This window comes from Rhizobium sp. CBN3 (assembly GCF_030518245.1).
GTDB classification, from domain to species: Bacteria; Pseudomonadota; Alphaproteobacteria; order Rhizobiales; family Rhizobiaceae; genus Rhizobium; species Rhizobium aethiopicum_A.
In genome coordinates, this window is record NZ_JAULSE010000009.1 from 1 (window position 1) to 111,747 (window position 111,747).

General features: G+C 61.0%; 111 protein-coding genes and 1 tRNA gene (1 of these 112 only partly in view). 74 read left to right on the plus strand and 38 right to left on the minus strand.

Features of this window, described 5'->3' with window-relative positions; translation table 11 throughout:
- The 3 genes from QWJ46_RS15005 to QWJ46_RS15015 all read left to right on the plus strand — a co-directional run.
- On the plus strand, window positions 1-3,919 hold a 3,919-nt coding region (locus tag QWJ46_RS15005; protein WP_302751877.1), incomplete at its 5' end, for a calcium-binding protein.
- Window positions 3,920-4,131: 212 nt separating this feature from the next.
- Entirely contained in the window at window positions 4,132-4,569 is a 438-nt protein-coding gene (locus tag QWJ46_RS15010; protein WP_302751878.1) for a DUF4174 domain-containing protein, read from the plus strand.
- A gap of 37 nt (window positions 4,570-4,606) precedes the next feature.
- Window positions 4,607-4,774, plus strand: coding sequence for a hypothetical protein (locus tag QWJ46_RS15015; RefSeq protein WP_302751879.1), 168 nt, complete (start codon window positions 4,607-4,609; stop codon window positions 4,772-4,774).
- Here the strand turns inward: QWJ46_RS15015 and QWJ46_RS15020 are convergent.
- Both QWJ46_RS15020 and QWJ46_RS15025 read right to left on the minus strand, forming a co-directional pair.
- A complete protein-coding gene (locus QWJ46_RS15020; protein WP_302751880.1) occupies window positions 4,771-5,652 on the minus strand; it encodes a LysR family transcriptional regulator in 882 nt (293 codons plus the stop codon). The two genes, QWJ46_RS15015 and QWJ46_RS15020, sit on opposite strands and share 4 nt — an antisense overlap.
- The gene (locus tag QWJ46_RS15025; protein WP_302751881.1) at window positions 5,652-5,963 is read right to left on the minus strand and encodes a putative quinol monooxygenase; all 312 of its coding nucleotides are present in this window, start codon (window positions 5,961-5,963) and stop codon (window positions 5,652-5,654) included. Before QWJ46_RS15025 ends, QWJ46_RS15020 begins: the two co-directional genes overlap by 1 nt.
- Before the next feature lie 165 nt (window positions 5,964-6,128).
- On the opposite strand from QWJ46_RS15025, the gene QWJ46_RS15030 reads away from it, so the two are divergent.
- The 8 genes from QWJ46_RS15030 (at window position 6,129) to QWJ46_RS15065 (ending at window position 14,781) form a co-directional block, all read left to right on the plus strand.
- Complete coding sequence (locus tag QWJ46_RS15030) at window positions 6,129-7,625, plus strand: CoA-acylating methylmalonate-semialdehyde dehydrogenase (RefSeq protein ID WP_302751883.1); 1,497 nt, start codon at window positions 6,129-6,131, stop codon at window positions 7,623-7,625.
- 218 nt (window positions 7,626-7,843) lie between these two features.
- On the plus strand, window positions 7,844-8,326 hold the full coding sequence (gene rirA / locus QWJ46_RS15035) for an iron-responsive transcriptional regulator RirA (RefSeq protein ID WP_302751885.1): 483 nt from the start codon (window positions 7,844-7,846) through the stop codon (window positions 8,324-8,326).
- Between the two features lie 334 nt (window positions 8,327-8,660).
- Complete coding sequence (locus QWJ46_RS15040; protein ID WP_302751886.1) at window positions 8,661-10,256, plus strand: ABC transporter substrate-binding protein; 1,596 nt, start codon at window positions 8,661-8,663, stop codon at window positions 10,254-10,256.
- A gap of 87 nt (window positions 10,257-10,343) precedes the next feature.
- Window positions 10,344-11,348, plus strand: a complete 1,005-nt coding sequence (locus QWJ46_RS15045; protein ID WP_302751887.1) for an ABC transporter permease subunit — start codon at window positions 10,344-10,346, stop codon at window positions 11,346-11,348.
- 9 nt (window positions 11,349-11,357) lie between these two features.
- Window positions 11,358-12,248: an ABC transporter permease subunit gene (locus QWJ46_RS15050; RefSeq protein ID WP_302751888.1), complete on the plus strand. Its 891-nt coding sequence runs from the start codon at window positions 11,358-11,360 to the stop codon at window positions 12,246-12,248.
- Window positions 12,248-13,264, plus strand: coding sequence for an ABC transporter ATP-binding protein (locus QWJ46_RS15055; RefSeq protein WP_302751889.1), 1,017 nt, complete (start codon window positions 12,248-12,250; stop codon window positions 13,262-13,264). The genes QWJ46_RS15050 and QWJ46_RS15055 overlap by 1 nt, the downstream gene beginning before the upstream one ends.
- Window positions 13,261-14,214, plus strand: coding sequence for a peptide ABC transporter ATP-binding protein (locus tag QWJ46_RS15060; RefSeq protein WP_302751890.1), 954 nt, complete (start codon window positions 13,261-13,263; stop codon window positions 14,212-14,214). Before QWJ46_RS15055 ends, QWJ46_RS15060 begins: the two co-directional genes overlap by 4 nt.
- Before the next feature lie 27 nt (window positions 14,215-14,241).
- A complete protein-coding gene (locus QWJ46_RS15065; RefSeq protein WP_302751891.1) occupies window positions 14,242-14,781 on the plus strand; it encodes a gluconokinase in 540 nt (179 codons plus the stop codon).
- Here QWJ46_RS15065 and QWJ46_RS15070 read toward each other — a convergent pair.
- From QWJ46_RS15070 to QWJ46_RS15080, 3 genes are all read right to left on the minus strand, one after another.
- Window positions 14,771-16,018: an FAD-binding oxidoreductase gene (locus QWJ46_RS15070; RefSeq protein WP_302751892.1), complete on the minus strand. Its 1,248-nt coding sequence runs from the start codon at window positions 16,016-16,018 to the stop codon at window positions 14,771-14,773. The genes QWJ46_RS15065 and QWJ46_RS15070 overlap by 11 nt on opposite strands.
- A gap of 72 nt (window positions 16,019-16,090) precedes the next feature.
- The gene (locus QWJ46_RS15075) at window positions 16,091-16,594 is read right to left on the minus strand and encodes an isoprenylcysteine carboxyl methyltransferase family protein (RefSeq protein WP_302751893.1); all 504 of its coding nucleotides are present in this window, start codon (window positions 16,592-16,594) and stop codon (window positions 16,091-16,093) included.
- On the minus strand, window positions 16,591-17,643 hold the full coding sequence (locus QWJ46_RS15080; RefSeq protein WP_302751895.1) for a type III polyketide synthase: 1,053 nt from the start codon (window positions 17,641-17,643) through the stop codon (window positions 16,591-16,593). Before QWJ46_RS15080 ends, QWJ46_RS15075 begins: the two co-directional genes overlap by 4 nt.
- Window positions 17,644-17,811: 168 nt before the next feature.
- On the opposite strand from QWJ46_RS15080, the gene QWJ46_RS15085 reads away from it, so the two are divergent.
- Genes QWJ46_RS15085 through QWJ46_RS15095 form a run of 3 tightly spaced genes read left to right on the plus strand, consistent with a single transcriptional unit; the run spans window position 17,812 to window position 19,793 of the window.
- Window positions 17,812-18,348 (plus strand): tetratricopeptide repeat protein, encoded by a 537-nt coding sequence (locus tag QWJ46_RS15085; RefSeq protein WP_302751897.1) that lies wholly within the window; start codon window positions 17,812-17,814, stop codon window positions 18,346-18,348.
- A gap of 42 nt (window positions 18,349-18,390) precedes the next feature.
- A complete protein-coding gene (locus tag QWJ46_RS15090) occupies window positions 18,391-18,996 on the plus strand; it encodes an RNA polymerase sigma factor (RefSeq protein ID WP_302751898.1) in 606 nt (201 codons plus the stop codon).
- Entirely contained in the window at window positions 18,993-19,793 is an 801-nt protein-coding gene (locus QWJ46_RS15095; protein WP_302751899.1) for an anti-sigma factor, read from the plus strand. Before QWJ46_RS15090 ends, QWJ46_RS15095 begins: the two co-directional genes overlap by 4 nt.
- Before the next feature lie 28 nt (window positions 19,794-19,821).
- Here QWJ46_RS15095 and QWJ46_RS15100 read toward each other — a convergent pair whose 3' ends face one another.
- A complete protein-coding gene (locus QWJ46_RS15100; RefSeq protein WP_302751900.1) occupies window positions 19,822-20,619 on the minus strand; it encodes a glycosyltransferase family 2 protein in 798 nt (265 codons plus the stop codon).
- A 255-nt stretch (window positions 20,620-20,874) separates the two neighbouring features.
- Here QWJ46_RS15100 and rfbA point away from each other — a divergent pair, with 255 nt between their 5' ends.
- The 20 genes from rfbA to QWJ46_RS15200 all read left to right on the plus strand — a co-directional run bounded on the left by rfbA (window position 20,875) and on the right by QWJ46_RS15200 (window position 39,305).
- The gene (gene rfbA / locus QWJ46_RS15105; protein WP_368046089.1) at window positions 20,875-21,786 is read left to right on the plus strand and encodes a glucose-1-phosphate thymidylyltransferase RfbA; all 912 of its coding nucleotides are present in this window, start codon (window positions 20,875-20,877) and stop codon (window positions 21,784-21,786) included.
- Between the two features lie 22 nt (window positions 21,787-21,808).
- Window positions 21,809-22,183: an FdtA/QdtA family cupin domain-containing protein gene (locus QWJ46_RS15110; RefSeq protein ID WP_302751902.1), complete on the plus strand. Its 375-nt coding sequence runs from the start codon at window positions 21,809-21,811 to the stop codon at window positions 22,181-22,183.
- Between the two features lies 1 nt (window position 22,184).
- The gene (locus tag QWJ46_RS15115; RefSeq protein WP_302752092.1) at window positions 22,185-23,291 is read left to right on the plus strand and encodes a DegT/DnrJ/EryC1/StrS aminotransferase family protein; all 1,107 of its coding nucleotides are present in this window, start codon (window positions 22,185-22,187) and stop codon (window positions 23,289-23,291) included.
- Entirely contained in the window at window positions 23,288-24,163 is an 876-nt protein-coding gene (locus QWJ46_RS15120; RefSeq protein WP_302751903.1) for an ABC transporter permease, read from the plus strand. The genes QWJ46_RS15115 and QWJ46_RS15120 overlap by 4 nt, the downstream gene beginning before the upstream one ends.
- The gene (locus QWJ46_RS15125) at window positions 24,163-25,482 is read left to right on the plus strand and encodes an ABC transporter ATP-binding protein (protein ID WP_302751904.1); all 1,320 of its coding nucleotides are present in this window, start codon (window positions 24,163-24,165) and stop codon (window positions 25,480-25,482) included. Before QWJ46_RS15120 ends, QWJ46_RS15125 begins: the two co-directional genes overlap by 1 nt.
- Window positions 25,479-26,459, plus strand: a complete 981-nt coding sequence (locus tag QWJ46_RS15130; RefSeq protein WP_302751906.1) for an NAD-dependent 4,6-dehydratase LegB — start codon at window positions 25,479-25,481, stop codon at window positions 26,457-26,459. The genes QWJ46_RS15125 and QWJ46_RS15130 overlap by 4 nt, the downstream gene beginning before the upstream one ends.
- On the plus strand, window positions 26,452-27,165 hold the full coding sequence (locus QWJ46_RS15135; protein ID WP_302751907.1) for a nucleotidyltransferase family protein: 714 nt from the start codon (window positions 26,452-26,454) through the stop codon (window positions 27,163-27,165). Before QWJ46_RS15130 ends, QWJ46_RS15135 begins: the two co-directional genes overlap by 8 nt.
- On the plus strand, window positions 27,158-28,003 hold the full coding sequence (locus QWJ46_RS15140) for an NAD(P)-dependent oxidoreductase (RefSeq protein ID WP_302751908.1): 846 nt from the start codon (window positions 27,158-27,160) through the stop codon (window positions 28,001-28,003). Before QWJ46_RS15135 ends, QWJ46_RS15140 begins: the two co-directional genes overlap by 8 nt.
- Before the next feature lies 1 nt (window position 28,004).
- Window positions 28,005-29,075, plus strand: coding sequence for a radical SAM/SPASM domain-containing protein (locus QWJ46_RS15145; RefSeq protein WP_302751910.1), 1,071 nt, complete (start codon window positions 28,005-28,007; stop codon window positions 29,073-29,075).
- A 113-nt stretch (window positions 29,076-29,188) separates the two neighbouring features.
- Entirely contained in the window at window positions 29,189-30,205 is a 1,017-nt protein-coding gene (locus QWJ46_RS15150) for an N-acetylneuraminate synthase family protein (RefSeq protein WP_302751912.1), read from the plus strand.
- Window positions 30,202-30,879 (plus strand): glycosyltransferase family protein, encoded by a 678-nt coding sequence (locus tag QWJ46_RS15155; RefSeq protein WP_302751913.1) that lies wholly within the window; start codon window positions 30,202-30,204, stop codon window positions 30,877-30,879. Before QWJ46_RS15150 ends, QWJ46_RS15155 begins: the two co-directional genes overlap by 4 nt.
- A complete protein-coding gene (locus QWJ46_RS15160) occupies window positions 30,861-31,826 on the plus strand; it encodes a PseG/SpsG family protein (protein ID WP_302751914.1) in 966 nt (321 codons plus the stop codon). The genes QWJ46_RS15155 and QWJ46_RS15160 overlap by 19 nt, the downstream gene beginning before the upstream one ends.
- Complete coding sequence (locus QWJ46_RS15165; RefSeq protein WP_302751915.1) at window positions 31,823-32,524, plus strand: WbqC family protein; 702 nt, start codon at window positions 31,823-31,825, stop codon at window positions 32,522-32,524. The genes QWJ46_RS15160 and QWJ46_RS15165 overlap by 4 nt, the downstream gene beginning before the upstream one ends.
- Window positions 32,521-33,153, plus strand: a complete 633-nt coding sequence (locus QWJ46_RS15170; RefSeq protein WP_004677164.1) for a PIG-L deacetylase family protein — start codon at window positions 32,521-32,523, stop codon at window positions 33,151-33,153. Before QWJ46_RS15165 ends, QWJ46_RS15170 begins: the two co-directional genes overlap by 4 nt.
- Complete coding sequence (locus QWJ46_RS15175; RefSeq protein WP_302751916.1) at window positions 33,138-34,004, plus strand: hypothetical protein; 867 nt, start codon at window positions 33,138-33,140, stop codon at window positions 34,002-34,004. The genes QWJ46_RS15170 and QWJ46_RS15175 overlap by 16 nt, the downstream gene beginning before the upstream one ends.
- On the plus strand, window positions 34,001-34,915 hold the full coding sequence (locus QWJ46_RS15180) for a TIGR04325 family methyltransferase (protein WP_302751917.1): 915 nt from the start codon (window positions 34,001-34,003) through the stop codon (window positions 34,913-34,915). The genes QWJ46_RS15175 and QWJ46_RS15180 overlap by 4 nt, the downstream gene beginning before the upstream one ends.
- Window positions 34,916-34,917: 2 nt before the next feature.
- A complete protein-coding gene (locus tag QWJ46_RS15185; protein ID WP_302751919.1) occupies window positions 34,918-36,411 on the plus strand; it encodes a glycosyltransferase in 1,494 nt (497 codons plus the stop codon).
- Window positions 36,311-37,525 carry a glycosyltransferase gene (locus QWJ46_RS15190; protein ID WP_302751920.1) on the plus strand — a complete coding sequence of 405 codons (1,215 nt, stop codon included), beginning with the start codon at window positions 36,311-36,313 and terminating at the stop codon, window positions 37,523-37,525. Before QWJ46_RS15185 ends, QWJ46_RS15190 begins: the two co-directional genes overlap by 101 nt.
- Complete coding sequence (locus tag QWJ46_RS15195; RefSeq protein ID WP_302751922.1) at window positions 37,525-38,331, plus strand: class I SAM-dependent methyltransferase; 807 nt, start codon at window positions 37,525-37,527, stop codon at window positions 38,329-38,331. Before QWJ46_RS15190 ends, QWJ46_RS15195 begins: the two co-directional genes overlap by 1 nt.
- Window positions 38,332-38,333: 2 nt before the next feature.
- Entirely contained in the window at window positions 38,334-39,305 is a 972-nt protein-coding gene (locus QWJ46_RS15200) for a hypothetical protein (RefSeq protein WP_302751923.1), read from the plus strand.
- 39 nt (window positions 39,306-39,344) lie between these two features.
- Here QWJ46_RS15200 and rfbB read toward each other — a convergent pair whose 3' ends face one another.
- On the minus strand, window positions 39,345-40,400 hold the full coding sequence (rfbB, locus tag QWJ46_RS15205; RefSeq protein WP_302752093.1) for a dTDP-glucose 4,6-dehydratase: 1,056 nt from the start codon (window positions 40,398-40,400) through the stop codon (window positions 39,345-39,347).
- A gap of 185 nt (window positions 40,401-40,585) precedes the next feature.
- Here rfbB and gmd point away from each other — a divergent pair, with 185 nt between their 5' ends.
- The 3 genes from gmd to QWJ46_RS15220 all read left to right on the plus strand — a co-directional run bounded on the left by gmd (window position 40,586) and on the right by QWJ46_RS15220 (window position 43,873).
- Window positions 40,586-41,647, plus strand: coding sequence for a GDP-mannose 4,6-dehydratase (gmd, locus tag QWJ46_RS15210; protein ID WP_302751924.1), 1,062 nt, complete (start codon window positions 40,586-40,588; stop codon window positions 41,645-41,647).
- Window positions 41,648-42,598: a GDP-L-fucose synthase gene (locus QWJ46_RS15215; protein ID WP_302751926.1), complete on the plus strand. Its 951-nt coding sequence runs from the start codon at window positions 41,648-41,650 to the stop codon at window positions 42,596-42,598.
- A 252-nt stretch (window positions 42,599-42,850) separates the two neighbouring features.
- Window positions 42,851-43,873: a bifunctional 2-polyprenyl-6-hydroxyphenol methylase/3-demethylubiquinol 3-O-methyltransferase UbiG gene (locus QWJ46_RS15220; protein ID WP_302751927.1), complete on the plus strand. Its 1,023-nt coding sequence runs from the start codon at window positions 42,851-42,853 to the stop codon at window positions 43,871-43,873.
- A gap of 66 nt (window positions 43,874-43,939) precedes the next feature.
- On the opposite strand, the gene QWJ46_RS15225 is transcribed toward QWJ46_RS15220, so the two are convergent.
- A tRNA-Gln gene (locus tag QWJ46_RS15225) sits at window positions 43,940-44,013 on the minus strand.
- Window positions 44,014-44,258: 245 nt separating this feature from the next.
- On the opposite strand from QWJ46_RS15225, the gene QWJ46_RS15230 reads away from it, so the two are divergent.
- From QWJ46_RS15230 to QWJ46_RS15240, 3 genes are read left to right on the plus strand one after another with little or no spacing between them, the layout of a single operon-like run.
- The gene (locus tag QWJ46_RS15230) at window positions 44,259-45,806 is read left to right on the plus strand and encodes a Ppx/GppA phosphatase family protein (protein ID WP_302751928.1); all 1,548 of its coding nucleotides are present in this window, start codon (window positions 44,259-44,261) and stop codon (window positions 45,804-45,806) included.
- A gap of 10 nt (window positions 45,807-45,816) precedes the next feature.
- Window positions 45,817-46,536 carry an RlmE family RNA methyltransferase gene (locus QWJ46_RS15235; RefSeq protein ID WP_020920486.1) on the plus strand — a complete coding sequence of 240 codons (720 nt, stop codon included), beginning with the start codon at window positions 45,817-45,819 and terminating at the stop codon, window positions 46,534-46,536.
- A 31-nt stretch (window positions 46,537-46,567) separates the two neighbouring features.
- Window positions 46,568-46,951: a VOC family protein gene (locus tag QWJ46_RS15240; protein ID WP_302751929.1), complete on the plus strand. Its 384-nt coding sequence runs from the start codon at window positions 46,568-46,570 to the stop codon at window positions 46,949-46,951.
- A 4-nt stretch (window positions 46,952-46,955) separates the two neighbouring features.
- Here QWJ46_RS15240 and QWJ46_RS15245 read toward each other — a convergent pair whose 3' ends face one another.
- Window positions 46,956-48,380 (minus strand): MFS transporter, encoded by a 1,425-nt coding sequence (locus QWJ46_RS15245; RefSeq protein ID WP_302751931.1) that lies wholly within the window; start codon window positions 48,378-48,380, stop codon window positions 46,956-46,958.
- A gap of 241 nt (window positions 48,381-48,621) precedes the next feature.
- Between QWJ46_RS15245 and QWJ46_RS15250 the strand changes: the two genes are divergently transcribed.
- From QWJ46_RS15250 to QWJ46_RS15270, 5 genes are all read left to right on the plus strand, one after another.
- Window positions 48,622-49,614: an MBL fold metallo-hydrolase gene (locus QWJ46_RS15250; protein ID WP_302751933.1), complete on the plus strand. Its 993-nt coding sequence runs from the start codon at window positions 48,622-48,624 to the stop codon at window positions 49,612-49,614.
- 266 nt (window positions 49,615-49,880) lie between these two features.
- Complete coding sequence (guaB, locus tag QWJ46_RS15255; RefSeq protein WP_184455262.1) at window positions 49,881-51,365, plus strand: IMP dehydrogenase; 1,485 nt, start codon at window positions 49,881-49,883, stop codon at window positions 51,363-51,365.
- A gap of 2 nt (window positions 51,366-51,367) precedes the next feature.
- Window positions 51,368-51,922 carry a hypothetical protein gene (locus QWJ46_RS15260; RefSeq protein WP_302751934.1) on the plus strand — a complete coding sequence of 185 codons (555 nt, stop codon included), beginning with the start codon at window positions 51,368-51,370 and terminating at the stop codon, window positions 51,920-51,922.
- Between the two features lie 106 nt (window positions 51,923-52,028).
- On the plus strand, window positions 52,029-52,445 hold the full coding sequence (locus QWJ46_RS15265) for an MAPEG family protein (RefSeq protein WP_302751935.1): 417 nt from the start codon (window positions 52,029-52,031) through the stop codon (window positions 52,443-52,445).
- 227 nt (window positions 52,446-52,672) lie between these two features.
- Window positions 52,673-53,314 (plus strand): TetR family transcriptional regulator, encoded by a 642-nt coding sequence (locus QWJ46_RS15270; RefSeq protein ID WP_184455256.1) that lies wholly within the window; start codon window positions 52,673-52,675, stop codon window positions 53,312-53,314.
- 7 nt (window positions 53,315-53,321) lie between these two features.
- Here the strand turns inward: QWJ46_RS15270 and QWJ46_RS15275 are convergent, their stop codons facing one another.
- Complete coding sequence (locus tag QWJ46_RS15275; protein ID WP_184455254.1) at window positions 53,322-54,278, minus strand: LysR substrate-binding domain-containing protein; 957 nt, start codon at window positions 54,276-54,278, stop codon at window positions 53,322-53,324.
- Between the two features lie 256 nt (window positions 54,279-54,534).
- On the opposite strand from QWJ46_RS15275, the gene QWJ46_RS15280 reads away from it, so the two are divergent.
- Window positions 54,535-54,834, plus strand: coding sequence for a DUF1127 domain-containing protein (locus tag QWJ46_RS15280; RefSeq protein ID WP_184455252.1), 300 nt, complete (start codon window positions 54,535-54,537; stop codon window positions 54,832-54,834).
- 88 nt (window positions 54,835-54,922) lie between these two features.
- On the opposite strand, the gene QWJ46_RS15285 is transcribed toward QWJ46_RS15280, so the two are convergent.
- The 6 genes from QWJ46_RS15285 to QWJ46_RS15310 form a co-directional block, all read right to left on the minus strand.
- A complete protein-coding gene (locus QWJ46_RS15285; protein ID WP_302751939.1) occupies window positions 54,923-55,789 on the minus strand; it encodes a DUF937 domain-containing protein in 867 nt (288 codons plus the stop codon).
- 100 nt (window positions 55,790-55,889) lie between these two features.
- A complete protein-coding gene (locus tag QWJ46_RS15290; RefSeq protein ID WP_302751941.1) occupies window positions 55,890-57,263 on the minus strand; it encodes a glutamate--cysteine ligase in 1,374 nt (457 codons plus the stop codon).
- A 145-nt stretch (window positions 57,264-57,408) separates the two neighbouring features.
- Window positions 57,409-58,146: a 16S rRNA (uracil(1498)-N(3))-methyltransferase gene (locus tag QWJ46_RS15295; RefSeq protein WP_302751943.1), complete on the minus strand. Its 738-nt coding sequence runs from the start codon at window positions 58,144-58,146 to the stop codon at window positions 57,409-57,411.
- 17 nt (window positions 58,147-58,163) lie between these two features.
- Window positions 58,164-59,663, minus strand: a complete 1,500-nt coding sequence (locus QWJ46_RS15300) for an inorganic phosphate transporter (protein WP_302751945.1) — start codon at window positions 59,661-59,663, stop codon at window positions 58,164-58,166.
- 63 nt (window positions 59,664-59,726) lie between these two features.
- Window positions 59,727-60,239, minus strand: coding sequence for an NUDIX hydrolase (locus tag QWJ46_RS15305; RefSeq protein ID WP_302751947.1), 513 nt, complete (start codon window positions 60,237-60,239; stop codon window positions 59,727-59,729).
- A gap of 315 nt (window positions 60,240-60,554) precedes the next feature.
- Window positions 60,555-61,451 (minus strand): LysR family transcriptional regulator, encoded by an 897-nt coding sequence (locus QWJ46_RS15310; protein WP_302751949.1) that lies wholly within the window; start codon window positions 61,449-61,451, stop codon window positions 60,555-60,557.
- A gap of 158 nt (window positions 61,452-61,609) precedes the next feature.
- On the opposite strand from QWJ46_RS15310, the gene QWJ46_RS15315 reads away from it, so the two are divergent.
- The 4 genes from QWJ46_RS15315 (at window position 61,610) to QWJ46_RS15330 (ending at window position 66,275) form a co-directional block, all read left to right on the plus strand.
- The gene (locus QWJ46_RS15315) at window positions 61,610-63,049 is read left to right on the plus strand and encodes an FAD-linked oxidase C-terminal domain-containing protein (RefSeq protein WP_302751950.1); all 1,440 of its coding nucleotides are present in this window, start codon (window positions 61,610-61,612) and stop codon (window positions 63,047-63,049) included.
- Window positions 63,046-64,245 carry a glycolate oxidase subunit GlcE gene (gene glcE / locus QWJ46_RS15320; protein ID WP_302751951.1) on the plus strand — a complete coding sequence of 400 codons (1,200 nt, stop codon included), beginning with the start codon at window positions 63,046-63,048 and terminating at the stop codon, window positions 64,243-64,245. Before QWJ46_RS15315 ends, glcE begins: the two co-directional genes overlap by 4 nt.
- 238 nt (window positions 64,246-64,483) lie before the next feature.
- Window positions 64,484-65,794 carry a glycolate oxidase subunit GlcF gene (glcF, locus tag QWJ46_RS15325; RefSeq protein ID WP_302751953.1) on the plus strand — a complete coding sequence of 437 codons (1,311 nt, stop codon included), beginning with the start codon at window positions 64,484-64,486 and terminating at the stop codon, window positions 65,792-65,794.
- Window positions 65,795-65,837: 43 nt separating this feature from the next.
- Window positions 65,838-66,275: a hypothetical protein gene (locus tag QWJ46_RS15330; protein ID WP_302751954.1), complete on the plus strand. Its 438-nt coding sequence runs from the start codon at window positions 65,838-65,840 to the stop codon at window positions 66,273-66,275.
- A 23-nt stretch (window positions 66,276-66,298) separates the two neighbouring features.
- On the opposite strand, the gene QWJ46_RS15335 is transcribed toward QWJ46_RS15330, so the two are convergent.
- The 3 genes from QWJ46_RS15335 to QWJ46_RS15345 form a co-directional block, all read right to left on the minus strand.
- A complete protein-coding gene (locus tag QWJ46_RS15335; protein WP_302751956.1) occupies window positions 66,299-66,973 on the minus strand; it encodes an outer membrane protein in 675 nt (224 codons plus the stop codon).
- Between the two features lie 122 nt (window positions 66,974-67,095).
- Window positions 67,096-67,788, minus strand: a complete 693-nt coding sequence (locus QWJ46_RS15340; protein WP_064800799.1) for a L,D-transpeptidase — start codon at window positions 67,786-67,788, stop codon at window positions 67,096-67,098.
- Window positions 67,789-67,923: 135 nt separating this feature from the next.
- A complete protein-coding gene (locus QWJ46_RS15345; protein ID WP_302751959.1) occupies window positions 67,924-68,670 on the minus strand; it encodes a L,D-transpeptidase in 747 nt (248 codons plus the stop codon).
- 240 nt (window positions 68,671-68,910) lie between these two features.
- Here QWJ46_RS15345 and QWJ46_RS15350 point away from each other — a divergent pair, with 240 nt between their 5' ends.
- Both QWJ46_RS15350 and QWJ46_RS15355 read left to right on the plus strand, forming a co-directional pair.
- Complete coding sequence (locus QWJ46_RS15350; protein WP_302751960.1) at window positions 68,911-69,540, plus strand: DNA-3-methyladenine glycosylase I; 630 nt, start codon at window positions 68,911-68,913, stop codon at window positions 69,538-69,540.
- Window positions 69,537-70,037 (plus strand): hypothetical protein, encoded by a 501-nt coding sequence (locus tag QWJ46_RS15355; RefSeq protein ID WP_302751961.1) that lies wholly within the window; start codon window positions 69,537-69,539, stop codon window positions 70,035-70,037. Before QWJ46_RS15350 ends, QWJ46_RS15355 begins: the two co-directional genes overlap by 4 nt.
- A 30-nt stretch (window positions 70,038-70,067) precedes the next feature.
- On the opposite strand, the gene QWJ46_RS15360 is transcribed toward QWJ46_RS15355, so the two are convergent.
- The gene (locus QWJ46_RS15360) at window positions 70,068-70,772 is read right to left on the minus strand and encodes an HAD family hydrolase (RefSeq protein ID WP_184455222.1); all 705 of its coding nucleotides are present in this window, start codon (window positions 70,770-70,772) and stop codon (window positions 70,068-70,070) included.
- A gap of 253 nt (window positions 70,773-71,025) precedes the next feature.
- Here QWJ46_RS15360 and QWJ46_RS15365 point away from each other — a divergent pair, with 253 nt between their 5' ends.
- The gene (locus QWJ46_RS15365) at window positions 71,026-72,075 is read left to right on the plus strand and encodes an aldo/keto reductase (RefSeq protein ID WP_302751962.1); all 1,050 of its coding nucleotides are present in this window, start codon (window positions 71,026-71,028) and stop codon (window positions 72,073-72,075) included.
- A 260-nt stretch (window positions 72,076-72,335) separates the two neighbouring features.
- On the opposite strand, the gene QWJ46_RS15370 is transcribed toward QWJ46_RS15365, so the two are convergent.
- The 3 genes from QWJ46_RS15370 to QWJ46_RS15380 form a co-directional block, all read right to left on the minus strand.
- Entirely contained in the window at window positions 72,336-72,695 is a 360-nt protein-coding gene (locus tag QWJ46_RS15370; protein WP_302751963.1) for a DUF305 domain-containing protein, read from the minus strand.
- 75 nt (window positions 72,696-72,770) lie between these two features.
- Window positions 72,771-73,142 carry a hypothetical protein gene (locus QWJ46_RS15375; RefSeq protein WP_184455216.1) on the minus strand — a complete coding sequence of 124 codons (372 nt, stop codon included), beginning with the start codon at window positions 73,140-73,142 and terminating at the stop codon, window positions 72,771-72,773.
- A gap of 60 nt (window positions 73,143-73,202) precedes the next feature.
- On the minus strand, window positions 73,203-73,967 hold the full coding sequence (locus tag QWJ46_RS15380) for a hypothetical protein (protein ID WP_302751966.1): 765 nt from the start codon (window positions 73,965-73,967) through the stop codon (window positions 73,203-73,205).
- 130 nt (window positions 73,968-74,097) lie between these two features.
- Here QWJ46_RS15380 and hisS point away from each other — a divergent pair, with 130 nt between their 5' ends.
- The 3 genes from hisS to hisG all read left to right on the plus strand — a co-directional run bounded on the left by hisS (window position 74,098) and on the right by hisG (window position 77,609).
- Window positions 74,098-75,621, plus strand: coding sequence for a histidine--tRNA ligase (hisS, locus tag QWJ46_RS15385; RefSeq protein ID WP_302751967.1), 1,524 nt, complete (start codon window positions 74,098-74,100; stop codon window positions 75,619-75,621).
- Between the two features lie 174 nt (window positions 75,622-75,795).
- Window positions 75,796-76,917 carry an ATP phosphoribosyltransferase regulatory subunit gene (locus tag QWJ46_RS15390; RefSeq protein WP_302751968.1) on the plus strand — a complete coding sequence of 374 codons (1,122 nt, stop codon included), beginning with the start codon at window positions 75,796-75,798 and terminating at the stop codon, window positions 76,915-76,917.
- On the plus strand, window positions 76,914-77,609 hold the full coding sequence (gene hisG / locus QWJ46_RS15395; protein ID WP_302751969.1) for an ATP phosphoribosyltransferase: 696 nt from the start codon (window positions 76,914-76,916) through the stop codon (window positions 77,607-77,609). Before QWJ46_RS15390 ends, hisG begins: the two co-directional genes overlap by 4 nt.
- Window positions 77,610-77,686: 77 nt before the next feature.
- Here the strand turns inward: hisG and QWJ46_RS15400 are convergent, their stop codons facing one another.
- The gene (locus QWJ46_RS15400) at window positions 77,687-78,106 is read right to left on the minus strand and encodes a DoxX family protein (protein ID WP_085777104.1); all 420 of its coding nucleotides are present in this window, start codon (window positions 78,104-78,106) and stop codon (window positions 77,687-77,689) included.
- 202 nt (window positions 78,107-78,308) lie between these two features.
- Between QWJ46_RS15400 and QWJ46_RS15405 the strand changes: the two genes are divergently transcribed.
- The 3 genes from QWJ46_RS15405 to QWJ46_RS15415 all read left to right on the plus strand — a co-directional run bounded on the left by QWJ46_RS15405 (window position 78,309) and on the right by QWJ46_RS15415 (window position 81,113).
- A complete protein-coding gene (locus tag QWJ46_RS15405; RefSeq protein ID WP_302751970.1) occupies window positions 78,309-79,019 on the plus strand; it encodes a glutathione binding-like protein in 711 nt (236 codons plus the stop codon).
- Between the two features lie 445 nt (window positions 79,020-79,464).
- Window positions 79,465-80,208, plus strand: a complete 744-nt coding sequence (locus tag QWJ46_RS15410) for an SDR family NAD(P)-dependent oxidoreductase (protein WP_302751971.1) — start codon at window positions 79,465-79,467, stop codon at window positions 80,206-80,208.
- Window positions 80,205-81,113 carry a sigma-70 family RNA polymerase sigma factor gene (locus tag QWJ46_RS15415; RefSeq protein WP_302751972.1) on the plus strand — a complete coding sequence of 303 codons (909 nt, stop codon included), beginning with the start codon at window positions 80,205-80,207 and terminating at the stop codon, window positions 81,111-81,113. Before QWJ46_RS15410 ends, QWJ46_RS15415 begins: the two co-directional genes overlap by 4 nt.
- A 61-nt stretch (window positions 81,114-81,174) precedes the next feature.
- On the opposite strand, the gene QWJ46_RS15420 is transcribed toward QWJ46_RS15415, so the two are convergent.
- The 4 genes from QWJ46_RS15420 to groES all read right to left on the minus strand — a co-directional run bounded on the left by QWJ46_RS15420 (window position 81,175) and on the right by groES (window position 84,235).
- Complete coding sequence (locus QWJ46_RS15420) at window positions 81,175-81,621, minus strand: hypothetical protein (protein WP_302751976.1); 447 nt, start codon at window positions 81,619-81,621, stop codon at window positions 81,175-81,177.
- 216 nt (window positions 81,622-81,837) lie between these two features.
- Window positions 81,838-82,200: a hypothetical protein gene (locus QWJ46_RS15425; RefSeq protein ID WP_302751977.1), complete on the minus strand. Its 363-nt coding sequence runs from the start codon at window positions 82,198-82,200 to the stop codon at window positions 81,838-81,840.
- 28 nt (window positions 82,201-82,228) lie between these two features.
- Window positions 82,229-83,866, minus strand: a complete 1,638-nt coding sequence (gene groL, locus QWJ46_RS15430) for a chaperonin GroEL (RefSeq protein ID WP_302751979.1) — start codon at window positions 83,864-83,866, stop codon at window positions 82,229-82,231.
- 72 nt (window positions 83,867-83,938) lie between these two features.
- Window positions 83,939-84,235 carry a co-chaperone GroES gene (gene groES, locus QWJ46_RS15435; RefSeq protein ID WP_004675403.1) on the minus strand — a complete coding sequence of 99 codons (297 nt, stop codon included), beginning with the start codon at window positions 84,233-84,235 and terminating at the stop codon, window positions 83,939-83,941.
- A gap of 354 nt (window positions 84,236-84,589) precedes the next feature.
- On the opposite strand from groES, the gene QWJ46_RS15440 reads away from it, so the two are divergent.
- The 4 genes from QWJ46_RS15440 (at window position 84,590) to QWJ46_RS15455 (ending at window position 90,388) form a co-directional block, all read left to right on the plus strand.
- Window positions 84,590-85,438 (plus strand): TIGR01459 family HAD-type hydrolase, encoded by an 849-nt coding sequence (locus QWJ46_RS15440; RefSeq protein WP_302751990.1) that lies wholly within the window; start codon window positions 84,590-84,592, stop codon window positions 85,436-85,438.
- 14 nt (window positions 85,439-85,452) lie between these two features.
- On the plus strand, window positions 85,453-86,436 hold the full coding sequence (locus QWJ46_RS15445; protein ID WP_184455195.1) for a bifunctional riboflavin kinase/FAD synthetase: 984 nt from the start codon (window positions 85,453-85,455) through the stop codon (window positions 86,434-86,436).
- A gap of 284 nt (window positions 86,437-86,720) precedes the next feature.
- On the plus strand, window positions 86,721-89,627 hold the full coding sequence (gene ileS, locus QWJ46_RS15450; RefSeq protein WP_302751991.1) for an isoleucine--tRNA ligase: 2,907 nt from the start codon (window positions 86,721-86,723) through the stop codon (window positions 89,625-89,627).
- A 131-nt stretch (window positions 89,628-89,758) separates the two neighbouring features.
- Entirely contained in the window at window positions 89,759-90,388 is a 630-nt protein-coding gene (locus QWJ46_RS15455) for a hypothetical protein (RefSeq protein WP_064800815.1), read from the plus strand.
- A gap of 247 nt (window positions 90,389-90,635) precedes the next feature.
- On the opposite strand, the gene QWJ46_RS15460 is transcribed toward QWJ46_RS15455, so the two are convergent.
- Window positions 90,636-91,073: a nucleoside deaminase gene (locus QWJ46_RS15460; RefSeq protein WP_302752094.1), complete on the minus strand. Its 438-nt coding sequence runs from the start codon at window positions 91,071-91,073 to the stop codon at window positions 90,636-90,638.
- A gap of 90 nt (window positions 91,074-91,163) precedes the next feature.
- Between QWJ46_RS15460 and QWJ46_RS15465 the strand changes: the two genes are divergently transcribed.
- From QWJ46_RS15465 to QWJ46_RS15475, 3 genes are read left to right on the plus strand one after another with little or no spacing between them, the layout of a single operon-like run.
- On the plus strand, window positions 91,164-93,098 hold the full coding sequence (locus tag QWJ46_RS15465; RefSeq protein WP_302751994.1) for a pseudouridine synthase: 1,935 nt from the start codon (window positions 91,164-91,166) through the stop codon (window positions 93,096-93,098).
- Complete coding sequence (rsmD, locus tag QWJ46_RS15470) at window positions 93,079-93,639, plus strand: 16S rRNA (guanine(966)-N(2))-methyltransferase RsmD (RefSeq protein WP_302751996.1); 561 nt, start codon at window positions 93,079-93,081, stop codon at window positions 93,637-93,639. The genes QWJ46_RS15465 and rsmD overlap by 20 nt, the downstream gene beginning before the upstream one ends.
- Before the next feature lie 15 nt (window positions 93,640-93,654).
- Window positions 93,655-94,536, plus strand: coding sequence for a patatin-like phospholipase family protein (locus QWJ46_RS15475; protein ID WP_302751997.1), 882 nt, complete (start codon window positions 93,655-93,657; stop codon window positions 94,534-94,536).
- On the opposite strand, the gene QWJ46_RS15480 is transcribed toward QWJ46_RS15475, so the two are convergent.
- The 3 genes from QWJ46_RS15480 to QWJ46_RS15490 form a co-directional block, all read right to left on the minus strand.
- Window positions 94,525-95,004 carry an EVE domain-containing protein gene (locus QWJ46_RS15480; protein WP_302751999.1) on the minus strand — a complete coding sequence of 160 codons (480 nt, stop codon included), beginning with the start codon at window positions 95,002-95,004 and terminating at the stop codon, window positions 94,525-94,527. The two genes, QWJ46_RS15475 and QWJ46_RS15480, sit on opposite strands and share 12 nt — an antisense overlap.
- Before the next feature lie 3 nt (window positions 95,005-95,007).
- Window positions 95,008-95,379 carry a VOC family protein gene (locus tag QWJ46_RS15485; protein ID WP_302752000.1) on the minus strand — a complete coding sequence of 124 codons (372 nt, stop codon included), beginning with the start codon at window positions 95,377-95,379 and terminating at the stop codon, window positions 95,008-95,010.
- Window positions 95,380-95,499: 120 nt separating this feature from the next.
- Window positions 95,500-97,314 (minus strand): monovalent cation:proton antiporter-2 (CPA2) family protein, encoded by a 1,815-nt coding sequence (locus tag QWJ46_RS15490; RefSeq protein ID WP_302752001.1) that lies wholly within the window; start codon window positions 97,312-97,314, stop codon window positions 95,500-95,502.
- Window positions 97,315-97,433: 119 nt separating this feature from the next.
- Here QWJ46_RS15490 and QWJ46_RS15495 point away from each other — a divergent pair, with 119 nt between their 5' ends.
- The 6 genes from QWJ46_RS15495 to lpxK all read left to right on the plus strand — a co-directional run bounded on the left by QWJ46_RS15495 (window position 97,434) and on the right by lpxK (window position 103,288).
- Window positions 97,434-98,780, plus strand: a complete 1,347-nt coding sequence (locus QWJ46_RS15495) for a TldD/PmbA family protein (protein WP_302752002.1) — start codon at window positions 97,434-97,436, stop codon at window positions 98,778-98,780.
- Between the two features lie 42 nt (window positions 98,781-98,822).
- On the plus strand, window positions 98,823-99,632 hold the full coding sequence (locus QWJ46_RS15500) for a 3'(2'),5'-bisphosphate nucleotidase CysQ (RefSeq protein ID WP_302752003.1): 810 nt from the start codon (window positions 98,823-98,825) through the stop codon (window positions 99,630-99,632).
- 62 nt (window positions 99,633-99,694) lie between these two features.
- A complete protein-coding gene (locus QWJ46_RS15505; RefSeq protein WP_184455179.1) occupies window positions 99,695-99,943 on the plus strand; it encodes a DUF4170 domain-containing protein in 249 nt (82 codons plus the stop codon).
- A gap of 159 nt (window positions 99,944-100,102) precedes the next feature.
- Entirely contained in the window at window positions 100,103-101,422 is a 1,320-nt protein-coding gene (gene waaA, locus QWJ46_RS15510) for a lipid IV(A) 3-deoxy-D-manno-octulosonic acid transferase (RefSeq protein WP_302752004.1), read from the plus strand.
- A gap of 9 nt (window positions 101,423-101,431) precedes the next feature.
- The gene (locus tag QWJ46_RS15515) at window positions 101,432-102,154 is read left to right on the plus strand and encodes an HAD family hydrolase (protein ID WP_302752005.1); all 723 of its coding nucleotides are present in this window, start codon (window positions 101,432-101,434) and stop codon (window positions 102,152-102,154) included.
- Between the two features lie 90 nt (window positions 102,155-102,244).
- Entirely contained in the window at window positions 102,245-103,288 is a 1,044-nt protein-coding gene (gene lpxK, locus QWJ46_RS15520) for a tetraacyldisaccharide 4'-kinase (protein ID WP_302752006.1), read from the plus strand.
- Here lpxK and QWJ46_RS15525 read toward each other — a convergent pair.
- Together QWJ46_RS15525 and mutL are read right to left on the minus strand one after the other, a co-directional pair.
- Window positions 103,285-103,515, minus strand: a complete 231-nt coding sequence (locus QWJ46_RS15525) for a DUF2093 domain-containing protein (RefSeq protein WP_010010632.1) — start codon at window positions 103,513-103,515, stop codon at window positions 103,285-103,287. The genes lpxK and QWJ46_RS15525 overlap by 4 nt on opposite strands.
- A gap of 67 nt (window positions 103,516-103,582) precedes the next feature.
- Complete coding sequence (gene mutL, locus QWJ46_RS15530) at window positions 103,583-105,415, minus strand: DNA mismatch repair endonuclease MutL (RefSeq protein ID WP_302752008.1); 1,833 nt, start codon at window positions 105,413-105,415, stop codon at window positions 103,583-103,585.
- Between the two features lie 183 nt (window positions 105,416-105,598).
- Between mutL and QWJ46_RS15535 the strand changes: the two genes are divergently transcribed.
- Both QWJ46_RS15535 and QWJ46_RS15540 read left to right on the plus strand, forming a co-directional pair.
- Entirely contained in the window at window positions 105,599-107,326 is a 1,728-nt protein-coding gene (locus QWJ46_RS15535) for a response regulator (RefSeq protein ID WP_302752009.1), read from the plus strand.
- A 145-nt stretch (window positions 107,327-107,471) separates the two neighbouring features.
- Entirely contained in the window at window positions 107,472-108,836 is a 1,365-nt protein-coding gene (locus QWJ46_RS15540; RefSeq protein ID WP_302752010.1) for a bifunctional diguanylate cyclase/phosphodiesterase, read from the plus strand.
- Between the two features lie 234 nt (window positions 108,837-109,070).
- Here the strand turns inward: QWJ46_RS15540 and QWJ46_RS15545 are convergent, their stop codons facing one another.
- The 4 genes from QWJ46_RS15545 to QWJ46_RS15560 all read right to left on the minus strand — a co-directional run.
- Window positions 109,071-109,676: a PRC-barrel domain-containing protein gene (locus QWJ46_RS15545; protein WP_184455167.1), complete on the minus strand. Its 606-nt coding sequence runs from the start codon at window positions 109,674-109,676 to the stop codon at window positions 109,071-109,073.
- Between the two features lie 220 nt (window positions 109,677-109,896).
- Window positions 109,897-110,784 (minus strand): SMP-30/gluconolactonase/LRE family protein, encoded by an 888-nt coding sequence (locus QWJ46_RS15550; RefSeq protein WP_302752011.1) that lies wholly within the window; start codon window positions 110,782-110,784, stop codon window positions 109,897-109,899.
- A 4-nt stretch (window positions 110,785-110,788) separates the two neighbouring features.
- Window positions 110,789-111,421, minus strand: a complete 633-nt coding sequence (locus QWJ46_RS15555) for a 2-dehydro-3-deoxy-6-phosphogalactonate aldolase (RefSeq protein ID WP_302752095.1) — start codon at window positions 111,419-111,421, stop codon at window positions 110,789-110,791.
- Between the two features lie 13 nt (window positions 111,422-111,434).
- Window positions 111,435-111,747: the 3' portion of a 2-dehydro-3-deoxygalactonokinase gene (locus QWJ46_RS15560; RefSeq protein ID WP_302752012.1), read on the minus strand. 605 nt of this gene lie beyond the right edge of the window; only the last 313 of its 918 coding nucleotides appear in the window; the start codon falls outside the window, past its right edge; it ends in the stop codon at window positions 111,435-111,437.

The following is a 111,747-nucleotide window of genomic DNA, read 5'->3' on the forward strand; positions in this document are numbered from 1 at the left end:
CGGAGGCGGGGCCGACAGCTTGATCGGCGGTGAGGGTGACGACACCTATGTCGTCGACCATGGCGGTGACATCGTCACGGAAGCGGCCGATGCGGGAACCGATACGGTCCGGACGACATTGGCAAGCTATACGCTCGGCAGCGATCTCGAGAACCTCACCTATATCGGCACGGTGGCCTTTGCCGGGACAGGCAATAGCCTCGTCAATACGATCACCGGCGGCGCTGGCAATGACACGCTTGATGGCGCGGCCGGTGCGGACAGCTTGATCGGCGGTGCGGGCAACGACACCTATCTTGTCGATGACGTTGGTGACGTGGTCACCGAAGGGCTGAATGCAGGCACCGATCTGATCAAGACGGCGCTTTCAAGCTATACGCTCGGCAACAATGTCGAGAACCTGCAATATACGGGATCCGGCAGCTTCACCGGCACCGGCAATGCGCTCGTCAACACGATCACCGGCGGCGCCGGCAACGACACGCTTGACGGCGGCATCGGCAACGACACGCTGAACGGCGGCGCCGGCAACGACACATTGATTGGCGGTGCCGGTTCCGACACGATGTCCGGCGGGACGGGCGACGACATCTATGTGGTCGACAGTGCGACGGACGTGGTGGTCGAAAATGCGAACGAGGGGAACGACACGGTTCAGACGGTCCTTGCCAGCTATACGCTCGGCAACAATGTCGAGAACCTGACCTATACGGGATCGGCCAGCTTCACCGGCACCGGCAACGCGTTCGCCAACACGATCACCGGCGGCGCCTTCAATGACACGCTGAATGGCGGGCTAGGTGCGGACAGCTTGATCGGCGGTGAGGGCAACGACACCTACATCGTCGACAATGCCGGCGACATCGTCACCGAAGCGGCCGATGCGGGGACTGATACGGTCCGCACGACATTGGCAAGTTATACGCTCGGCAGCGATCTCGAGAACCTCACCTATATCGGCACGGTGGCGTTTGCCGGGACAGGCAATGATCTCGACAACACCATCTTGGGTGGCGTGGCCAACGATACGCTTTCCGGCGGTGTCGGCAACGATGTGCTGAATGGTGGAGGCGGGGCCGACAGCTTGATCGGCGGTGCGGGTGATGACACCTATGTCGTCGACCATGCCGGCGACAGCGTCACCGAGGCAGCCAATGAGGGGGTCGACTTGGTTCGGACGAACCTGAGTGCCTATACATTGGGTGCCAATGTCGAGAACCTCACCTACATCGGAACGGCTGCTTTTGCCGGGACAGGGAATTTGCTCGACAACATCATCATCGGTGGTGTTGGCGCTGACAAGCTCATGGGGGCTGGCGGCAACGACACACTGATCGGCGGGTCCGGTGCCGACACCATGCTGGGCGGGATTGGCCACGACATCTATGTGGTCGACAGTGCGGCGGACGTGGTGATCGAGAATGTGAACGAAGGGACGGATACGGTCCAGACGGCGCTTGTCGGCTATACGCTCGGCAACAATGTCGAGAACCTGACCTATACCGGATCCGTCAACTTCAGCGGCGCCGGCAATGCGCTTGATAATACGATCACCGGCGGCGCCGGCAACGACACGCTGGATGGCGCGGCAGGTGCGGATACCTTGATCGGTGGTGTGGGCAACGACACCTACATCGTCGATAATGCCGGCGACATCGTCACCGAAGCCGCCGACGCAGGGATCGATACGGTTCGCACCAACCTGGCGATCTATACGCTTGCCGGCAATGTCGAGAACCTGAGCTTTGCCGGCACGGCAGCCTTTGCCGGAACAGGCAATGATCTCGACAACACGCTCACGGGCGGCGCTGCTGCCGATACGCTTTCCGGCGACGCCGGCAATGACACGCTGAATGGTGGGGCCGGTACGGATATCCTGATCGGCGGTGAAGGTGACGACACTTACATCGTCGACAATGCCGGCGACATCGTCACCGAGGTGGCCGACGAGGGAACCGATACGGTTCGCACGACATTGGCGAACTATACGCTTGGCAGCGATGTCGAGAACCTGAGCTTCGTCGGCACGGCCGCCTTTGCCGGGACAGGCAATAGCCTCGCCAATACGATCACCGGCGGCGCCGGCAATGACACGCTTGATGGCGCGGCCGGTGCAGATACCTTGATCGGTGGTGCGGGCAACGACACCTATATCATCGACAATGCCGGCGACATCGTCACCGAAGCGGCCGTCGTCGGTATCGACACGGTTCGCACGACGCTGGCCGCCTACATACTGGAGGCGAATGTCGAGAACCTGCTCTTTACGGGATCCGGCAGCTTCACCGGCACCGGCAACGCGCTCGCCAATACGATCACCGGCGGCGCCGACAACGACACGCTGGACGGCGGCGCCGGCAACGACACGCTGAACGGTGGTGCCGGCAACGACATCTATGTGGTCGACAGTGCGAGCGACGTCATCAACGAGGCGGTCGGCGCCGGCACCGACGAAATCCGTACGGCGCTTGCAGCCTATTCGATCGCCGCATTGGTCAATGTCGAAAACCTGACCTATACGGGATCCGCCAACTTCACCGGCACCGGCAACGCGCTTACCAACATGATCACCGGCGGCGCGGGCAATGACATGCTGAATGGCGGGGGCGGTGCGGATACCCTGATCGGCGGTGACGGCAACGACACTTATATCGTCGACCATGTCGGCGACCTCGTCACCGAAGTGGCCGACGCGGGGATCGACACGGTTCGCACGACATTGGCAAGCTATACGCTTGGCAGCGATCTCGAGAACCTCACCTATATCGGCACGGTGGCGTTTGCCGGAACAGGCAATGATCTCGACAACGTGATCACGGGTGGCGCTGCCATCGATACGCTTTCCGGCGGCGCCGGCAACGATACGCTGAATGGTGGGGCTGGCGCCGACACGCTGATCGGCGGGACCGGCAACGACACCTACATCGTCGACAATGCTTTCGACGTCGTCACCGAAGCGGCCAATGCAGGGATCGATACGGTTCGCACGACATTGGCCGCCCATACATTGGCGGCCAATATCGAGAACCTCACCTATATCGGAACGGCAGCCTTTACCGGGGCAGGGAATCTGCTCGACAACATCATCACAGGTGGTGTCGCTGCCGACAAGCTCATGGGGGCTGCGGGCAACGACACACTGATCGGAGGTGGCGGTTCCGACACGATGTTGGGTGGGATTGGCGACGACGTTTACGTCGTCGATAGTGCGAGCGACCTCGTGATCGAGAATGTGAACGAAGGGACGGACACGGTCCAGACGGCGCTTGCCGGCTATACGCTCGGCAACAATGTCGAGAACCTGACCTATACGGGATCCGCCAACTTCAGCGGCGCCGGCAATGCACTCGCCAATACGATCACCGGCGGCGCCGGCAACGACACGCTGAATGGCGGGACCGGTGCGGATACCTTGATCGGCGGCGCCGGCCACGACACCTATATCGTCGACAATGCCGGCGACATCGTCACCGAAGCTGCCGACGCAGGGACCGATACGGTTCGCACGATACTGGCGGCCTACACATTGGAGACCAATGTCGAGAACCTCACCTTTATCGGCACGGGGCCGTTTGCCGGAACAGGGAATGCGCTGAACAATGTTATCGTCGGCGGCAGTGGTTCGAATACGCTGACCGGTGGCGCCGGCAACGATACCCTCACTGGTGGCGCGGCAGCCGACGTCTTCTTTTATTCGTCGAACTGGGGTCACGATACGATCACAAACTTCGTGGCAACCGGCTCCGCACATGACGCGATCTCGATCGATCACAACATTTTCGTCGATTGGGAATCGCTTTTTGCGGCAAGCGAGCAGTCCGGGAATGATACAGTTATCATGGCCGATTCCGACAACACCATAACGTTGAGGAATGTTGCTCTTTCAAGCCTGCAGTCGTGGGACTTCTTGTTTGCTTGAGCGTTGCTTGGAGCTCGCTGCACATTTTTGCCGGACGTCGTTGCGGGCGTAGCCCTTTCGATCAACGGCAGGCACTGCTGCAAGATTAGAGCATGTCGCGTAGAAGTGCGCGGCGTGCAATCTGCAAGTGCAGGCACGAAAACCAGGATCCTGTCGATAAGATGGAACCCCGGCCATCTCGGACCGTTGTCCAAGCTGACGGGAGAATACGCATGTCGAAAACCCTGCTCTACGGCGCGACTAAGATCGACGAGACGAACAGCGCCTATTCGCCGATCGAAAGCCTGGCCGCATTCCAGTGGAAGAATCGCGCCTTCATTCTTTTCGCCGACAGGGACAATGCCCGCGCGGCGCGACAGGAAAACCAGCTGCTGGCCGACCGCAGTGCGCTCGATGAACGCGATATGGTGGTGCTGAAGGTCTCGGGCGGCAAGGTCCGGGCGCTTTTCGGCGCTGCCGATGGCCTCGACGGCGAAGCGATCCGCCGCGATCTCGATGCGCCGGAGATGGGTGAATTCGCCGCCTTCCTTGTCGGCAAGGACGGCACCGTCAAGCTCAAGGTCAGCGAGCCGATCACCAATGGCGAGCTCTTCGCCATTATCGACAGCATGCCGATGCGCGCTGCCGAGACGCTGAAGTCGGACAAATAGCCCCGACGAACATCGCAAACATAAAAGGGAGGCGGTCATGTCCGTGCCCAACGAACCCATTCCCGATCAGCCGCCGATGCCGGCACCCGGCTGGAAGCCGGTGCCGCCGATCACCGAACCGGAGCCGGACCGGCTTCCCGACGAGGCGCCTGTTCCAAATCCGGATGAAAACGACGAGCCGGCCAAGCACGTTTCTGAGGCCTAGAGGAAGATGTGCCGCTCGGCGCCGACGAGTTCCTGTAGGAAGTCGACGACGCTGCGGACGCGCACGAGGTCGCGCGCCGTTTCGTGATAGGTCGTCCAATAGGCGCGTCGGATCGAAATGTCAGGCAGGATGCGCTGCAGTTCCGGATACTGCCGGGCGATATAATCATGCAGGATACCAATGCCGGCGCCTGATCGCACCGCCTCCGTCTGGCCGATAGCCGTCGAGATTTCGAAGCCGGCGTCCCAGCTGCGCATTACCTCGCCGGAGAAATTCAGCGAGGCGGTGAAGATCAGATCCTCGACATAGCCGATGCGCGGATGCGCCTTCAGCGCCTCGACATCGCCGGGTCTGCCGTTTGAGGCGAGGTAGTCGCGCGAAGCATAAAGGCCGAGCGTATAGTCCGTCAGCTTGGAGGAGACGAGCCGGCCCTGTTCGGGGCGTTCCAGAGTAATGGCGATATCCGCCTCGCGCTGCGACAGCGAGAAGGAGCGCGGCACCGGTACGAGCTGGATCTTCAGCTCCGGATGGCGCTCGATCAGCCTGCCCATGCGCGGTGCCAGAAAGGAAACGCCGAAACCATCGGGCGCGCCGACGCGCACCGTCCCGGCGATCACCGTGTCGGTGTGGCCGAGATTGGCCTGCGCCGCGAGCATTTCGGTTTCCATCCGCTCGGCGGCATTAAGGAAGATGCCACCTTCGGCCGTCAGCTCGCAGCCGTTCGTGCGGCGGATGAAGAGCCGCGTCTTCAGTGCCGCTTCGAGCGACGTCAGCCGGCGCGAAAGCGTGGCGTGGTTGAGCCCGAGGCGCTTCGAAGCGGCAAGGATCTGTCCGGTTCGGGCGACGGCCAGGAAAATGCGAACGTCATCCCAGTTCATCACTTGGCCCGCATTGCAATCGGATCGACATCGATGAGCGTCAGCGACGTCACCATGCCGGCCGTCTCCTTCTTGTATTTGAGGAAATGCGGTGTCCGCAGATGCGCCTCATAGGCCTTTTGGTCGGCGTAGACTTCGAGAATGCGAACGCGGTTTGGGACTTCGCGGATGGAAACAGCGCTCAGCGAAAGGACGCCGTCTTCCAGCGCGACCGAAGCCTCGATTTCCTCCGCAAGCAATGCCCGATAGGCGTCGAGCCTCTCGGCGGCGATCTCCAACTCCGCCATTCGCACGACCGGATTTTGGCTCATCGATTGACCTTCCCTGAGTTTGACTTGTCCGCAGCCCGCGCCAAGTTTGGGAGCAGCAGCACCTGCATCGGAACTATAAAATTTGCACAACGGTTACTTATATCAACGCATTGATTTGTGCAAATTGAAGTGCGATTGTAGGCCATCCAAACAGGAGGAACATCCATGCGTGAGATCGGACATTTCATCGGCGGCAAGCAGGTCGCCGGCACCAGCGGCCGCGTCAGCAACGTCTACAATCCGGCGACCGGCGAAGTGCAGGCGACCGTCGCCCTCGCCAGCGTCGAGGAGCTTCGCGCCGCCGTCGAGAATGCTAAGGCAGCGCAGCCGAAATGGGCTGCCACCAACCCGCAGCGCCGCGCTCGCGTCTTCTTCAAGTTCGTCGAGCTCCTGAACAAGCATATGGACGAACTTGCCGAACTGATTTCGAAGGAACACGGCAAGACGATCGAGGACGCCAAGGGCGATGTCGTTCGCGGCCTCGAAGTCTGCGAATTTGTCTGCGGCATCCCGCATCTCGCCAAGGGCGAGTTCACCGAGGGCGCGGGTCCGGCAATCGACATGTATTCGATCCGCCAGCCGGTCGGCATCGGCGCCGGCATCACCCCCTTCAACTTCCCCGGCATGATCCCGATGTGGATGTTTGCGCCGGCGATCGCCTGCGGCAATGCCTTCATCCTGAAGCCCTCCGAGCGTGATCCCTCCCTGCCGATCCGTCTTGCCGAACTGATGATCGAAGCCGGTCTGCCGGCCGGCATCCTCAACGTCGTCAACGGCGACAAGGGTGCTGTCGACGCCATCCTCACCGATCCCGATATCGGCGCCGTCTCCTTCGTCGGCTCGACGCCGATCGCCCGCTACGTCTACGGCACGGCAGCGATGAACGGTAAGCGCGCCCAGTGCTTCGGCGGCGCCAAGAACCATATGATCATCATGCCGGACGCCGACATGGATCAGGCCGTTAACGCGCTGATGGGCGCGGGCTACGGTTCGGCCGGCGAGCGCTGCATGGCGATCTCGGTTGCCGTTCCGGTCGGCGAAGAGACCGCCAACCGCCTCGTCGAGAAACTGACGCCGAAGATCGAATCGCTGCGCATCGGCCCCTATACCGACGACAAGGCCGACATGGGCCCGCTCGTCACCAAGGAAGCCTATAACCGCGTTCGCGGCCTGATCGACCGCGGCATCGAGGAAGGCGCCAAGCTCGTCGTCGATGGCCGCGACTTCAAGCTCCAGGGTTATGAAGACGGCTATTTCGTCGGCGGCTGCCTGTTCGATCACGTCAAGCCTGACATGGACATCTACAAGACCGAGATCTTCGGACCCGTCCTCTCTGTCGTTCGCGCCCAGAACTATGAGGAAGCCCTGTCTCTGCCGATGAAGCACGAATATGGTAACGGCGTTGCGATCTACACCCGCGACGGCGATGCCGCCCGCGATTTTGCCTCGCGCATCAATATCGGCATGATCGGCATCAACGTTCCGATCCCGGTTCCGCTCGCCTACCACTCCTTCGGCGGCTGGAAGGCATCGAGCTTCGGCGACCTCAACCAGCACGGCACGGACTCGATCAAGTTCTGGACGAAGACCAAGACCGTCACGGCCCGCTGGCCTTCCGGCATCAAGAGTGGCGCCGAATTCGTCATGCCGACGATGAAGTAATCTGTGCGACAGATCGATCTGCAATTCGGGGGCCTTTCGGCCCCCCTTTCATTTAAGTGTCGGCAGGCCAATTTGGACTGTAACCAGAAGATCGTGGAGCAGGATTGACCTCCCGGCAAATGGCCTCATAAGCTGAATGCAAATTTCATATTTTGGAATTGTTCAAAACTACCAAACCGCCTATATACGTCTGAACAGGCACGAGTCAGGAGATCGGCATGCGGTTGACGAAGCAGACCAACTATGCGGTTCGCATGTTGATGTATTGTGCTGCCAACGAAGGGCAGCTGAGCCGGATTCCGGAAATTGCCAAGGCCTACGGGGTTTCCGAACTCTTTCTTTTCAAGATCCTCCAGCCGCTGAACAAGGCCGGCCTGGTGGAGACGGTGCGCGGCCGCAACGGCGGTGTGCGCCTGGGCAAGCCGGCGGCCGAAATCACGCTCTTCGACGTTGTCCGGGTCACGGAAGACAGTTTCGCCATGGCCGAATGCTTTGAAGATGACGGCATGGTCGAATGCCCGCTGGTCGACAGCTGTGGCTTGAACTCGGCACTGCGCAAGGCGCTGAACGCCTTCTTCGGCGTGCTCTCGGAATATTCGATCGACGACCTCGTCAAGGCGCGTCCCCAGATCAATTTCCTGCTCGGAATTACCGGCGAGCACCAATACCGCAAGCCGGCGGCAGTTGCCCCCGCCGCCTGATTTCAAGAAACAGGACAGACTTATGAAACCGCGGTTGCCTCGGCAATCGCGGTTTTTGTTTGCGGTGTCTGGTTGCACTTAGGGATGCTGAAATATCCAACATGCGCTGCTGAGAGGGCGCAATTATCCAAAATGCGACGAAATGCCGGGCATTTTTGTCCGAAAATTTCCGAATGAGGCTGATTTTTGACCAAAAATTTCTAAAATTGTCCAGCTGGAAAAATTTTCTCCGTAGGCCGTTGCTTTCAGTAGATAAATGTCGTTCCATCGACCGTCGATCGGGATGCCTATGTGGTCTCCAGACATCAAAAAAGAACAACCGGGAAACAATATTATGAAAAAGATCTCTGTCATGCTGGCAGCGACGGCCCTGATTTCGGTCATGGCGACGTCGGCCTGGTCCAAGACCCTTGTTTATTGCTCCGAGGGTTCGCCGGAAGGCTTCGACCCGAGCCTCTATACGGCAGGCACGACCTTCGACGCGTCCTCGCGTACCGTCTACAGCCGCCTCGTCGAATTCAAGCATGGTGGCACCGAGATCGAACCCGGTTTGGCCGACAGCTGGAGCGTTTCGGACGACGGCAAGGAATACACCTTCAAGCTTCATCCCGGTGTCAAGTTCCAGACCGCCGACTTCTTCACCCCGACGCGCGATTTCAACGCCGACGACGTCGTGTTCTCCTTCGAGCGCCAGCTGAAGTCCGACAATCCATGGAACAAGTATGTCGAGGGCGGCTCCTATGAATACGCGGCCGGCATGGGCTTCCCGGAACTGATCAAGTCGGTCGAGAAGGTCGATGACCTCACGGTGAAGTTCACGCTCAACCATCCCGAAGCACCGTTCCTGGCCGACCTTGCCATGGACTTTGCTTCCATCATGTCCAAGGAATATGCCGACAAGCTCGCCGCCGACGGCAAGATGGCGCAGCTGAACCAGCAGCCGCTCGGTACCGGCCCCTTCACCTTCGTCGCCTATCAGCCGGATGCCGTCATCCGCTACAAGGCGAACGAAAGCTATTTCAAGGGCAAGGAAAAGATCGACGATCTGGTTTTCGCCATCACCTCTGACGCCGCCGTCCGCGCTCAGAAGCTGAAGGCCGGCGAATGCCACCTCATTCCTTATCCGAATGCCGCCGATGTTCCCGAACTGAAGAAGGACGGAAACCTGACCGTTCTGGAGCAGCCAGGCCTCAACGTCAGCTACCTCGCCTACAACACGCAGATGGCTCCTTTCGACAAGCCGGAAGTTCGCAGCGCGCTCAACATGGCGATCAACAAGCAGGCGATCGTCGACGCGGTCTTCCAGGGTGCGGCCACCGTTGCCAAGAACCCCATCCCGCCGACGATGTGGTCTTATAACGACGCCGTTCAGGACGAGAAGTACGATCCGGACGCTGCCAAGAAGGCTCTGGCAGATGCCGGCGTCAAGGATCTCAGCATGAAGGTTTGGGCGATGCCGGTATCGCGTCCCTACATGCTGAACGCGCGCCGCGCCGCCGAACTGATCCAGGCCGACTTCGCCAAGGTCGGCGTCAAGGTCGAGATCGTCACGCATGAATGGGCTGAGTACCTGAAGCTCTCCTCCGACGTGAAGCGCGACGGCGCCGTCATTCTCGGCTGGACCGGCGACAACGGCGATCCCGACAACTTCATGGATACGCTGCTCGGCTGCGATGCCGTCGGCGGCAACAACCGCGCCCAGTGGTGCAACAAGGAATACGACGACCTTATGACCAAGGCCAAGCTGACGGCTGATGTCGGCGAGCGCACCAAGGCCTATGAGCAGGCGCAGCTGATCTTCAAGAAGGAAGCCCCCTGGGCGACCCTCGACCATTCGCTCGTCTTCGTTCCGATGAGCAAGAAGGTCTCGGGCTTCAAGATGGACCCGCTCGGCATTCACCGTTTCGACGGCGTCGACGTATCCGAATAACAAGAATAATGTAAAAATGCCCGGCAGAGCTGGGCACAGCCGGCGGTCAGGAACCTCCTGACCGCCGGAAACTATTGGACATCTGCCATGTTGCGTTTTTTCATCGGCCGCCTTGCGGTGCTGATCCCGACATTCCTCGGCGTTTCCCTCATTGCCTTCTCATTCATCCGCCTGCTGCCCGGAGATCCGGTTATGCTGCTCTCGGGTGAACGCGTCATGGCGCCGGAGCGGCACGCCCAGATCATGCACGATCTCGGTTTCGACCGGCCCATGTATATGCAGTATTTCGATTATCTCGGAAAAGTGCTGCAGGGCGATCTCGGCACCTCGATCGTCACCAAGCGGCCCGTTCTCGGTGAATTTCTGACATTGTTTCCGGCAACGCTGGAACTGTCTTTCTGCGCCATCATCCTTGCCGTCTGTCTTGGCGTGCCCGCCGGCGTCTTTGCCGCCGTCAAGCGAGGCACGTGGTTCGATCAGAGCGTGATGGGTGTCGCCCTCGTCGGTTATTCCATGCCGATTTTCTGGTGGGGTCTGCTGCTCATCATCTTCTTCTCCGGCTATCTCGGCTGGACGCCGGTTTCCGGCCGCATCTCGCTGATGTATTTCTTCAAGCCGGTCACCGGCTTCATGTTGATCGACAGCCTGCTGTCAGGTCAGAAAGGGGCCTTTGCCTCGGCCGTCAGCTATCTCATTCTTCCGACCATCGTGCTGGCGACCATCCCGCTCGCCGTCATCGCCCGCCAGACGCGCTCGGCCATGCTCGAGGTTCTCGGCGAGGACTATGTCCGCACCGCACGCTCGAAAGGTTTGAAGCCGCTGCGCGTCGTCGGCGTGCATGCGCTGCGCAATGCATTGATCCCCGTCATCACCACGATCGGCCTGCAGATCGGTGTACTTCTTGCCGGCGCCATCCTCACCGAGACGATCTTCTCCTGGCCGGGCATCGGCAAATGGATGGTCGATTCGGTGTTCAAGCGCGATTACGCGGTGGTGCAGGGCGGCCTTCTCCTGATCGCCGGCGTCATCATGCTGGTCAATCTGATTGTTGATGTCCTCTACGGCTTCATCAATCCGCGCATTCGTCACTAGGAGCGGTCCATGAGCACGGTCACCGTCAAAACCGGCCAGCCATCCGCTCTTGCGGAATTCTGGCATTATTTCTCCCGCAACAAGGGCGCCGTCATCGGCCTCGTTGTTTTCGTCGTTATTCTGGTCGTTGCGATCTTCGCACCGGTCTTTGCGCCACATACGCCGAACGAGCAGAACCGAGAGGTGCTGCTCGCCGTGCCTTCCTGGATGGAGGGAGGCCACGCCTCCTTTCCGCTCGGAACGGATGCCGTCGGCCGCGATATCCTCTCGCGACTGATCTATGGCGCGCGGTTCTCACTCTTCATCGGCGTCGTGGTCGTCACGCTGTCGGTCATATGTGGTGTGCTGATCGGCCTCGTCGCCGGCTATTTCCGCGGCCGGATCGATACCGCCATCATGCGCCTGATGGACATCATCCTGGCCTTCCCGTCGCTGCTGCTCGCGCTCGTGCTGGTGGCGGTCCTGGGCCCCGGCCTTACCAATGCGATGATCGCGATTTCGCTGGTCAACCAGCCGCATTTCGTGCGGCTGACCCGCGCCTCGGTCATTTCGGAACGTGAGAAGGAATATGTGATCGCCTCGCGTGTCGCCGGCGCGGGAACGCTCCGCTTGATGTTCAAGACCATCCTACCGAACTGTCTGGGGCCGCTGATCGTTCAGGCGACGCTTGCCTTCTCGGCGGCGATCCTTGATGCCGCCGCCCTCGGCTTTCTCGGTATGGGCGCCCAGCCGCCGACACCCGAATGGGGCACCATGCTTGCCGAGTCCCGCGAATTCATCTCGCGCGCCTGGTGGGTCGTGACATTTCCGGGTCTTGCCATCCTCATTACCGTTCTTGCCATCAATCTGATGGGCGACGGCCTGCGCGACGCGCTTGACCCCAAACTGAAGAGGTCGTGATGCCGCTCCTCGAAATCGAAAATCTGACTGTCGAGTTCCAGACGTCATCCGGTCTTTTCCGCGCCGTCGACGGCGTGTCGCTGACTTGCGACAAGGGTGAGATCCTGTCGGTCGTCGGCGAATCTGGTTCGGGCAAATCCGTTGCCATGCTGGCCCTGATGGGTCTTCTGCCCTGGACGGCGAAGATCACCGCCGACCGCATGCAGTTCGACGGCCAGGATCTGCGCGGCATTTCCGCCCGCCGGCGCCGCCGGATCGTCGGCAAGGAGATGGCGATGATTTTCCAGGAGCCGATGTCGAGCCTGAACCCGTGCTTCACGGTCGGCTTCCAGCTCGGCGAGACCCTGCGCGTCCATATGGGCCTCAACCGGAAAGAGCGCCGCGAACGTTCGATCGAACTCTTGAGCCTCGTCGGCATTCCGGCGCCGGAAGACCGCCTGTCGAACTTCCCGCACCAGATGTCGGGCGGCATGAGCCAGCGCGTCATGATCGCCATGGCGCTCGCCTGCAATCCGAAGCTCCTGATCGCAGACGAGCCGACGACCGCGCTCGACGTGACGATCCAGGCGCAGATCCTCGATCTGCTCGTGCGCTTGCAGAAGGAGCAGGGCATGGCGCTGGTGCTGATCACCCACGACATGGGTGTCGTCGCCGAAACCGCGGAACGCGTGCAGGTGCAATATGCCGGCCAGAAGGTCGAGGAACAGCCGGTGCGGGCGCTGTTCCGCGATCCGCATCATCCCTATACGGCAGCCCTGCTCGCCGCCTTGCCGGAGCGCGCCGAAGTGGGGCAGCGACTTCCCTCCATTGCCGGCGTCGTTCCCGGCCAGTTCGGCCGCCCGACCGGCTGTCTGTTCGCGCCGCGCTGCGGCTATGCAACGGTCGAATGCGAGCGTGGTGTGGTGCGCCAGGGGCCCGAACTCGGCCGGGCGCTGTGCAATTATCCATTGAAGGACGGCAAGCCGCTGGGTCATCCCGGTGTCATGCGCGTTGAAACTGCAGGAGACCTGGTATGACGGGCGCCGTTCTCGAGGGCAGGGATCTCGCCCGTTTCTACACCGTCAACCGCGGTCTCTTCAAAGCCGACGCCACGGTCAAGGCGCTGAACGGCGTCAGCTTCAGCCTCCATTCCGGCAAGACGCTCGCCGTCGTCGGCGAATCCGGCTGCGGCAAGTCGACGCTCGCCCGTCTGGTCACGATGATCGAGGATCCGACGGCCGGCGAATTGCTGATCGACGGCAAGCCGGCGCGGGTCGGCGACCGCAGCCTGCGCAGCCAGGTGCAGATCGTTTTCCAGAATCCCTATGGCTCGCTCAACCCGCGCCAGAAGGTCGGTGCAATTCTGGACGAGCCGCTGAAGATCAATACCGATCTCGATGCCAGCGCCCGCCGCCGCAAGGTGGAGGAGATGATGGCCCGCGTCGGGCTGCGCCCGGAACATCACGGCCGCTACCCCCATATGTTCTCCGGCGGCCAGCGCCAGCGCATCGCCATTGCCCGCGCGCTGATGCTGCGGCCGAAGGTGCTGGTGCTCGACGAACCGGTTTCGGCCCTTGACCTCTCGATCCAGGCGCAGGTGCTGAACCTGCTGATGGACCTGCAGAAGGAGATGGGTCTTGCCTATCTCTTCATCTCGCATGGCCTCTCGGTCGTCCATCACATCGCCGACGAGGTAATGGTGATGTATCTCGGTCGCCCGATCGAAACCGGTCCTGCCGCCGAAGTCTTCGCCCGGCCGCGCCATCCCTATACGGCCGCCTTGCTGTCGGCGACCCCGATCGCCGATCCCGAGCGCGAGAAGAACCGCATCCGCCTACAGGGTGAACTGCCGTCGCCGCTGAAGCCGCCGTCCGGCTGCCACTTCAATCCGCGCTGCTGGAAGGCGCAGGACTATTGTCGCCAGGTTTCTCCCGAATTAAGTGGAGAAGGCGCACAAAAATATGCCTGTCATTTCCCGCTCGACTGAGCGGGAAGCCGCCGTTTGAGAGGAAACATGCAGGACGATCGGATCAACAAACCCCATGCGATCATCGTCATGGGGGTCAGCGGTTGCGGCAAATCCTCGGTCGGAGAAAAACTCGCCGAGGCCTTGCACCTGCCCTTCGTCGAAGGTGATGCGCTTCATCCGGCTTCCAATGTCGAGAAGATGTCGAAGGGCATTCCGTTGACCGATGAGGATCGGATGCCCTGGCTCCACCTGATCGGCAAACGCATGCAGGCCTCGCTGGAAAAAGGCGAGGGCATCATCGTCTCCTGCTCGGCGCTGAAACGCATCTATCGCGACAGGCTGAGAGCTGCTGCCGGCAGCAATCTGTTCTTCGTCTATCTCGAAGGATCCAAGGCGCTGCTGACCAAGCGCATGGGCGAGCGCAAGGGGCATTTCATGCCGGTCTCGCTGCTCGAAAGTCAGTTGGCGACACTCGAGGTGCCGACAGGCGAACCCGGTGTCGTCACTGTCGATATCGACGATACGATCGACGGCATCGCGGCAACGGCCCTCAGGGGTCTCTCCACCCTCGGCGTTATGATTTGAAGCGCTGCGGCGAATAGGCCGAGATATCGATGAATGGCGTCTCGCCGGTAATGAGTTCCGCCAGCACGCGGCCGGTCACCGGCCCGAGCGTCAGCCCGTGATGGGCGTGACCGAAGGCGAACCACAGGCCCTGATGGCGCGGCGCCTTACCGATGACAGGCATCATGTCCGGCGTGCAGGGGCGCGCGCCCATCCATGGTTCGGGATCGAGCCTGCCTCCGAGAGGGAAGATCGTACGCGCCATGGCTTCGGCCCGGTCGAGCTGCACCGGCGTCTTCGGCGCGTCGAGCGTTGCGAACTCGGCTCCCGTCGTCAGGCGGATGCCGCGGTTCATCGGCGCCAGCAGATAACCGCGCTCGGCATCGAGGATCCAGTTCTTGAGCATGGCATCGCCTTTGACGGCATAATGCATGTGATAACCGCGCTTGACGCCGAGGGGAAAGGAATAGCCGAGCCGGCGCGTCGCGACGGCTGCCCAGGGACCGAGCGCAAGGACCGCATCGTCGGCTTCGAGCGAGCCTTCGCTGGTCATGATCTTCCAGCCGGCGCCGAACTGGCCGAGCGAGGCGGCGTCGCCTGTGACGAAGCGGCCACCGAGGCTTTCGAAATAGCGGCGATAGGCCGATGTCAGCGCATGCGGATCGAGCACCGACCAGGGATCGCGCCAGCGGATGCCGCCGGCGAAACGAACGGTCATATCAGGTTCCATGCGGGCGATATCGGCCGACGTCAGGCTATCATAGTCCACTCCGAATTCGCTCTGCCAAAGCGCGGCCTCCGCGAGCGCCTCGTCGCGTTTGGCCTCCGTCCGAAAGATCTTCATCCAGCCGTCCTTGCGGATCAGCGCCTGCGCCTGCGAAGCCTCGATCAGGTCCTTGTGTTCGGCAATCGAGTTTTCGATCAGTGGCGCATAGGCCCGGGTAATGGCTGCGTGGCGCTGGGCATTCGAATTCCACCAGTAACGGGCGAGAAAGGCGAGCTGGCTCGGCAGGGCGCGCAGGTGATAATGCGCATCGATGCGGTTGTTGAGCGCATAACGCAGCAGCAGACCGAGCTGCTGGGGGAAGCCGTAAGGCGCCACCCCTTCGCGCTGGATCAGGCCGGCATTGCCGAAGGAGGTTTCGTTGCCCGGATCCTTGCGGTCAATCAGCGTCACCTGCCGGCCGCGCCGCTGAAGATGAATGGCGGTGGACACCCCGACGATGCCGGCGCCGAGCACGATTACGTTTTTCGTCATTCCCCTGCATTCCGCTTTGTTATCTGGCGAAAATGCCCGTGCCGATGCCGCGGCGCAAACGAAAAATCACTTTCATTTCAAAATCATTGCGCTTTCCAGTGCGGCATTTTCGGCCTTTACACGCACATGCAGGATTGCGGCATTGAAAAGCGAAAAGACGATCGCATAGACCGACAGGCCGAAGGCAAGAGGAAGGGCGGCGATCTCACAGACGACGATCGTATAGTTCGGATGCCGGGAGAAGCGATAGGGTCCCGATTTCACGAGCGGCGCGCCGGGCAGGATGATGATGCGCGTCGTCCAGCGATCTTTCAACGTCGTAAGCACCCAGAGCCGCAGCACCTGTAGCCCCATGAACACCAAAAACCAGAAGAGTTGAACCGGCCTGCCCGGCGCCAGCAGCCAAAGCCCCATGATCCAGGCGGCATGCAGCGCCACGATGACGGGATAATGCTCCGGGGCGACCTCCCGGCCGCCTCTGGCAAGCAGGGCGGCAGTGTTGCGCCGGGCAAGCACGAGCTCGCCCAGCCGCTGCAGCGTCACGAATGTCAGGAGCGCGATCGACGGCCACATCATGCCGCCCTCCTGAGCGTCACGCAGCTCGCCGAAAAGCCTGGTCCCATGGCGATCATCGCCGCCCGCTCCGGCAGCCCGGCGCGGATTACCCGCTCCAGCACGAACAGCACGGTCGGCGAAGACATGTTGCCATATTCGGCAAGCACGGCGCGTTCGTGATCGAGCGTGCCGGGCGTCAGTGAAAGCGCGCTCTCCATTGCGGCCAGCACCTTCATGCCGCCGGGATGGCAGATGAAACGGTCGATGTCTGCCAGTTCCAGCCCGTTTCGCGCCAGAATGGCCGTCACCGCCGGGGCGAGCTCCCGTTCGGCGAAGGGCGGCAACGATTGCGCCAGCACGATGCCGAAACCGCCATCGTCGATCTTCCAGCCCATGATGTCGAGCGTGTCCGGAAACAGGTGCTCGCCAGTCGATTCCACTTCCGCCAGGCCGCCGCCGCTCGTGCAGAGCACGCAGGCGGCGGCGCCATCGCCGAAAAGCGCCGTCGCGATGATATTCGGCCGCGTCAGCTCGTCCAGCCGGAACGCCAGTGTGCAAAGCTCGATTGAGACGAAAAGCACGACGGCGCCCGGCCGGTTGCGCGCGAGCCGCGATGCGATCGCAAGGCCGGAGACGCCGGCGGCGCAGCCGAGCCCGAAGACAGGCACACGCTCGATATCGGTCCTGAAGCCCATCCTGCGCGCAAGCTGCGCATCGAGGCTAGGGGTCGTAAAGCCGGTGGAGGAAACGGTGACGACACAGTCGACATCCCCGGCCTCAAGCCCGGCCCGACGAAGCGCCAAGCTGGCTGCCTCGACGAAAAGTCCGCCCGCCACCTCGGCATAAGCCTGCATGCGGTCCTGCCAGCCGTGCGCCTCGTCGAACCAGGCAAGCGGCCGCGCCGCATGGCGCTTATTGATACCGGCGCTGTCGAAGACGCGGGCAAGATGATGGAAATCCTCGAAGCGGCCGGCAAATAGCCGGGCCGAGGCTTCGGCCGCCTGGTCTTGAAAAATGACATGTTCGGGCGTGGCAGTGGCGAGGCTGGCGAGTTTCACGGTATCGGTCACAGAATTCTCCTTGTCTTCCCGACGTAACGCTGAGAACACCCGGTCCCGGTGGTTTATTCGGCCTCGGGGACTTCACGAAGCAGTGATGGAGAAAATGGAGAGGCCGGCGAATAAAGCCCGGGGCATCGGTGTTCTCTCCTCGCAACGTCACTTTCCAGGAGTTTTCCCATGACGATCACGACAGTCCGCATCGCTTCCATCTTTCTTGGCGGCTGCCTTGCCGCTTCCCTCTTCTCCGGCCCGGTCTTTGCGATCGGCAATGACAACAGCACGATGCCGACCTGCAAGAAGGGCGAGATATACGACCAGAAGACCAAGAAATGCGTCAAGCAGCAGAGCGCCGATGTTTCGGACGAGAACCGTACCGACTATGCCTATTCGCTGGCCAAGGAGGGCCGCTATGAAGAGGCGCTTGCTATGCTCGATACGGTCAAGGACCAGAACAGCGCCGAGGTGCTGAACTATCGCGGTTATGCCACCCGCAAGCTCGGCCGGACCGACGAAGGCATCTCCTATTACCTGCAATCGGTGAAGATGGATCCGCAATACGCCCAGGTCCGTGAATATCTCGGCGAAGCCTACGTCATCAAGGGTCGGCTCGATCTCGCAAAGGAGCAATTGAATACGATCAAGGCGATCTGCGGCACCGCTTGCGAGGAATATCAGGATCTGAACGCGGCGATCCTCGACCCCTCGAAGATCTGACGGAGCCACTGGCGGGAAATGGAAGCAGGAAAGGACATCCGAATGTCGGTCGCGCGCGCCACTTTTCCCGCCTATAGTCGCATGAGAACGGAATCGCCGGTGTATCGGGCGGTTCCCAGGCATGCAGGATCGTCGGAGGCGGCCATCGCGAGCGAAGCGGATATCAGGAGCGGTCTCACGGAAAACCTAGGCAGGCTCTGGCGTTACGGTCTCGTTCTCTCGCATCAGCGCGATGTCGCCGACGATCTCGTGCAGGCGACCTGCCTTCGCGCTCTCGAGCGCGCCGACCAGTTCGTCCCCGGCACCCGGCTCGACCGCTGGCTGTTTTCGATCCTGCATTCGATCTGGCTGAACGAGATCCGCTCGCGCCGGGTGCGCCAGGGTCAGGGTTTCGTCGATGCCGGCGAGGCGCTGACGTTCGACGGCGCGCACGATACTGAAACGCATGTGATGGCGGGGCAGGTGCTAAAGCTGGTAAATGCATTGCCGGAGGCGCAGCGGACGGCGGTTTTCCTCGCCTATGTGGAAGGACTTTCCTATCGCGAGGTTGCAGGCATATTGGATATTCCGATCGGGACAGTGATGAGCCGGCTGGCGGCCGCCCGCGCCAGGCTCTCCGGCGCCGGACCGGCAGGGGGACGACCATGAACACGAAACACACCATTCCCTCCGACGAGGACTTGACCGCTTTCATCGACGGCGAACTGACAGCGGAAGAGAGAGTCCGTATCGAGGCCATCATCGAGGAAGATGAGAGCGTCGCCGAACGGCTGGATTTCCTGGCCCGCGCCAGCCTGCCGTTCGAGCAGGCTTTCGCCCCGCTCCTCTCGCAAGCCCCACGGGAAAAACTGGAGGCGATGCTCGCCGCCATTCCTGCGCGCGAGGGCGAAAGATCCGCCTCTGCGCCCGCGCCCACGCGCCGCCGCTTCCTCGGCGCGCTCGCCGCCTCGCTTGTGGCCGGCATCGCCATCGACCGCGCCGTCATCGGCATCGGCAGGAGTTTTTCGGCAAAGGACGAAAACAGCGAATGGCGCGCCGTGGTCGCCGATTATATCTCGCTCTATACCGCGGAAACGCTCGCCGGCCCCGTACCCGGCAGGCAGGAGCAGGCCGCCCAGCTCGCCAGTCTTGACGAGAAGCTCGGCCTGTCACTCTCCCCCGAAGCCGTCTCGCTCCCGGGGGTCGATTTCAAACGCGCCCTGTTGCTGCAATATGAAGGCAAGGCTCTCGCCCAGGTCGCCTATCTCGACCCCGAGACCGGCCCGATGGCGCTCTGCATCGTGAAATCCGATGCGGGGCCGAAGGCGCCGGAACTGGAAAACCGCAACGGTATGAATGTCGTCTTCTGGTCGAATGCGACTCATGCCTTCATGCTGATCGGCTATGCGGCGGCGGACAGGATGACGGCGATTGCGGATGGGGTGCGGGGGAGGGTGGCGGTGTGACCCGCCATTGGCAGCGGCTTTAAGCTGATCAGTCCTGCGATCGATTGCGCATCAGGAACTGGCCTAGCCGGTTCACGATCTTAAAGGCCCAGAACATCGATGTTGAGACCTTGAGGCCGTGGTCGGCAAGAGCGCGCAGCACCTCTTTGTTCTGACGCGATATATTTTGAACGTTCTTGTTCGTGGCGCCCCCTAGGCGCATTCTGACCAAGACTTCCGGGATATAGATTGTTCTGATCCGCGCGACTTCCAAGAATCGCATCATCAGCTCGACGTCGGCTGCAAGCCGATAACGCAGATCAAACCGCCCGAACCGTTCATAGATGTAGCGCCGAACATAGAATGTTGGGTGCGGCGGGCACCACCCGCGCGCGAAGAAACCGGGTTTGAACGCACGGGATTTCCAGTAACGGATCTTGCGATCGATGAGCCGGTTGGAAACATAGACGAGATCACCATAGCAGCCGTCATAGGCTTCATCGTCCAGCGCGGCCGCCACGGTTTCCAGGGAGTCATTGCTCTCGAAAGTGTCGTCCGCGTTCAGGAAGCCGATGATGTCGCCGCTCGCAAGGCCAATCCCCTTGTTCATCGCCTCATAGATACCTCCGTCCCGTTCCGAGACTACGCGGCGGTTATCCGCCGGCGCCGAAGCGATGATGGCGAGCGTCGAATCTTGTGAGCCGCCATCAATGATGATGTGCTCGAAATCGCGGTAGGTTTGCGTGTCGATGGAACGCAGCGTATCGGCAATGGTCCGCTCGGCGTTCCAGCAAACAGTGATGAGGCTTATCCGGGGAGGACGTGGATCGGCAGTGTCTACAGCCATTTTGACGGGTATCTTGCTCACATTCTAAGGGCGAAATCTAGCCGACCCGTAGCAGACGGAGAGGCGGCGTCGCAATCCAGTCCTGCAGATTATCCTCGATCAATGTCCGATTGACGCGCGATTGGTCGACTTCCCGTCTTGGTAAGTGCATTGCATGCAGATCAATCTATCTGTAGTGAGCAGTGTCGAACAGCGATGGTCACCACGACCGGCTCGTGAATGCACGCGGATTTACCAGATTTTACAGGAGGTCTCTTGTCTTCGAATAAAAAACTGCGCAAGGGCATCTTGCTCGCCGGTGGCTCGGGCACCCGACTTCATCCCGCGACTCTCGCCATTTCGAAGCAACTTCTTCCGGTTTTCGACAAGCCGATGATCTACTATCCCCTGTCAACGCTGATGCTTGCAGGCATCCGGGATATCCTGATTATCTCCACGCCGCAGGACACCCCACGTTTTGAACAGTTGCTGGGTGACGGCGCCCAATGGGGATTAAACCTCCAATATGCCGTGCAGGCTGCACCGGACGGAATTCCCCAGGCATTCTCGATCGGCAGGGAATTCATCGGGCGAGAAGCAACTGCCCTCGTGCTGGGAGACAATATCTTTTACGGCAACCTCCTGACTCATGATTTATCAGCAGCTTCCGCGAGATCGGACGAAGCGACGATCTTCGCGTACAAAGTCCACGATCCCGAACGGTATGGGGTGGTTGAGTTTGACGGTGAGGGCAAAGTCCTCAGCCTGGAGGAAAAGCCATCCAGGCCCCGCTCTTCGTATGCGGTAACGGGTTTATATTTCTACGACAACGACGTGGTTGACGTTGCTGCCGGTTTGAAACCATCGCCGCGCGGTGAAACCGAAATTACCGATATCAATCGCTATTATTTGGCGACCGGCAGGCTGAATGTTGCCGTCCTGGGCAGAGGACATGCCTGGCTAGATACGGGCACGCACGATTCACTCCTTGAAGCCAGTCAGTTCATTGCCACCATCGAGCGGCGCCAGGGGCTGAAGATCGCCTGCCCCGAAGAAATCGCCTTTCATTTGGAATACATAGATGCCGAGCAGTTGCTGAGGCTGGCGGCTCCACTTGAAAAGAGCTCTTACGGTCGATACCTCATCAGCCTAGTGAGGGAACCAGCTCCGCATTTCCCGCCCGGCTGACCTGCAAAACTGGAAACCAATCTTGTCTGCTTTTACCCTGCTTAAGTTAAAGACGATGTCCGACGGACGAGGCGCGTTGACCGTCATGGACGGAATTCTGCCGTTTCCGGTGGTCCGGAGCTTCTGGATCTATGGTGCTGACGGATACACACGCGGCGGCCATCGCCATCACAAGACTCGGCAGGCATTGGTGGCGATTTCCGGGAGCGTGATGGTTTTGATGGACGATGGAAAAGCCAGGGAAGAGGTCACCTTGTCGTCACCGGACCAGTGCCTGCTCGTGGAGCCAAGGGACTGGCATGAAATGACGTTCGGTCCCGGTTCTATCCTGCTGGTTTTTGCCTCTCACGGGTATGACAAGGACGACTACATCGACACCCCCTATGAACGGCTCTGAGATGATTGAGTATGAAAGTCTTGCGCAAGCCAACCGCGCGCTGATGGAAGAGCTGGAGGCGGTTGCATCCCGTGTCATTCGTTCCGGATGGTACATACTTGGCAATGAGGTCTCCTCATTCGAAACTGAATTCGCTGCCTTTGCTGAAAGCAAACATTGCATCAGCGTGGCCAATGGTCTGGATGCATTGATCCTGTCGATCGAAGCGCTTGACTTGCCGAAAGGCAGCGAGATCATGGTTGCCTCCAACACCTATATAGCCACTATTCTGGCAATTCTTCGCGCGGGCCACAAACCCGTTCTGGTGGAGCCCGAGCGCGAAACCTTCAATATCGATCCGGAGCGGCTTCCGGCGGCGCTCACACGCAAGACGCAGGCAATCTGCGTGACGCATCTTTTCGGCAAAGCCTGCCGGATGACCGAGATCGCTGCGTTTGCAAGCGAGCATGGTCTCAAGGTGATCGAGGATTGCGCGCAGTCACACGGCGCGCGCTTTGACGGCAAGCTGACCGGCACCTTCGGAATTGCCGGTTGCTTCAGCTTCTATCCGACCAAAAATCTTGGAGCTCTTGGAGATGCGGGCGCGATCGTCACGGACGATGACGAATTTGCCGATCGCCTGAGACATATGCGCAACTACGGCTCGAAGAAAAAATATGAGAACGTCTATATCGGTGTAAATTCGAGGCTTGACGAGATGCAGGCGGCATTCCTGCGGGTTAAACTCCGTCACCTCGATCAGGTGACTGAACATAAGCGGGCGCTGGCGAATATTTATTTTGCCAATTTGCCCAAATGGCTCGCGCAGCCGCTTCGTCGACCTGCCGAGTATGACGTGTTTCATATCTTCGCGATACGTCACCCGGCCCGCGACGAATTGCGTCAGTGGTTGCTCGATAACGGCGTCAAGACCGAGATACATTATCCGATCGCCCCGCATCGGCAGAAGGCGATGCAAGGCATTCTTTCCGGCGACTATCCCATTGCCGATGAGCTGCATGCCACCGAGCTGAGCCTGCCTATTTCGGCTGGGCATCGAAAGGATGAGATCGAGCGCGTCTGCAGCCTTCTTGCGGCGCTCCCCGAAAAGCTGAAGTTGGCGGCATGATAGAGCAGCTGAAGCGATCGGCCTCCACCCGCGAGGAAGATTGGGATATCGTTATCAAGCCTTCGAAGGGCAGCGCGCCGGATCTCGGACTCGTCTGGCGATATCGCGATCTCGTCTGGATGTTCTTCATGCGGGATTTCACGACATTTTATAAACAGACGGTTCTGGGGCCGGTCTGGTACATCATTCAACCGTCGCTGACGGCCATGACCTATTATATCGTGTTCGGAAAGATCGCCAACCTTTCCACGGATGGCCTGCCACCTTTCCTGTTTTACATGTCGGGAACGATCATCTGGAGTTATTTTTCCGTCTGTCTGGCCAATAACTCCGACGTCTTCTCGAAAAATGCCAACCTGTTCGGAAAGGTTTATTTCCCCAAGCTCGTGGTGCCGCTATCCGTTGCCATGAGCGGGCTTGTCGCATTTGCCATCCAGTTCCTGCTCTTGTTGACGGTTGCGGTTGGGATGAAGATCGCCGTCCCCGATCTGGCATTGAGCTACAGGTTCCTGTTTATGACGCCGCTCCTGCTGCTCTATATTGCGGTGCTTGGTATAGGTGCGGGGCTTGTGGTTTCGGCGCTAACAGTCCGTTTTCGTGACTTGGTTTATGCCGTCGGATTCATGACGCAGCTCTGGATGTATGCCACGCCGATTGTCTATCCCTTCAGTCAGATTCCTGAACGGTATCACTGGTTCTTTTATCTCAATCCGATGACGACCCCGGTTCAGACCTTCCGTTGGGCGCTGCTTGATGCTCCCGCTTTACCGGTCAGTCTGTGTCTCGCCAATCTGGCTGTGACTGTCGCGATCGCGACGTGCGGCTTGATGCTTTTCGCTCGCGCGGAGGCAACTGCGATGGATACGGTCTGATGAACGATATCGTTATTCGAGCGGAGCACGTCAGCAAGCTATACCGCCTTGGTGTAATCAACCATGGCACGCTTTATCGCGACCTTCAAAGCTGGTGGGCAAAGTGGCGCAATCTTCCCGACCCGAATGTTTCTGTATCCGACTATGCTTCCAACAAGAGCCAGCAGTCGCGAGTAAAGGGCGACATCTTTAAAGCGCTGGATGATGTCTCCTTCGAGGTCGGGAACGGCGAGATAGTCGGGATCATCGGCAGGAATGGCGCCGGCAAATCCACACTGTTGAAGGTGATGTCGCGTATCACCATGCCCAACTCCGGCTTCATAGGAATACGGGGCAGAATTGCGAGTCTTCTTGAGGTTGGCACCGGATTTCATCCGGAGCTCACCGGTCGCGAGAACGTCTATCTCAACGGCGCCATCCTTGGCATGAGCCGCGCCGAGGTCAGGTCCAAATTCGATGAGATCGTCGAATTTGCCGAAATCGGCGAATTCATCGACACGCCGGTCAAGCGGTATTCTTCGGGCATGTACGTGCGTCTGGCTTTCTCGGTCGCGGCGCATCTGGAGCCGGAGATTCTTCTGGTTGATGAAGTTTTGGCCGTCGGCGACGTCAACTTCCAGAACAAGTGCATGGGACGCATGCAGGAAGTCACGAAGGCCGGTCGAACGATCATCTTCGTCAGTCACAACATGACTGCGATCAGCAGCATCTGCCCGAAATCGATCCTGATGGCCGATGGCAAAGTTGCTGCGATGGGCGAGACCGCAGATGTGATCAAGGCCTATCTCAATCGCCCGGAATTCGGCGGTACCGCAAGTTACTCGGTCAATCCCGAGGACATCGACGGAAAGGCAGTGATATGCCGCGTCGCGGTATTGAACGAGAAGGACGAGGTTTCTGAAACAGTGGAACTGTCGAAGGGCTTCTCGGTCGAGGTCGAATACGAATTGAGGGAGCCTCTTTCCGGCCTCTCGGTCGGGATGCAGATCAAGATGGAGGACGGCTACACCACGCTCGTCAGCCTTTCCGATCCCGAACTCGACGTCGGGCGCCTGGATACCCGGCCAGCCGGTTATTACAAAGCGCGCGTCAGATTTCCCGGATATCTCCTCAACACCGGCACCTTCTACTTGCGACTCGGCATATCGAGCCGGTTCTCGATCTATTCCGTCGCCGAGGGTATTCGGTTTGACGTGGAGGACAATGTCGGAATTATCCAGATGCTGGGTCAGCAACGCAAGCCGTCGATTTCGGCGATCCAGTTGCCTTGGGAGGTGGAGAAGCTCTTCCAGCGCGATTCTGAGGGTGTTTTGAAATGAAGAAAGTGCTTGTCACTGGGGCGGATGGATTTATCGGCTCTCACCTTGTCGAGACGCTGGTCAGGTCGGGCGTCGAAGTTCGCGCCCTATGCCAGTACAACTCGTTTTCCAGCTGGGGCTGGCTTGACCAATCCGAACATCGCGGCCAGTTCGAAGTGATCCTCGGAGACGTCCGCGATCCCTCGCAAATGCGCACCGTCGCTAAAGGCGTGGATACGATTTTCCATCTCGCCGCTCTGATTGCGATTCCCTATTCCTATCAAGCACCCTCAAGCTACATCGATACGAATGTGCATGGGACGCTGAACGTCCTTCAAGGAGCCCTCGACGCTGGGGTGGCAAGGGTGATCCAGACATCGACCAGCGAAGTCTACGGCACGGCGCGTTTTGTGCCGATCAGCGAAAGCCATCCGCTGCAGGCGCAGTCGCCCTATTCGGCTTCCAAGATCGGTGCGGATGCGATCGCCTACAGCTATTATTCGAGCTTTGATCTGCCGGTGACGATTGCCCGGCCTTTCAACACCTTTGGCCCGAGACAATCTGCAAGGGCGGTTATTCCGACCGTGATTTCACAGCTTCTGAGCGGACGGACGACCCTGAAGCTTGGTGCGCTCTCACCAACGCGGGACTTCAATTTCGTCCAGGATACCTGCGACGGCTTTCTGGCGCTCGCGGCCTGCGACCAAGCGATCGGCCAGACGGTCAATATCGGCTCCGGCAGCGAGATATCGATTGGCGATACCGTTCAGCTGATCGCCGACATTATCGGTGTCCGCGTCGAGATCGAATGCGACGAACAGCGTTTGCGGCCGGCAAACAGCGAAGTGGAACGCCTGTGCTGCGACAACAGCCTGATCAAGTCTCTGACCGGATTTTCGCCGCGTTACAGCGTCGAGGATGGCCTGAAAGCAACGATCGAATGGCTGCGTCAGCCGCAGAATCTGGCGCGGTATAAGGCGGATATTTTCAATGTCTAGACGCGCAGTCATTCTGGCGGGGGGAATGGGAACGCGGCTGCGGCCCTATACCGTCGTCCTTCCTAAGCCTCTGATGCCGATCGGCGATTATCCTATTCTTGAGGTGATCATTCGTCAGCTGATATCAGGCGGATTTCAGCACATCACGCTTGCCGTCAACCATCAGGCCGAATTGATCAAGGCGTTTTTCCAGGATGGAGACAAGTGGGGCGTACGCATCGACTATTCGCTCGAGGACCAGCCGCTTGGCACGATGGGGCCGCTCCGGTTGATCAAGGATCTGCCTGAGAATTTTCTGGTGATGAACGGAGACATCCTGACGGACCTGAACTATGCCGATTTTCACGATACCCATGTCCGTGACGGCAATATATTCACGATCTCGTCCAAGACGCGTCAGCATCGCATAGACTACGGCGTTCTTGATACCAACGAGACAGGACGCCTGACCGGCTTCCGGGAGAAGCCGACGGCCGAGTATAAGGTCAGCATGGGCGTCTACATGGTGTCTGCTGCCGCCGTCGAGCATATACCGCAACGCGGTGCCTACGGCTTTGACCAGCTGATGCTTGATCTCCTGGCGGCAGGCAAGCCGGCCACGGTTCGCGATTTTCCGGGCTATTGGCTCGATATCGGACGCCCCGACGATTATGCATTGGCGATCGAAGAGTTCGAAACCATGCAATCCAGGTTCTTGAATGGTTGATGCCATCGTCACCGGTGCAGGCGGCTTTCTCGGGAAGCGTCTGGTGGAGCGGCTTGAACAGGCCGGCATCGATGTGCTTGCGCTTGACCGAACGCATGGGGACATAAGCGAAGAGCGCCTTTGGCAGGAGCTTCCGGCAGCGCGCACGCTGTTTCATCTTGCCGGCAGGACATTCGTTCCGGATAGCTGGACACAAGGCCCGAGCTTCACCGCCGCCAATGTTCTCGGTACGCAGCATGCTTTGAACTGGTGCAAGCGACACAAGGCCAAACTCGTCTTCGCAAGCGCCTATGTTTATGGGGTGCCGGAGCGGCTGCCGATCCACGAAAGCGATCCGGTCAATCCGAACAACCCTTACGCGCTTTCCAAACATCTAGCCGAACAGCTCTGTGAGTTCGCTGCCACACACGAGCAAATACCGGTGGTGGTATTGCGTCTTTTCAATATATATGGGGTTGGGCAGCGCCCGGAATTTCTGATACCGACGCTTCTGAACCAAGTAAGAACGAAGCCGGAAATACAGGTCATGGACCTCAGTCCGCGGCGGGATTACGTCTTCGTTGACGATGTCCTGAGCGCCTTCGCCAAAGCCATGAACGTGTCCGAAGGCTACCACTGCATCAATATCGGGTCGGGCACGTCGTATTCGGTGCAGGAAATCATCGATATCTTGCAGAAAGCGACCGGCACTAATCTACCTGTAGTGTCGTCTTGCGCTGTTCGACGGAATGAAATACCTGACGTGCGGGCCGATATTACGCGGGCTCGCGCCGTTCTTGGATGGCGGCCGGAGTGGGATCTGCCCGCCGGCATCCGCGTGATGATGAAGGAGTCGTAAATTGAACGAGCGTTACGTTCCGATCAATAAGGGCAACTACTCGATGGACACGGACGAGCGCGAAGCCGCGTTCGACAAATTCCGTGGCGAGGGATGGGAAGCCGAATACGCGGATTACCGTCGCAAGTGGTCGGAATATGCCTTGAACCAGCAGGTTTCGGATTACCCGCTGCTCGTCGATCTCGAGCTGGCGTCGATCTGCAATCTGCGTTGCCCGATGTGCTATACGATCAGCGACGAGTTCAAGAAAAACGTCAACACGACCCGGATGGACTGGGACCTCTATTGCCGCATCATCGATGAGATCGGCGGCAAGGTTCCTGCAATCCGTCTGTCGCTGCGCGGCGAAGCGACGCTGCACAAGCGTTTCGCCGATTGCGTGCGCTATGCCAAGGACCATGGGATCAAAGAAGTCTCGACCCTGACGCACGGCTTCAAGCTCAACAGAGACTATTTCGCCCAACTCGTCGACGCCGGTATCGACTGGATCACCGTTTCGATCGATGGTACCGGTGAGACTTATGAGAAGATCCGCAAGCCGATCAAGTTCGAAGCGCTGCTCGACAAGATCAAGGACATAAAGAAGTACAAGGAGGAGCGCGGTCTCCACCGCCCTGTCATCAAGGTGCAGGGTATCTGGCCGGCGATCCGGGAAAATCCGGATCTCTATTACGAGACCTTCGCCCCTCATGTGGATCTGGTCGCCTTCAACCCGCTAATCGATTATCTCGGCAACGATTCCGATATCGCCTATCTCGACAATTTTACATGCCCACAGCAGTACCAACGCCTGGTGATTGGTGCCGACGGATTGGTCATGAAGTGCTCGAACGACGAGGAGAACCGCGAAGTTATCGGCGATGCGAACACCGAAACCGTGCACCAGATCTGGCACGGGGAAAAAATGAACGCGGTGCGCGCTCTGCACAAGGAACCGCAAGGTTTCCTGAAGAGCGAGGTCTGCCGCAGGTGTTATCTGCCGAGACAGACCAATGACGAGACGGCTGAGATTTGCGGTCGGCAGGTCATTGTGCGGAATTACGTCGACCGGAACCAGGAAATCGGACGGTAATCGGCCGAATTCCGCGTTACGGCCGGACGTCGCCAAGCCTATAGTTTCAGGGGGCTGCGATCGCCGCGAGAGCGAGGCGGCCTTGCCGGTCGTGAATTACAGGGAGTAACAGGATGTTCCGGAATTACCGGCCTGATCGGTGCTATATCATCGCTGAGATCGGCGGAAACTTCACGACGTTTGATCAGGCAAAGCGCCTGATTGACGAGGCAAAGGCGGCGGGCGTGGATGCCGTCAAGCTCCAGACCTATCGCGCAGAGACTTTGTCGAGCCGCAACGCCATGTTCGACATGGAGAACACCGGCGTTACCTCGCAGTTCGAACTATTCCGCAAATACGAAATTGGTCACGAGCTTCACGAAGCGGTGTTTCGCTATGCCGAACAGCACGGGCTGGACTGGTTCTCCTCGCCCTCGCACGAAACGGATGTCGATCTGCTGGAGAAGTGTGGAGTCGGCGCCCACAAGGTGGGTTCGGACGACGCGGTCAACATTCCCTTTCTCCGTTATCTGGCAAAAACCGGCAAGCCGATTATCCTGTCGACGGGGATGTCGACGCTCGACGAAGTTCGGGAATCCGTCGCCGCAATTCGGGAGACCGGCAACGATAAGCTCATTCTGCTGCATGCCATCACAAGTTATCCGACCCATCCGGAGAATGTGAACCTGCGTGCGATGCAAGCGATGATGGAAGCGTTTCCGGATCTCGACGTCGGCTATTCCGACCATACGCTGACACCGGTCGCAAGCCTCTGCGCTGTCGCAATGGGTGCCCGGGTGATCGAGCGCCATTTCACCTACGACAAGGCCGCCGACGGCCCGGACCATATGCTTTCGGCCGATCCAGCGGAAATGAAATGGCTCGTCGACGCGATACGTGCGTTCGAGATCATGAAAGGCAGTGGCCGCAAGGAGCCGGCTGCGAGTGAGGCGACGACGAGATTGAACAATCGCAAGAGCGTTGTCGTCAACCGACCGCTCAAGGCCGGCCATGTCATCTCCGCCGGCGACATTTCTGTCAAGCGGCCTGGAACAGGAATTGAACCGAAGCATTTCGAAGCTCTCGCAGGCCGGCGGGTCGCAAACGACCTCGATGCGGACGCGGTGCTCCAGTGGAGCGATCTGGCGTGACGCTTGGAATAATTATTCAGGCACGGATGGGATCGACGCGGCTGCCGGGAAAAGTGCTTCGCGACATCTCAGGCAAGCCCCTTCTCGCGCATGTCCTTGGTAGACTTCAGATGTTGAGGCGCCCGGCCAAGATTGTCGTTGCAACATCGTCTGCCAGCGAGAACGATATCATCGGAGCCTGGTGCCTTGAGCAGGGTGTAAGTTGCTTTCGTGGCGACGAAGCCGATGTTCTCGATCGTTATTTTCAATGCGCGCGATCGCTCGGGATGTCGGATATCGTGCGGTTGACCGCAGATAATCCTTTCACCGACGTCGATGAACTCGAGGGACTGATCGACCTGCACCAAAAACAGGGATTCGACTACACGCACGCGTTCGGCCAACTGCCTATCGGCGTCGGTGCTGAGATATTTACCTTCGAAGCCCTGGCGCGCAGTCATCGCGAGGGGAAGCTGCCGCACCATCGCGAACACGTGAATGAATACTTCACCGATCGGCCCGAATTGTTCAAGATTGGTCGGCTCGACGTGCCCCCAGCCAAAATCTCTCCGAACCTTCGCCTGACGGTCGATACTGAGGAAGACTGGAAACGCGCCTGTGCGCTCGCAGCGCAGGCGAGCGGAACCTGGCTCGAGACGGAAGAAGCGATCAGACTATGTTCGTCTTCTGCATAGAAAGTTCGCATGCACGCGGCATGGGGCATCTGTTTCGGTCGCTGACGCTCGCCGCGGAATTGCGCACCCGCGGTCATTCGGTCCGATTTTTGGCGAACGATCATCCGAATTCCTTGAGAATCATCCGCGAGCGCGGTTTTGACGTGGCGCTCTATGATCTGGCAGCCGTGACGGGATGGGAGAAGGCTTCCCTCGGAGCCGCTGCTTCGTCTCCGATCTGGATCAACGACCGCCTTAACACCCAGCGGCTCCATAGCGAGACGATCAAGCGCTTGGACGCCAAGCTTGTCACCTTTGATGATCGTGGTGATGGCGCGGAACTTGCCGACCTGAATATCTGCGCTCTCCTGTTCGAAAACACCGAGGGTCTGAAAGGCAGGGATGTTCGGCTGGGCGTAGAGTACATGATACTCAATCCTGAAATCGCTAGGTATCGCAGAGTTCGGGAAAAGCTAGCATCGATACTTGTCACGCTCGGCGGCGCCGATACGTATGGAGTGACAGTCCGCGTCGCCAAATGGCTGAGCAGCAAGCCCTTCCCTGTCACCATCGTTACCGGACCAGGCTTCCAGCACATGGCAGAGCTTGAAGAAGTCGTCGCGACCGCTGCACCGGATCGGCTCAGGCTGTTGAACCAGGTGCCTTCGCTTGCGGCGGAGATGTATGGGCACGATCTGGCGATTACCGGCGGCGGGCTTACGCCCTTCGAAGCCTGCGCCGCCGGCTTGCCGTGCGTGGTGATCGCCAACGAACCTTTTGAAATCCCGGTCGGGCGTGCGCTTGAAGACATGGGTGCGGCGTTCTTTGCCGGACATCACTCGGCATTCGACCTTGGTATGCTGGAAAAGGCGATTCCCATCAGGAGCATGAGCGAGACTGCCATGACCAAGGTCGACCTTGGCGGGGTGGGCCGCGTTGCCGATTTGCTGGAAAGATTGGCTGCATGACCCTGACAGCGGTGATCCATCAGCCGGACTTTGCGTCCTATCTCGGTTTTTTTCAGCGTTTTCTGAATGCCGACCTCTACATCGTTCTGGACCATGTCCAGTTTGTCCATGGAACAAGCAAAAGCTGGACCCACCGTGACAAGATAAAGACGGCGCAAGGGGATCGCTGGCTCACTGTCGGAATCAGAAAGCCGAGCTTCGGCACCCCGATCAACGAGGTGGAACTGGCGCCCGGCACCGGATGGATAGATCAGAACCTTTCCTTGCTTCGTGAAAACTATCGCAAGTCCGCCGGCTGGAGCGAAGTCTTTCCCCGCATCGAAGCCCTCTACGGCAAGCGGTTCGACCTCTTGGCCGATTTCAATATGCATTTCCTGGACGGTATTCTGGATATGCTTGAAATCACAATGCCGACGGTGCGATCGAGCACTCTCAGCCCCGAGGGTCATAGGAACGAGTTGCTCGTCGAATTGCTGCGCAAAGTGGGGGCAACACGCTATCTCTCAGGCGTTGGCGCACGCGACTATATGCGACCGGAAGTATTCGAGGCGGCCGGCATTGAAATCGAATGGCAGCATTTCGCCCATCCGGTTTATCCACAGCCGTTCGGCGAGTTCATTCCCTATCTCAGCATTCTCGACACACTGCTGAATTGTGGTATTGCAGGCACACGTGACCTGCTCTGGAGTTGCAAATGAATATTCTCGCGATCGGTGCCCATTTTGACGACGTGGAGCTGGGCTGTGGCGGTGCATTGGCGCGCCATACAGCAAACGGCGACACCGTTTACGTCTATGTCGCGACCGTATCCGGCTTTTCCAACCAATATGACCAGTCCGTGCGCAGCAGCCAGGTCGCCAGAGCGGAAGCGGATGCCGCGATGGAAATCCTCGGCGTTCAAAAGATGTTTTGCGGCGAGTTCAAAACGCTCCAGATCGAATTCGTCGATCCGCTGAATATCGAGATCCTCAAGCTCGTGCAGGATCTGAAGATCGATATGGTCTATACACACTGGGTCGGCGATATCCATCATGACCACCTGGCACTGTCGCGCGCATCGCTGCACAGCTGCCGTCATGTGCCCCGCCTGCTGATGTACCGCAGCAACTGGTATCATTCGACCGTCGATTTCAGGGGGAATTTCTACGTCGACATCACCGCCCATTGGGACCAGAAGGAAAAGGCGATCCTTGCCCATGAATCCGAGATGGAGCGCACCGGGCGGAAATGGGTGAGCTTCTTCCGCAATGAAGCCGAGAACGCCGGCCAGCGCATCGGCGTAAAATACGCCGAAGTTTTCGAGGTGGTGAAGTGGCTGCAGCCTTGAGGAAGATTTTGACCTTTGGCTCCATGCTGCTTCCCTATGGTGTGCATGAGCTGAAGCGCAGGCTTAAAAATCGTCACAAGTTATCTGCTGATGTCGCGAGATCGCTGGCAGAAAATAGGCAGCTTGCCGGACTGCGTGCGGGCCAACGCTGTTTCATTTTAGGAAATGGACCGAGCGTCAAGGGCTTGGATCTGTCGCGGCTTCAAGGCGAAAATGTCATAACCGTTTCCAACGGCTATCTGCATTCCGATTTCGACAAGTTCCAGTCTCGTTATCATTGTGTTCCGCAAATCACCTACGGATTGATGACATCCGAGGACGTGGTCCGCTGGTTCGAGGAGATGCATTCGCACCTGGGCGGCGCGGAACTGTTCCTCAGCTCCACGGAAGCTGAGCTGGTTCGAAAACACAATCTGTTTTCGGGACGAACGGTCCGGTATCTCATGCTCGGCGAAAGCTTCGACGAAAGACCATCTGTGGAAATCGTCGATATCTCCAAACCGGTGCCACGTGTCGATTCAGTCCCGGTGATGGCCTTGATGATAGCGATGTATCTTGGTTTCAAGGAAATCATCCTGCTTGGCGTCGACCACGATCGCTTCCTGTCAGCAACCTATGAATACGCGTTCGACCTCAAGGTGCAAAAAGGAAAAGATTTTACCGTAAATGCGGACGGCACCCCGACAACGAACCGTCACGACGACTTTCAGCAGGCGGCGCGGCTGTGGCGACAATATCGAGCCATCGCAAATATCGCGCGAGCAAATGATATCCGCATCTTCAATTCCACACCCGGTGGGGCACTGGACGAATTTGAGCGACGGCCGTTCCAAGCCTGGTTTGAAGAATGAGACGGCTTAAATTTGCGCTCCCGGGAATCCACTGTCTGCTTGAGGTGACGCGAGAATCGCCGCAAGCGCGCGAACAGGAGATCTGGGCCGAGTTCCGGCGACACAACATCGTTTTCGATGGGCCTTACGATGATTGGAGTTCGGCCGCGGCTGCTTCAGATGGATATGATGCGCCGGCCATTCTTGCAAAAGCCGTCGAAGCGACACGCGCAGTTGTTCAGGGCCGTGCCTCATATGAGCGGGACACCGTAATCTTCAAGGAAAGAAGCTACTCGCATCCGCTGCTTGCCTGGCTGCTCTATGTTGCATCCAGATCTGATGGTCGTTTGAGAGTGGTCGACTTTGGAGGCGCGCTCGGAAGTTCCTATTTCCAACACCGGTCAAAACTCGCTCATCTCGCGGAATTGAAATGGTGCGTCGTCGAGCAGCCTCATTTTGCAGAGGCAGCGCGAGCAGAATTTGAAGACGGGCTTCTGAGCTTTTCTCATAGCCTCGAAGAAGCAATCGATCTTGTGAACCCCCACATCGTTCTGCTCTCGGGCGTGCTCCAGTATCTCGAATATCCTCACGAGCATCTTGAGAGCCTTCTTTCGAAAGGCGTCAAGTTCATCCTTGTTGACAGAACAAGCGCGCAGTTCGATGTCCCCGATGTCCCTTTTGTGCAGCATGTGCCGGAACACATCTATCGCGCGAGCTACCCAGTGTGGTTCTTGAACGCGCATGAATTGCAGGATCGCTTCGCGAGGCATGGCTACGAGGTGCTGGACAGCTTCCATCCAGCTGGGACATTTGGAATAGCAACACCGCCGCCCTTGCAGGAATTGACGCGTTGGGGCATTGGCCTTACGCCAGCTCAGGGACAATACGAATGGTCGTATACTGGCTGGTTTCTTGAGAAGCCGGAAATCTAGCGATGCGCGTTAACGTCATTATCCCTGTCTTCAATCGTCTGGAACAGACCCGGAAGGTGTTGGAGGCTCTCAGGAGACAAACTCTCGCCGACGCGCTGACGATCGTCGTTGTCAACGACGGTTCGACCGATGGAACGGCAGAATACCTGCAGTCGCAGGGCGATGTGGTCGAAATCCGGGGCGACGGCAATCTTTGGTGGGGAGGTGCCATCGAGGAGGGGCTGAAACACGTCCTTCCGTCCTGTCAGGCCGAAGATTATATCCTGTTTCTGAATAATGACACCTGGTTCGACGAAGATTATGTTGAAACCCTGGTGCAAACATCCAAGGCGAATGGCGAAGCCGCCGTCGGAAGCGTTATCCATGAAGAGGGGAAAGATCCACCTCTTGTGAGTATAGGACCTCGGATCAACATCAACAGGTTCGCGGTCTGGGATCTCCTTTCGGAATTGAGCGAAGCGCAACAACGGTCGCCTGAGAGCCAATACCGCGTGGATGCATTGAGCGGTCGAGGTACTCTATATCCAGCCCTCTTGTTTCGGAGATATGGCGGTATGCGGCCACGCCTGCTGCCGCACTACATGGCCGATTATGAAATCGCGATGCGCTTTTCGCGCGCCGGAGTGCCTCTGATCGTCAGCACAAAAGCAATCGTCTATTCCCCGCCAGTATATGGAAACGACGTCTCCAGGCATTCATGGAAAAAACGATTGTTTGGCAGGCGCTCTCCTCACAATGTGTTTCAACGCCTGATCTTCTATTCGCTTGTCGGTTCACCGGTGCAGCGATCGACCGCACCTTTCCGCATGGCCTATTTCTTTTACGCACGTGTCCTTTTGGGAAAGATCACGACCAGTCTTAAGAAATTCGCCTTTTCCCGTATGCGTGCAAGGCAGCTTGGCGAACTGAAACGTCACGGAGTAAGCGTTGGCCGCGATGTTGTGCTCTATGGCGCCCCTCTGTTGCAACGACATCCTGACAGTGAGATTCACCTCGGTGATCGCGTCGTCCTGTGTTCTGATTCCCGATTTACAGCGCTCGCTCTCAATCATCCGGTGAAGATAGCGACCATTCGCGCCGGATCGAAGATCAGCATTGGCGCAGACAGCGGCATCAGTGGTGCAACCATCGTCTCGGCTGTACGGATTTCAATCGGCGCGGAAGTGCTGATGGGAGCCAACGTCACGATTTTCGACACGGACTTTCATCCGATACGTCCGGAAGGGCGCCGTCATTCGGATGTCGAGGCGGACATCAAGACTGCACCGGTGCGCATTGGCGATAATGTGTTCATTGGCACCAATGCCCTGATCTTGCGTGGCACAGAAATAGGACGGGATAGCATTGTCGCTGCGGGTGCGGTCGTCCACGGAAATTTCCCCGAAGGGGCAATAATTGCCGGGAACCCGGCAAAGGTTGTCGGTAGCGTCTATAGAACATCCCAAGAACGTCCCGGTAGTCAACCAGACGGTGAACATGAAAATAGCAATATTTGACACTTATTACGCGCGGTTTCTGAAGCAATTCTATGCGCGGCGGCCACAGCTCCGAAAATCGACCTCGCCAGAACAGACGAAAGCTCTTTTGGCTGCCGCATTCGGCACGTCCGATTTCTACTCGCGCCATCTGAAGGACCAGGGTTGCAACGTCATTGACATCATCGGCAATTGTGTCCCGCTTCAATCCGCCTGGGCGCAAGAAAACAACGAGCCATTCAGCGCTTGGGCGATGAAACTGCCGCATCGGTTTTTCAGGCTGCCTTATGTTGGCGCACGCCTGGCGGCGCTCCCTGGCTTGCTGGAGGTCGCAATGGCCCGTGTTCGAGCATTCAAGCCGGATATACTCTACTGTCAGGATCTCAGCTTCTTTCCGCCGCATGCCCTGACGGAGTTGAAGAAGACGGTGCCGTTGATTGTCGGCCAGATCGCTTGTCCGCTGCCGCCGGGTGAGTTTCTGCGACCCTATGATCTTATTCTGACATCTTTCCCCCATTTCGTACCCCGTTTTTATGAGATGGGGATAAAATCCGAATATTTCAGGATTGGCTTCGATACTCGGGTGCTCGATCTCCTTGGCGATATCAGGCGCGATGTGCCGGTGAGCTTCGTTGGCGGCATAAGCCGTCATCACGGCAAGGCCGTCCCTTTGCTCGAACATCTTGCCGATACCACGCCGATACAGTTTTTCGGCTACGGCGCGAAGACGCTCCCGCGCTCTTCTCCGATTCGCAAACGTCACAATGGCGAAGTCTGGGGCCCGGATATGTATCGCGCGCTGGCGCGCAGCCGGATCACCGTCAACCGACACATCAATGTGGCCGAAAACAACGCCAATAACATGCGGCTCTATGAGGCGACCGGTGTCGGATCGCTGCTGATAACCGATAGGAAGGATAATCTCGGGGAGATTTTCGAGGTCGGCAAGGAAGTGGTTGCCTATTCCAGTGCTGAGGAAGCGACAGAACTCGTCCGCTACTATATAGACCACCCCGACGAGGCTGACGCGATCGCAAAGGCTGGTCAGGCAAGAACGCTGAGGGACCACACTTATAAGTCGAGGATGGAAGAATTGGTGCCGATCCTCGAACGATATCTGGAGAAACAGAGCTGATGTCGTTTCTGCGCGAGAGTCTCAATCGTTTTCCAGGGGTGAAGAGCCAATTGAAGCGATTGCGTGAACGGCTGTTGCCGGCGACGTCGGTATCGTCCCGCTATGTCGAGATAGAGGCGGCTCGTCGAGACAGCGAGAGTTCGCGCCTTGCCGCATCCTGGAAAGCGAGTGATCTGCCCGCCCGTCAGAGAGCCCTCGTCGAGCGCCAGCTGAAGGAATACCGCAGCGGCGCCACCATTGATGTATTCGATGTTTTTACCGCCGCTTTGCGCAGCATCGACAATCTTCCGGCCAATGCTTCGCTGCTCGAAATCGGTTGTTCCAGCGGCTATTATTCCGAAGTACTTGATGTGAGTGGCTTGCCGCTGCGTTATCGCGGCTGCGATTACTCCGATGCTTTCATCGATATGGCGCGCAGCATTTATCCCAGGCTGTCGTTCGACGTGGAGGATGCGACGCGGCTCAGCTATCACGATGACGCTTTCGATGTCGTCGTCTCAGGATGTTGTCTGCTGCATATCCCCAATTATGACGCGGCGATCGCAGAGAGCGCTCGTGTTGCCAAGGAATACGTGATTTTTCACCGTACGCCTGTTGTCTATGGCGAGCCGACCAAGTATTTCCGCAAACAGGCCTATGGCGTCGAGACCATAGAGATCCATTTTTCCGAGCCGCAGCTATTGGACATGTTTCGAGTTCACGGCCTGCACGTCCTGGCGACGTTCACGCTAACTGAGAACGTGGATCCACACGACAGTCGCAAGGGCAATGCAATGCGCACCTATTTGTGCAGGAAACAAACCTAATCATGACGAACTATTTCTGTACTCTTTTCGACAACGGCTATCTCATCAAGGGAATGACCATGATGGAGAGCCTCGTCCAGTGGTGCCCCGACGCGCATATTTTTGTGCTTTGCATGGACCAGCAGACGCAGGAGATATTAACCGCTCTTAAAAGGTCCTACATCACCTGCATTCCGCTCGCCGATATCGAGACGCCGGAACTCCTGGAAGTCAAGAAATCGCGCGGCGTCGCCGAATATTGCTGGACCCTGTCTCCGTGTCTGCCGAGTTTCGTCCTGGCGCACCATCCGGAAATCGATTTCATCACCTATCTCGATTCCGATCTGCTGTTTTATTCACCGCTCAGGCCGATTTTCGACGAAATCGGCAATAGTTCCATCGCCATTATCGAACACCGTTTTGCTCCGCGGTTGCAGAATCGGGAAATTAACGGCCGTTTTTGTGTCGAATGGGTGAGTTTCCGGCGGGACGAAGAGGGAATGCGCTGCCTCACTCGCTGGCGCGAGCAGTGCATCGAATGGTGCTACTATCGCCTGGAAGACGGCAAGATGGGTGATCAGAAGTATTTGGACGAATGGCCGGATCTGTATCCGAATTGCCATATCATCGAGCATCCCGGAGCTGGGATCGCGCCCTGGAACTACGAAAAGCTGCATTTTTCGCAGGATGCATCAGGCAGGATCAAGGTCGATGGTTCGCCTCTGATCTTCTATCACTTCCATCAGTTCCAGTTGCTGACCAATGGAATGTTCGATCGGTTGTCGGCTTTCTACACTGCCGTCTGCGAGGAACCTGACGCTGCTTACAGGGTCTACGAACGCGCTCTGATGCAAGCCCTGAAGGCGATCAGAACGGTTTCTCCCGGCTTTTCCGGCGGCATTCGTCCCTTTTTCCGGGTTAAGGCGCGCAGATGGGTGCAACGCCATGTACCCCGGCCGGTCATAAGCTTCCTGCACCATTTCATCAGGTATTGACGTCCCGCCAGCGGGCGGAGCCTGCCTCTAACCAAGCTGTTATTGGTACTGCCGGTTGATCCACTGTCGATAGCTGCCGCTTGTGAGGTTCTCTACCCAAGCATCGTTGGCGAGATACCATTCGACAGTCTTGCGAATGCCTGTCTCGAAGGTCTCACTAGGGCGCCAGTCCAGTTCCCTTTCTATCTTGGCCGCATCGATGGCGTAACGGCGATCATGACCTGGCCGATCACGCACAAAGGAAATCTGGGCCTTGTAGCTTGCCCCGTTTGGCAGGGGCCTCAATTCGTCGAGAATTTCGCAGAGCGTATTGACGACCGACAGGTTCGTCAGCTCATTCCTGCCGCCGACATTGTAGGTTTCCCCGACTTTTCCTCTTTCCAGAACATGTCGAATGGCGCTGCAATGATCTTTGACGAACAGCCAGTCGCGCACCTGCATCCCGTCTCCGTAGATCGGAATCTGTTTCCCTGAGAGGGCATTATGGATAACGAGCGGAATAAGCTTCTCGGGAAAATGATAGGGACCGTAATTGTTCGAACAGTTCGTCGTCAGAACGGGTAGGCCATAGGTGTGATGATAGGCGCGAACCAGATGGTCGCTTGCTGCCTTGCTCGCGGAATAAGGACTATTGGGTTCGTATTTGCGTTGTTCGCTGAAAGCGGCCTCGCCGGGAGCAAGCGAACCATAGACTTCGTCCGTCGATACGTGAAGGAAGCGAAAGCTTTCCCGGAAGTCTTCATTCTGTGAGGCAAGAAATCCCCGGACTGCCTCCAGCAGACGAAACGTGCCGACAATATTGGTCTGGATAAATTCTTCTGGTCCATGGATCGATCGATCGACATGACTTTCGGCAGCGAAATTCAGAATGGCGCGAGGCTGATGGGAACGGAGCAGTGCTTCGACAAGGTCGTAGTCCGCAATGCTGCCCTTGACGAAGACATGACGCGGATCACTCCAGATGGAGTTAAGGTTCTCAAGATTGCCGGCATAGGTGAGGGCATCGAGGTTGACGACCGGCTCATCGTGGAGCCCAAGCCAGTCGAGCACGAAATTCGCACCGATAAAGCCGGCGCCTCCCGTCACCAAGATCATGTTTTTCCCTTTGGACATCTGATAAATGGAAAGCTCTAGTCTCATTGCGCCAACCCGCCGTCAACCGAAGAGATCGACAATGCTGAATTTCGTTTGCCCCGGGTGTCGGTCACATTGGGGTTGCGCTGGTTCGGTCGTTTCCATAAACACCTCCCGAAGATTGCATCGAAAGACGACGTGAAAAAATGACGAAAACCGCGCTTATTACTGGGGTAACTGGTCAGGACGGTGCCTATCTGGCCGAATTGCTTTTGAGCAAAGGCTATACAGTGCACGGCATCAAGCGGCGATCGTCGTCTTTCAACACTGGCCGGATCGAGCACATCTATCAGGATCCGCACGAAACGCATCCGCGCTTCATCCTCCACTATGGCGATATGATCGACTCGACCAACCTCCTGCGAATTGTGCAGCAGACTCAGCCCGATGAAATCTATAACCTGGCCGCACAAAGCCATGTCGGCGTCAGTTTCGAAACGCCGGAATATACAGCCGATGCGGATGGTATCGGGACGTTGAGGCTGCTTGAGGCTATCCGCATCCTGGGCCTTGAGAAAAAAAGCCGGTTCTACCAGGCGTCGACATCGGAACTCTACGGTCTCGTGCAGCAAGTGCCGCAGAACGAGAAGACGCCGTTTTATCCGCGCTCGCCCTATGCCGCAGCCAAGCTCTATGCCTACTGGATCGTCGTGAATTATCGCGAGGCTTACGGCATGCACGCGTCGAATGGCATTCTGTTCAACCATGAAAGCCCGCTTCGCGGCGAGACCTTCGTCACGCGCAAGATCACGATGGCCGTGGCTGCCATCAGCCTCGGCCTTCAAGACAAGCTTTTCCTGGGGAATCTTGACGCCCAGCGTGACTGGGGCCATGCGCGCGAATATGTCGAGGGCATGTGGCTCATGCTGCAGCAGGACAAGCCGGAAGATTACGTCTTGGCGACGGGTGAGACGACGCGTGTCCGCCAGTTCGTCGAGTGGGCCTTCGCCGACGTCGGCATCGCTTTGGAATGGAAGGGGTCCGGCGCCGACGAAAAGGGTTATGACTCGGCCTCCGGCAGGTGCCTTGTGGAAATCGATCCCCGGTATTTCCGCCCGACGGAGGTCGATCTTCTGCTCGGCGACCCGACCAAGGCACGTCAGAATCTGGGCTGGCACCATAAGACGCCGGTTCGCGCGCTCGCCGCTGAGATGGTGCGCGAGGATATCAAGCACTGGAAGGCTCAAGGCAGCCGGAAAGAGGTCTGAGTGTACGACTTATCCAACAAGAAGATCTGGGTTGCCGGTCATCGTGGCATGGTCGGCAGTGCTCTTGTGCGCAGACTTCAATCCGAAGATTGCAACGTTATCACGGCCACGCGCGCCGAGGTCGACTTGAAGCGCCAGGAACAGGTCGAGAAATTTGTTGAAGCAACCCGGCCGGACGCGATCATTCTCGCCGCGGCCAAGGTTGGCGGCATCCTCGCGAATGACAGCTATCCCGCCGATTTCATCTCCGACAATCTGATTATTCAAGCCAACATCTTCGAAGCCGCCCACCGGGCGGGAGTGGACCGGCTTCTCTTCCTGGGCTCAAGCTGCATTTATCCCAAGCTCGCTCCGCAGCCGATTCCCGAAGAGGCTTTGTTGACCGGTCCGCTTGAGCCGACGAACGAATGGTACGCGATTGCCAAAATTGCGGGGATCAAGCTGGCGGAAGCCTATCGCAAGCAACATGGCCGGGACTACATTTCGGCCATGCCGACCAATCTATACGGCCCCGGCGATAATTTTGACCTGAATTCCAGTCATGTGCTGCCCGCGCTCATCCGCAAGGCGCATGCGGCGAAACTCCGCAAAGATCCGCACATGGTGGTCTGGGGTACGGGCACACCGCGCCGCGAGTTTCTCCACGTCGACGATTGCGCAGATGCACTGGTTTTTCTGTTGAAAAATTATTCGGACGCGCAGCACGTCAATGTCGGCTCGGGAACGGATCTCGAAATTATCGAGTTGACGCGTCTGGTCTGCCGGGTTGTCGGTTACGAGGGTGATATCATCCATGATCTTTCCAAGCCCGACGGCACGCCGCGAAAGCTGATGAGCAATCAAAAGCTGCAGGACATGGGCTGGAAACCGCGCATTTCGCTCGAGGATGGCATCCGAGCCACCTATGCCTGGTTTCTGCAGTTCGAAAATGGAGCCGATCCAACGGCCTGATCCCGGGCCGGCGAGAGCCGGCTATTCCCGCGGCGACGGTCGCGATTGCATGATGTCGCCAGCCTCCGATTGCCTCATGGGCGCCCGGAGCACGTTCCGCAAAAGGTGTACGGCGACCGGCAGGATAGCCCGACGATTGTGGCGGGGGACCCGATAGGGTTAGCGCCGGGGTATTGTAGAATATGCGGATATACGCATAATTCTGCGGCTGGCGCGCTGCCAGGCAGGTCGGACGAGGCTCTGGGGGATTCCATGGAAACAATCGTCGAGGACGCCGATGCTGGCGCAGTGTCGCCCGAACTCGTGGTCGATGCACTGTTTGCATGCCGAAAGACGGCAGCGATCAGGGCGGCCATCGAGCTTGATCTCTTTACTCATATCGGCGAGGGCAAGACGGCGGCAGGGCTGGCGTCGGCAACAAGCGCCTCGGAGCGAGGGGTGCGCATCCTCTGCGACTATCTCGTGGTCCACGGCTTCCTGACCAAGGACGGCGGACAGTACCGAATGACGCCCTCGACCAGAATGTTCCTTGATCGCAATTCGCCGGCCTTTATGGGCTCTGCCGTCGAGTTTGCCGCTGCACCCGAAGTACTGAATAATTTTCTGCGCGATCCGGCCGCGGTCGTGCGAAACGGCGGTTCGGCCGGTCTTGCGAATATGTCGGCGGATAATCCCGTCTGGTTGAAGTTTGCGCGCGGCATGGGCTCTTTCACCGGCCTAAGCGCCAAAATACTGGCTGGCGAAATATCTAATTGGCCGAGGTCTCCAAAAAAGGTCTTGGACATCGCGGCGGGTCCGGGCCTCTTCGGCATCGAAATTGCCAAGGCCTTTCCATCGGCGGAGATCGTCGGCGTCGACTGGGGCGCCGTCTTGGAGTTGTCGAGGCAGAATGCGGAAAAATCAGGCGTAGCGGACCGCTATCGGACAATCGCCGGCAGCGCCTTCGACGTCGACTGGGGCGCCGGTTATGATCTCGTCCTGCTTCCCAATTTCCTCCACCATTTCGATTTGCCGACATGTGCTGAGCTGTTGCGAAAGATCATCGCGAGCCTTGCAGAGGAGGGCCGGATCGTCGCGGTCGATTTCGTGCCGAACGAAGACGGGGTCTCGCCGCCTTTTCCCGCGGCGTTCTCCTGGGAGATGCTCGCCAGCACGCCGGCGGGCCAGGCTTACACGCAGAGCGAACTGACCGGGATGGCAAGACTGGCCGGCCTCGCCGGCGTCACGGTCAAACCGATGCCGCCAACTCCGGCTAGCATCATCCTCTTTGAATAGCTGCAGCAAAAAGCCGTCTGTCCTATTTTGTCGACAGAACCGAGCTCATCTGAGATTGAGAAGAACTGGCTGGGGAACCTGGATTCGAACCAAGATCGACGGAGTCAGAGTCCGCTGTTCTACCATTGAACTATTCCCCAGCAAGCGAACCGGCGGGCGGTTCGGCTGGTGTGCGGCGCTTATAAACAAAAGCCCGGCGATTGCAAATACCTGTTTTGAAAAAAATCGGCCTTCTCAGGCCAGGGGTGAGACTCGTCCGCAAGACCCTCTGTCAAAAAAGAATTTGGTGATTTTGGCGGGCGCTGATATTCTTGCGGCAACGCAAAAATCGAATGAGCGCCTGCTGCATATCCCAGGGACTTGCGCGGCGCGGTGGAAAAACAACGTGGAAGACCCCGAAGGCGGCGCGAAGCCGCAATTTGACGGGGCGACGGCGGCAGGGCGCAGGGACGGCAAGAAGTCCAGGCGTCGCAAGGGCAAGCGCGGCGGGCAGACCCGCAGCGCCGCTCATCCCGCTTCGCATGAGTTTCCCGGCAGTGCCGGGCAGCCTGCGCGCCCCATGGACGATGCGGCCGGACATCCGGCTCGCAAGCGAAAGCGCCGCCGTCGCGGCGGTCAAGGCGCTTCGCAGGATAGTTCAGTCCAAAACCAGAAGGTGGAACAGGGCTCGGCAGCCAGTGCCGCCCCGACCGGCAGCGATTCCGCATCGAGCCGGCGCAACCGCCGCAAGCATCGCGGCAAGCGCGGGCTGCAGGGCCGGCCGCTGAACTCGGCCAAGCCTTCCCATGTCCCGCTGCAGGAAAGCCGCGTCGAAGAGACGGCGCGCAGTGCCGTCCCGCGCGAGATCCAGAACGGCGCCGGCCGCAAAGGCCGCCAGGAGAGCAACGGTCATCAGGGGGATCGTCAGGCCGGCGAGCACGCATGGCCGGAAGAACTCTATGCCGCGCTCGATCTCGGCACCAATAATTGCCGCCTGCTCATTGCCCAGCCGACCCGGCCGGGCCAGTTCCGCGTCGTCGATGCCTTTTCCCGCATCGTAAGGCTCGGCGAGGGTCTTGCCGCCAGCGGCCGTCTGTCCGACGAGGCGATGGAAAGGGCGATCGAGGCGCTGAGAATCTGCGCCGGCAAGCTCAGGAACCGGGAGATCCGCCGCATGCGGCTGATCGCCACCGAAGCCTGCCGTCAGGCGATCAATGGCGCCGAGTTCCTCGGACGCGTTGTCGCCGAAACCGGCCTCGAGCTTGAGATCATCGACCGGGAGACCGAGGCACGCCTTGCGGTCTCCGGCTGCTCCTCGCTCGTCGGCCGCGAGACCCGTTCCGTCGTCCTCTTCGATATTGGCGGCGGCTCGTCGGAGATCGCCGTCATCCGTATCGGCGATAGTCGCTTCAGCCGGCTCGCCAATCACATCACCCACTGGACCTCGCTGCCGGTCGGCGTCGTGACGCTGTCGGAGCGTCACGGCGGGCGCGACGTCACGCCGGAACTTTTCGAGGGCATGGTGCGCGAGGTCGAAGCCATGCTCGGACGTTTCGATTGCCCGGAGATCGAGATCGCTGGGACGGGCGATTTTCACCTCATCGGCACGTCGGGCACGGTGACGACGCTTGCCGGCGTCCATCTCGACCTGCCGCGTTATGACCGGCGCAAGGTCGACGGCATCTGGCTCTCGGATGACGAGGTCTCCGCCATGCAGGCGAAGCTTCTCTCCTGGGATTTCGAGAGCCGTGCCGCCAATCCCTGCATCGGGCCGGACCGCGCCGATCTGGTGCTTGCCGGCTGCGCCATCCTCGAGGCGATCCGCCGCCGCTGGCCGAGCCCGCGCATGCGGGTCGCCGATCGCGGCTTGAGGGAAGGCCTGCTCACCGACATGATGGCCGATGACGGCGTGTGGCGGCGAAACCGCAACCGTCGCGGCCAGCGGGCGAAATAAGGGGAAGGGCATGACGAAGGCACCGATCGCGGGAAACCGCACCGGCCGCAAGCTCGGCCAGCGCGTCAAGAACAAGAAGATGAAGGCCTCCTCCCGCCAATGGCTGCAGCGCCACATCAACGATCCCTACGTCCAGCGCGCCCAGCTCGAAGGTTATCGCGCCCGCGCCGCCTTCAAGCTGTTGGAGATCGACGAGAAATACCACATCCTGCGCGGCGCCAGGCGCATCATCGATCTGGGCGCGGCGCCCGGCAGCTGGTCGCAAATCGCCGCCAAGGTCACCGGCTCGACCGATGAGGACGTGCGGGTTGCTGCGATCGATTTCCTCGAAATGGCCCAGCTTCCCGGCGTCAAGATCCTGCAGCTCGATTTCCTCGATCCCAGTGCGCCGGAAAAGCTGATGGAGGCTGTCGGCGGCACGCCCGATCTCGTTATTTCCGATATGGCCGCGCCGACCACGGGCCACCACCGCACCGATCATCTGCGCACCATGCATCTCTGTGAGGTGGCTGCCCATTTCGCCATCGAGGTGCTGGGGGAGGGCGGACATTTCCTCACCAAGACCTTCCAGGGCGGCACCGAGCGTGATCTGCTCGCCATGCTGAAGCAGAACTTTCGCCAGGTCGTCCATGTCAAGCCGAACTCGTCGCGCGCCGAATCGGTCGAGATGTTCCTGCTGGCAAAGGGCTTCAAAGGCCGCAAGCCGGAAGCTGACGCAGAGCAAGCTTGATCTCGGGTCGATCCCGGCCGATGATGATCCCATGCTTCTTTACGTCACGCTCGGAACCAATGACCTCGACCGCGCAGGGCATTTTTACGATGCCGTTCTGCCCGCGCTCGGCTATCGTCGCCAGCATTTTTCCCAGGAGGAGATCGGCTATTCCGCCGCGGGCGACACGCGCTGCCGCTTCTGGGTGGTGACGCCCTTCAATCGCCGTAGAGCAACTGCGGGCAATGGCGCCATGGTCGCATTCACCGCCGAAACGCGGGCAGCGGTCGATGCCTTCCATGCGGCGGCAATCGCGGCAGGCGCCGCCGATGAAGGCGGGCCGGGTCTGCGCTCCTACCATGCCCATTTCTATGCCGCCTATGTCCGAGATCTCGATGGCAACAAACTCTCTGCCGTCTGCGAGAGTCCTGGATAGGAGCTCATTTCACTGCTTGCTGCTCAGCCTCGATCGCAGTTGCCGCCACGCGTCTCGAGCGGTGGCCGGAAACGAGCGCGCCGGCGTTGCGGTCCATCCGGATGAAGGGAATGGTCGCAATCACAGTCAGTCCGGCAATGATGTAGAAAGCCAGGTGGAAATCAGCGACATCAAGCGCCTCGCCCCTGATATAGATCGAGGTCTCCAATATTGCGGCCGCCACCGCGACGCCGAGCGCCAGGCTAATCTGCTGCATGACGGAGCTCATCGATGTCGCCTGGCTGGCTTCGGCATCATCGATATCGGCGAAGGCAAGCGCATTGACGCCGGTGAACATGAAGGAGCGGGAGAAGCCGCCCAAGAGCAGCACACCGATGATGACGAGGTGCGGCGTTGCCGGCGTGAAGAGGCCGGTGATGACGGTCACAAGCGTCGTCACCATGGCGGCGCCGATCAGAGTCGTGCGAAAGCCGGTGGCCGCGAAAACGCGCTTGGCCATGAACTTCGTGGTGATCGCCCCGATCGCTCCAGCAAAGGTGATGAGGCCGGATTGGAACGGCGTCAGCCCGAAGCCGAGCTGCAGCATCAGCGGTGTCAGGAACGGCATGGCGCCGACGCAAATTCGAAAGAGATTGCCGCCCATGGTCGAAGCCCGGAACGTCGGATTTTTGAACAGGTTGAGGTTGAGGATCGGCGCCGGGTGGCGCTTCGCATGGCTGATGTAGAGGACGCCGCAGCCAAGGCCAATCAAGGTCGCGGTGATGCCGATGATCGGCGGCAGGGCCGGCAGGCTGACCACCGACAGGCCGAAGACGACGCCGGCGGCTGAAAGCGAGGTGAGCACGAAGCCGGTGAAATCGAGCTTCGGCGGCGCCATCGCTTCCACCTCCGGCAGGAAGATCGTTGCAAGCCAGATGCCGATGATGCCGACCGGCACGTTGATCAGGAAGATCCAATGCCAACTGAAATAGGTGGTGATGAAGCCGCCGAGCGGCGGGCCGGTGAGCGGGCCGACAAGCGCGGGAATGGTGAGCAGCGCCATGGCCGAGACGAGGTCGCTGCGCTGCGTGGTGCGCACCAGGACGAGACGGCCGACCGGCGTCATCATCGCGCCGCCCATGCCCTGCAGGAAGCGGGCAAACACGAATTCGACGAGATTGGAGGAGACGGCGCAGAAGATCGAGCCGATGACGAAGACTGAGATGGCAAGGCGGAAGATCTTCTTGGCGCCGAACCTGTCGGCCATCCAGCCGCTGACCGGGATGAACACCGCCAGCGCCACCATGTAGGAGGTCAGCGCCAGCTTCAGCGTGATCGGCCCGACATGGAGATCCCTGGCGATTGCCGGCAGCGCCGTCGAAATCACGGTGGAGTCCATCTGCTCCATGAAGAGAGCGACGGCAAGGATCAGCGGGACGATGCGGTTCATAGGCGGGAGCCTGATAGGCTGCGGATTGGAGCAGGAAAGGCATTTGCTGTGTAGACCCACTTCCCGGGCCTGCCAATCCTTCAATCCGCTTCGATGGCATGTTTGGTTCACGTCTGCGTGAGATGGCTTGCCCGACATCCTGCCCTATTAAGATTGACCTATGTTCACCTCGCCCGGCGCAGGAAATCCGGGCGGGCATATCGTCGGGGCAGCGCAATGACACCGCGCATCGGGAGTGGATATGGCAATTTCAACGCCATTAAAGCGGCGCACGTTTTTTGCCGCAGGCCTCGGGCTGCTGGCGGCGCCGGTGATTTTAAGAGAGAAGGCCGTGGCGGCCGCGACTGGAGAAAGCAGCAATATGAATGCAATGCCTTTGCCCGAGATCGATCAATTCAAGCTCGGTTCCTATAAATTCACCGTAGTGCGCGATGGCATCAACATCTCCGAAAAACCCTATGAAACCTACGGCACCAATCAGGATCCCGAAACGGTCAAGGCATTGCTGACCGCAAACTTCCTGCCGGCCGACAAGATCCTGAGCGGCTACACGCCTGCCCTCATCGATACCGGCTCGGATGTCATTCTTGTCGATACCGGCTTCGGTGCAGCCGGGCGGGCGCGCGGCGCCGGCCGGCTTGCCGAAGGCCTGAAAACTGCAGGATACTCGGCGGACGACGTCACCCTCGTGGCGCTCACCCATCTGCACGGCGATCATATCGGCGGTCTGATGGAAAATGGCGCAGCCGCCTTCAAGAATGCCCGCTATGTCATCGGCCAGGCCGAATATGATTTCTGGTCGAACAAATCACGCGAAGGCACGCCCGCCGAAGGCGGCCACAAGGCCGTGCTCGCCAACGTGACGCCGCTCGTCGAAAAAGCCACCTTCATCAAGGACGGTGACAGCATTGCGCCCGGCATGACGGCGATGCTGGCCGCCGGTCACAGCCCGGGCCACATGGTGTTCCATGTGGAATCCGAGGGCAAGCGCCTGGTGCTGACCGGCGATACGGCCAACCACTATATTCTGTCGCTGCTGCGCCCCGATTGGGAAGTGCGCTTCGATATGGACAAGGCGCAGGCGGCAGCCAGTCGCCGCAAGGTTTTCGACATGATCGCCACCGACAAGATCGCCTTCCTCGGCTACCACATGCCTTTCCCGGCGGTCGGCTTCGCCGAGAAGCAGGATGGCGGCTATCGCTTCGTGCCGAAGACCTACCAGTTCGATATCTGAGCGACATGCAAGACGCGCAAAGGACGCTGTAACACTTTGAATCTACGCATCGTGCTTTCCGAAATCGATTCCGATTTTCGGGCCGATGCGGTAGATGCATGGCTCCCATGACGAGCCGGGCGGCCACGCCGGGCTTTTTGCTATTTCCTTCCTGTCATAGACGTGTTACCAGCCCTCGCCAACTTCCAAGCAACTCATGCACACCGCCGGGGCGGACGATTCGTTTCCGGGCCGGGTTGCATTTTCTTAACTGAAGGAATTTGGCCATGGCCCGCATCATTGAAACGGCAACCGGCGCGGACGCGCTTACCTTCGACGACGTGCTGCTGCAGCCCGGCCATTCCGAGGTCATGCCCGGCCAGACGAATATCGCCACCCGCATCGCCCGCGACTTCGATCTCAACATCCCGATCCTCTCTTCGGCCATGGATACCGTCACCGAAAGCCGGCTGGCGATCGCCATGGCCCAGGCCGGCGGCCTCGGCGTCATCCACCGCAACCTGACGCCGATCGAGCAGGCCGAAGAGGTCCGCCAAGTGAAGAAGTTCGAAAGCGGCATGGTCGTCAATCCCGTCACCATCGGCCCGGAAGCGAAGCTTGCCGAAGCGCTCTCCCTGATGAAGTCGCACGGCATCTCCGGCATCCCGGTCGTCGAGAAGTCCGGCCGCCTCGTCGGCATCCTCACCAACCGCGACGTCCGCTTCGCCTCTGATCCGGAGCAGAAGATCCATGAGCTGATGACCAAGGACAATCTGGTCACCGTCAAGGAAAACGTCGATCAGCAGGAAGCCAAGCGCCTGCTGCACTCGCATCGCATCGAGAAGCTGCTGGTTGTCGACCCGGAAGGCCGCTGTGTCGGTCTCATCACCGTCAAGGATATCGAGAAGTCGCAGTTGAACCCGAACGCCTCCAAGGATGCCCAGGGCAGGCTTCGCGCCGCCGCCGCCATCAGCGTCGGCGATGACGGCTTTGAGCGGGCCGAACGGCTGATCGAGGCCGGCGTCGACCTTCTGGTCGTCGATACCGCCCATGGCCATTCGCAGCGCGTCCTCGATGCCGTTGCCCGCGTCAAGAAGCTGTCCAACTCGGTCAGGATCATGGCCGGCAACGTCGCCACCTATGACGGCACCAGGGCGCTGATCGACGCGGGTGCCGATGCCGTCAAGGTCGGCATCGGCCCGGGCTCGATCTGCACGACGCGCATCGTCGCCGGCGTCGGCGTTCCCCAGCTCGCCGCCATCATGTCGGCAGTCGAGGCCGCGCGCGATCAGGACGTGCCCGTCATCGCCGATGGCGGCATCAAATTTTCCGGCGACCTGGCCAAGGCGATTGCCGCCGGCGCTTCCGCCGTCATGATCGGCTCGCTGCTGGCCGGCACCGATGAGAGCCCCGGCGAGGTCTATCTCTACCAGGGCCGCTCCTTCAAAGCCTATCGCGGCATGGGCTCCGTCGGCGCCATGGCCCGCGGCTCGGCCGACCGCTATTTCCAGGCGGAGGTGCGCGACACGCTGAAGCTCGTGCCGGAAGGCATTGAGGGGCAGGTGCCCTACAAGGGGCCGGTAGCGGCAGTCGTCCACCAGCTCGCCGGCGGCCTCAAGGCGGCCATGGGTTATGTCGGCGGCAAGGATCTGAAGGATTTCCAGGAGCGCGCCACCTTCGTGCGCATCTCCGGCGCCGGTCTTCGCGAAAGCCACGCCCATGACGTGACGATCACCCGCGAGAGCCCGAATTATCCGGGCGCCGGCCTCTGATCATGAAGGCGGGCAGCGCAATTCCCCTCTGGGTCGTCGCGCTGCTCGCCGCCCTCTGCCTTGCCGTGCTCGCCTGGACGACCTTCGGCTTCGTCGTGCCCTTCAAGCACGAAACCGGGCAAGCGGTGCTCGACACCTATTTCGCCGGTTACGACGAATCGGCCGTCTTCCACATGCAGAAGCTGCTCGACGAGAACGAGACGGCAGCCAAATTGCTCAACGCCATGTATTTCGGGCCGGAGCTGATCTTTCCGGCATTGCTGACGGCGCTGCTGTTCCTTGTTTTCCTCAGGCTTGGCCCTGTCGGCTCGTGGTTCGGCCGGTCGCTTCATCCGCTCGTTGCCAAGGCAATCTATCTGCTGCCTTTCATCTACGGCATCTCCGACTACGGCGAGAACATTTCCAGCCTGATCGCCTTTGGCAACGGCGCGTCCGCAGGTCTTGCAATGCACCTGCTTCCGTGGATGACGCGGTTGAAATTCGCAAGCCTCGCTATCTGCTTCATCGTTGCCGCCCGGCTTGCCATTGCCCGTTGGCTGTCGCCGCGCGAAGGCTGAGGGCGCTTGCGCCGTCTGTCTATGCGATTTAAGGCCGCGTGGTATCCGGTTCCGCTTTCGGCTATTGCTCGAAAGATTGCAAATGCGGAAAGGACTTAAGGCCCATATGACCGGCTATCAAATCTTCTGGCCACTCCTCGCCCATGTGGCCCTGGTCTATGGTATTTATGCGCTTCTGGGCACGCGGCGCGCGAAAATGGTCCGCGCCGGCAAGATAGAGCAATCGGAGTATCGCGAAAATCGTGACGAACCCGCCGAAAGCCTTGTGGTCAAGAACTGCCTCGCCAACCAGTTCGAATTGCCTGTGCTCTTCTACGCCTGCTGTGTTCTTCTCTATGTCACCGAAGCAGACAATCTTGTCTCCGTCTGCCTCGCCTGGACCTTCGTCATCCTGCGTTATGCTCATGCCGCCATTCACGTCACCAGCAATGATCTCCGCTATCGCAGCCCGATCTTTGCTGCCGGTTATCTGGTGCTTGCAGTCATGTGGGGTTGGCTCGCCATCTGGATGGCGGTGGGCTGATGCTGATGTGCGCAGGCAGCAGCTCACTGGATTTTACAACTAATCGACGTTTTTCGCGTGCAAGTCAATCAGAGCAATGTGGTCTAGAAGCCTGATTTTCCAGACGGTTGCCGATCGTTAAAATGTGAGCGTTTCCATTTACCGCTGATGAAGGCCTGCATGTCATATCCGCTCGACGCGGTGGTGGCAGATAGCCTCCGCTGCGAAACAATAAGAATGGGAACGACATGGGCGCGGAAAGCATGGATCGCATCGGCTTGCGCAGGAAGCCGAAGCAGGAGCGTAGCATCCAGAGGCTGGATCTTATCCTCGCTGCCGCCGCCAGAATCATCGCCCAAAAAGGCGTCAGCGCCATGCGGATGACGGAACTCGCGGTCGCCGCCAAGGTGCCGATCGGCTCGGTTTACCAATACTTCCCGGAGAAGGCGGCGATCGTCAAAGCCCTGTTCGACCAGCACGCTTCGGCGATCCAGGCGAAGACGGCGGCGATGTTCAGCGACGTGCAGTCACTCGACCAGGCCATCGATCTCGTCTGCGCCACCATCGACTGGTATTACGAATCCTATCGCGGCGATCCCGTGTATCTCGGCGTCTGGATGGGAACGGAGACCGATCAGGATCTGCTTCGGCTGAATATCGAGCACAGCGGTCGCGTCGCCGGTATCTTTGATGACGCTGTACGCAGATTGGCTCCCGACCTCTGCGACGAGGAAATGTTCGCGCGCACTTACCTTTTCAGCCACCTGATCGGCGCCGTCGTCCGGCTTGCCGCCGTCAGCGAAGAGACGGTAGCGCGGCGCATGCTCGGCGAGTGGAAACGCGTCATCCGCGCTTCCCTTTTCGCCACGAGCGTGCCGAGCGCCGCATAGAGCCTTCCTACCAGCTCGGCACCATATTGGCAGCCTTCAGCCGCGGATAAAGGCGCGCCTGGGCGGATTTGACATCCGCGTCCAGACCGTCGTCGACGACAGCCGGCGTGATGTTGTCGAGGCAGGCAGTGATATGGGCCGTGATTGCGTTCATCAGCGACAGCGAGACGCCCGGCCGTTTCATGATGCCGATCTGCACCGGCGGCAGGGCCGGAAAACCGTCGGCCTGGCTCAGCACCTTCATGCCCGTCCGCAGCGCCGATTCCGGCATGACCGAGACCGCCATGCCGGCAAGGACGGCCGCGGCGACGACGGTGCAGGACCAACTGGTGAACAGGATCTGGTGCTCGCGGCCGACGGCATCGAGCGCCGAGCAGGCGAGCTGGCGCCACTGGCAGTCGCGGCGGCCAACGGCAAGCGGCACCGGCGCGTCGTCGCGGATCGGATGGTTGGCCGAGCCGACCCAGCAGAGCGGCTCGGTTCTCACCACATCGGACATGCGCTCGCGCGGATTGTGGGTGACGAGCGCGATATCGAGTTCGCCCTTGTGCATACGCTCGGCCAGATCCACCGAGGGCTCGCAGACGATGTAAAGCTCGACATTCGGATGGGTCTTGGCGAAGCGGCCGATGATATCGGGCATGTAGCGGTCGGCATAATCGTCCGGCGTGCCGATGCGCAGCGTGCCCTCCAGCCTATTGTCGTCGAAGGCCGCGATCGCCTCATTGTTGAGGCGGATGATACGCCGGGCGTAATTGAGCAATTTTTCGCCCTCGACCGTCAGCCGGTTGCCGCGGCCGTCCTTGATGAACAGCTGCTTGCCGATGCGCTCTTCGAGACGGCGCATCTGCATGGAGACGGCGGATTGGGTCTTGTAGACCCTGTCGGCGGCCTTGGTGAAGCTGCCGGAATCGACGATGGCGATGAAAGTCTGCAACTGGTCGAGATCAAGAGGCGCGGACATGGTGTCACCCATAAAGATAGCTGATGATAATCATTAGAAACATTCGTTGGACTGATCAATAGGTGTTTGGCATCTTCGGGATGCAAATCAAAGCAAAGTGAAGGACAGACACCCTGCCTGTCCAAGCGGAATTCAGCTTGCTCCTTCTCGCACGACCTCGCGGGAGGGGTGGGTTGCTTTGCGCGCAGATCTGAAACGTTACAGCGCCCTTTCCACGTCTGAAGGACGCGCGGCGCTGTAAAGAAAGGAGAGTTCAATGCGCATGACAGACCAGACACTCGAACTCGATTGCGACAAGCCGACCCCGACGTTTTCCCAGCGTCTGGCGGCAGGTCTCGCACCGTTGGCCTCTCTCTTTCGCGTCTTCCGCAATCGCATCGAGATCAACGCGCTGCATGATCTGAACGACACGCAGCTGAGAGATATCGGCCTCACCAGGGCCGATCTGACCTCCGCGTTCCTGGCGTCGACCTTCTTCGAGGACCCGTCGGAACATCTGACGCGCTCGGCGCGCAATCGCTGGCGCCTGTCGCTCTTCCGCTCCTACCAGGAGTAGTAGCGTCGAGTTTCCCCGCAGGGTGATAGCCAATAGCCCTGCCGCTTGACCCGGTGATCGGCTTGTCCCAAGCCATCTCCGGGTTTTTTTATGTCTTGGTTTCAGGCGAAGGCTTCGGCCGATAGGTTTCGAAAATCGCCTCCAGATTCCTCTGATAGCTCTTCTGCACTTCCAGCCCGCTGTCGAACATGGCGTTCAATATTTCGCCATAGTTGTCGGCCGCGGCCTTCGTCTCTTCCTTCGGCGCCTCGGGCGTCTTGGTTGCCGGTTGCTTGGCTGCCGGCTGCTGTCCAAGCCCGGCCATCATCTCCTGGAAGGCCTTGGCAAAGGGATTGTCGAGGAAGGGGTTCGGCTGAGGCGTCGGCTGAGCCTTCGGCACTGAAAACATCTGCTGCATCGCCTGCGTGAAGGGATTGTCGAAGATGCTGGGCTGCGCGGCCTTCGGTTTCGGCGCGAAGCCAGTACTCTCCAGCCATTGCTGGATGGTCTCGGCCATCGCCGTATTGACGAAGGGGTTGACCGGCGAAGCCATCTGGCCGGTCGTCTGTTTGAAGAGCCCGCCCATCAGCGTATCGGCCAACACCGGCAGCATCTGTTTGTAGATATCCTGTCCAATGCCGGTCATCTGCGCGGCTTGGGCGGCGACCGCGCGCGAAACCTCCTTGGAGCCGAAAAGCTGGGCAAGGATATTGTTGCCGTCGGAAATGCCCTCCGGCGTGAAAGCCCGGCTCATATCCTCGAAATAACGCGCATAATTGCCGGAGGCGACAGCCTGCATCAGCCCGACGAAATCGTAAGGATTGCTGGTGCTGCGCTTCAGCCCGGCGGAAAATGCCGGCATCAGCGCCGCCATGGCCTTCGTTGCCTGTTCCTGCGCCAGGTTGAATTGCCGGGCGACGGCCTCCATCGCCGCGCCGTTTTGCGCCTGCATCATCATGTCGAAGAGTGGCAGCATGGAGGTCCCTTTCCCCGAGTCGTGACGCGTTGTAACGCCACTATATCCGGAAATGGTAATGTGCAAACGGCTTTTTGCCAGAAGAGCTTAGGACGGTGTCTCAGTACTGATAGTCCTCGAAGACCGGTTCGACGGAACCCTGCCAGCGGCCGTGATAGAGCGACAGCAGATCCTCGGCGAGCGTCGCCTTCTTGGCAAGCACCTCGTCGAGCGGCGCCAGGAAGATGCTTTCGTCCTGGCCTTCGCCGTTGAGCTTGCCGCGCGCTTTGAGGCCCGCCTTCGATATGCCGACCACCTCGCGGGCCATCTCGAGCAGCGGGTGCCCGCGGAATTCAGCCTGCAACCCTTCGGCCGGAACGGCGTTGCGCAGGGCGCTGACCTCGGCAAGGCTCCAATCCTTCGTCAGCTCGTCGGCGGCCTCGAGGGCTGCATCTTCGTAGAGCAGGCCGACCCAGAAGGCCGGCAAGGCACAGATGCGCCGCCAAGGGCCGCCGTCCGCACCGCGCATTTCGAGGAAGCGTTTCAGCCGCACGTCGGGGAAGAGCGTCGAAAGATGATTGGTCCAGTCGCCCATCGTCGGCGAGGGATCGGCGACCTCGCCCTTCAAGGCGCCGTTCATGAACTGGCGGAAAGTGACGTGCGTACAGTCATGATAGCGCCCGTCGCGGACGATGAAATACATCGGCACGTCGAGCGCCCATTCGGCGTAGTCGCGGAAACCGAAGTCGTCGCGGAAGGTGAAGTCGAGCAGACCGGAACGCTGGTTGTCGACATCGCGCCAGATATCGCCGCGCCAGGAGAGCAAACCGTTCGGCTTGCCTTCGGTGAAGGGCGAGGAGGCAAACAGCGCAGTCGCCAGCGATTGCAGCTTCATCGAGACACGCATCTTCTTGCGCATGTCGTCTTCCGACGAGAAATCGAGATTCACTTGGATCGTGCAGGTGCGATACATCATGTCGAGGCCCTTGGTGCCGACCTTCGGCATATAGCGGGTCATGATCTCGTAGCGTGATTTCGGCATTTGCGGGGTTTCGGCGTAGGTCCATTTCGGACTGCCGCCGATGCCGAGGAAACGGATGCCCATCGGTTCGGCGATCTCGCGCAGCGTCGCCAGGTGCTGGTTCGATTCCTTGCAGGTCTGATGGATCGTTTCCAGCGGCGCGCCGGAGAGTTCGAACTGACCGCCTGGTTCGATCGAGATCGCGCCCATGCCGTTCTGTTCGGCAAGGCCGATGATGTTGCCGCCGTCCATGATCGGCTCCCAGCCGCTCTTTTTCTGCAGGCCGGTGAGCAGGGCGGAAATGCTCGCATTGCCGAAGTAGGGAACCGGGCTGTTGTCGGCGCGGAAGAAGGCGAACTTCTCATGTTCGGTGCCGATCCGGAAGCGCTCCCGCGGCTTGTTGCCCGCGGCGATGTAATCGGTCAGATCCTGAACCGAAGAGAGCGGCGTCTGGTCGGTAGTGTCGCGGGCCATGCGGGGTACCTGTATTCAAGAAGGCGCCCAGGGGGGCGGGCAATTGGAAGGTGATTAGGACCCAAGCCACGTTTGTTGCAAGTGAAATTCTTTCAACAACGCATCAAAAAAACAGCAGTGATTTCCGCGTCAACCGTTTTCCCGCTCACGTCCAGTCGCCGATCGCCGCCTGGACCACCGCCAGCGCCGCAACGGCCGCCGTATCTGCCCTGAGGATGCGCGGCCCGAGCGGAATGGCGGTGACGAAATCGAGGCTTCGAAGCCGCGCCCGCTCTTCTTCCGAAAAGCCGCCTTCCGGCCCGACGAGCAGAGCGAGATGCCTTTCCTGGATGGCTGCCAGCACCGGCAGCGGGTTTTGCCCGGCATCGCCCTCGTCGCAATAGATGATGCGCCGCTCGCTCGGCCAACGGTCGAGCAGATCGAAAAGTCTCACTGGTTCCGCCACATCAGGGATGCCGAGAACGCCGCATTGCTCCGCCGCCTCGATGACATTGGCACGCAGCTTGTCGAGATTGGTGATTTTGCCCTGCACGTGCTGGGTCATGACAGGCTGCAGCAGGCCTGCTCCCATTTCGACCGCCTTCTGCACGAGATAATCCATGCGCCCGACTTTGAGCGGCGCGAAGAGATAATGCAGATCGCAAGGCGCCGGCTGTGGCCGCGTCTGCTCGGTTGCCGTCAGCTGGATGCGTTTGCGCGTGGGGAAGGAGAGGGAGGCCTTCCACTCGCCGTCACGGCCGTTGAAGAGCAGGATCTCCGCAGCGTTCTCCATCCTCAGCACATTGGCGAGATAGTTGAACTGTTCGGCATTCGCCTCCACGACGGCGCCGCTGGAAAGCGGCGCGTCGACGAAAAGCCGTTGCATGCGGAAATTGGCGCGCATTTGAAAAACCTGAGGTTTCAGACAAAGAGCGCGAACATAACCCAATAAATCATCGCCGCAAGCGCTGCCGAAACCGGCACGGTGATGATCCAGGCCGCGATGATCGTCATGAAATGCGAGCGGCGCACGAGATAGCGCCGCCGCCTTTCATGAATGTTCGGCTCCTCCGGTTCATCCAGTTCCCAGCTGTCGGCCTTGCGCCTGATATAAGCGATGCGGCGCTTGGAACGGCGGGTGTACCATTCGCGGAAGAAGCCGACGCCGAAGACGGCGCCAACGGCGATATGCGTGGTACTGACCGGCAGGCCGAGCCAGGAGGCGACGATGACGGTGAAAGCGGTCGACAGTGCGACGCAATAGGCGCGCATCGGGTTGAGCTTCGTGATCTCCTCGCCGACCAGGCGGATGAGGCGCGGCCCGAAGAGCAGCAGGCCGACGGAGATGCCGAAGGCGCCGATCAGCAGCACCCAGGGCGGTGGATGGCCGACGCCGCCGTCGCCGCCGATACCGACCGAATGGACGATTGCTGAAAGCGGCCCAACCGCGTTCGAAACATCATTTGCGCCATGCGCAAAAGAAAGCAGTGCCGCCGAGCCGATCAGCGGCATCCGGAACAGCACCCGCAGTGAGCTGTTGCGGTTTTCGAGATCCCGCGCTTGCGCGAGAACAAGTGGCCGAGCGGCAAGCCAACTTACCAGCCCAATGCCGATGCCGATCAGAATGACGGTGAGGGGCGGAAATCTGCCGACCGGCGACAGCTGCAGCACCATATAGGCCATGAAGCCGCCGGCCATGACGGCCACCAGCACCGGCACCCAGCGCTGTGCCGCCGCGACCTTGTCGTCGCGATAGATGATGAGTGTCTTGACGAGATAGAGCAGGCCGGCCGCGATCAGCCCGCCGATCAATGGCGAAGTGATCCAGCTTGAGGTGATCTCAAACATCACCCCCCAGTTCACCGGCTCCGGCCCCACAGCTGAGATGCCGGCCCCGATCACCGCCCCGACGATCGCATGCGTGGTGGAAACCGGCGCATTCATCCAAGTTGCAAGGTTGATCCAGAGGGCCGCGGCCATCAGCGCCGCCATCATGATCCAGCCAAGCGCTGCCTGCGGCAGCTGGACGGTATCGACGATGTTTGAAGAGATCGTCTTGACCACTTCGCCGCCGGCGATCATTGCCCCCAGGACCTCGAAGATCGCAGCAATGACAAGCGCCTGGCCCATCGTCATGGCGCGTGCACCGACGGCCGCACCGACATTGTTGGTCACGTCGTTGGCGCCGATATTCAGCGCCATGTAGCCGGCAAGGGCCGCTGCCGCCACGACGAGCACGGCTCCCGGCCGGTCGAAGACGTAGACGCCTGCAAAAAGCATGACGAGGCCGACGAAAATCAGCCCGAGCCCAGGCGCCACCAGCCGTCGCGCAACATGCTTTGCCGCGTCCTCGACATAGGTGATCTTATCGAGGTCCTTGTCGAGCGTGCGTTTCGTCAGAACTGCGGGACGGGGCGGCATTCTTTTTCCTGAAGGATGAATCTGCTTCTACGCTGCTTTCCTAGCAGTGCAAGATGGCAGGATTCATTCCGCCGGAATTTGTTTCGCCGGTTTGGCCGACAGTCTATCGGTCATCTTTTGCTTGAAGGCGAGGAAGAGGTTGCGAAGTTCTGGTTCGCGGACGCGGCTGGCCGCCTCGTCGCATGAGACCCAGTTGATGGTGCGCTCGCCCTTTTCCTTGAAGTTCTTTGCCATGTCGGTGACCTCAAGCGCATAGACCTGCACCTTGCAGACGACCTGCACCCCGTCACGCAGCACCTTCTGATAGGTGTAGGAACCGAGCGTTTCCGCCTCGGCCGCGCCGCGTACGCCGGCTTCTTCCAGGGCTTCCTGCGCCGCGACCTCATGGGCGCACTTCCCGTTCATCGGCCAGCCCTTGGGAATGACCCAGCGGCCGGTGTCGCGGCTCGTCATCAGCAGAACTTCGACATCACCGCTTTTCTTCTTCGCCCGATAACAGATCGCGCCGTACTGTTGTCGCGGGGGACGCCGGAACATCAGTTGCACGTCGGAAGCCAGTCGGGCGAGAAGGGTCAATTGTCGGGTCACCTTTATAGTGGTTGTTAGGAATCACTCATATACATGTATCACGGAACGCTTACGCAATCCAAAGCCGCAGACGACCGAAACATGATTTAACCGCCGTTGATAGGGGAAATCGAGCTGGGGCAGGCTCAGAAATCCGTCACGACCTGTCTCGAATGCGCCATATTGCACAGGTGTACAACGTGGCTTCGTCCGCATTTCCAATCAATGGCGGAATCCGTTGTTCCACCACGATTTTTTAAAAATGTGCCAACCGTGCCTCGCCTTCCCACGCTGGGTTGCCTTCTGCCCGCGGTTACGGCGGTATCAGCGCTCCCAATAGGGGACCGGCCCGTAAAGCTCGGTGAGATAGTCGATGAACAGCCGCACCTTGGCCGGCAGGAACTGCCGGCTGGGATAGACGGCCGAAAGTGCGACATTGTGCGAGCCCTCATAGGCGGGCAGCACCTGCACCAGGCGGCCGGTCTTCAGTTCCTCGCCGATGTCCCAGGTGGATCGCAACGCGATCCCGAGGCCTGATATGACAGCCTCGCGGATGACCTCGCTGGAGTTGGTGATCAGCATGCCGTCGGGCCGCAGGCTGAGGGCTCCGTCCGGCCCGTTCAGCCGCCAGGTATCGTTGTTGTGCGCCGGCAGGCAGCGATGGTGTTTCAGGTCGTCGATATGCTTGGGCTCGCCATGCGCGGCGAGATAATCCGGCGAAGCGCAGAGCAGCCGGCGCACCGGCGCCAGACGTCGGGCGACGAGGCTGGAATCGGTCAGTTCGGCAATCCGGATCGCCAGATCGAAGCCGCCGCCGATGATGTCGCTGAATTCGTCGGTCAGCACCAGGTTGATCGCAAGCTCCGGGTGCGCCTGCATGAAAGCCTTCAGATGCGGCGCGATATGCATGCGGCCGAAGGAGGTCGGCGCCGAGATCTTCAGCGTGCCGTGCATCTGCGCCGAGCGGCCGGAAATGTAGAATTCGGCCTCCTCCAACCCGGCGAGAATACCGAGAACGCGGTCGTAAAAACCTTGTCCGGCTTCCGTCAGCGAGATCTGCCGCGTCGTGCGCTGCAGAAGCCTGGTGCCGAGCCGGTCCTCCAGCCGCTTGATCCGCTTGGAAACGACGGCAGGAGAAAAGCCGAGCGCCCGCCCGGCGAGCGACATGCTTCCCGTCGAAACGACCTTGGCAAAGATTTCGAGATCACCCAGATTGGTCATAAGGTTTTCAGACTTTTTCCCCTTTTGACATAAGTGCTTAGCATTTGCGCCACTTTCGGGAAAGTGCTAAGCCGGTTCACCGGCGGCAGAGGCTGGCGGCCCGTCCCGCTGTCATCTTCCCGCTGCGATTTCCCGTCGTCAGGGCCAGGGAGAACACCATGTCCGACGCCATTCCGTTTCTCGCCCCGCGCGCCGATGTGCTGGCGCGCCGCGCCCGGATCGTTGCCGATCTCGCCGATCTTCTGCCGCCGGAATGTCTGATTCATGAGACGCGCGAGCTGGTGCCGTTCGAAACCGATGCCTTCGTGTCCTATCGTCGCCTGCCGCTCGCCGTCGCTCTGCCGCGCACCACGGCCGAGGTGGCAGCCGTCATGCGTTATTGCCACCGTTACGGTATTCCCGTGGTGCCGCGCGGCGCCGGCACCTCGCTTTCCGGCGGCGCCATTCCGCAGGAGGATGCCGTCGTGCTCGGCCTGTCGAAGATGAACAGCATTCTCGAAATCGATCTGCCGAACCGCGTCGCCGTGGTTCAGGCCGGAGTGACCAATCTCAACATCTCAGAATCCGTCTCGGCCGACGGCTTTTTCTACGCGCCTGATCCGAGTTCGCAGCTCGCCTGCACGATCGGCGGCAATATCGGCATGAATTCCGGCGGCGCCCACTGCCTGAAATATGGCGTCACCACCAACAATCTGCTCGGCGTCAGGATGGTGCTGGTCGACGGTACGGTGATCGAGCTCGGCGGCAAGGCGCTTGATGCGGCCGGTTACGACCTGCTCGGCCTCGTCTGCGGCCACGAAGGCCAGCTCGGCATCGTCACCGAGGCGACCGTGCGGCTGATCGCCAAGCCGGAAGGCGCCCGTCCGGTGCTCTTCGGCTTCGAAAGCTCGGAAGAGGCCGGCGCCTGCGTTGCCGATGTCATCGCCGCCGGCATCATCCCGGTTGCTATCGAATTCATGGACAAGCCGGCGATCGAGATCTGCGAGGCCTTCGCCCATGCCGGCTATCCCCTCGATGTCGGGGCGCTGCTGATCGTCGAGGTCGAGGGTTCGGAAGCCGAAATGGACGCCACCCTGAAAGACATCGTCGAGATCGCCCGCCGACACGCTGTGAAGACGGTGCGCGAATGCCAGTCGGCGACCGAAGCGGCGTTGATCTGGAAGGGGCGCAAATCCGCCTTCGGCGCCACCGGCCGCATCGCCGACTATATCTGCATGGACGGCACCGTGCCGCTCAGTCAGCTTTCCCATGTGCTGAAGAAGACCACGGAGATCGTCGATCATTACGGCCTGCGGGTCGCCAACGTCTTTCATGCCGGCGACGGCAACATGCATCCGCTGATCCTCTTCAATGCCAACGATCCCGAGGATGCCGCCCGCGCCGAAGCCGCCGGCAACGATATCCTCAAGCTCTGCGTCGACGCCGGCGGCTGCCTCACCGGCGAACATGGCGTCGGCATTGAAAAGCGCGACCTGATGCGCCATCAGTATTCAGAGGCCGATCTCGCCCAGCAGATGGCGGTGCGCGCCGCCTTCGATCCCGGCTGGCTCCTCAACCCGTCGAAGGTCTTCCCGCTCGAAGGGCGCCCCGCCGCATGATCGATCTTATGCCGACAAGCGAGGAACAGGCGGCGGCGATCGTCCTCGCACATGCGGAGACGAACCGGCCGCTCGCTATCTGTGGCGGTGACACGCGCTCGGGTTTCGGTAATGCCGTTGCATCAGAAGACCGGCTGCGATCGACCAGGCTTTCCGGCATCGTCGCCTACAATCCCGGCGAGATGGTCATGACGGTCCGCTCGGGTACGCCGCTTGCCGAGGTCGAGGCGGTGCTTTCGCAAAACGGCCAGATGCTTGCCTTTGAGCCGATGGATCATCGCCCAGTCATGCGCAGGTCGGGCGAGCCGACGATCGGCGGCGTCTTCGCCGCCAATGTTTCCGGCCCGCGCCGCCTCATTGCGGGCGCTGCCCGCGACAGCCTGCTCGGCGTGCGCTTCGTCAACGGCAGGGGCGAGATCATCAAGGCCGGCGGCCGGGTGATGAAGAACGTCACCGGCCTCGATCTCGTCAAGCTGATCGCCGGCTCGCACGGCACGCTGGGTTTTCTCACCGAAGTCACGTTCCGCGTGCCGCCGCGCCCGAAGACGGAACAGACGCTGGTTCTCTCAGGCCTCAACGATGCCGAAGCGGCCAATGCCATGGCGGCGGCGATGGCGCTGCCGGTCGAGGTCTCCAGTGCCGCCCATCTGCCGCTGACGGTGACCTGGAAATTCCTTGCCGGCAAATTGCCCGAGGGCGAGGCGACGGTTCTGCGCGTCGAAGGCCTGGCCGGTTCGGTCGACGTGCGCATCGAAAAGCTTGCGGCTGTCATGTCGGCCTTTGCCACGGTGACGCGGCTGGATGAGCCGGAAAGCCGCAGGCTCTGGCAGGAGATCCGCGACGTGCTGCCCTATGCCGACGGCACGACGCGGCCGGTCTGGCGCGTCTCGGTCGCGCCGGGAACCGGCCATCAGCTGGTCGCGGCACTTCGCCTGGAAGCCGGTGTCGACGCCTTTTACGACTGGCAGGGTGGCCTCGTCTGGATGCGGATGGAGGCAGACCCCGAAGCAGAGCTGGTCCGCCGCTTCATCAAGGCGCTCGGCGGCGGCCATGCGACGCTGATCCGCGCGTCGGCGGTGGCGAGGGCGGCAACGGCCGCCTTTCATCCGGAGCCGGAGGCGGTGGCGATGCTGTCGCGGCGGGTGAAGGAGAAGTTCGATCCGGCTGGGATCTTCAATCCGGGGAAGATGGGGTGAGAAGATGAGTCTGTGCGTGGGTCACCCCCCTCTGTCCTGCCGGACATCTCCCCCACAAGGGGGGAGATTGGCAAGAGGTTGGATCACCGGTCCCTCTCTGCCGTATCGAAGTAATTCCACGGTGGTTGTTTGGGGAAACCGTTGCGCCCATCTGATCTCCCTCCTTGTGGGGGAGATGTCCGGCAGGACAGAGGCGGGTGCCCCGGACACAGCGCCCCCCAAGCGGAGGCCCCGCTAGATGCAAACCAACTTCACCCCAACCCAACTGCTCGACCCCCACCTCGCCGAATCCGAGCAGATCCTGCGCAAATGCGTCCATTGCGGCTTCTGCACCGCCACCTGTCCCACCTATGTGACCCTCGGCAACGAGCTCGACAGCCCCCGCGGCCGCATCTACCTGATCAAGGACATGCTGGAAAACGGCCGTCCCGCCGATGCCGAGGTCGTCACCCATATCGACCGCTGTCTCTCCTGCCTTGCCTGCGTCACCACCTGTCCCTCAGGCGTCGACTATATGCATCTGGTCGATCACGCCCGCGCCCATATCGAAAAGACTTACAGACGGCCGTTCATGAATCGGCTGACACGTGCCATTCTCGCGGCCGTGCTGCCCTATCCCGGCCGTTTCCGCCTGGCGCTCCATCTCGCCCGTCTCGGCCGCCCCTTTGCCGGCCTGATGCGGGGGGCAGCGCTGAAACCCTTTGCCGCCATGCTGGCGCTTGCGCCGCGCCGCATCCCGGCGTCTTCAGGCTTTTCAAAACCCGGCACCCACCGGCCCGAGGCCGAGCGGCGCGGCCGGGTGGCGATTCTCACCGGCTGCGCCCAGCCGGTGCTCGATCCCGGTATCAACGCGGCGGCGATCCGGCTGCTGACGCGGCTCGGCATCGAGGTCGTGGCGCCGGAAGGCGAGGTCTGCTGCGGCTCGCTGGTCCACCATATGGGTCGGGCCGAACAGGCGCTCGCAAGCGCCCGCACCAATGTCGATATCTGGACGCGCGAGATCGACAGCCATGGCCTCGATGCGATCATCATCACCGCATCGGGCTGCGGCACGACGATCAAGGATTACGGTCACATGCTGCGCCTCGACCCCGCCTATGCCGCAAAGGCGGCGAGGGTCTCGGCGCTGGCAAAGGACATTACCGAATATCTGGCGATCCTCGACCTGCCGGCCCATGTGCCGAGGGGCATCACGGTCGCTTATCATTCGGCCTGCTCGATGCAGCACGGCCAGCGCATCACCCTTGCGCCGAAACAACTGCTGAAGGCGGCGGGCTTCACTGTGCGCGATCCGGCCGAAGGCCATCTCTGCTGCGGCTCGGCCGGCACCTACAACATCCTGCAGCCGGAGATTTCGGCGGCGCTGAAGGCGCGCAAGGTCAAAAACATCGAGGCCACCAAGGCCGATATCATCGCCACCGGCAATATCGGCTGCATCACCCAGATCGCCACCGGCACCGAGGTCCCGATCCTGCATACGGTCGAGCTTCTCGATTGGGCCTATGGCGGCGCTATGCCGGAAAAATTAACCGGTTTGCCGTTAGGCTGAAAGGAATGCAGGCCCATTCGGGCTGCTCCCGGGAGGTTGGGTGATGTGGCGGGGAATGATTGTACTTGCGGGACTGCTCGGTGCGGCAGGCGCGGCCCATGCCGACAGCCGCCTATTCTGTTCCGCCGATGACGCGCAGGCGCGCTTCACCCTCGAAAGCGGTTTCGCAAACGAAGGCGGCCATAGGCTCAACCATTTCCGCGGCGCGCTTATTGTCAAGGATCCCGCGCAAGCGGCTTTTGCAAAACGTGTGTTCGAATCGCAGCATCTGAGCAATCACTGGTCGCGCGATGGCGAACTGCTCCTGGAAGTCTTCGACGGCGGCGGTGACGATACCGGCGGCGCAACGCTGGATCTGGTGGTGGTCGCCGGCGCGCGTGGCAAGCCGGCGGCGAATTTCAGCGGCACCTATTCTCTGACGATCGAGGGCAGCAGCAAACCTTACGCCGCCGAGGGCAAGGTCAGCTGCGGCACGAAATAGCGCCGCAGCTGAATTTCAATTCATTACCAGTGGAACGATACGCCGACGTTGACGGCGTTGGTGAAGATGTTGGTCTTCAGCCGGTCGCCGCTGTCGATCGGAACGTCGACGCGCGAATAGGTGCCCTTGTATTCGACGAAGGTCGACCAGCGGTCGGTCACCTTGAAGTCGACGCCGGCCTGGGCCTGCAGCGTCACGCCGCCGAATTCATAAGCCCAGGTCTTGCCCTCGGGACGAATCACTTCGACATGCGGAATGTTCACGCCGACACCGGCGCCGAGATAGGGCGTCCAGCGGCGGGTCGGATCCTGGAAGCGATAGAGACCGTTCACGGTGAGCAGGTTGAGGCCGTCGGTGAATTCGAAATGCGACCAGCCGGCCTTGGCGAGCGTGTCGTCGTCGGCATAGACCTTGTCATGGGTGTAATCGAGCGAGATACCCCAGTTCGGCTTGTTGAAATTCTCAAGCCACCAGGTGACGCGGCCGCCGTAATAGGGCGGGCTGCCGAAGGATTTGCCTTCCCAGCCGGCCGTGAAATGCGTGCCGTCCGAGACGTCGACGCCGCTGTGCGGTGCGGTCTGATAGCCGCCGTAAATGGAGAATTCCAGGTCTTCCGCCGAAGCGGAGGCTGCTGAACAGATGGTGAAAAGCGCGATGCCCGCAAGCAGGGAGGCGGAGGAACGCAGCGCAGATGTCATTGAATAGCCCCGATATTGCAAATATGTCGACTCTTAGGCACCAGTGCCAGCTTTCCGCCGTAAAGTCTAAGGAAAAGAAAAGGCGCATCGAAAGGCGCCTTTCGTTTTTTCGCAAGTGTTGCTCAGCCGCCGAACATCGTGCGCAACACGTCGATGCCCCGGTCCTCGAACGCCACCTTGCCCTGCTTGTTGCCGGGACCGATGACGATCACCTTGGTGCCGACGGGGGCGCGATCATAAAGATGCATCACGTCCTCATTCATCATGCGGATGCAGCCGGAGGACATGTTGAGGCCGATCGTCCACGGCTGATTGGTGCCATGGATGCGGAAGATGGTGTCGCGGCCGCCCTGGTAGAGATACATGGCGCGCGCACCGAGCGGATTGTCCTCGCCGCCTTCCTGGAAGGCGGGGATGATGTGGCCCTTGGCGGCTTCGCGGCGGCGCATTTCGGCCGGCGGCGTCCAGGCCGGCCATTCGGCCTTGCGGCCGATCTTGACGATACCCGACCAGCCGAAGCCGTCGCGGCCGACGCCGATGCCGTAGCGGGTGGCGCGGTTGTTGCCTTCGACCAGGTAGAGATATTTGTTGTTGGTATCGATGATGACGGTGCCGGCCACTTCCGTCGTCACCAGGCGCACTTTCTTGCGCTTGAACTGCGGCTTCACATATTTCGGCATCTGCGCGACGCGCACGATCTGCGCCGGAGCCCGTGTATTGTCGGGCGTGGAGCCAGCCGGTGCTGCAAAGGCGGATGTAGACATCAAGGACAGGACAAGTCCGGCGGCAGCCAGACCCGGCATTAGTTTGATCATGATCGATTCCCCTCAAGCAAATTCGCCCGAAGCTACATGAACTCCTGCTCGATTCAAGATCGGCCCGGCCGGATAAAGCAATTTCGCTGAAGGAAACCGCCTGTTCTTGCGGCTTCCAAGATATCGCCTGTGTCTTTACATGACGATGACGCGGGTTCCGACGTTGACGCGGTCGTAGAGATCGACGACATCCTCGTTGCGCAGGCGGATGCAGCCGGAAGAAACGGCGCTGCCGATCGACCAGGGCGCATTGGTGCCATGGATGCGGTAGAGCGTCGAGCCGAGATACATGGCGCGGGCGCCGAGCGGATTTTCCGGGCCGCCGTCCATGCGCGCCGGCAGGTAATGACCCTTGGCGGCTTCGCGGCTGATCATTTCGGAAGGCGGCGTCCAGTCCGGCCATTCGATCTTGCGGGTGATCTTGTGGGCGCCGGCCCATTCGAAGCCGGGCTTACCGACGCCCACACCGTAGCGCCGCGCCTTGCCGCCGTCCATGACGAGATAGAGAAAGCGATTGTTGGTATCGATGACGATGGTTCCGGGTTTTTCCGTGGTGTCGTAATCGACCATCTGCGGCAGATATTGCGGCTCGATCGGGTGGCGGATTGCCGGGATGCCGGGATTGATCGCCGAAACGGTCTGGGGGGCCGGCTGCGGCGCCTGGCGGATGACGCGGCGCTGGAAGAGGCCGCGCTGCTGCGGCTGGACGACCGGGCGCTGATAGACGACGGGCCGGACCTTGCCGCCGAGCTGATTGATCCACGGTGCGGTCAGATCGGGGCTGAGGATAACAGGCGGGCGGGTGGCGTAGCGGTCGTCTGCAATGGCGGCCGTGGAGAAGATGCCGCAGAAGGCTGCGGCAAGAAAAAGGTGTTTCATCATCGGACGAACTCTCTACAAATGACCGAAAATGGACTGGCGGGACGGGTCCGCCTGGGCGGAGATGTTCCGCCCGGGAAAGACGCTGCCACTCCATCCGCCAGCGAATGGTAAAGATCGATCCATGAAAGACCGCCCGGCCGAATAAACTTTTCGTCAGGGTTACCGATCGGTTTGGAAAGACGGTTTGCAAATGGTAAAGCCGGCCGGAGAACGAAGCGGATCCCGGAGAATGAAGCGGACATGAGCACGACTGGCATCATCATCGGCGAGGACGGCAGGAGCCGCTGCCACTGGCACGCCAACCTGCCGGACTATCTCAAGTATCACGACGAGGAATGGGGCCGCCCTGTCACCGACGATATCCGCCTCTTCGAGAAGATCTGCCTCGAAGGTTTCCAATCCGGTCTTTCCTGGCTGACCATCCTGCGCAAGCGCGAGAATTTCCGCGCCGCCTTCGCCGGCTTCGATTTCGACAAGGTTGCCGTCTTCGGTGACAAGGATGTGGCCCGCTGCCTGGCCGATGCCGGCATTATCCGTCATCGCGGCAAGATCGTCTCCACGATCAACAATGCCAGGCGCGCCATCGAGCTTCGGGATGAATTCGGTTCGCTCGCCCGTTATTTCTGGCGCTACGAACCCGGCCACAACGAGCGGCCTGTTGTGGTCGATCGTGAGCACATCGTCGCCAATCCGACGACTCCGACATCGGTGATCATTTCGAAGGATCTGAAGAAACGCGGCTGGACCTTTGTCGGCCCGACCACAGTTTATGCCTTCATGCAGGCGATGGGCCTCGTCAACGATCATCTGGAGGGCTGTTTCTGCCGGCCCGAGGTGGAGGCGATGCGCGCCGTCCTGGTTCGACCATGAAAGATCTGTCCGTGAAAATAGTGTTCGCTGCCCTTGCCCTATTCTTCTTGCCGGCCTTTGCCGCGGCGCAGACGCCGCAGCTCGATCCCGGCGAGAAGCTGGAGAAGCTGCAGTTTCCGGCCGTCACCATGCAGCTCAAGGGATGGACGAAATTCGGCAGCGGCCATGTCTACACGCTACCGGTACGCGCCGGTCAGCACGTGAAGATCGATTTTTCCACCAAGAGCAAGTTCGCCTTCCTGGCGATCTTCGACCTGTCGAAACCCGATGACGAAGCTTTCTTCGGCACCGATGAGGACGGTTTGAGCTTTCAGACGACGGTGAAGGAAAACACCACCTGGCTGCTGCGTCCCTACTACTCCAAGGTCTCGCCGCGCCGCGGCCTCGGGGCCCCCTTCAGCATCCTCGTCGAGCCGTTGGCCGCCGCCCCGCAGCAGCCGCCGGCTGAGCCGGACTCGCCCTCACTGTTTCCGAAGGCGCCTCCCAAGGCGAAATGAGGCTGGGTTTATGCGTGTCGGCTGGGCCCGCTATGCGAGCCCGTCGATCAGCTCGCGCAATTCGCCGAGGTGGCCGATCTTGCGGAAGCGCGGCGCTTCCGTCGGTTCGTCCACATGTTCCAGCACCCAGGTGAGTTCGTGCGGCACGAAGACGCCGTAACTGCCGGCGGCGATCGCCGGCACGATATCCGATTTCAGCGAATTGCCGACCATCATCGCCCGCTCCGGCCCGTCCCCGACCTTGGCGAAGATGCGGCGATAGGTAACGGCCGTCTTGTCGGAGACGATCTCGACCGCATCGAAGAAGTCGCCGAGCCCGGATTGGGCAAGCTTGCGCTCCTGGTCGAAGAGATCGCCCTTGGTGATCACGACAAGCAGATATTTGCCGGCAAGCGCCTCCAGCGTGTCGCGCGCATGCGGCATGGTCTCGACCGGATGGCTGAGGAGGTCGCGGCCGGTATCGAGGATCTTGGCGATGACGCTCGCCGGCACCTTGCCCTCGGTGATCTCGATCGCTGTCTCGATCATCGATAGCGTGAAGCCCTTGATGCCGAAGCCGTAATGGCGAAGATTGCGTTTCTCCGCTTCCAGTAGCCGCTCGGAAATCTTCGGGCCTTCGGCGAAATCGGCAAGAAGCTCGGTAAAATGGGCTTCGGTCAGTCGGTAATATTGTTCGTTCTGCCAAAGCGTGTCATCGGCATCGAAGCCGATCGTCGTCAGTGCTCGGGTCGTCACATGCGCACCTCTTGAACTATGGCCGCAATCTATCGGCCGCCTGTGTCGAGACAAGGGCTATGTCGAGACAAGGGCGTCCGCCTTCGATGCGACAAGGGTTGGCGTTGAAAAGCGTCGCCGTTGCACTACATCGAATGGGCCTCACCAGCAGCCAGCCACGGCTGTGCCTGTCGCGCGCAGGCCAATAATCAAAAGATGAAGTTCTTCCGTTCGCAAGTCCCTCTTGCGGCAGACACAAAGGATTTTTTCGACCATGCGTTACAATCAACTCGGAAATACGGGACTTTTCGTCTCGGAAATCTGCCTGGGCACGATGACCTTCGGCGAAGCCAAAGAAGGCAGCATGTGGGGCGCCATCGCCGATGTCGACCAGAATGCCGCCGACCGGATCCTCGAGCGTTCGCTTGCAGCAGGCGTCAATTTCATCGATACGGCCGACGTCTATTCGTCAGGCGAATCCGAAAGGCTGCTCGGCCAGGCGCTGAAGAACCTCGACATCCCGCGCAAGGATGTTGTCATCGCCACCAAGGTCTATGGCGTCATGGGCGACCAGCCGAACGACCGCGGCGCCTCGCGCGGCCACATCATGGATTCGGTCGAGGCGAGCCTCAAGCGCCTGCAGACCGATCATATCGACCTCTATCAGATCCACGCGACCGATACGGTGACGCCGATCGAGGAAACGCTGCGCGCCTTCGACGATCTCGTCTCGCGCGGCCTCGTGCGGTATATCGGCGTTTCCAACTGGCAGGCCTGGCGTATTTCGAAGGCGCTCGGTCTTTCCGAACGCCGCGGCTTTGCCCGCTTCGAAACGGTGCAGGCCTATTATTCCATCGCCGGCCGCGATCTCGAACGGGACATCGTGCCGATGATGCAGGAGGAAAAGCTCGGCCTGATGGTCTGGTCGCCGCTCGCCGGCGGTCTGCTCTCCGGCAAGTATGGTCCGGGCGCCCCCGGCAACGGCGATGGCCGCCGTGCCAGTTTCGACTTCCCGCCCGTCGACAGGGACCGAGCCTGGGCCTGCGTCGCCGTCATGCGCGAGGTCGCCGAAAAGCACGGCGTCAGCGTCGCGACCGTCGCGCTCGCCTATATCCTCGCCAAACCTTTCGTCACCTCGGTCATCATCGGCGCCAAGCGCGTCGACCAGCTCGACCAGAACCTTGCCGCCGTCAGGCTGAAGCTCGACGAAGGAGATATGCAGAGGCTCGACGAGGTGAGCGCGCTTGCCCCAGAATATCCGGGTTGGATGTTGTCACGGCAGGGCGCGGGCCGACGCCCGGCCGATTTCGAGCCGAAGGATTGACATCGCCCGAACCACTAGGGAACGCCTTATCTCAGGCGTTCCCCAGTTTGTTAACAACCTCTCCTCCGTCATGCTCGGCCTTGTGCCGAGCATCTGAGCACGGCAATTTTTTGACGGGAAACATCTCTTTTCCAATCGCTTAATTCGATCGGAGCAGATCCTCGGCACAAGGCCGAGGATGACGTCTTGGGTGTTGCAGTGGTTGTCAGCAGCCTCTGGGAACGCCTGTAATATCAGGCGCTCCCTCCAGCAGCGATCGGCTACTTGCCGTGGGCCTTGAGCCAGGCGTTCATCTCCGTGATCTCGGCTTCCTGCGCCTTGATGACCGCTTCGGCGAGCTTGCGGATTTTGGGATCCTTGCCGTATTGGAGCTCGACCTTGGCCATGTCGATCGCGCCCTGATGGTGGGGGATCATGCCGCGGACGAAATCGACGTCTGCATCGCCGCTATACTCGATCATCATATTCTTGTGCATTTTGTCGTTCGCCTCGCTGAAGGCGTGGCTGGCCGCGTCGTGACTGCCCATTGGCTTGCTCATATCCATGGGCTTGTCTTCGGCAAAAGCGGGGGCGGCAAAAGCGGCAAGCATTGCGGTAAGCGTGATGATTTTCAAAGACATGAGAGTTCCTTCCTCTGTCTGGCAATAGAGTTTCCGGGCAACCGAAGCCGCCCATTCTGCATGGGGAACACGGTGTCAGACCAGTCGGGGAGGGGGTGCCTGTGGAGCGGGCCTGTCGTCATCGAGGGCGCGGGCAAGCGGCGGCGCGGAATAGCCGAAATCGGCTTTTCCGCCGGCCACGGCCATCACTGCCGGCGGCAGCAGAAGACAGGCGGCGCAAAGCGGCATATGCGCGGAGTTTCCGCTGGCGCAGGGATCTTTCAAGGGAGCGGCGGCCTGGCCCGCTTCTTTCGGCATATGCATGCCAGCCATTTCATGCTGCATGCTGCCGCTGTCACCGGCAGTCGGCGCATTCATCGATGCGCATGTCGGACAGCCCGCCCATGCCGACATGGCGCTGTAGATCAGCCAGCCGAGAAACATCGTGATGAGGGCGAGCATGCGCATGGCGTCTGATATAGGCGAATGCCGGCTGCAAGCCAAGTACCGCCGGTGGTCACATCCCGATCACCAGCCGGCAATGACCTTGTGTTCGATCCGGTAATCCCTGCTTTCCTCACCGAGCGGAGCGACCGGCCAGGTCCAGACCGCTTTCGCCGGCGGCGGGGCGACGCCGTGCAGCAGGTCGGCCTCCTCATGTGTTTTGCCGTTGCGGTCGATGACGGCATAGGCGATGTCGGTCACGAGGCAATGCCGGCAGGAAAGTCCGGAAAGCCCGCTGAGATGCGCAGCGATCAGCCTCTCCACCGTGTCTTCAGGCATTCGACCGGCCGCCTCGGCTTCATGGCGCCGCTTCACGCCGCGGCCGATCTGCGACAAGAGATTGGCGGAAACCACGAAATCGAGATAGGGCACGCCCCGCAGGAAGCCGAGCGGTTCCGGCTCCTGACCGGCGGAGAAATCGTCGTAGCCGGAGAGATCGCGCTCGATCAGCCGGACGTTGCGATAGCCCTTGGCCGCAAGCCACAGCCGCACCGAGGCGAGATGAACGAGATCGATGAGCACGACCGTGTCAAAATCGCGTGCCAGGTCGTCGATCGGCACGTCCCGCAACAGGCCGGAGCCGAGCACCACGGCGGTCCGGTTCTGCCTGAGGTCGGCCACCGCTGCACGGATGGCATTGCGGCTCTTCTCCTCGTGGTCGGCCCAATCCCCGGCGCAACGTCCGGCCCGCGACCAGAGATTGACGGAATAGCGGATGAATTTTCGATAGGACTTGCCGGTCAGCGGCAACGTCGCGGCATAGAGGAGCGCCTCGGTGATCATGAGCATATCCGCATTCTGAACAATGGCTCATCGTTCAATCGATTCCGGCAGCGCCATCAAGCCCCTTCGCCCTTGCCGCTCCCCGCCCAATCCGCTAGGACACCGCCACTGTCACAGTCAGCGGAATTCCCGGAAAATGAACGACAAGCAGAAGAAACCGCAAAAGCTCAAGGCCCGCCTGCCGCGCGGCTTCGTCGACCGTGCGGCCGACGATATCCGCGCCGTCAACGAAATGACTGCAAAGATCCGGGAAGTCTATGAGCATTATGGTTTCGATCCTGTCGAAACGCCGCTGTTCGAATATACCGATGCGCTCGGCAAATTCCTGCCCGACAGCGACCGGCCGAACGAAGGTGTCTTCTCGCTGCAGGACGATGACGACCAGTGGATGTCGCTGCGCTATGACCTGACGGCGCCGCTCGCCCGCCATGTCGCCGAGAACTTCAACGAGATCCAGCTTCCCTACCGCACCTATCGCGCCGGTTACGTCTTCCGCAACGAGAAGCCGGGCCCCGGCCGTTTCCGCCAGTTCATGCAGTTCGATGCCGATACCGTCGGCGCACCGGGTGTCCAGGCCGATGCCGAAATGTGCATGATGATGGCCGATACGCTCGAAGCCCTCGGAATCAAGCGCGGCGATTACGTGATCCGCGTCAACAACCGCAAGGTCCTGGACGGCGTGCTGGAGGCGATCGGCCTCGGCGGCGACGACAAGGCCGGTCAGCGGCTCAATGTGCTGCGCGCTATCGATAAGCTCGACAAGTTCGGCCCGGAAGGTGTCTCGCTGCTGCTCGGTCCCGGCCGCAAGGATGAATCCGGCGACTTCACCAAGGGCGCCGGTCTCGACCAGAAGCAGATCGACAAGGTTCTGTTCTTCGTCGGCATCAGGGATTACGCCGAAAGTGCCGGCCGCCTCGCCGAACTCGTCGCCGGAACCTCGAAGGGTGCCGAAGGCGTCGAGGAGCTGAATTTCATCAGCGCGCTCGTCACCAGCGCCGGCTATGGCTCTGACCGCATCAAGATCGACCCCTCCGTTGTACGCGGCCTCGAATATTATACCGGCCCGGTCTATGAGGCCGAGCTTCTCTTCGACGTCACCAACGAGAAGGGCGAGAAGGTCGTCTTCGGCTCAGTCGCCGGCGGCGGCCGTTACGACGGCCTGGTCTCCCGCTTCATGGGTCAGCCGGTGCCGGCGACCGGCTTTTCGATCGGCGTCTCCAGGCTGATGACGGCGCTGAAGAACCTCGGCAAGCTCGGGGCGAGCGCGGTGATCGAGCCGGTGCTGGTGACCGTCATGGACGGTGACGTCGAAGCGATGGGCCGCTATCAGCGGATGACCCAGGAGCTGCGCGCCGCCGGCATCCGTGCCGAGATGTTCCAGGGCAACTGGAAGAAATTCGGCAACCAGCTGAAATATGCCGACCGCCGCGGCTGCCCTATCGCCATCATCCAGGGCGGCGACGAGCGCGCCCAAGGTGTCGTGCAGATCAAGGATCTGATCGAGGGCAAGCGGCTTTCCGGCGAGATCGAGGATAATGCCAGCTGGCGCGAAGCCCGCGTGGCGCAGGAGACGGTGCCGGAAGCCGATCTCGTCGCCAAGGTGAGGGAAATCCTTGCCGCGCAGGCGGAGGATCGGAAGAGGGCTGACAATGCGCAGTAGACCCCTCCCCAACCCCTCCCCACAGGGGGGAGGGGCTTCAAGTCGCGCCGCTTTGCCCAACTCGACCTTCGCTTTACCGGCGCCGCTTCTGATTTGTTCCAGCGGTCGCCGCGAGTTAGTCCCTCCCCCTTGTGGGGAGGGGTTGGGGAGGGGATTTTTCCCAGGAGCAACCCAATGCCCCTGATCAATCTCCCCGACTTCGCCGGTGAACTTCTTGCCGAATTCACTGCACGTAATGCCGAGCGCATCGACACGCCGGTCATTCAGCCGGCCGAGCCGTTCCTCGACATTGCCGGTGAGGATCTGCGCCGCCGCATCTTCATGACCGAGAGCGAAACCGGCGCCAGCCTCTGCCTGCGTCCGGAATTCACCATCCCTGTCTGCCTGCGCCACATCGAGACGGCAACCGGCACGCCGAAGCGTTACGCCTATCTCGGCGAGGTCTTCCGCCAGCGCCGCGACGGCGCCAATGAATTCTATCAGGCCGGCATCGAGGATCTCGGCGACATCAACATACCGGGCGCCGATGCGCGCGCCATCGGCGACGCCACCGGCATTCTCACCCGCCTGCTGCCGGGCCGGCGCTTAGCCGTGACGTTGGGCGATCAGGCGGTGTTCGAGGCAGTTGTCCAGGCGCTCGGCCTGCCGCTCGGCTGGCAGAAGCGCCTGATCCACGCTTTCGGCAACATGACGCAGTTGGAGGCGCTGCTGGCCAGCCTCGTCAGCCCGCAATTCGTCACCGGCCTCGACGACGATATCGCCAGGCTTGTCGCCTCAGGCAACGAACAGGCCCTGGTCGCTCATATCGAGCACGAGATGCAGGCGACCGGTTATTCCACAAACGCCAGCCGCTCGCCGCTGGAGATCGCCCGGCGCCTCAAGGAAAAGCTCATCCTGTCCGAGACGCGTCTCGACGATGCCGCCTTCCATGTGCTGGAAGAGTTCCTGTCGCTGCATGTGCCGCTCGTCAATGCGTCCGCAGCCCTTGCCGGCTTTGCCGACGCTGCCGGCCTGAAGCTCGGCAATGCGCTGTCACGCTTCAACGGCCGCGTCGCCGCCCTTGCCGATGCCGGCGTCGATCTGTCCTGCCTTGACTACCGCGCCGCTTTCGGGCGTCCGCTCGATTACTACACCGGCCTCGTCTTCGAGGTGACGGTGGAAGGCTCGAGCGCGGTTCTGGCCGGCGGCGGCCGCTTCGACCGGCTGTTGACCTTCCTTGGCGCGACGGATCGCATTCCGGCCGTCGGCTTCTCCTTCTGGCTCGACCGCATCGAAACCGAAAGGGCAGCCGCATGACCATCACCATCGCGCTTCCCTCCAAGGGCCGGATGAAGGACGACGCTTCGGCAATCTTCGAGCGGGCCGGCATGCCGATATCGGCTGTCGGCAATGACCGCTCCTATCGCGGCCGCGTCGAAGGCTGGGACGATGTCGAGATTGCCTTCCTGTCGGCGTCGGAAATCTCCCGCGAGCTCGGCAACGGCACCGTCGATTTCGGCGTCACCGGCGAGGATCTGATGCGCGAGGGATTTGCCGAGGTCGACAAGCGTGTCGAATTCTGCGCCCGGCTCGGCTTCGGCCATGCCGATGTCGTCGTCGCGGTGCCCGAGATCTGGCTCGATGTCGACACCATGGCCGATCTCGGCGATGTCGCCGCCGATTTCCGCGCCCGCCACGGCCGGCGCCTGGCGATTGCCACCAAATATTGGCGCCTGACCCAGCAGTTCTTTTCGAGCCAGCATGGCATCCAGCTTTATCGCATCGTCGAGAGCCTCGGCGCCACCGAGGGCGCTCCCGCCTCCGGTTCGGCCGATATCATCGTCGATATCACCTCCACCGGCTCGACGCTGCGCGCCAATCATCTGAAGGTGCTCCAGGACGGCGTCATCCTGCATTCAGAGGCTTGCCTCGTGCGCGCCCGCAAGGAGAGCCATGCAGATGAACCCGTGGTGCAGGCGATCGTCGACGCGGTGCGCGCCGCCCTCTGATCTCCGCCATCAAAGCGTAAGAAAACCCGCCGTCAGTTCAATGACGGCGGGTTTTGCATGCTTGGGAGGAGATGGAATTAGCGGGCAGCGACGGCCTGCAGACCGCGGCGTGCGTCGATCGAATAGGCACCGGCACCGACGGTGGCGAGCAGGATGTAGGCGCCGGCCAGCGTGATGTTCTTCATGACCATGATCTGGTTGAGGATGTTCACGAGTTCCGTGCCGCTTGCGTAGGGCAGATGGAAGGCAACGCCCGTGAAGACACAGAAGCCGGCGAGCAGCCAACCGGCAATGCGGACCTGGAAGCCTGCGAGAACCGCTAGGCCGGCCAGCAGTTCGAAGAGGCCTGCGACATAGGCCAACAGGGTTGCTGCCGGCAGGCCGGCACCGGCGATCATGCCCGCTGTACCGGCAGGATCGGTTAGCTTCATGAAGCCGGAGAGGATGAACATGAAAGACAGAAGAATGCGGGCAATCAGGATGATGGCGTTCGACATGGATATTGTCTCCGTTTGAAGGGCTCTGGAGATCTTGGTGCCCCGGCACGCTGTGGATCTCTGATATCCCTATCTCGCCTATTTCTTCTGTAATGGAAAGATAAACAGAAGGGGACAGTTCGTTCAATAATATGGAACGACGCCCTCGCTTGCTTTTCCGGAGTCTGGTCTCCTATGGTCGGCTGATAACATGGAGTCTCTTATGGCAGATCTTTCCGCATTTCCGATCACTACGCGCTGGCCGGCGAAAAACCCCGACATCATCCAGCTTTATTCCCTGCAGACGCCGAACGGGGTGAAGGTATCGGTCGCCCTCGAAGAGCTCGGGCTCCCCTACGAGCCGCACTATATTTCCTTTGCCGCCAACGAGCAGAAGTCGCCGGAATTCGAATCCCTCAATCCGAACGGCCGCATTCCGGCGATCATCGATCCGAACGGGCCTGGGGGAAAGCCGATCGGCCTGTTCGAATCCGGTGCCATCCTGCTCTATCTTGCGGAAAAGACCGGCAAGCTCATCCCTGCCGATGCTGCCGGCCGCTATGAATGCATCCAATGGGTGTTTTTCCAGATGGCTGGCATTGGCCCGATGCTCGGTCAATTCGGCCATTTCTACAAATTCGCCGCCGACAAGGTCGCCAATAATTCCTATCCGGTGGAGCGCTACCGCGATGAATCCAAACGGCTGCTCGGCGTGCTCGAAGGCCGGCTGCAGGGCCGCCAATGGATCATGGGCGATCAATATACGATCGCCGACATCACCACTTTCACCTGGATTCGCGGCGCCGACATCTTCTATGGCGGCCGTGAGATTCTCGAATATGCGAAATTCCCCGCCGTCTCCGATTGGCTGGAGCGCTGCATCGCCCGTCCGGCAAGCACCAGAGGCCTCAACATTCCTATCAAACCGGAGTAACGGACGATCCGCCGGACAATGCAAAAGGCCGCCCTGCCGCCCGGCCACTAACGTGGAATCGTGAGGACCATCTTAAGCAAAACCCCAATAACGCTGGTGGTCGGGCATTACTCATGCCGGAGATTTCCTCAGACATTCAAGGCGGCTTCGATTGCCTGTCCCTTCCGGGGAGTGAACGTCAACCTTTGCAAGAACCCGCATCGGCCGAAATTCGGGATCGCCTCAGATGTGGAGGATCGGCGCGATAGGTCAACCGGAATAAGCAACCCCGTATCAAGGGAGCGATCCGCTTCGGCTGGCGACCGCAATCACGGCGGCATTCGGTCGAGCCAGACTTTTTTGACGCTGGCTTCCACAAATCGCAGATGGCGATGACTCTTTTCACCTCCTTGAACCGTCGTTGTTGCGACCGTCGTCGAGCGGTCGAATGAACGAGGACTGAGAAATGGATCTGGAAGGAAAGCGAATTGTGGTCGTCGGCGGGAGCCGCGGCTTGGGGAGTGGACTTGCCGAGGCATTCCTTGCTCGCGCGGCCGAAGTCACCGTGGTCGCCCGAAACGCGACGGCTGTGCAGGGGCCGGCTGAGCAACTGGCCGTCACCGCCATATCGGCCGATGCAACTGATGCCGACGCGGCGTGGCGGATCATGGAGCAGACGCGACCTGATGTCGTCATCATGAATGCCGGTGCGAAACCGCCCATGGAGCGGATCGACCGGATTGGCTGGGAGGCATTCACGACCAACTGGAATGTAGACGTCAAGGCCGCGCTGCATTGGGTACAGGCTACCCTGACCTTGCCAATGGCGCCGGGCGGGCTCGTCGTGCTGGTCTCCAGCGGAGCCGCCGTGCAGGGGTCGCCGCTATCGGGAGGTTATGCCGGCGCCAAGCGCGCGCAGTGGTTCATTGCAAAATATGCCGACGACTTGTCGGCGGAACTCGGCCTGGGTTTGCGGTTCCGGGTCATCGTTCCCCGGCAGATGTTCGTTGGAACTGGTGTGGGCGATACCGGAATCGGGGCCTATGCTGCGAAGGCGGGTCGTACATTTGCCGAACAGGCCGCCACCTGGCCGGACATGACGCCGCGGGCTTTCGGTGATACGGTCGCCGAACTGATCGGCGATTCCGGCCTCGCTGAGGCCATGGTCTATGCCGTGCGTGGGGATACGGGTGTGACGGTCATCGAATGACGAAAGACCCAGCTCTGGGGACTGAAGAGAGGAAAACTCTGCTTGCAGACCTGGCCAGGGAAGCGGACGCGCTTCGCCCCCAACTGCATCGTTATGCTGCTCGTCTGGTGGGTTCGGTGATCGACGGCGAGGACGTGGTTCAGGACGCGTTTGCCAGGGTATTTGCGACCGCTGGCTCGATCCCAACGGGCACGCCGCTGCGACCGTGGCTATTTCGCATCGTCCACAATCGAGCCATAGATGCCCTGCGCCAGCGCGGTACGCGCCGGTCGGAGCCGCTTGAGATGGCCTTTGATCTGGCCGATATCAGCGCCGTCGGCCCGGAGGACGCGCTGATCCGGCGGGACACGGTGCGGGTCGCCCTGGGTCATTTTGCAGAATTGCCGGTGCCGCAACGCAGCGCGGTGATCCTCAAGGATGTGTTGGGGGAGTCGCTTGCGGATATCGCATCGCTGCTGGAACTGAGTGTCGATGCCGTCAAGGCCCATCTGTCGCGCGGTAGGGCGAGATTGCGCGCGATCTCCGACGTGCGGTCCGAGGTTGCGCCGTCGCCAAGTCCCGAGGCCCTGAACTTTGCAGCGCTCTTCAACGCTCAAGATTGGGACGCGCTACGTCGCTTGCTGGCAGACGATGTTCGGCTTCGCCAGGCGCGACGGCCGGAAATCTCCGGTGCCGCCGACGTCGGTCGATTTTTCACCTATTATGCCGAATATCCGCGGGTCAGGGTCGAACCGGCCTGGCTGGAAGGCCGGGAAATATTCCTGGTATCGGCCGAACCATCGGCCGGTCCTTCCTATTTCATGCTACTCGAGTGGCGGGAGCGAAAGATAAGCCTGATCCGCGACCATCGCTACGCGACCTATGTCATGGATGGTGCTGATGTCATACCGGCCGAATCGCAGTAACCGATACTCGTTTACGTTAGTGGCTGAGCCCTGAGGCGGCCTTTATCTCGCGTCGCCGGTCTTATTGCCGGCTCGTGATCTGCCTTGCGCCTTCGAGCTTGAAGCGAGGAAAGATGAAGACGCCGGTCATGCTGCCGCTGTATTTCTCCTCGAGCCCGTTCGACTCGCCCATGCAGAACAGCGGCTGGCGCAAGCCATTCGGCATGATGATCGTCGTTGAAAAGCAGAAGGAGGAGCAGTGCGTTGCCGCCTGCTCGAACAGTTCCAGCACGCGGGCGCGATCCTTGCTATCGTAGCAGCGGATCAGGTTCAGCAGCCCGCATTCCTCGGCGGTGAGGCCGTGCAGCATCGCGCTCCATTTGCCGAGACGGATCAGCCCGCTCGAAAAATCTCCGGTCCAGCTTTCGGAAACCGACAACTGCGCCAGCATCTGGTGATTTTGATGGTTGTCGTTCATCGAGCCGGTCATCAAAGGCACGGCTGCATTGGCTTTGGCGATCTTAAACAAGGCGTTCCCCAGTTCGGATGCGGCTCCTCCGCCGCACGCACGTCAAACACAAGAAACAGGATCATGTAGCAGCGGACATTATGTCCGCGCCGGCATTCGCCGCTCATCGCCACAGCCATCGGGCTTCCGAAACGGAGCCTTCAAACCGAACGTTCTGGCGTCGCTTTTTCGCGCTCCGGCCTCGTTTGAGGGCGAAAATTATCGCCGGGGCGCACGTCAATTGCTGCGCGGATTTATAGGAGCTTTTAAACAAACGGCAATGCCTTTTTCAGAGACGGTTCGGCCGCTATTTTCTAGAGGCTCCCGCATTCCGCCCGGCCGTTTCGCCGGAAAAGCAGCAAGAATCGCTGTTTTTGGCACTTCAAAGACATTTTCACCCGATGGTGCACAGCAGACGACGCCATGATCCGACCTCCTCCACCCGTTTTCCGGGATTGAAAATAAGCGGTGACGCAAGCTTGACGAAAGCTTCGAGGTCGGCTGACGCGCTGCACGGCATAAAATAGTGCGCAACGGATCGAATCGCAGCAGCCAAAAGAAAAGAGCGACCCGGGGGCCGCCCTTCCTGTCCAGTTTCATGGACGATGTGCGAAAGGCCTTTGGCCTATCACATCATGTCCATTCCACCCATGCCGCCCATGCCGCCCGGCATAGCCGGAGCGTCCTTCTTCGGCAGCTCGGCGATCATGGCTTCGGTGGTGATCAGCAGCGATGCGACGGAAGCGGCATCCTGCAGGGCGGTGCGAACGACCTTGACCGGGTCGATGATGCCCATGCCGATCATGTCGCCATATTCGCCGGTCTGGGCGTTGTAGCCGTAGTTGTCCTGATCCTTGTCGAGGATCTTGCCGACAACGATCGAAGCTTCGTCACCTGCGTTTTCAGCGATCTGGCGGGCCGGAGCCTGCAGAGCGCGGCGAACGATGTTGATGCCGGCTTCCTGGTCGTCATTGATACCCTTGGAGGTGATCTTGACGGAAGAGCGCAGCAGGGCAACGCCGCCGCCCGGTACGATGCCTTCCTGAACGGCAGCGCGCGTCGCGTTGAGGGCGTCGTCGATGCGGTCCTTCTTTTCCTTGACTTCGACTTCCGTCGAGCCGCCGACCCGGATGACGGCAACGCCGCCGGCGAGCTTGGCAAGACGTTCCTGCAGCTTCTCGCGGTCGTAGTCGGAGGTGGTTTCTTCGATCTGCGCCTTGATCTGGGCAACACGGCCTTCGATGTCGGACTTGGCGCCCGAACCGTCGACGATCGTGGTGTTTTCCTTGGAGATCGAGACCTTCTTGGCACGGCCCAGCATGTCGAGCGTGACGCTCTCGAGCTTGATGCCGAGGTCTTCGGAGATGACGGTGCCGCCGGTCAGGATGGCGATGTCTTCGAGCATGGCCTTGCGGCGGTCGCCGAAGCCAGGCGCCTTGACGGCAGCGATCTTGAGGCCGCCACGCAGCTTGTTGACGACGAGCGTAGCAAGAGCTTCGCCTTCGACGTCTTCAGCGATGATGAGGAGCGGCTTGCCGGTCTGGACGACGGCTTCGAGAACCGGCAGCATCGACTGCAGGTTCGACAGCTTCTTCTCGTGGAGGAGAATGAAGACGTCTTCGAGGTCGGCGATCATCTTTTCCGGGTTGGTGACGAAGTAGGGGCTGAGGTAGCCGCGGTCGAACTGCATGCCTTCGACGACTTCGAGTTCGGTTTCGGCGGTCTTGGCTTCTTCAACCGTGATGACGCCTTCGTTGCCGACCTTCTGCATGGCTTCTGCAATGTCGAGACCGACCTGACGTTCGCCGTTTGCGGAGATCGTGCCGACCTGGGCGACTTCTTCCGAGGTGTTGATCTTCTTGGCCTTGGCCTGAAGATCCTTGACGACTTCGGCAACGGCGAGATCGATGCCGCGCTTCAGGTCCATCGGGTTCATGCCGGCGGCAACGGCCTTGGCGCCTTCGCGAACGATCGCCTGGGCGAGAACGGTTGCAGTCGTGGTGCCGTCACCGGCGATGTCGTTGGTCTTCGAAGCGACTTCGCGGACCATCTGGGCGCCCATGTTTTCGAACTTGTCTTCGAGTTCGATTTCCTTGGCGACCGAGACGCCGTCCTTGGTGATGCGCGGAGCGCCGAAGGACTTGTCGATGATGACGTTACGACCCTTCGGGCCGAGCGTGACCTTCACTGCATCGGCGAGAATGTCGACGCCGCGCAGCATCTTTTCGCGCGCGGTGCGGCCAAACTTGATTTCTTTAGCTGCCATGTTTGTGACTCCTGAATTCGATTTGTTCGGGCAAGAAGCCCATCAGCCATTTCGGGAAAGCGGATCGGCCGATCAGCCGATGATGCCCATGATGTCGGCTTCCTTCATGATCAGAAGGTCTTCGCCGTTGATCTTGACTTCAGTGCCGGACCACTTGCCGAACAGAACGCGGTCGCCAGCCTTGACGTCGAGCGCCACGACCTTGCCGGACTCGTCACGAGCGCCGGAGCCGACGGCGACGATTTCGCCTTCCTGCGGCTTTTCCTTGGCGGTGTCGGGAATGATGATGCCGCCCTTGGTCTTTTCTTCGGACTCGACGCGACGAACGACGACGCGGTCGTGAAGCGGACGGAAATTGGTGCTTGCCATTGTCTAATCCCTCGATCGAATGACATTCGCGGACCGGAGCGGTCCACATGGATAAGTGTTAGCACTCCTCTAAGGTGAGTGCTAGCGCTCGAGCATTTAGGGATGGCTCCGAGAGGAGTCAATGAGAGCAATCACGAATTTTTGTGCCGGAATTGTGAAGAGGCGACGAATTATCGGAGATTGCCGCCGAAATCTTGTCCGGCCTTTGCGTTTGGCAACGTCGCAGGACCTTGCCGTCCGCTCTTGCTGGGGACTGCCGGAGGGTCTTGTCTGTCAAGGTGAAGAGAAAATGCCTTGCCATCGCCTTGCGCCTTTGCAATGTCACCGGTGACTGAAGCAAATCGGGAAATCGGAATGGCCAGGCGGATAGAAAACTTCTCGCAGATATCAGCTCACTACGACGTGGTGCTCTGCGACGTCTGGGGCGTGGTTCACAACGGCGTCGATCCGTTTCCAAAGGCTGCCGCCGCCCTTCAAGTGGCGCGTGAGAGCGGCCTTGCCGTCGTGCTGATCACCAATTCGCCGCGCCTTTCCTGGCAGGTGGTCGAGCAGTTGCGCCATATCGGGGTCCCCGACGGCGCCTATGATCGAATCGTCACCTCGGGCGATGTCACCCGCGGGCTGATCTCCGAGGGGCCGAAAACGGTCTTTCTGCTCGGCCCCGAGCGCGACAAGGCGCTTCTCGAAGGCATAGGCGTCGAGCGCCGGCCGGCGGGTGAAGCGCAATCGCTCGTCTGCACCGGCTTTTTCGACGACGAGACCGAGAAGCCCGAGGATTACACTGACATGCTCCTCGATTTCCAGGCGCGCGACGTGCCGATGATCTGCGCCAATCCCGATCTCGTCGTCGAGCGCGGCCATCGCATCATCCCCTGCGCCGGCGCCATGGCCGCCTATTACGAGCAGCTCGGCGGCAAAACCCGCATTGCCGGCAAGCCGCACCGGCCGATCTACGAAGCGACGCTTTCGGCCGCCCGCGAGCTTCGCGGCGAATTTTCCACCGACCGCGTGCTGGCGATCGGCGACGGCATGCCGACGGATGTGCGCGGGGCCTTGAATTTCGGCCTCGATCTTCTCTACATCAGCGGCGGTATCCACGCCAAGGAATACACCTTGAACGGTGAGACCGACGAGGCGATCCTCAACGCCTATCTCGATCGGGAGAAGGCTGCGCCGAAGTGGTGGATGCCGCGCCTTGCATGAAGAGAAGCCAGCCGATGACCGTCTTCCACCGCAATGAAACCCGCGAACCCTTGCCTGCCCATCTCAAGGGCGGGGTCATTGCCATCGGCAATTTCGACGGCGTCCATCGCGGCCATCAGTCGGTGCTGAACCGCGCGCTCGAGATCGCCAAGGCGCGCGGCATTCCTGCCCTGGTGCTGACCTTCGAGCCGCATCCGCGCACGGTGTTCCGGCCGCAGACGCCGGTCTTCCGCCTGACGCCCGCGCCGCTCAAGGCCCGCATCCTGGAAACCCTCGGTTTCAATGCGGTCATCGAATATCCCTTCGACTATGAATTTTCGCAGCGCTCGGCCGACGATTTCATCGATTCGATCCTGAAGGATTGGCTCGCCGCCTCCGAAGTCGTCACCGGCTTCGATTTCCATTTCGGTCGCGGTCGCGAAGGCGGTCCTGCCTTTCTGATGAATGCCGGCCAGACCTATGGTTTCGGCGTCACCCTGATCGACGCCTTCCGCGACGAGAACGCCGACGTCGTCTCTTCGAGCCACATCCGGGCGCTGCTGAAGGACGGTAATGTCAGCGAAGCCGCCGGCATGCTGGGCTACCGCTATACCGTCGAAGCCGAGGTGATCGACGGCGAAAAGCTCGGCCGCCAGCTCGGTTTTCCCACCGCCAACATGCGCCTGCCGCCCGAGGCCGAACTCGCCGCCGGCATCTACGCGGTCCGCTTCCGCCGCCAGGACGGAACGCTCCATGATGCCGTCGCCAGCTACGGCCGCCGGCCGACCGTCACCGAAAACGGCGCGCCGCTGCTCGAAACCTATCTATTCGATTTTCACGGCGATCTCTACGGCCAGCTCTGCGCCGTCTCCTTCTTCGGCTATATCAGGCCTGAACTGAAATTCGACGGCCTCGATCCGCTCGTCGCCCAGATCAAGCGCGACGAGGCAGAGGCGAGGGCGCTGTTGGCGGGCGTCGTGCCGCTCGGCGAACTCGATCGGAAACTGTGTTTCGCCTGAGTTCGTCACAGCTCGGGATATTCCGCATAGGCGGAATCGGCCCTGACCTGGATTGCCCGGCCTGCGATTTCTTCTCTTCCTTTTCCCGGCAAAAACGCCTATGAACCGGCGCTATGACGAAATTTCGGCTGGCGATCACGATACGAATTATCGGCCCGGCCTTCCGCGCGCGCTAAGCGGCCGGGAGGTCCGGGTTTTCGGCGCTTGCGAGCAGGCGCTTCCGCCGCCACCTATTTTCACGTCCGTTGCGCCCCTCCCTGGGCCGCCAGAAACGATTGTCACACATGACCGAAACAGCCGAAAAGATCGATTACTCGAAGACCCTCTATCTGCCTGAAACCGATTTCCCGATGCGCGCCGGTCTGCCGCAGAAGGAGCCGGAGCTCGTTGCCCGCTGGCAGAAGATGGACCTCTACAAGAAACTGCGCGCCTCAGCCGCCGGTCGCGAGAAATTCGTCCTGCATGACGGCCCGCCCTATGCCAATGGCAACATCCATATCGGCCATGCGCTGAACAAGATCCTCAAGGACGTCATCAACCGTTCGTTCCAGATGCGCGGCTATGACGCCAATTATGTGCCCGGCTGGGATTGCCACGGCCTGCCGATCGAATGGAAGATCGAGGAGGAGAACTACCGCGCCAAGGGCAAGGCCAAGCCTGATCTGACCGAGCCGTCGGCGATGATCGAATTTCGCCGCGAATGCCGCGCTTATGCCGAGAAGTGGATCAAGGTCCAGGGCGACGAGTTCCAGCGCCTCGGCATCGTCGGCGACTTCGAAAACCCGTATCTGACGATGAACTTCCATGCGGAAAGCCGCATCGCCGGTGAACTCCTGAAGATCGCTGCAAGCGGCCAGCTCTACCGCGGCTCCAAGCCGATCATGTGGTCGGTCGTCGAGCGCACCGCGCTTGCCGAAGCCGAGGTCGAGTACCACGACTATGAGAGCGACACGATCTGGGTGAAATTCCCGGTCGCGAAAGGGCCTGACGGCGTCAAGGACGCCTTCGTCGTCATCTGGACGACTACGCCATGGACGATCCCCGGCAACCGCGCGGTCGCCTATTCCTCACGCGTAGCCTATGGCCTTTACGAAGTCACGGCTGCCGAGAATGATTTTGGCCCGCGTCCGGGCGAGAAGCTTGTTTTCGCCGACAAGTTGGCTGAGGAATCCTTTGCCAAGGCGAAGCTGCAGTACCGGCGCCTAGCCGATGTCACGGCTGCCGATCTCGCCGGCATGGCCTGCGCACATCCGCTCAAGGGCCTGGAAGGCGGTTACGAATTTGTCGTGCCGCTGCTCGAAGGCGACCATGTCACTGACGATGCCGGTACCGGTTTCGTGCACACCGCACCCAGCCACGGCCGCGAAGACTTTGACGTCTGGACGGCGCATGCCCGTGAGATCGAGGCGCGCGGCATCGAGACCAAGATCCCGTTCCCGGTCGATGACGGCGGCTTCTACACCGCTGACGCTCCCGGCCTGGAAGGCGCACGTGTTATCGACGACAATGGCAAGAAGGGCGATGCCAATGATCGCGTCATCAAGGCGCTGATCGAACTTAACGCACTCTTTGCCCGCGGCCGTCTGAAGCATCAGTATCCGCATTCCTGGCGTTCGAAGAAGCCGGTGATCTTCCGCAATACGCCGCAGTGGTTCGTCTATATGGACAAGACCCTGCCGGATGGGACGACGCTGCGCAGCCGGGCCCTCGGCGCGATCGACGACACCCGCTTCGTGCCGGCCGCTGGCCAGAACCGTCTGCGTGCGATGATCGAGCAGCGCCCGGACTGGGTTCTCTCGCGCCAAAGAGCATGGGGTGTGCCGATCTGCGTCTTTGTGGATGAGCAGGGCGAGGTCCTGAAGGACGAGGCCGTCAACCAGCGCATCCTCAATGCCTTCGACGTCGAGGGCGCAGACGCCTGGTTTGCCGAAGGCGCCAAGGAGCGTTTCCTTGGTAACGAGCATGATCCGGCCAAGTGGACGCAGGTCATGGATATCCTCGACGTCTGGTTCGACTCGGGCTCGACGCACACCTTCACCCTGGAGGACCGCCCCGACCTGAAATGGCCGGCCGATCTCTATCTCGAAGGGTCCGACCAGCATCGCGGCTGGTTCCATTCCTCGCTCTTGGAATCGGCTGCCACCCGCGGCCGCGCCCCTTACGAAGCCGTTCTCACCCATGGTTTCACCATGGACGAGAAGGGTGAGAAGATGTCGAAGTCGAAGGGCAACGTCACAGCGCCGCAGGAAGTGATGAAGGATGCCGGCGCCGACATCCTGCGTCTCTGGGTCATGACCTCGGACTATGCCGATGATCTCCGCGTCGGCAAGACGATCATCCAGACCAATGTCGATGCCTATCGCAAGCTGCGCAACACCATCCGCTGGATGCTCGGAACGCTCGCCCACGACAAGGGCGAGGTCATTGCGCTTGCCGATCTGCCGGAGCTGGAGCAGCTGATGCTGCACCGTCTCTCCGAGCTCGATCAGCTCGTGCGCGAGAACTATGATGCCTTCGACTTCAAGAAGATCGCCCGCGCATTGATCGACTTTGCCAATGTCGAGCTCTCGGCCTTCTACTTCGACGTTCGCAAGGATGCGCTCTATTGCGATGCGCCCTCCAGCATGCGCCGCCGCTCGGCGCTCTATGTCATCCGCATGATCTTCGATTGCGTGGTGACCTGGCTTGCGCCGATGCTGCCGTTTACGACGGAAGAGGCATGGCTCTCGCGCAATCCCTCGGCCGTCTCGGTGCATCTGGAGCAGTTCGCCCCGGTCGCAAAGGAATGGCGCAACGATGCGCTGGCAGAAAAGTGGAGGAAGATCCGCGCGATCCGCAGCGTCGTCACCGGCGCGCTTGAAATCGAGCGCAAGGACAAGCGCATCGGTTCCTCGCTCGAGGCGGCTCCGGTCGTGCATGTCGCCGACGCGGCGCTTCGCAAGGCGCTCGAGGGCCAGGATTTCAGCGAAGTCTGCATCACCTCTGGCATCACGATCAAGACGGATGCCGGCCCGGCCGACGCCTTCCGCCTGGCCGAGGTGCCTGACGTCGCCGTCGTGCCGAAGCTTGCCGAAGGTGTCAAATGCGCCCGTTCCTGGCGCATCACCACCGATGTCGGTTCCGATCCGGATTATCCCGACGTCTCGGCGCGCGACGCCGCCGCCTTGCGCGAACTCGGCATCCGCGCCTGAAGATATTTGCCGGGTGAATTGCCTTTGAGGCGTTCATCCGGTAAAAGCTGCCTGAAAATGGCCGGATTTTTGCGTCAGGGGGACGGTTGTCCGGTAGGGCGACGATTGCACCGGTGGCTGGAAGGGTTTTCATGTTCGCAACGCATTGGTTCCGTGTAGGCGCCTGCCTGTCTGTTGTCATGGCGGGATGCTCCCTTGTGTCCGGCTGCGCCAGCAGCCCGACCTACGGCACCGACAAGACCGCCATGGAGCAGCTGACCGACGACCTCGGCCAGTCCGTGTCGCTGACCGGACCGGAACCGAAGAATAAGGGCGTCAAATATACGCCGCGTCCGACGCTGGTGCTGCCGGCCGAGGGCCAGCGCGAAACCCTCATCGCGCCGCAGCCGACGGTGGCCAACAAGGACAACCCGCAATGGCTTGAATCGCCGGAGGAGACCCGCGCCCGCCTCGTTTCCGAGGCTGACGCCAATTCGGACAATCCGAATTACCGCTCGCCGCTGGCAAGCTCCGCCATCGAAGGCGGCCGGCGCACGACCGAAGCCCAGACCCAGGCCTATCGCGAGGCCCGCGCCCTGCAGAAGGGCTCCTATGTCGATCAGCGCCGCTATATTTCCGATCCGCCGCCCGGTTACCGCACCGTCGACGACCCGGCAAAGCTCGACGACGTCGGCGAGCCCGAGCTCAAGAAGCAGAAGAAGCGCAAGAAGGATGCGGCGATCGCCAATTCCGGCAAGCAGTGGTGGAACTTCCTGCAGTAGCGGTTTGTCGACCAGCCCCTCATCGGCTGGCGCTCACCCCTCCCCAACCCCTCCCCACAAGGGGGAGGGGCTAACCTGCCGCACCGCCACATATAATATCCATCGTATCAATCGTTGAACGTTAACAGCCGGCAAGAGCTTTCCTTTTGATCGCCGCCAGGGACTGCAGCTTAGTCCCTCCCCCTTGTGGGGAGGGGTTGGGGAGGCGTTTTCAAAAGGTTGAGCATGACCGCGCACGGGCGTGGGACTACGGCGCCTCTCTCCGTTCCGCAAAAAATCTCCGCAAGATCTCGGCCGACTGCACCTCATTGATTCCCGAATAGACCTCGGGCGCGTGATGGCAGGTCGGTTGCGTATAGAATCGCACGCCGTGGTCGACGGCGCCGCCCTTCGGATCCTCGGCGCCGTAATAGAGCCGGCGGATGCGCGCAAACGAGATGGCTGCCGCGCACATGGTGCAAGGCTCGAGCGTCACATAGAGATCAGCGCCGACAAGGCGTTCCTGCCCAAGCGCCTCGCAGGCCAGCCGGATTGCGGCGATTTCGGCGTGCGCGGTGACGTCTTTGAGCTCGCGCGTGCGATTTCCCGAGCGTGAAACGGCAATATCGTCGACAACGATGACCGCGCCGATCGGCACTTCGCCGCGTTCTCCGGCGGCGCGCGCTTCTTCAAGCGCCATCTCCATGAAACGATTTGTCTTCACGATCGCACGAATTTCCACTTAACCGCAGATGCGTGACCTGATAGACAGGCCCAAAAGGCAGGCAAACAGCAAATGACACCTAAAGACAAGCCAAAACGCCCGGGCGCGAAGCCCCTTTCACGGGATATCAGGCCGAAGGTCGGTCCGAAGGCGGGCGGCGCGAAGCCGGCGAAGGCTGCAGCCGCGCGTCCGGCGGCCGAAACCGACAGCGACACCAAGGCCGAACGCATTTCCAAGGTGATGGCGCGCGCAGGCGTCGCCTCCCGCCGCGACATCGAGCGCATGATCATGGAAGGCCGTGTGACGCTGAACGGCACGGTTCTCGAAACCCCCGTCGTCAACGTCACGCTTGCCGACCGTATCGAGGTCGACGGCGTGCCGATCCGCGGCATCGAGCGCACCAGGCTCTGGCTCTATCACAAGCCGGCAGGCCTCGTGACCACCAATGCCGATCCGGAAGGCCGTGCGACCGTCTTCGACAATCTGCCGGAAGAGCTACCGCGCGTTATGTCGATCGGCCGTCTCGACATCAACACCGAAGGCCTGCTGCTGCTCACCAATGACGGCGGTCTCGCCCGCGCCCTCGAACTGCCCGCGACCGGTTGGCTCCGGCGCTACCGCGTCCGCGCCCATGGTGAGATCGACCAGGAAGCGCTCGACAAGCTGAAGGACGGCATTGCCGTCGACGGCGTGCTCTACGGTTCGATCGAGGCGACGCTCGACCGCACGCAGGGCTCGAACGTCTGGATCACCATGGGCCTTCGCGAAGGCAAGAACCGAGAAATCAAGAACGTCCTCGGCGCTCTCGGCCTCGACGTCAACCGTCTGATCCGCATATCCTACGGCCCGTTCCAGCTCGGCGACTTGCCGGAAGGCCATGTCATCGAAGTGCGCGGCCGCACGCTTCGCGACCAGCTCGGGCCGCGCCTGATCGAGGAAGCCAAGGCGAATTTCGACGCGCCGATTTACAATGCGCCCGCCGTTGCCGCCGAGGAAGAAGCTGAACCCGCAGCCCCGGAAAAGCGCGAACAGCGTCCACGCCGCGACGAGGACAAGCGCGAACGGGCGCTGAGCCGCCTTGACACCAAGCGCGACGATCGTCGCGGTGGCGGGCGTAGAGATGATGACCGCCGCGATGGCCGCCGCTTCGACGATGACAAGCCGAAACGTCCCCAGCCGCTCGGCCCGCGCCGCAGCGCCAATGTCTGGATGGCGCCCGGCGCCCGGCCGCTCGGCGAAAAGGCTGCGGCGAAAGCCGCCAAGAATGAGCAGACCGCGCGCCGGCGCGGCGAGCAGACGCCGGCAAAGGGCACCGGTTTTCACCATATCGAGGATCGCCCGCGCACGCAGATCAATCGTGTGCGCGAGGAGGACGGCGAATGGATCCGCTCGAGCGAGCAGCCCCACCGCAAGGATGAGGGCGAAAGCCGCGGCCGCAAGCGCTCGTTCGGCGATCGCCCGGCCCGCGAAGACCGCGGTTATGGCGACCGCCCGGCGCGTGGCGAAGGCCGTGCGGAGCGTTCGCGTGGCGACCGGCCTTTCGGCGACAAGCCGCGCGGCGACCGCAGGTCGCGTGCCGATGGTGATGAGCGTCCTCGCGCCGCCAGAGCCTCCACCGGCGAGGGCCGTTCTGAGCGTCCGCGCAGCGACCGCCCGTTCGGCGATCGTCCGTCGCGTGGCGATCGACCTTTCGCCGGCAAGCCGCGTGGCGATCGCAAGCCGCGCGAGGAGGGTGACGAGCGCCCGCGGACAGCCAGAAGCTTTGCCGGCGAGGGGCGTTCCGAGCGTCCGCGCGGCGAGCGGTCGTTCGGCGACAAGGCCCCGGGCGAGAAGCCGCGCGGCAAGAGCTTTGGCGCCAAGCCCGGCGGGCCCAAGAATTTTTCCGGCAAGCCGAAGAGTGGGAAGCCGGGCGGTGACAGGCCGGGCGGCGATAGGCCCGCTGGCGGCTCGTCCAGAGGTGGTGCGAGAGGAAAGGGAATGACGCGCGGTGCGGATCGTCGGCGGTGAGTTTCGCGGACGGCCTCTCGCCGTGCCAAAATCCAGCGACATCCGGCCGACTGCCGACCGGACGCGCGAGAGCCTGTTCAATATATTGAGCCACGCCTATCCGGAATGCGTCGACGGCACCCGGATTCTTGATCTTTTTGCCGGAACCGGCGCCGTCGGCCTCGAAGCTGTCTCGCGCGGCTGTCGTCATGCGCTCTTCGTCGAAAACAGCGTCGAGGGCAGGGCGCTGCTCTGGGAAAACATCGATGCGCTCGGCCTGCACGGCCGCACCCGCATCCTGCGCCGCGATGCGACCGATCTTGGCAGCGTCGGCAATCTCGAGCCTTTCGATGTGCTCTTTGCCGACCCGCCCTATGGCAAGGGCCTCGGCGAAAAGGCGATGGCGGCGGCCGCCGTTGGCGGCTGGCTGCGGCCAGGGGCGATCGCGGTGCTCGAAGAACGCGCCGACATTGTCGTTTCGGTCCATCCTTCCTATGTTTTCCTCGAAAGCCGTATCTTTGGCGATACGAGGGTGCATTTCTTCCGATATCAGCCGCAATAGGCGCAGGGGCGGGGCGTGCAGCAGGCAGAGATCATCAGTCCGAAACTGCCTGCGATCAGCGATATGCCGACAGTCGCTGTCGCCTTCGGCGGCGGCGGCGCGCGCGGCCTGTCCCATATCCACATCATCGAAACCCTCGACGAACTCGGCATCCGCCCGGTGGCGATCGCGGGTTCGTCGATCGGCGCGATTATGGGGGCGGGCATGGCCGCCGGCATGTCCGGTGCCGAAATCCGTGAGCATGCGCTGGCGACCGTCGGCAACAAGACGGCCGTCGTCGCCCGCATCTGGGGGATGAGGCCGACAACGGTGCGCGATGCGGTGGCTAAAGGCATTCGCATCGGCCAGTTCAATCTGGAACGGATCCTCAAAGCCTTCCTGCCGTCCGAACTGCCCGCCCGCTTTGGCGATCTGCTGGTGCCAATGAAGGTGATCACCACAGATTATTACGGCCAGAACGAGGTCATCATCGAAGAGGGCGAGCTGTTTCCGGCACTCGCCGCCTCTTCCTCCATCCCCGCCGTTTTCATGCCGGTGCGCCTGCGCGGCCGCGTGATGATCGATGGCGGCATCAGCAATCCCGTGCCTTATGAATGCCTGATGGATCTCGCCGACATCGTCGTCGGCATCGACGTCGTCGGCGCCCCGGAAGGCGACGGCACCCATATCCCGAACCGCATGGAAAGCATCTTCGGTTCCGGTCAGCTGATGATGCAGACGGCGATCTCGCTGAAGCTAAAGCTTTGCCAGCCGCACATCTTCCTACGCCCGACGGTCGGCCGCACCGGGGTCATGGACTTCCTCAAGGCTCGCGAAGTGCTGGCGATGTCGGTCGGCGTCAAGGACGACCTGAAATTCGCTCTCGACCGCGAAATCGAAGCGCGGCTAAAGCGCTAACGTCCCTTGCACCGGAACCGCTGCACAGGTCCGGGCGACGTGCATGAGGGGTTCGGCCATCATCGCCTCAGCAACGAGTTCGGCATCGTCATTGTCGATTTCGAAGAGACCGAAGCGCAGTCGATAGCCCCAGCCGCCCCGATCGTTTGTGAACGACAGGCGACCGAGCAGTGGCCGGATCGGCGTTTCCGTCGCCCGCCACCACGCGACATCCCGCCTCCAGGGGCGGAAGCCGGGGTGAGCCTCCACCTGATATGCCGCCGTTTCCTCGATCATGCCAATGGCCGTGAACGCCTGCAGGCGATCCTTGCCGCCAAAGGTTTCGGTCGGGGAATAGTAGATGACGCGGTCGCCTGGCGCGCTTCGCCTGAGTGGAGCGGCCTTGCCATGACAGACTTGCATGAATCCGGCGTCGCGTCCGATGCGGACATGGTTTGCTGATGCGACGGCGATCCAGCTGCGGGGCATGGCTCAGTCCTCTGCCACGTTGTAGACGCGCAGACGATGCCCGTCGGGATCGGCTGCGACAAAACTGCGGCCGAAATCGAGATCGGTCGGCGGCAGAAGGATCGCCGCGCCCTTGCCTTGCCATTCGCCGTGAAGCCTATCGACCATGTCCGCTGTGGCCACCTTGAAGCCGACGTCGCAGCCGCCACCCGCCGCAGCCGGCGCCGGCTCGACGCCAGCCTTGCCCCACAGTCCGAGCGCCAGGCCCGACGGCAGGATGAACATGGCGAAGGTCGGGCTGGCTTCGACGGGATCCTGCCCGAGCAGCCGCGCATAAAAGCTGGCGCTCTTCGGCGCGTCGGTTACGAAAAGCAGAATGCTGTTGCTGTCGATCACGGTAAGCCTCCTGTGTGTTGGGCAGGAGGATATCTAGAGGGGTCTGCTGACAGATTCTGGCAGTAGTCTGCATCGGTTTCGAACCACTCGAACGTCGCATGTCCGGTAGCCGGAACTGATTTATGCGTCCGCCGTCGCATCCGCGATTCCCGCCAGCGGATCGTCCTCGAAAGGATCGGCGGCGCGCTTCGGCTTGAGCAGCGGTTCGGGCCGCACCGGGTGGGAAAACAGCATGTCGCGACCGGCCTGTAGCCCTTCGGAGACCTGCAGCACCAACCGCGCCTCGTCTCGCTTGCGGATATCCTCGCCGATTTCATAGGCGTCGACCTCGGAGACGCCGAGCGCCTCCAGCGTCCGCCGTCCAAACAGCAGGCCCGATTCCAAGGTTTCGCGCAGCTCGTAATCGATCCCCTTGTTGCGCAGTTCGATCGAATGGATTCGGTCATAGGAGCGTACGTAGAGGCGCGTGTGCGGATAGTCGGCCTGCACCAGTTCGACCACCTTGTCGGTGATCTCCTTCTTCTGCGTGCAGACGAGCACGATCTTCGTCCGGTCAATGCCGGCCGAGCGCAGCACGTCCTTGCGGGTGCCGTCGCCGAAATAGATGCGGAAGCCGAAGGAGGAGGCTTGGCGGATGCGGTCGGCGGAAAAGTCGATGACGGTGACACTGCGCCCGCCGGCAAGCAGGATCTGGGCGGCGATCTGGCCGAAACGCGAGAAGCCGACCATCAGCACGTCGGCGCCGGCACCTTCGAAATCCTCGTCCAGCTCCTCCTGTTCATCGCCATTGAGCAGCCGCTTTGACAGCGCCGCGCCGATCGGCGTCAGCGCCATGGACAGCGTGACGATCGCCACCAGCAGCGATGCGGTGCTCGTCGACATCAGCCCGGCCGCGCCTGCGGTGGTGAACAGGACGAACCCGAATTCGCCGCCCTGCGGCAGCAGGAAGGCAATGCGGATCGCATCATTGTGCGGAGATCCTGACATCCGGCAGAGCCCGTAGATGATGATCGCCTTGACGGCCATGACGATCGGCACGGCGATGATGACGAAGAGCGCGTTGTCGACGAGGACGCCGAGCTCCAGCGACAGGCCTACGGCGATGAAGAAGATGGCGAGCAGCACGCCGCGGAAAGGCTCGATATCGGCCTCAAGCTCGTGCCGGTACGAGGATTCGGCGAGCATCACCCCGGACAGGAAGGCACCCATCGCCATCGACAGTCCGGCAAGCTGCATCAGGCTTGCCGATCCCATAACGACGAAGAGCGCCGCCGCGATCATCGCCTCGCGCGCGCCGGTGCGGGCGATGATCTGAAAGAGCGGCGTCAGCAGATAGCGCCCCATGACGATCATCGCCGCCACGGCGCCGACGGCCACGGCAAAATCGGTGAGCGGCATATTGCTGCCCTTGCCGCTGCCGTCGAGAACGGTGATCAGCGCCAAGAGCGGCACGATCGCCAGGTCCTGGAACAGCAGCATCGAGAAGGAACGCTGCCCGTATCTCGTATTGACATCGCCGTCGCCTTCGAGGATCTGCATGGCGAAAGCCGTCGAGGACAGCGCCAGGCCGAAGCCGGCGACGATGCTGCCGCGCCAATCGAGAACTTCGGAAAACCAGGCGAGCGCCGTCAGCGCCAGCCCTGTCACCACCACCTGCGCCGTGCCGAGACCGAAGATGTCGCGGCGCATCTGCCAGAGCGGGCTTGGCTTCAGCTCCAGGCCGATGATGAAGAGCAGGAAGACGACGCCGAGCTCGGCGACGGCAAGGATTTGTTCGCCATCGGTGATGCCGTGGAAGACCGGGCCGATGACGATGCCGGCGGCGAGGTAACCGAGCACCGTGCCGAGCCCGAGCTTCTTGAAGATCGGAGCGGCGACCACCGCGCCGCCGAGCAGCAGGATCGTTTCGGAAAAAAGGTCGTTGGGCGCTGACATGCTGGCGATTTCTTTCGACGGCGGGAAACATCCGGGCAGCCGTGACAAAGAATCGGCGACGGCGGCCTTGATGCCAGGGAGAGTGCACAATAAATGGAAGCCGAAGGAAAGGCCAAATCATGTCCTCTGAAATCGATTCCTCGACACTTCTTTCCCGCGCAAGTCAATTGATCGATCTGGCAAGGAAGGCAGGAGCCGACGCTGCCGACGCCGTCGTCGTCCGCTCTCGCTCGCAATCGGTCAGCGTCCGGCTTGGCAAGGTCGAGGGAACGGAATCGTCGGAAAGCGACGATTTTTCGCTGCGCGTCTTCATCGGCAAGCGCGTCGCCAGCGTTTCGGCCAATCCGGGCTTCGATCTCCAGGCGCTGGCCGAACGGGCCGTCGCCATGGCCAAGGTTTCGCCGGAAGACCCATACGCGTGCCTGGCGGACGAGGCGAACCTTGCCAAGTCCTATCCCGACCTGCAATTGCTCGATACCACGGACGTTTCCTCCGAGATGCTGCGCGAGGCGGCTCTTGCCGCCGAGACGGCAGCCCTTGCGGTCACGGGCGTCACCAATTCCTCCGGCGCCGGCGCATCGGCCGGCATGGGCGGTCTCGTTCTCGCGACATCGCACGGTTTCCAAGGCAGCTACATGGCCTCCCGTTTCGGCACCTCCGTCAGCGTCATCGCAGGCGAAGGCACCGGCATGGAGCGCGACTATGATTTCGACAGCCGGCTTTATTACGCCGAGCTCGACGATCCTTCCGAAATCGGCCGCCGCGCCGGCGAGCGGGTGGTCAAGCGCGTCAATCCGCGCCAGGTGCCGACCGGCAAGAACGTCACCGTCGTCTTCGATCCGCGCGTCGCCCGCGGTTTTGTCGGCCATATCGCCGGGGCGATCAACGGTGCCGCCGTCGCCCGAAAGACCAGCTTCCTGCGTGACAGGATGGGTCAGCAGGTGCTGAAGTCGGGCCTGTCGATCACCGACGATCCGCTGATCGTGCGCGGGCCTTCCTCGCGTCCCTTCGATGGTGAGGGCGTGTCCGGCGAGCGGCTTGTCATGATCGAAGACGGTGTCCTGAAGCACTGGTTCCTCTCGACCTCGACGGCCCGCGAACTCGGCCTCGAGACCAATGGCCGCGGCGTGCGCGGCGGCAGCGCCGTCACGCCGTCTTCCACCAATCTTGCCCTGGAGCCGGGCGAGATCTCGCCGGAGGAGCTGATCCACAGCATCGGCAAGGGTTTTTACGTCACCGAACTAATCGGCCACGGGGTCAATATGATCACCGGCGAATACAGCCGCGGCGCCACCGGCTTCTGGATCGAGAACGGCGAACTCACGTTCCCGGTGTCCGAGGTGACGATCGCCTCAAACCTCAAGGACATGTTCATGCGCCTGACGCCGGCAAACGACATCGACCGCAAGTTCGGCGTCGCGGCTCCGACCTTCGCGATCGAAGGCATGACGCTCGCCGGCCAATGAGAAACGGCCAGAGGAAACGGGCGGCAGAAAATGGATTGACGGATGAGCGATAGGGAAAAGCTCCGCTGGCAGAGCGATCTCGCCTTGATCGCCGATGCTGCGAAGGAGGCCGGCGCGGTCGCTTACGGCTTCTTCAACCAGTCTCCCGAGGTCTGGTGGAAGAACGGAGACCGCTCTCCGGTCAGCGCCGCCGATTTCGCCGCCAACAAGACGCTTGAAACAATCCTGCGCAAGGCGCGGCCGGAATATGGCTGGCTGTCGGAGGAAACCGAGGATGATGAAGGCCGCCTCTCGCGCGAGACGCTGTTCATCGTCGATCCGATCGACGGCACCCGCGCCTTCCTCGGCGGGCAGCAGGTCTGGTGCGTCAGCGTCGCGGTCGTGCATCGCGGCCGCCCCGTCGCCGGCGTGCTCTATGCACCGGCGCTCGAAGAATTCTACGAGGCCGTCGATGGCGGCGTGGCGCTGAAGAATGGTGTGCCCCTCACCGTTTCCTCCGCCGGGCCTGACGAAATGAGCCGGCTTGCGATCGGCGAGGACCTGTTGAAGACCTTTCAGCCGGCGTTCCGTGACCGCGTGAGACGCGAGAAATATGTCCCGTCGCTTGCCTATCGCATTGCCATGGTGGCGGATGGACGTCTCGAAGGCACCTTCGTCAAGGGCAATTCGCATGACTGGGATCTTGCCGCCGCCGATCTCGTTCTGGCCTGCGCCGGCGGCGGCCTCGTCGACCTCGACGGCAAGCCGATCGTCTACAACAGGGCCGACGTCACCCATAAGGTCCTCTGTGCGGCGCCGACGCGCCGCATCGGTGAGTTCCTCGCGGCCTTTGCCGGGCGACGAGACAGTTGACGTTTCCGTCAAAATCCCGCAGATGAGGTGGCGGAGGAACTAGGCAGAAAGAGAACAAGAAAATGACTGACTCCGGTGACAAGAAGCAGCTTTTGCACCTCGTTTTTGGCGGCGAACTGGAAAGCCTCGAGGATGTCCAGTTCCGTGATCTGAACGGTCTCGATATCGTCGGCATTTTTCCCGACTATGCCTCGGCGCTGACGGCCTGGAAGGCGAAGGCGCAGCAGACGGTCGACAATGCGCATATGCGCTATTTTATCGTCCACATGCACCGTCTGCTCGATCCGCAACAAAAGGCTGGGGGCAACTGACCTCGGCAGCCGCCGCCAGCCGAACGGGCCTTCGTGCATCGGGCGCCCGTCGATCCGGATCGTTTGACGCATTCTGAACAAATTGATCGGCCATTCCGGCCGCAACGATAATAAGGGAATGGGTTTGATGTCGATCGTCTTGGGTCGGAGGCTGGCGCGATGAGCTCCCGGATGGCGCGGCTCGGTCTGAGCACATACCGTCTGGCGGGAACCGTGGCTTCTCCGGTTGTCGGCCTCTATCTGACCTACCGCACGGCCAAGGGCAAGGAAGACCGGGCGCGCCGCCTGGAACGCTTCGGCTATCCGAGTGCCAATCGGCCGCAGGGCCCGCTCGTCTGGTTCCATGCCGCAAGTGTGGGCGAAACCAATGCGGTCATTCCGCTGATCCGCGAAATCCGCCGCCGCGATATCCATGTCATCCTGACCACCGGCACCATCACCTCCGCCAGGCTCGCCGCCGAGCGCCTCGGCCAGGAGGCGATCCATCAATATGTGCCGCTCGATCTGAAACCCTCCGTCAGCCGCTTCCTCGATTATTGGCAGCCCGATTGCGCCATCATCGCCGAATCCGAGATCTGGCCGGCGACCGTGCTGGAGCTCGGCCGTCGCCGCATCCCGCAGATCCTGGTCAATGCCCGCATGTCGGACCGCTCCTTTGCCCGCTGGCGCCGCCGCCCGTCGATTGCGGAGGCCTTGTTCGAGAACCTCGCTCTCGTCATCGCCCAATCCGATGTCGATGCCGAGCGGTTCCGCGATCTCGGTGCCGTTCCCGTCATCACCTCGGGCAATCTAAAGGTCGATACCGACGCGCCGCCTTATGACAGCGCTGTCTTCGCCCGCTACAAGAAGCAGATCGGCGATCGCAAAACCTGGGCGGCGATCTCCACCTTCGACGGCGAGGAGAATGCCGCCGGCATCGTCCATCGCGCCCTGAAGGAGCGCGATCGTCAATTGACGATCATCGTGCCGCGCCATCCCGAGCGCAGCGATGAGATCGAGGCGGCGCTCGTCAAGCAGGGGCTGAAAGTCGCCCGCCGCACCCGCGACGATGTCCTCTCGGCCGATGTCGATGTTTTCCTCGGCGATACGATCGGCGAAATGGGGCTTTATCTCCGTCTGACCGAAATCGCTTTCGTCGGCCGCTCGCTCTTTGCAGAGGGCGGTCAGAACCCGCTGGAGCCCGCCATGCTCGGCTGCGCCATCCTCTCCGGCGGCGCTGTGCAGAACTTTCGCGAGGCCTACCAGAAGCTCGCCCGCAGCGGCAGCGCCCGCATGGTGCGCGATACCGAAATGCTGGCCAAGGGCGTGCATTACCTGCTGACCAACGATGAAGCCCGCCGGAACATGATCGAGGCCGGCGTCGCCACCGTGCACGAGATGCGCGGCGCACTGTCGGCGACGCTGAAGGGGCTTGAACCCTATATCAACCCGCTGACGGTCAAGGCGCGTTTGTTGCCCAAGGCCGCGGCCCAGTTCTGAGGAGACGCGATGTCGGGCCCGGCGCATATCAAAGGCATCCTCTTCGACAAGGACGGCACGCTGCTCGACTATGATGAGAGCTGGCTGCCGGTCAATCGCGAGCTTGCCCGCATCGCCGCTGAGGGCGATCCGCTTTTGGCCGACCGGCTGCTGTCCGCCTGCGGCATGGATCCGGTGAGCGGCCATATCGTCCCCGACAGCCTGCTCGCCGCCGGCAATACAAGGCAGATCGCCGAGGGACTCGTCGCCGCCGGGTCGATGCTCGACATCGACGAATTGACGATCCGTCTCGACGACCTCTTTTCCGGCGCCGCTGAATTTTCCGTGCCGGTGACCGACCTTGCCGGCTTTTTCGCAAGGCTGCATCGGCGCGGTTTCAAGCTCGGTGTCGCCTCCAGCGACAATGAGCGCTCCATCCGCCAGACGGCGGAGCGCTTCGGTTTCGTCCGCTATGTCGATTATATCGCCGGCTACGACAGCGGCTTCGGCGTCAAGCCGGAGCCGGGCATGGTGCTCGGCTTCTGCGCTGCGACCGGGCTTTTGCCTGAAGAGGTCGCGATCGTCGGCGACAACAATCACGATCTGCACATGGGCCTGAACGCCGGCACGGGACTTAGGATCGCCGTGTTGACGGGAACCGGCTCGCGCGATTCACTTGCCGCGGCCGCCGATCATGTGCTCGACGATATTACCGCCCTTGAGACGCTGCTGCCTGATCTGCAGCCGGCCTGATCGGTAAAGGCTTGCATTTTCATCGATTTTAACCTCTCAATCCGGCCGGGAAAACGAAATTCTCTGGCCGGCGGGGAGCGGGACGGCAAAATGATTTCAGAAGCGCCGCCGTTCTGGTGGAGGAAAGCCGATTGGCGGGCTTGGCTGCTGGCGCCGCTGTCCTTTCTTTACGGCCGTATCGCCGGCCATCGCATGGCCCATGCGCGCCGCGCCTCGGTTTCCATTCCCGTCATCTGTGTCGGCAATTTCACCGTCGGCGGCGCCGGCAAGACGCCGACGGCGCTGACGCTTGCCCGCGCCGCCAAGGCGAAAAGCCTGAAGCCCGGCTTTCTCAGCCGAGGTTACGGCGGCTCGCTCGACGTGACGACGGTGGTCGATCCCCATCATCACCGGGCGGTCGCCGTCGGCGATGAACCGCTTTTGCTCGCCCAAGAGGCGCTGACGGTGATTTCCCGCCGGCGCGTCGATGGTGCTCGGCGCCTGGTGGCGGAAGGCGCCGATCTCATCATCATGGATGATGGGTTTCAGAGCGCCCGGCTGGCGATCGACTATGCGCTGCTCGTCATCGATGCGACGCGCGGCCTTGGCAACGGCCATATCGTGCCGGCCGGCCCGGTCCGCGCGCCGATCCGCCAGCAGCTGCGTTCGGCGACGGCGCTGCTGAAGGTCGGCGGCGGCAATGCCGCCGACGGCATCGTCCGCATGGCGGCACGCGCGGCAAAGCCCTATTTCACCGCCTCGCTGAAGGTGCGCGGTGACAACAGGCTTGCCGGCATCAAGGTGCTCGCCTTCGCCGGTATCGCCGATCCCGCCAAATTCTTCCGCACCGTCGAATCGCGCGGCGCCGAAATCGCGGTCGCCAAGACCTTCGGCGACCACGAGCACCTGACCGAGGAGGAGATCGACGATATCCTGACGACCGCCGAGCGCCAGGACCTTCTGATCGTCACCACGTCAAAGGATTTCGTTCGCCTCTCCGGCCATCACGGCAAGGCGGAGCAACTGGCGCAGAAGGCTCAGGTCATCGAGGTCGATATGGTCTTTGAGGATCATCTCGCCCCGGGTCTGATCATTGACCGGGCGATCGTCGCCTGTCGCGAGCGGCGCCTCAAGGAATTGAAAGGTAAGAGTTAACGCCGTTGGTTCGGCAGCACGCCGGCGCGTTTGTCGGCTTCGATCGCCGAGATTACGTCTGCATAGGGCTCCTGCCGGGCGACGCTCCAGTAGCGCAGCTCGTCGAGCGGGATGTTTTTTCCGGTCATCGCGCAGACGACATAGGAGCCGGGCGAGAGAATCTGGAAATCGCCGTCGAGATAGCGGATCTTCGCCTCGCGGTTTCCGTGCCCTTCGAACAAATTCATGCGCTCCGTTCCCTACAGTCTGTCATCCGTCTGCCATACTCCCGCAAAGGCGGCTTTGCCAGCTTTTTCAGCTTCTGCCGAAAAGCCGCTCGATGTCGCTGAGCTTCAATTCGATATAGGTCGGCCGGCCGTGATTGCACTGGCCGGAGCCGGGCGTCACTTCCATTTCCCTCAACAGCGCGTTCATTTCCTCGGGCCGCAGCCGCCGGCCGGAGCGAACCGATCCATGGCAGGCCATGGTCGCCGCCACATATTCGAGCTTGGCCGACAGGCCCGACGCCGTATCCCATTCGGCGATCTCGTCGGCAAGCTGGCGGATCAGGCCATGGGCGTCGACCTCGCCGAGCATGGCCGGCGTTTCGCGCACCGCGATCGCCCCGGGACCGAAGCGCTCGATCGCCAGGCCGAGTTCGGCAAACTCTGCCGCATGCAGCATCAGCCGGTCGCAATCCTCTTCCGGAATGTCGACGATCTCGGGGATGAGCAGCACCTGCGAGGCCAGCCGCTTCGAATGCAGCGCCTTGCGCATCGCCTCGAACACCAGCCGCTCATGCGCCGCATGCTGGTCGACGATGACGAGCCCGTCCTCGGTCTGGGCGACGATATAATTGGCGTGGATCTGCGCCCGTGCCGCGCCGAGCGGATAACGCCCAACGGTTTCCGGGGCGGCCGGGCTAGGGGAGGCCAGGCCGGGAGACACGGGGTCGGGAGAAAATTGCGGCTCGGCCCGTGCAGTCGGCATCGACAGGCCGTCGAAGGAAGCCTGCGGCCGTTCGGAAAAAGCCGGTGCCGGCTGGTAGGGGCGGGAAGGGGAGGTCTCTGCCGACCATGGCGCCGATGGCCGCTGCCCATAGGGCTGGAAACCGGGGCGGAAGGCGCGCAGCATATCGCTCGCGCCGGTCGTTGCCGCCCGGCTGCCGTCGCGCGCGAGCGCCTCGCGGATGGCGCCGACGATCAGGCCGCGCACCAGGCCTGGGTCGCGGAAGCGCACGTCGGATTTGGCCGGATGCACGTTGACGTCGACGAGGGCCGGATCGAGAGCGATCGACAACACCGCCACCGCATAGCGCCCGGACGGGATCGTCTCGGCATAAGCGCCGCGGATCGCCGAGAGGATCAGCTTGTCCTGCACCGGGCGGCCGTTGACGAAGGCATATTGATGGGCGGAGTTGCCGCGATTGAAGGTCGGCACGCCGGCAAAGCCGGTCAGCGAGATTTCCTCGCGCACGGCGTCGAGCGCAATGGCGTTGTCGCTGAAGTCCTTGCCGAGCACCTGCGCCATGCGCGCCAGATGATCGTCGCCCGTCGCCGGAAATTCCAGCGTCGCGCGGTCCGAGCCGGACAGCACGAAGCGCACGGCGGGGAAGGCGATCGCCATGCGTTTGACAATCTCGGTAATGGCGCCGGCTTCAGCCTTCTCCGTCTTCAGGAATTTGAGCCGCGCCGGCGTGGCGAAGAACAGGTCGCGGACCTCGACGATCGTGCCGGGATTGGCGGCGGCGGGCCTGAGATGCAAGACCTTGCCGCCGGCAACGGCGATCTCGTGGCCGCTGGCGCTGTCGCGCTTGCGGCTTGCGATGCTGAGTCTCGCCACGGACCCGATCGAAGGCAGCGCCTCGCCGCGGAAGCCGAGCGTTCTGATGTCCTCAAGCGTCTCGGAGATCTTCGAGGTGCAGTGGCGCCTGATTGCCAGTTCCAGATCGGCGACGTCCATGCCGGAGCCGTTGTCGCTGACCCGCAGCAGCGCCTTGCCGCCGCCTGCCGTGGCGATCTCGATGCGCGTCGCCCCCGCATCGAGCGCGTTTTCGATCAATTCCTTGGCAGCGCTCGCCGGCCGTTCGATGACTTCGCCGGCGGCGATCTGGTTGATGAGCGTTTCGGAAAGCTGTCTGATGGCCATGGGCTATTTTCGGGGATTCGCGGGCTGGAGGGAAGGGGTTTCCGATCGCTTGGCGAAACTGTGATCCGCGGCTCCCGCGAATTCGGGGATCGGTAGTGTTAAGCCGGTTTTAACAGAAAAATGGCATTTCTAATCACACACCTCCGGAAGCCGCGAAATCGAACAGATGTGGGACGAAATGGAATGAGTGCCGGCTTCGAAAAGGCGGACACATCATCAGAGACCGACGGGACTCTCGCCGGGGCCGATCTGCAGACGGCGCTCTTCGATGCGGTGTGCGACAGCCTTTCGGCAGCGTTCATCATCTACGACAAGAACGATCATCTGATCTTCGCAAGCCGCCAGATTCTCGAATTCTTCCCCCTGCCGTCCGAGATGCTGAAGCCAGGCATCCGGCTGCGCGATTTCCTGGGCGCGATCTACGATACCGGCGTTCGTCAGCAATATATCAGGCAGAGCGGCTCGCTCAGCCGCGAGGACTGGCTGTCGCAGAAAATCGCCTCGCATTGGCGCGAGCGCTACGAATCCGTCGAGCGACATGGCGCCGACAGCTGGGTCCGCTTCGTCAAGCGCAGGCTGCCGGGCGGTTACGGCGTCACCGTCGTCTCCGACATTTCCGAGGACAAGAAGCGCGAGGAGCAGTGGCGCTCGGACATGGAGCGGGTGCAGCTCACCGAAGACATTCTCGACAACCTGCCGTTCCCGCTTTTCGTCAAGGATCGCAACCTCACCTATGTCGCGGTGAACCTCGCCTTTTGCGAGAAATACCAGAGGAGCGCCGACGAGGTGCTCGGGCGCAAGAGCGGTGATCTCTTCTCACCCGAGATCGCCAAGCGCTTCGAAGAAAGCGATCGTCACGTGCTGGAAACCGGCGAGATGTCGATCTCCCGCCAGCGGCAGATCTCCCGCGACGGCATCGAGCGCGACATCGTCAGCCGCAAGCACCGCATCGGCAAGCCCGGCCGCTATTTCCTGGTGTCGACCATGCAGGACCTGCCGCGCGACGGCGCCGATCTCGAGGAGTTCGACCGCGCCTCGGCGATCACCGCCTCCACCAACCAGAGTTATCGCCGCGCCTATGTGCCGGTGCCGAGCGCGGTGGAGCGCCGCGAGCCGGCGGCGATGGAGGCGATCGTTCCGGAGAATTTCTCCGGCCGCAAGATTCTCGTCGTCACCGCCGACCTCGCCGCCGAGACCGCCGCTCTGCGGACGCTGACGAAATACGGTTTCGAATCCTGCTCGGTGCGCGGCGAGGATGAAGAGGAGCGGTTTCTGGAAATCGCCACCTCCTCGGGCATTTCGCTCGATCTGCTGATCATCGACAATCAGATGGGCATGCGCTGCCTCGAGCTTTCCGAGCAATACGGAATTCCGGCGCTCGTCATGGACGGTTTCCAGATCGCCAACGAGCTGACCTTTCAGATCGCCCGCCATTTTAATCGCAACAGTCGCAACAGCGGCGGCGGGGCGGACGCGGATTGGGAAATCAGCACTTCCGACGATACGGCCGGCCTGCAGGTTCTCGTCGCCGAAGACAACGATATCAATCAGATCGTGTTTTCACAGATCCTCGAGGGCCTCGGCTATCGTCATATGATCGCTGCGACCGGCGACGAAGTCGTGCGCCTCTGGGCCGAACACCGGCCCGGCGTGGTCCTGATGGACATTTCGCTGCCGGGCTTCAACGGCTTCGAGGCGGCGCGCCTGATCCGCCAGATGGAAGAAGCCGGCGGCGCAGCCCGCACCCCGATCATCGGCGTGCTGACCCAGGCCTTCGAGCGCGATCGCGCCGAATGCGCCAAATCCGGCATGGACGACGTCATCATGAAGCCCGTCAGTCCCGACATGCTGGAGACGATATTTCAGAAATTCTTGACAGAAGGGGCTGCGCCGGTTCGAGCGAACGGATGAGACGGAAGTCCGGTCGCTGTCTCCCGTATACCGCAATCTCCCAAATCTGGGGTAGATCAGCCCGTTAAGGCAGCTGATTTACTAGCGAATTGTTAAGAAATGCCGGTCATTCTCTCCCCGGCTGCGGAGGGAAGCTCGGGTTTGGATGATGAAATCGGCGGAAACAGCTTCCTTGACCGTGAGTCACAATGAGCTTCAGGCGATGGCTTATACCGATCCGCTGACCGGGTTGGGAAACCGCAATCGCATGCGCGACAAGGTGCTGCAGATCTCCGCCGAGCGCGCCAGCGATCCCGCTCCGTTCACCATCGGCATCGCCAATCTCGACAGCTTCAAGCCGATCAACGATCTCTTTGGCTCCTCCGCCGGCGATGAGATCCTTTGCCAGGTCGCCCATCGGCTCAGGGCCTGCATTCCGGACGGGGCGCTGGTCACCCGTCACGACGGTGACGAATTCGCCTTCGTGCTGCCGTTAATCTTCGAGCGGGCGAGCGCCGAAAAATTCGGCCAGATGATCCGCGAGGTGCTGTCGGCGCCCTATGACCTCGGCGACCGCAATGTGCGTCTGTCTGCCTCCCTCGGCTTCGCCATCTATCCCTTCGCCGGAGAGGACAGCGAAGAACTGTTGAAGAGCGCCGAAACCGCCCTCTATCGTTCCAAGCGCCGCGGCCGCGGCCAGATCACCGTCTATTCGCGTGAAATCGCCCAGGAGATGAAGCGCGCGACACAGCTGGAGCAGGCGCTGAGAAACGCCATTATCTCCGACGCCATCGATGTTCATTTCCAGCCGATCGTCTCGCTCGCCAACAATCAGGTCGTCGGCTTCGAGGCGCTCGCCCGCTGGAACGATCCCGATCTCGGTTTCGTGTCCCCCGGCGTCTTCGTGCCGCTCGCCGAAGAGCGCGGTTTCATCGACGCGCTGTCGGAGGCCCTGCTTCGCAAGGCCGCTGAAGCAGCCCTCTCCTGGCCGCGCGAACTCTTTCTGTCGTTCAATCTCTCTTCGGCGCAGCTGATGGATCCCGGCACGAGCGGCAGCATCCTGTCGATCCTCGGCCGGGTCGGCTTCGATCCGCATCGCCTGGAACTGGAAATCACCGAGACGGCGGTGATGGGTTCGGCCGATACCGCCCACCGCATCATCGCCGATCTGCGCGCCGCCGGCGTTCGCATCTCGCTCGACGATTTCGGCACGGGCCAGTCGAGCCTCGGGCGTCTGCGTGACTTCATCTTCGACAAGATCAAGATCGACCGTGCCTTCGTCTCGCGCATCAATTCCGATCGCGCCTCCGAACACATCATCAAGGCGATCCTTTCCATGTGCGAAGGCTTGGAGCTGGAAGTCGTGGCCGAAGGCATCGAGGATTATGCCGAGGCGGTGAAGCTGCGCACGCTCGGCTGCGGCATGGGCCAGGGCTACCATTTCGGCCGCCCAGCCGATGGCATCGCCACGCTGCGCTTCCTGCACGAGAATTATTACGATATGGCGCCCGCCGAACGCGTCAGCGCATAAGCAATCCCAGCAAAAGTGCGCAGCGGTTTTGCGTCCGGGATTGCGTGGAACAAACAAGCCAATCCCAGCAAAAGTGCGCAGCGGTTTTGCGTCCTAGATTGCGTGGAACAAACAAGCCAATCCCAGCAAAAGTGCGCAGCGGTTTTGCGCGGTGAACTGCGTGAAACATGCAATCAGAAAAAGCGATGGCGCCCCTAGGAGCGCCATCGCCTACGCTATACTACCTCGCGCGGTTTACTTAGGCGTGGTCGAACCGGTTGCCGTCGTATCGGTGCCGGTTGCGGCCGGGGCCTTCTCTGCAGACTGCATTGCCAGCGTCTTGAACTCGGGCGCAGCCTTCAGCGATTCAGCGGTCTCGCTGGTTGTCAGCTTGAGACTGCCATCCTGGGTGTTCTGGGCGATGGTGATTTTTTCCATCGGAACGGCGACATCCTTTTCGCCAATGCCGAGGAAGCCGCCGACGCCGACGATCGCAGCAACGATGCCGCCATCCTTCTTCATGATCAGGTCGTTGATGCTACCGATGCTCTCATTGTTGGCGTTGTAGACCGACTGACCGATATAGGTGTTGGCGCTCACCTGGTCCGGAGCCTGCTCCGTCAGATAGGTACCTTGAGCTACATCCGTGCTCGGTTTTGCAGCCGGAGCCTGTGCTGCGTCGCCTGCGGGCTTGGTGACATCAGGGGTGACCGGCTTGGGGGCAGCCGGATCGGCCGGCGCTGCCTGATTGGTCGCGGCGGGATCGGCAGGCTGCGGCGCCGTCTGCGAGAATGCCGCCGGTGCGAAAGCCGTGGCAAACAGCGCGCCAGCGGCAACGGTCGTCAAAAGTTTGCGTGTCATTTCGAACCTACTTTCATTTCCCTAGAGTGATCGCTGACTCGGCAATGCATCATCCTTGCCGCGCCGGTTCGAAGGGAAAATGAGTGGTGCGCCGATTGGTTCCGGTTGAAAACACGGAAAATTTCTCGATTATCACGGAACTTTTATTGGCGAACGGCCCGAAACGAAAAAAGGCGCCCCACTCGGGAGCGCCTTGGATGGCGGCTGGCCGATACGGCAGTCAGAGCACATAGACGGGATCGAACACGCCCTTGACTTCGATGCCGAGTTCCAGAAGCGCGCCGGCGCTCGGCTGAGCCGAACGGGCATCCTCGTCGAGCCCTTCCCAGGCCGTCGTCACCGCCAGCCGGTCGGCATTGGCGCTGATGAAGGCCGGGCAGGAGGGCTGGACGGCGGGAACCTTGTAGCGCGAGATACGCAAGCCATCGGGATTGTAGCGATCGACGACGCCGGCGCCCCAGCGGGCATTCCAGATATAGCCGTCGGCATCGACCACCGAACCGTCGATACTGCCGGGTTCGTCCATGCTGTCGACGAGCACGATCGGCTCCCCGATGGGCAGGCCGGTCTGCGGATCGACCATGACGCGCATCAGCCGGTTGATGCGGGAATCCGTGTAGTAGCCGATCGTGCCATCCGGGGAAAAGCAGATCGAATTCGGAATGCTGATGCCGTTGAAGATCTTGGTCACCTTGCCGCCGGCGACATGATAGATGGCGCCGGCCTGGTTTTCCGCCCGCTTGCTCATCGTGCCGATCCAGAGCGCCCCGGAGGGATGGGTGCGGCCGTCGTTCGAGCGGTTTTCCGGCCTGTCGTTTTCGAGCGCGGCATAGAAGGTGAGATTGCCGCTCGCCACATCGCGCACGAAAAGCCCTTCTTCCGTCGCGATCAGCTGCCGTCCGGCATCGATGCGGGCCAGCACGCTTGCCATGACAGGCAGCGGATGGACCTTTTTCTCCCCCGTTGCGAGTCTGAGCTCGTGCAGCTCCTTGCCGAGGATATTAAACCACCAGACCGTATTGCTGTCCGGATCATAGGTCGGTCCTTCGCCGAGAACGGAATTGGTGTTGCAAAGGGTCTTGCCTTCGAACTCGTAAATGTCGGTCATACGTTCACGCTCCCATGGCTGCATCATAGGCGTAAATGGTTGCCTTGGCGCGCTCGGCAACCTCTGCCGCGGTCATTCCGGGCTTGTAGAGGCTGGTGCCGAGGCCGAAGGCTGAGATGCCGGCCTTGGTGTAATCGGCGAAATTCTTGTCCGATACGCCGCCGACGGCGGCAATCGTCAACTCCGGTGGCAGGATCGCCCGGATCGCCGTAATGCCGGAGGGACCAAGCACGCTCGCCGGAAAGAATTTGAGGCCTGTGGCGCCGGCGCGTGCTGCCGCTAAGGCCTCCGTCGGCGTAAAGACGCCGGGCATCGTCACCATACCATAGTCGCGCGCCCGGATGATCACCTCGGGCTCGACGTTGGGTGTGACGAGCAGCTTGCCGCCGGCCGCATTCAGGCTGTCGACAGCCTCGACCGTCAGCACCGTGCCAGCGCCGATCAGCACCTCGGCCGGCGCCATCTTCGCGGCAATCTCGATGGATTTGAATGGCTCCGGCGAATTGAGCGGGATCTCGATCGCCGTCAGGCCGTTTTCGATCAAGGCGCCGACGACGCTCTCGGTCTCGTCGGGCCGGATGCCGCGCAGGATGGCGATCAGCGGACGCTTCATGTCGGGGAAGGGGATACGGTTCATCATGTCAGCTTTCTCAATTCGGCCAGATGGCTTCGGCGGCTGCCGATAGGCCGCGGCGCACGGCCGCGTCGGCGTCGATGGCGGTGGAGGCAAGGGAGAGGGTGTTGAAGGCCTGTTCGTAGAGCGCCTGCAGGCGTCCGGAGGCGACGAGGGTGATGCCAGTGCCGTTGGCGGCATCCTGCAGCGCGCCGGCAATTTCGAGGCCGATCAGTGTGCCGGAAAGCCGGGCCTGCGCTGATGCGGCGGAGATCCCGTGCAGCAGCTGGCCCGAACGGGCGGTAAACAGCAGATTGGAGGCAAGGGCCGGATGCGCAAAGGCCGCCGAG

Excerpts from the sequence above, each read along its gene's own strand:
- QWJ46_RS15055 (WP_302751889.1), top strand. The coding sequence starts at position 12,248 with ATGCCGCTCCTCGAAATCGAAAATCTGACTGTCGAGTTCCAGACGTCA.
- QWJ46_RS15310 (WP_302751949.1), bottom strand. The coding sequence starts at position 61,451 with ATGACCAATCTGGGTGATCTCGAAATCTTTGCCAAGGTCGTTTCGACG.
- QWJ46_RS15140 (WP_302751908.1), top strand. The coding sequence starts at position 27,158 with ATGGTTGATGCCATCGTCACCGGTGCAGGCGGCTTTCTCGGGAAGCGT.
- QWJ46_RS15100 (WP_302751900.1), bottom strand. The coding sequence starts at position 20,619 with ATGGCTGTAGACACTGCCGATCCACGTCCTCCCCGGATAAGCCTCATC.
- glcF (WP_302751953.1), top strand. The coding sequence starts at position 64,484 with ATGCAAACCAACTTCACCCCAACCCAACTGCTCGACCCCCACCTCGCC.
- QWJ46_RS15280 (WP_184455252.1), top strand. The coding sequence starts at position 54,535 with ATGCGCATGACAGACCAGACACTCGAACTCGATTGCGACAAGCCGACC.
- QWJ46_RS15265 (WP_302751935.1), top strand. The coding sequence starts at position 52,029 with ATGACCGGCTATCAAATCTTCTGGCCACTCCTCGCCCATGTGGCCCTG.
- QWJ46_RS15535 (WP_302752009.1), top strand. The coding sequence starts at position 105,599 with ATGAGTGCCGGCTTCGAAAAGGCGGACACATCATCAGAGACCGACGGG.
- QWJ46_RS15505 (WP_184455179.1), top strand. The coding sequence starts at position 99,695 with ATGACTGACTCCGGTGACAAGAAGCAGCTTTTGCACCTCGTTTTTGGC.
- QWJ46_RS15340 (WP_064800799.1), bottom strand. The coding sequence starts at position 67,788 with ATGATCAAACTAATGCCGGGTCTGGCTGCCGCCGGACTTGTCCTGTCC.
- QWJ46_RS15160 (WP_302751914.1), top strand. The coding sequence starts at position 30,861 with ATGTTCGTCTTCTGCATAGAAAGTTCGCATGCACGCGGCATGGGGCAT.
- hisS (WP_302751967.1), top strand. The coding sequence starts at position 74,098 with ATGAACGACAAGCAGAAGAAACCGCAAAAGCTCAAGGCCCGCCTGCCG.
- QWJ46_RS15290 (WP_302751941.1), bottom strand. The coding sequence starts at position 57,263 with ATGGCCCGCGACACTACCGACCAGACGCCGCTCTCTTCGGTTCAGGAT.
- QWJ46_RS15170 (WP_004677164.1), top strand. The coding sequence starts at position 32,521 with ATGAATATTCTCGCGATCGGTGCCCATTTTGACGACGTGGAGCTGGGC.
- QWJ46_RS15020 (WP_302751880.1), bottom strand. The coding sequence starts at position 5,652 with ATGAACTGGGATGACGTTCGCATTTTCCTGGCCGTCGCCCGAACCGGA.
- groL (WP_302751979.1), bottom strand. The coding sequence starts at position 83,866 with ATGGCAGCTAAAGAAATCAAGTTTGGCCGCACCGCGCGCGAAAAGATG.
- QWJ46_RS15465 (WP_302751994.1), top strand. The coding sequence starts at position 91,164 with ATGACACCTAAAGACAAGCCAAAACGCCCGGGCGCGAAGCCCCTTTCA.
- QWJ46_RS15445 (WP_184455195.1), top strand. The coding sequence starts at position 85,453 with ATGACCGTCTTCCACCGCAATGAAACCCGCGAACCCTTGCCTGCCCAT.
- QWJ46_RS15150 (WP_302751912.1), top strand. The coding sequence starts at position 29,189 with ATGTTCCGGAATTACCGGCCTGATCGGTGCTATATCATCGCTGAGATC.
- gmd (WP_302751924.1), top strand. The coding sequence starts at position 40,586 with ATGACGAAAACCGCGCTTATTACTGGGGTAACTGGTCAGGACGGTGCC.
- QWJ46_RS15355 (WP_302751961.1), top strand. The coding sequence starts at position 69,537 with ATGAAAGATCTGTCCGTGAAAATAGTGTTCGCTGCCCTTGCCCTATTC.
- QWJ46_RS15555 (WP_302752095.1), bottom strand. The coding sequence starts at position 111,421 with ATGAACCGTATCCCCTTCCCCGACATGAAGCGTCCGCTGATCGCCATC.
- QWJ46_RS15315 (WP_302751950.1), top strand. The coding sequence starts at position 61,610 with ATGTCCGACGCCATTCCGTTTCTCGCCCCGCGCGCCGATGTGCTGGCG.
- QWJ46_RS15025 (WP_302751881.1), bottom strand. The coding sequence starts at position 5,963 with ATGAGCCAAAATCCGGTCGTGCGAATGGCGGAGTTGGAGATCGCCGCC.
- guaB (WP_184455262.1), top strand. The coding sequence starts at position 49,881 with ATGGCCCGCATCATTGAAACGGCAACCGGCGCGGACGCGCTTACCTTC.
- QWJ46_RS15095 (WP_302751899.1), top strand. The coding sequence starts at position 18,993 with ATGAACACGAAACACACCATTCCCTCCGACGAGGACTTGACCGCTTTC.
- QWJ46_RS15515 (WP_302752005.1), top strand. The coding sequence starts at position 101,432 with ATGTCGGGCCCGGCGCATATCAAAGGCATCCTCTTCGACAAGGACGGC.
- hisG (WP_302751969.1), top strand. The coding sequence starts at position 76,914 with ATGACCATCACCATCGCGCTTCCCTCCAAGGGCCGGATGAAGGACGAC.
- ileS (WP_302751991.1), top strand. The coding sequence starts at position 86,721 with ATGACCGAAACAGCCGAAAAGATCGATTACTCGAAGACCCTCTATCTG.
- QWJ46_RS15495 (WP_302752002.1), top strand. The coding sequence starts at position 97,434 with ATGTCCTCTGAAATCGATTCCTCGACACTTCTTTCCCGCGCAAGTCAA.
- groES (WP_004675403.1), bottom strand. The coding sequence starts at position 84,235 with ATGGCAAGCACCAATTTCCGTCCGCTTCACGACCGCGTCGTCGTTCGT.
- QWJ46_RS15060 (WP_302751890.1), top strand. The coding sequence starts at position 13,261 with ATGACGGGCGCCGTTCTCGAGGGCAGGGATCTCGCCCGTTTCTACACC.
- QWJ46_RS15270 (WP_184455256.1), top strand. The coding sequence starts at position 52,673 with ATGGGCGCGGAAAGCATGGATCGCATCGGCTTGCGCAGGAAGCCGAAG.
- QWJ46_RS15540 (WP_302752010.1), top strand. The coding sequence starts at position 107,472 with ATGATGAAATCGGCGGAAACAGCTTCCTTGACCGTGAGTCACAATGAG.
- QWJ46_RS15300 (WP_302751945.1), bottom strand. The coding sequence starts at position 59,663 with ATGCCGCCCCGTCCCGCAGTTCTGACGAAACGCACGCTCGACAAGGAC.
- rfbB (WP_302752093.1), bottom strand. The coding sequence starts at position 40,400 with ATGATCTTGGTGACGGGAGGCGCCGGCTTTATCGGTGCGAATTTCGTG.
- QWJ46_RS15370 (WP_302751963.1), bottom strand. The coding sequence starts at position 72,695 with ATGTCTTTGAAAATCATCACGCTTACCGCAATGCTTGCCGCTTTTGCC.
- QWJ46_RS15050 (WP_302751888.1), top strand. The coding sequence starts at position 11,358 with ATGAGCACGGTCACCGTCAAAACCGGCCAGCCATCCGCTCTTGCGGAA.
- QWJ46_RS15195 (WP_302751922.1), top strand. The coding sequence starts at position 37,525 with ATGTCGTTTCTGCGCGAGAGTCTCAATCGTTTTCCAGGGGTGAAGAGC.
- QWJ46_RS15500 (WP_302752003.1), top strand. The coding sequence starts at position 98,823 with ATGAGCGATAGGGAAAAGCTCCGCTGGCAGAGCGATCTCGCCTTGATC.
- QWJ46_RS15275 (WP_184455254.1), bottom strand. The coding sequence starts at position 54,278 with ATGTCCGCGCCTCTTGATCTCGACCAGTTGCAGACTTTCATCGCCATC.
- QWJ46_RS15545 (WP_184455167.1), bottom strand. The coding sequence starts at position 109,676 with ATGACACGCAAACTTTTGACGACCGTTGCCGCTGGCGCGCTGTTTGCC.
- QWJ46_RS15235 (WP_020920486.1), top strand. The coding sequence starts at position 45,817 with ATGACGAAGGCACCGATCGCGGGAAACCGCACCGGCCGCAAGCTCGGC.
- QWJ46_RS15045 (WP_302751887.1), top strand. The coding sequence starts at position 10,344 with ATGTTGCGTTTTTTCATCGGCCGCCTTGCGGTGCTGATCCCGACATTC.
- QWJ46_RS15285 (WP_302751939.1), bottom strand. The coding sequence starts at position 55,789 with ATGCTGCCACTCTTCGACATGATGATGCAGGCGCAAAACGGCGCGGCG.
- QWJ46_RS15165 (WP_302751915.1), top strand. The coding sequence starts at position 31,823 with ATGACCCTGACAGCGGTGATCCATCAGCCGGACTTTGCGTCCTATCTC.
- QWJ46_RS15455 (WP_064800815.1), top strand. The coding sequence starts at position 89,759 with ATGTTCGCAACGCATTGGTTCCGTGTAGGCGCCTGCCTGTCTGTTGTC.
- QWJ46_RS15375 (WP_184455216.1), bottom strand. The coding sequence starts at position 73,142 with ATGCGCATGCTCGCCCTCATCACGATGTTTCTCGGCTGGCTGATCTAC.
- QWJ46_RS15015 (WP_302751879.1), top strand. The coding sequence starts at position 4,607 with ATGTCCGTGCCCAACGAACCCATTCCCGATCAGCCGCCGATGCCGGCA.
- QWJ46_RS15065 (WP_302751891.1), top strand. The coding sequence starts at position 14,242 with ATGCAGGACGATCGGATCAACAAACCCCATGCGATCATCGTCATGGGG.
- QWJ46_RS15085 (WP_302751897.1), top strand. The coding sequence starts at position 17,812 with ATGACGATCACGACAGTCCGCATCGCTTCCATCTTTCTTGGCGGCTGC.
- QWJ46_RS15480 (WP_302751999.1), bottom strand. The coding sequence starts at position 95,004 with ATGCCCCGCAGCTGGATCGCCGTCGCATCAGCAAACCATGTCCGCATC.
- QWJ46_RS15090 (WP_302751898.1), top strand. The coding sequence starts at position 18,391 with ATGTCGGTCGCGCGCGCCACTTTTCCCGCCTATAGTCGCATGAGAACG.
- rirA (WP_302751885.1), top strand. The coding sequence starts at position 7,844 with ATGCGGTTGACGAAGCAGACCAACTATGCGGTTCGCATGTTGATGTAT.
- glcE (WP_302751951.1), top strand. The coding sequence starts at position 63,046 with ATGATCGATCTTATGCCGACAAGCGAGGAACAGGCGGCGGCGATCGTC.
- QWJ46_RS15135 (WP_302751907.1), top strand. The coding sequence starts at position 26,452 with ATGTCTAGACGCGCAGTCATTCTGGCGGGGGGAATGGGAACGCGGCTG.
- QWJ46_RS15200 (WP_302751923.1), top strand. The coding sequence starts at position 38,334 with ATGACGAACTATTTCTGTACTCTTTTCGACAACGGCTATCTCATCAAG.
- QWJ46_RS15010 (WP_302751878.1), top strand. The coding sequence starts at position 4,132 with ATGTCGAAAACCCTGCTCTACGGCGCGACTAAGATCGACGAGACGAAC.
- QWJ46_RS15125 (WP_302751904.1), top strand. The coding sequence starts at position 24,163 with ATGAACGATATCGTTATTCGAGCGGAGCACGTCAGCAAGCTATACCGC.
- QWJ46_RS15040 (WP_302751886.1), top strand. The coding sequence starts at position 8,661 with ATGAAAAAGATCTCTGTCATGCTGGCAGCGACGGCCCTGATTTCGGTC.
- QWJ46_RS15030 (WP_302751883.1), top strand. The coding sequence starts at position 6,129 with ATGCGTGAGATCGGACATTTCATCGGCGGCAAGCAGGTCGCCGGCACC.
- QWJ46_RS15260 (WP_302751934.1), top strand. The coding sequence starts at position 51,368 with ATGAAGGCGGGCAGCGCAATTCCCCTCTGGGTCGTCGCGCTGCTCGCC.
- QWJ46_RS15400 (WP_085777104.1), bottom strand. The coding sequence starts at position 78,106 with ATGTCGAACGCCATCATCCTGATTGCCCGCATTCTTCTGTCTTTCATG.
- QWJ46_RS15350 (WP_302751960.1), top strand. The coding sequence starts at position 68,911 with ATGAGCACGACTGGCATCATCATCGGCGAGGACGGCAGGAGCCGCTGC.
- QWJ46_RS15390 (WP_302751968.1), top strand. The coding sequence starts at position 75,796 with ATGCCCCTGATCAATCTCCCCGACTTCGCCGGTGAACTTCTTGCCGAA.
- QWJ46_RS15245 (WP_302751931.1), bottom strand. The coding sequence starts at position 48,380 with ATGAACCGCATCGTCCCGCTGATCCTTGCCGTCGCTCTCTTCATGGAG.
- mutL (WP_302752008.1), bottom strand. The coding sequence starts at position 105,415 with ATGGCCATCAGACAGCTTTCCGAAACGCTCATCAACCAGATCGCCGCC.
- QWJ46_RS15180 (WP_302751917.1), top strand. The coding sequence starts at position 34,001 with ATGAGACGGCTTAAATTTGCGCTCCCGGGAATCCACTGTCTGCTTGAG.
- QWJ46_RS15115 (WP_302752092.1), top strand. The coding sequence starts at position 22,185 with ATGATTGAGTATGAAAGTCTTGCGCAAGCCAACCGCGCGCTGATGGAA.
- QWJ46_RS15250 (WP_302751933.1), top strand. The coding sequence starts at position 48,622 with ATGGCAATTTCAACGCCATTAAAGCGGCGCACGTTTTTTGCCGCAGGC.
- QWJ46_RS15550 (WP_302752011.1), bottom strand. The coding sequence starts at position 110,784 with ATGACCGACATTTACGAGTTCGAAGGCAAGACCCTTTGCAACACCAAT.
- QWJ46_RS15070 (WP_302751892.1), bottom strand. The coding sequence starts at position 16,018 with ATGACGAAAAACGTAATCGTGCTCGGCGCCGGCATCGTCGGGGTGTCC.
- QWJ46_RS15440 (WP_302751990.1), top strand. The coding sequence starts at position 84,590 with ATGGCCAGGCGGATAGAAAACTTCTCGCAGATATCAGCTCACTACGAC.
- QWJ46_RS15345 (WP_302751959.1), bottom strand. The coding sequence starts at position 68,670 with ATGATGAAACACCTTTTTCTTGCCGCAGCCTTCTGCGGCATCTTCTCC.
- QWJ46_RS15415 (WP_302751972.1), top strand. The coding sequence starts at position 80,205 with ATGACGAAAGACCCAGCTCTGGGGACTGAAGAGAGGAAAACTCTGCTT.
- QWJ46_RS15130 (WP_302751906.1), top strand. The coding sequence starts at position 25,479 with ATGAAGAAAGTGCTTGTCACTGGGGCGGATGGATTTATCGGCTCTCAC.
- QWJ46_RS15335 (WP_302751956.1), bottom strand. The coding sequence starts at position 66,973 with ATGACATCTGCGCTGCGTTCCTCCGCCTCCCTGCTTGCGGGCATCGCG.
- QWJ46_RS15460 (WP_302752094.1), bottom strand. The coding sequence starts at position 91,073 with ATGGAGATGGCGCTTGAAGAAGCGCGCGCCGCCGGAGAACGCGGCGAA.
- QWJ46_RS15380 (WP_302751966.1), bottom strand. The coding sequence starts at position 73,967 with ATGCTCATGATCACCGAGGCGCTCCTCTATGCCGCGACGTTGCCGCTG.
- QWJ46_RS15220 (WP_302751927.1), top strand. The coding sequence starts at position 42,851 with ATGGAAACAATCGTCGAGGACGCCGATGCTGGCGCAGTGTCGCCCGAA.
- QWJ46_RS15365 (WP_302751962.1), top strand. The coding sequence starts at position 71,026 with ATGCGTTACAATCAACTCGGAAATACGGGACTTTTCGTCTCGGAAATC.
- QWJ46_RS15490 (WP_302752001.1), bottom strand. The coding sequence starts at position 97,314 with ATGTCAGCGCCCAACGACCTTTTTTCCGAAACGATCCTGCTGCTCGGC.
- QWJ46_RS15295 (WP_302751943.1), bottom strand. The coding sequence starts at position 58,146 with ATGCGCGCCAATTTCCGCATGCAACGGCTTTTCGTCGACGCGCCGCTT.
- QWJ46_RS15425 (WP_302751977.1), bottom strand. The coding sequence starts at position 82,200 with ATGAAACTGGACAGGAAGGGCGGCCCCCGGGTCGCTCTTTTCTTTTGG.
- waaA (WP_302752004.1), top strand. The coding sequence starts at position 100,103 with ATGAGCTCCCGGATGGCGCGGCTCGGTCTGAGCACATACCGTCTGGCG.
- QWJ46_RS15525 (WP_010010632.1), bottom strand. The coding sequence starts at position 103,515 with ATGAATTTGTTCGAAGGGCACGGAAACCGCGAGGCGAAGATCCGCTAT.
- QWJ46_RS15120 (WP_302751903.1), top strand. The coding sequence starts at position 23,288 with ATGATAGAGCAGCTGAAGCGATCGGCCTCCACCCGCGAGGAAGATTGG.
- QWJ46_RS15240 (WP_302751929.1), top strand. The coding sequence starts at position 46,568 with ATGCTTCTTTACGTCACGCTCGGAACCAATGACCTCGACCGCGCAGGG.
- lpxK (WP_302752006.1), top strand. The coding sequence starts at position 102,245 with ATGATTTCAGAAGCGCCGCCGTTCTGGTGGAGGAAAGCCGATTGGCGG.
- QWJ46_RS15405 (WP_302751970.1), top strand. The coding sequence starts at position 78,309 with ATGGCAGATCTTTCCGCATTTCCGATCACTACGCGCTGGCCGGCGAAA.
- QWJ46_RS15185 (WP_302751919.1), top strand. The coding sequence starts at position 34,918 with ATGCGCGTTAACGTCATTATCCCTGTCTTCAATCGTCTGGAACAGACC.
- QWJ46_RS15075 (WP_302751893.1), bottom strand. The coding sequence starts at position 16,594 with ATGATGTGGCCGTCGATCGCGCTCCTGACATTCGTGACGCTGCAGCGG.
- QWJ46_RS15410 (WP_302751971.1), top strand. The coding sequence starts at position 79,465 with ATGGATCTGGAAGGAAAGCGAATTGTGGTCGTCGGCGGGAGCCGCGGC.
- QWJ46_RS15330 (WP_302751954.1), top strand. The coding sequence starts at position 65,838 with ATGTGGCGGGGAATGATTGTACTTGCGGGACTGCTCGGTGCGGCAGGC.